Genomic DNA, 114,657 nt, shown 5'->3' on the forward strand with positions numbered 1-114,657 from the left:
CGGTCTGAAGACCACCGTCAAGGCGAGCGTGGACGGCTACTACCGCTGGAGCTTCGTCGGCACCACGTCCGCCCCGGCGGTCAAGGCCGCGGGCGACTTCATCGACGTCAAGTAGTTCGTCGTACGTCGAGCGACAAGTAGGACGCTGTAGCGGAGAACGGCCGGTTCCGGAATTCCGGGGCCGGCCGTTCGGCGCTCTGTCGCAGCTCTTACCTTCCGCCGCACAACTGGTTCCGTCCGTCATGGATCTCACCCGATGAGTCAACAGGCTCCGAGATCTCTCTCCCATCTGGGGAACGCAATGCGCATACGCGCCCTCGTGGTCGCCTCCTCCGGCGCCCTCGCCCTGTCCGCCCTCGCCGTCCCGGCCGCCCAGGCCGCCCCGACGGCGGCGCCGAACGTCACCTTCTCCAACATGAAGGTCAACGCGGGCAAGGCCGTCGTGGTCGGCCCCTCGGCCAAGGTCACCGTCACCGCCACGTACACCGTGACGAAGCCCGCGAGCCTCAGCGCGAGCTCCTTCGACAACGGCCCGATGCTCTACCGGGGCACCACGCTCAACGAGAACGCCCAGATCATCGCCGGTGACGAGCCGGGCACCTGCAAGGCCGTCTCCACGACGGTCCTCAGCTGCACCGCCAAGATCCAGTTCCGTCCCACCGTCTCCAGCGCGTACGACGACCTGGCCAACAGCCAGGCCGGCACCTGGAAGGTCGGCGCTCTCGCCGTCCCGCACGACGCCACCGGCGAAGCCGACCTCAAGTGGCAGAGCAACCTGGGCGCCGTCAACGTGCAGCGCCAGGCCCAGCTGACGGCCGACGCGACTCCGGAGCCGGTGAAGAAGGGCAAGACCCTCACCGTCACGGGCAAGCTGACCCGCGCCAACTGGGACAACAACAAGCTCGGCGGCTACGCGGCCCAGCCGGTGAAGCTCCAGTTCAAGAAGAAGGGCAGCACCACCTACACCACGGTCAAGACCGTGAAGACCAGCTCGACCGGCGCCCTGAAGACCACGGTCAAGGCCGCCGCCGACGGCTACTACCGCTACAGCTTCGCCGGCACCACGACGACCCCGGCGGTCAGCGCGGCGGGCGACTTCGTCGACGTCAAGTAAGCCCTCACGCAGCCACCTAGGCCGGGAAACGGCGGTCGACCCACTTCCAGGAGAACTCCAGGGCGACCGCCGCCACCGCCGCGACCCCCACCGCGATCCACGGCATGGTCATCCCGATCAGCTTCAGCGCGAAGAAGTCCTGAAGCCACGGGACCACCAGCACCAGCACGAACGCCGCGCCCATCGAGGCCACCAGCAGCACCCGCCACCAGGTGTAGGGCCGGGCGATGATCGCCAGCACCCACATCGAGATCAGGAACAGCGTGAGGGTCGCGGCGCTGGTCTCGGCCTCCAACGAGCCCGCGCCGGTGTAGTGGTGACGGGCGATCAGATAGGTGACGAAGGTCGCGACCCCGGCCACCACCCCGCCCGGGATCGAGTACCGCATCACCCGTCGTACGAAGTGCGGCCGGGCCCGCTCCGTGTTGGGGGCGAGGGCGAGGAAGAAGGCCGGGATGCCGATGGTGAGGGTGGACAGCAGCGTCAGGTGCCGGGGCAGGAAGGGGTATTCGACCTGCCAGCAGACCACCAGCAGGGCCAGCAGGACCGAGTAGACCGTCTTCACCAGGAACAGGGTCGCCACGCGGGTGATGTTGCCGATGACCCGCCGGCCCTCCGCCACCACCGACGGCAGGGTCGCGAAGCTGTTGTTCAGCAGCACGATCTGCGCGACCGCCCGGGTGGCCTCGGATCCCGAGCCCATCGCGACGCCGATGTCGGCGTCCTTCAGCGCGAGGACGTCGTTGACGCCGTCCCCGGTCATCGCGACCGTGTGCCCGCGCGACTGGAGCGCGCCGACCATGTCCCGCTTCTGCTGCGGGGTGACCCGGCCGAACACCGTGCCCTCGTCCAGCGCCCGGCCCATGCCCTCCTGCTCGGCGGGCAGCCGGCGCGCGTCGACCGTACGGCCGTCCAGCCCGAGCTTCGCGGCCACCGCCCCCACCGACACCGCGTTGTCACCGGAGATGACCTTGGCGCGGACGTCCTGCTCGGCGAAGTAGCGCAGAGTGTCGGCGGCGTCCGGCCGCAGCCGCTGTTCGAGTACGACGAGTGCGGCGGGCCTGGCGCCGCGTGCGGGTTCGGGGTCGTCGAGGTCGCGGGCGGCGCGGGCCAGCAGCAGCACCCGCAGGCCCTGCTCGTTGAGCCGCTCGGTCTCGGCGAGGGCGGGATCGTCGTCGGCCAGCAGCACGTCCGGCGCCCCCAGCAGCCAGGTGCCGTTCTCCCCGTTGCCCTCGCTGAGACTGGCGCCGCTGTACTTGCGGGCGGAGGAGAAGGGCAGGGACTCGGTGCAGCGCCAGTCCTCGGCGTCCGGGTAGGCGTCGATGATCGCCTGCAGGGAGGCGTTGGGCCTCGGGTCGGACTCGCCGAGGGCCCCGAGCACCCGGCGGACGTACGACTCGTCGTAGCCGTCGAGCATGCTGAGCCCGGTGACATCCATGCCGCCCTCGGTGAGCGTGCCGGTCTTGTCCAGGCAGACGGTGTCGACGCGGGCGAGACCCTCGATGGCCGGCAGCTCCTGCACCAGGCACTGTTTTCGGCCGAGTCGGATGACACCGATCGCGAAGGCGACCGAGGTGAGCAGGACGAGCCCCTCGGGGACCATCGGGACGATGCCTCCGACGGTGCGGGCGATGGACTCCTTGAGGTCGTTGTTCTTGACGAAGAGCTGCGTGACGACCAGGCCGATCGCGGCCGGGACCATCATCCAGGTCACGTACTTGAGGATCGTGGAGATGCCGGAGCGCAGCTCGGAGTGGACGAGCGTGAAGCGGGAGGCCTCCTCGGCGAGCTGGGCGGCGTAGGCCTCCCGGCCGACCTTCGTGGCCTGGAAGGCGCCGCCGCCGGCCACCACGAAGCTGCCCGACATGACCTGGTCGCCCGGCCGCTTGACGACGGGGTCGGCCTCGCCGGTGAGCAGTGACTCGTCGATCTCCAGCCCGTCCGCCTCGACGCACACCCCGTCCACGGCGACCTTGTCCCCGGGGCCGATCTCGATGAGGTCGTCCAGGACGAGTCCGGAGGTGGCGACCTCGACGGCCGTGCCGTCGCGGCGGACGGTGGGCCGGGCCTCGCCGACGACCGCGAGGGAGTCCAGGGTCTGCTTCGCCCGCCACTCCTGGATGATGCCGATGCCGGTGTTGGCGAGGATCACGAAGCCGAACAGGCCGTCCTGGATGGGGGCGACGAACAGCATGACCACCCAGAGGACGCCGATGATCGCGTTGAACCGGGTGAAGACGTTCGCCCGGACGATCTCGCCGACGGAGCGGCTGCTGCGGACGGGTACGTCGTTCACCTGACCGCGCGCGACGCGCTCCGCGACCTCGGCGGCGGTGAGGCCGGTCGCCGTGGGCACGGAGGCGGGGGCGTCGGTGTGGGCCATGGGATCGACGGTACGTGCGGATCTGGGGGTTCACCCCCTGAGGACGCCGAAGATCCGACTTCGGGAGGACGGGCGCGGTGGCGTCCAGTACCTCGGTAGTAGCGCCCCGGGACCGGCCTGGGGGACAGCCCCTAGTCGGTGACCGGGCTCGCGGGCCCGGCCGGCCCGCTCGCCGCGTCCCGCTTGATCGCCGCGTCCCGTTTGCGGACGTACCAGATGCCGATGAGGCCGAGTCCGGCGCCCGCGAGGCACGTCCAGATCCACCACAGGTGGCCGTGGTCGTCGTACCAGCCGTAGAAGGGGAGCTGGACGAGGAAGAGGACGAACCAGAGGATCGTGCCGCCGGTGACGGTGGCGACCACGGGGCCCTCCAGGGGCTCCGGCGCCTCGTGTTCAGGGATCCACTTCTTCATGGTGCTCAGCTTACGAGGCGGTCGGGTCTACGCGCGGAGATGGCCGATCCGAACGTTATATGTTCATACTGAAACGGTTTGGTACTGACCACTTCTCTTCGTAGGAAACGCCAAAAGATGCCCACGTCGGCCCCCGCCAAGGTCCCCGCCCCTGAACAGCCGGGAGCCACGCCTCTCTTCGGCGCCCTCGACCGTTACTTCAGGATCACCGAACGGGGCAGCACCCTGCCCCGTGAGATCCGGGGTGGTTTCGCCACCTTCTTCGCGATGGCGTACATCATCGTGCTCAACCCGATCATCCTCGGCAGCGCGAAGGACATGTACGGGCACCAGCTCGACAACGGTCAGCTCGTCACCGCCACCTGTGTCACGGCCGCCTTCACCACGCTCCTCATGGGCGTCATCGGCAACGTGCCCATCGCCCTGGCCGCCGGCCTCGGCGTGAACTCCGTGGTCGCCCTCCAGCTCGCCCCCCGGATGTCCTGGGCGGACGCGATGGGCATGGTCGTGCTCGCGGGCTTCGTGGTCATGCTCCTGGTCGCCACCGGTCTGCGTGAGCGCGTCATGAACGCGGTGCCCTTCGGCCTGCGCAAGGCGATCAGCATCGGTATCGGCCTGTTCATCATGCTGATCGGGCTCGTCGACTCCGGCTTCGTCAGCCGCATCCCGGACGCCGCCCACACCACCGTCCCGCTCCAGCTCGGCGCCGACGGTCACCTGAACGGCTGGCCGGTCCTCGTCTTCATCCTGGGCGCCCTGCTCACGCTGGCCCTGATCACCCGCAAGGTGCCCGGCGCGATCCTCATCTCGATCGTCGCGATGACCGTCCTCGCGCTGATCATCAACGCGGTCGCGACGATCCCGTCCTGGGGTCTCACCACCCCCGAGTGGCCCGGCAACCCCGTCGCCACCCCCGACTTCGGGCTCATCGGCGAGTTCAGCCTGTTCGGCGGCTTCGGCAAGGTCGGTGTCCTGACCGGCATCCTCTTCGTCTTCACGGTCCTGCTGTCGTGCTTCTTCGACGCGATGGGCACGATCATGGGCGTCAGCGACGAGGCCAAGCTGACCAACGCCAAGGGCGAGATGCCCGGCATCAACAAGGTTCTCTTCGTCGACGGCCTGGCGGTCGCCGCGGGCGGCGCCAGCTCCTCCTCCGCCACCACCGCCTTCGTGGAGTCCACGGCCGGCGTCGGCGAGGGCGCCCGCACCGGCCTCGCGAACATCGTCACCGGCGGCCTCTTCACCGTCGCGCTGTTCCTCACGCCGGTCGCCACGATGGTCCCGTCCCAGGCCGCCACCCCGGCGCTGCTCGCGGTGGGCTTCCTGATCCTGGCCGGTTCGGTCAAGGAGATCGACTGGGCCGACCTCACCATCGCCATCCCGGCCTTCATCACCATGGTGATGATGCCGTTCACCTACTCGATCACCAACGGCATCGGCATGGGCTTCATCACCTTCGTGCTGCTGCGCCTGGCGGCCGGGCGTGGCCGGGAGGTCCCGGTGCCGATGTACGTGGTCTCCGCCGTCTTCGCCTTCTACTACCTGATGCCGGCCCTCGGCCTCACCTGATGCCGGCCCTCGGGCTCACCTGATGCCGGCCCTCGGGCTCACCTGATCCCCGCCCGCGGCGGTGGCTCAGGTGAGCCCGTAGAACTTCTCCGTCTCCTCGACGGCGGTCTGGAACCGCTCGTCGAAGTCATCGCGAATGAGCGTCTGGACGACATAGTCCTGGACGCTCATTCCCCTTTTCGCGGCATGCTGCCGGAGCCGTTCGAGCAGCTCCTCGTCTATCCGCAGGCTGAGCACACTGGTCCCCATGAGACGAGGGTCGCGGGCACGTACCGCAGTCCGGTCTCTTTCCGCTGCGTACTCACTCGTTCGAGTGATGGCGAGGTTTCCGTGGCCGGGGTCACGGGAATCCCGGTACCCCCCAGCTTGTTTAGCCAGAGTAATGAGTTACCCTAAAGAGATGCCTGACCTCACCCATGGCGACAACGCTGCCGCCGTGAACTCCCTGCGTTCAGCCGTGATGCGGCTGTCCCGTCGGCTCAAGCACCAGCGGGTCGACGAGTCGCTGAGCCCCACCGAGATGTCGGTGCTCGGCACCCTCTCCCTCTGCGGCAGTGCCACCCCGGGCGAGCTCGCCCGCAAGGAGCATGTGCAGCCGCCCTCGATGACCCGCATCGTGGCGCTGTTGGAGGCCAAGGGTCTGGTCCGGCTGGAGCCGCACCCCGAGGACCGGCGCCAGAAGGTCGTCACCAAGACCGAGCAGGCCGAGGCCATGCTCGCGGAGAGCCGCGCCAAGCGGAACGCCTTCCTGGCCACCCTGGTCGACGGCCTCGACGAGGACGAGTGGGCGAAACTGCGCGCCGCCGCCCCCGTGCTGGAGAAACTCGCACACCTGTAGACAGCCGTCAGACCATGAGGAGGCGACCCTTTTGAGTTCGGGATCCGGAGCAGACTCCGCCCCCGCACCGACCACCCACGAGACCCTTGCCGAGCATCCCGCCACGGGCGCCCGCAAGTCATCGATGTTCAGCTCTTTGAAGGTCAGGAACTACCGCCTGTTCTTCATGGGCCAGGTCGTGTCCAACATCGGCACCTGGATGCAGCGCATCGCCCAGGACTGGCTGGTCCTCAGCCTCACCGGCTCCGCGACCGCCGTCGGCGTCACGACGGCCCTCCAGTTCCTGCCCATGCTGCTCTTCGGCCTCTACGGCGGCGTGCTCGTCGACCGGCTGCCCAAGCGTCGGACGCTGCTGTTCACCCAGTCCGCGATGGCCCTCACCGGCATCGCGCTCGCCGTCCTCACGCTCTCCGGCCACGTCCAGGTCTGGCACGTCTACGTCGCCGCCTTCGCCGTGGGCCTCGCGACGGTCCTGGACAACCCCGCCCGCCAGACCTTCGTCTCCGAGATGGTCGGCCCCGACCAGCTCCAGAACGCGGTCAGTCTCAACTCCGCGAACTTCCAGTCCGCGCGGCTGGTCGGCCCCGCCGTGGCAGGCGTGATGATCACCGGCGTCGGGACCGGCTGGGCGTTCCTCTTCAACGGACTGTCCTTCGTCGCCCCCCTCGCCGGCCTGCTGCTGATGCGCTCGCGCGACCTGCACGCCGTCTCGCGTGCCCCGCGCGGCAAGGGCCAGCTGCGCGAGGGGCTCCACTACGTCGCCGGGCGCCCCGACCTGATCTGGACGATCGTCCTCGTCGGGTTCGTCAGCACCTTCGGCTTCAACTTCCCCGTCTACCTGTCGGCCTTCGCCGACGACGTCTTCCACGCGGGCGCGGGCTCCTACAGCCTCTTCAACACGCTGATGGCGGTGGGCTCCCTGGCGGGCGCCCTGCTCGCGGCCCGGCGCGGCACCGCCCGGATGCGGGTGCTGGTCGCCGGGGCGGTGGCCTTCGGCGCGATGGAGATCGTGGCCTCCCTGGCCCCCTCCCTGTGGCTGTTCGCCCTGCTCATGGCCCCGATCGGCATGTTCGGCATGACGGTCAACGTCACCGCCAACAGCAGCGTCCAGATGAGCACCGACCCGGCCATGCGCGGCCGGGTGATGGCCCTCTACATGATGGTGTTCATGGGCGGCGCCCCGATCGGCGCGCCGATCGCCGGCTGGATCACCGACGCGTACGGCGTCCGGGCGGGCCTGGCGGCGGGCGGCGCCGTCTCGGCCGCCGCGGCCGTCACCATCGGCCTGGTCCTGGCCCGGATGGGCAACCTGCGCCTGGCGGTGGGCTGGCACCACGGCCACCCGAGCGTGCGGTTCGTGCCCCGGGAGACCCGGGAACTCGCCGCCGTGGCCTGACGTCGTACGACGTCACCCGGAGGATGCGGCGGGGGGCCGCACCCTCCGGGCCAGCACCTGGCCCGGCCACGCGTGTTCGCCGACGGTGTAGGCCTCGGTCGAGGTGAAGCCGTTGGCCTCGTAGTACGCGACGAGCTTGCGGTCGTCGCCCGCGTAACAGTCCACCCGCAGCAGGCCGACACCCGCCCGCCGGGTCTCCTCGGCGGCGTGCGCGAGCAGGGCGCTGCCCACCCCGTGGCCCTTGAAGCGGCGGTCGGAGGCGAGCCAGTGGATGTACCGCTCGGGCTCCCCGGGCGGCGGGAGATGGGCCAGATACGCGCCGGGCGAGTCGGTGAGGGTGAGGGTGGCGGCCGGTACGCCGTCCGCCTCGGCGATGAACGCCCAGCCCTCGTCGATGTAGCGGGCGACCGACTCCACCGTCTTCGGGCTCCGGGACAGGGGATTCGTCCCCCACTGGCCGGGGCGCCCCTGCGCGACCAGCCACTCCACGCTGCTGTCGAGCATGCCGAGCATCACGGGGACGTCGTCGGGTCCGCCTTCTCTGATGGTGATCCGCATGACGCCCATCATGCCGGGCGGACGGCCCCGCCGACCGGGAAAATCGAGGGCATGAGACTCTTCGCCGCCGTGCTGCCCCCGGACGACATCGCCGACGAACTCGCCGCCGAGGCAGCCCGGTTGCGCACACTGCCCGGTGCGGACGGGCTGCGCTGGACGGGCCGCCCCGGCTGGCACTTCACCCTCGCCTTCTACGGCGAGGTCGACGACGGCCTCGTACCGGAGCTGTCGGCACGGCTGGGGCGGGCCGCGCACCGCGGCACGCCCTTCGCGCTGGCCGTGCGGGGCGGGGGACAGTTCGGACACGGGCGGGCGCTGTGGGCCGGGGCCGCCGGGGACGTACCGGCGCTGCGCCTGCTGGCCGACCGGGCGGAGGCGGCGGCCCGCAAGGCGGGCGTGGAGATGGGGGAGCACCGCCGCTACAAGGCGCACCTCACGCTGGCCCGCAGCCGCGAGGCGGTGGACGTGCAGGCGTACGTCGAGGCGCTGGACGCCTTCGAGGGCCGCACCTGGACGGTGCAGGAGCTGGTGCTGGTCCGCAGCAGCCTGCCGAGGTCCGGTGTTCCCGGGGAGCAGCCCCGTTACGAGCCGGTCGGGCGCTGGGCGCTCGGCGGGGCCGGTTAGGCTCCACCCGTGGACCCGAAGACCCGGAACCGGATCATGGCCGGTGCGCTCGTGTTGTTGTTCGTCGTGGTGGCCCTGGCGGCCGCGCTCGGTAGATAGGCCGAGCGGGGCCGCCGAGGCGCACCCCGTCACCAGGCGAAGGCCTCCGGGGAAGGCCCCGGCCCGGGGAAGACCTCGTCCAGGCCGGACAGCAGCTCCTCGCTCAGCTCCAGCTCGACCGCGCGCAGGGCGGAGTCGAGCTGCTCGGCGGTGCGCGGACCGACGATCGGGCCGGTCACGCCGGGCCGGGTGAGCAGCCAGGCCAGGCCGGCCTCCCCGGGCTCCACGCCGTGCTTGTCCAGCAGGTCCTCGTAGGCCTGGATCTGCGCGCGGGCGGTGGGGTCGGCGAGGGTGTCGGCGGCCCGTCCGGAGGCGCGGCGCCCGCCCTCCGCCTGCTTCTTGATGACCCCGCCGAGCAGACCGCCGTGCAGCGGCGACCAGGGGATGACCCCGAGGCCGTACTCCTGCGCGGCCGGGATGACCTCCATCTCGGCGCGCCGCTCGGCCAGGTTGTACAGGCACTGCTCGCTGACGAGCCCGATGGTGCCGCCGCGCCGGGCGGCGATCTCGTTGGCCTGGGCGATCTTGTAGCCGGGGAAGTTGGACGACCCCGCGTAGAGGATCTTGCCCTGCTGCACCAGTACGTCGATGGCCTGCCAGATCTCCTCGAAGGGAGTGCTGCGGTCGACGTGGTGGAACTGGTAGAGGTCGATGTGGTCGGTGCCGAGCCGCTTCAGGCTGGCGTCGACGGCCCGCCGGATGTTCAGCGCGGACAGCTTGTCGTGGTTGGGCCAGGCGTCGCCGTCGGCGGCCATGTTGCCGTACACCTTGGTGGCGAGGACGACCTGGTCACGGCGCCCGCCGCCCTTGGCGAACCAGCTGCCGATGATCTCCTCGGTACGGCCCTTGTTCTCACCCCAGCCGTACACGTTCGCCGTGTCGAAGAAGTTGATGCCCGCACTGAGCGCCGCGTCCATGATCGCGTGGCTGTCGGTCTCGTCGGTCTGCGGGCCGAAGTTCATGGTGCCGAGGACGAGGCGGCTGACCTTGAGTCCGGTACGTCCGAGCTGCGTGTACTTCATGGGACTCAAGCCAACGACTTGGAGTGCGCTCCATGCAAGGGGGGGGGCCGGCCGGGGAACGGGTCAGTCGCGGGGGAACTCGTCGGTCTTGAGGGTGAGGCCGAGGGGGGTGGTGGTCAGGTCGACGTCGGTCCCGTAGTCGACGCGCAGCTCACACCGGTAGTCGCCGTCCTTGGGCTCGGTGAAGACGGTGCACCTGCCCTTGTAGGGGTCGGCAATGAGGTAGACGGGGACCTCGGCGACCGCGTAGGCAGTCTTCTTGGGGCCGTAGTCGTTGGGAGCCGTCCCCCTTGAGATGACCTCTCCGATGAACTCGATGTCGTCGTATTGCCAGCGGCCTTCTTCGTTCTTTGTCGCGCCGTCGCGGAACTTGGCCACATCGGGGCAGAAGCCGTTCTGATGACCGGGGAAGTCGACCCGGACATCGGAGAAGACCCGCGCGTGCCGCCGCCCGAAGCGGTCCTCAAGAGCCCAGAGCAGTTCGCGAATGGTTTCCCAGTGGATGTCCCGCTGCGGAGTCATGTGGACGTTGCCCCCGACGATCTCGACCTTGTATCCCTCGGGGACGGGCAGTCGCTCAAGTGCCTCGAACCATCCGTCCAGGCGCTCGGTGTTCTCGTCGGCCATGTCGATCTGCCCCCATGCGTGAGTGCCGCCGCGCAGTACAACGATACGCATGGTGACGAGGTCACGGCGCGGAGCGCATATGCCAGAACCGGGTGGGGCGCGGGTCTCAGCCCGCGTACTCCCCGCCCAGTCCCCACCCCTGGTGCATCGCCTCCGCGAAGGCCGACGCCAGCCGGTGTTCGCCGTTCGCGTTCGGGTGGGTGCCGTCGTAGGTGTCGGTGCCTATGTCCCAGGTCCGCGGGACCGAGGCCAGCAGGATGGGGGAGCCCGGCTCGTCCAGGTCGGCGGCCGTCTTCGCCAGGAGCTCGTTGAAGCGGGCGACCTGGGCGGCGAAGGGCGCGTCGTCCGCGGCGCGGACGTTGGGGATGACCGGCAGCCACACCATGGCGATCCGCGGGTTCGCCGCGCGGGCCTCGGCGGCGAAGGCGCACGCGTTCTGCGCGGTCTGCTCGGCGTTCGTGTAGAAGCCCAGGTCGATCAGGCCGAGCGAGACCAGCAGGATGTCCGCCCGCGACTCCCGAACCGCCTCGCCGATCAGCGGGGCCATGTGCAGCCAGCCCTCGCCCCAGCCGGCCAGGTGACCGCGCGGGAAGTCGGGGTCGGCGTAGGCGTACGAGGCGGCGGAGTCCGTCGCCTTGTCGTAGAGCGTCTCGCGGGGGCCGGTCAGGGTGAACGGGCCGCCGTACGTGGCGCACAGGTGCCGCCACATGCGGTAACGCCAGGTGTGCTCGCCCGAGCTGCCGATCGTCATCGAGTCGCCTACGGGCATGAACCTGAGCATCCGCTCATGATGAGGGATCGGCAAAGGATCACCGCCTCCGGGGGCGTGTGAGACGGGCCACGAATCCGTGAACGGGTGGGCGGGATGGCAGGCTTGTGGGCATGCGCCGATCTTTCGCCGTCCGAGCCGGAGCCCTTCTCGCCGGAGTCCTCCTCTCGGGCGCCTTCACCGTGCTCGCCGCGTCCACCGCGCCCGCCGCGTACGCGGCCGACGGCGACAAGGGATTCACCATCGAGGATCCGCGCATCACCGAGTCCAGCGGTCTCGCGGCCTCCCGCCGGCACCCGGGCGTCTACTGGACGCACAACGACAGCGACGACGGCCCCTACCTCTACGCCGTCGACAGCGCGACCGGGAAGACCGTCGCCCGGCTCACCCTGACCGGCGTCGGCACGCCCCGTGACGTCGAGGCGATCTCCATCGGGCCGGGCAACGAGATCTGGGTCGGCGACATCGGCGACAACCTCGGCGGCACCTGGCAGTACGTGTGGATCTACCGGCTGCCCGAGCCGAAGAAGCTCGTCGACCAGACCGTCAAGGCCACGCAGTACGTCGTGAAGTACTCCGACGGCGCCCGGGACGCCGAGTCGCTCCTCGTGCACCCCAAGACCGGACGCGTCTACATCATCGACAAGAAGGAGGACGGCGGGCACCTCTACGAGGGGCCGGCGAACCTCTCCGCCTCCGGGGCGAACATCTTCAAGCCCGTCGCCGCCGTCGACCTGTGGGCCACCGACGCCGCCTTCTCCCCGGACGGTACCCAGCTCGCCGTCCGCGGCTACTTCGGTGGCATCTCCTACGCCTGGAACGGCGGGAAGATCAAGCGCGAGGGGCGGCTCGACGTGCCGCTCCAGCGTCAGGGAGAGTCCGTCAGTTACTCCGCCGACGGCACCGAGCTCATGTACGGGAGCGAGGGTTCCGGGAGCTCCGTGGTGGCGGAGGAGGCGCCCGAGGGCGCCGCTTCCGGTGCCAAGTCGCCCTCCGGAAGCGGAAGTTCGAGTGCCTCGGGGGAAGGTGACGGCTCCTCGGCCACCGGCAGCGTGAAGTTCGGCGCCCTGGCGGTCGCCGTGGTCTGTGTCGCCTTCTTCGGTCTCCGCCGGCTGCTGCGCCGCAACTGAGCGCTTTCCGCGCCGTCGCGGCCACCGCGGTCGACGCCACCCTTGCCGCGCTTCTTGACGTGGTCATGGTGTGTCAGTTTCCTGGGTGGTGCGCGGTGTATGGGAGCGCTCCCATGTGTTTCGGGCCCGCGCCTCCCGAGAGGAAGCAGCGAATTGTTCCGCAGCTTGCGAAGAGTGCTGTGCGGCCTGGCCGCCGCGCTTCTGATACCGCTGGGAGCCGGAGCGCGGCCGGCCCACGCGGCGGACACCGCCGCGTCGGACGCCACCGTCGCGGCCGAGGCCGGAGCCGGCTACTGGCACACCAGCGGCCGGCAGATCCTGGACGCCGCCGGACAGCCGGTCCGGGTCGCCGGGATCAACTGGTTCGGCTTCGAGACCGGCAACTACGTCGTCCACGGACTCTGGTCCCGCGACTACAAGAGCATGATCGACCAGATGAGGACGCTGGGCTACAACACGATCCGCATCCCCTACAGCGACGACATCTTCAAGAGCACGACCGTCCCCAACAGCATCGACTTCAGCAGCGGCAAGAACGCCGACCTCCAGGGCCTGAACTCGCTCCAGATCCTGGACAGGATCGTCTCGTACGCCGGTCAGGACGGTCTGAAGGTCATCCTCGACCGCCACCGGCCGGACGGGGGCGGGCAGTCGGCGCTCTGGTACACGGCCGCGGTCCCCGAATCGACGTGGATCGCCAACCTCAAGGCCCTCGCGGCCCGCTACCAGGGCCAGGACACGGTCGTCGGCATCGACCTGCACAACGAACCCCACGATCCCGCCTGCTGGGGCTGCGGGGACACCGCGACCGACTGGCGGCTGGCCGCGCAACGGGCCGGCAACGCCGTCCTGTCCGTCAACCCCAACCTGCTGATCTTCGTCGAGGGCGTGCAGACCTTCAACGGTGTCTCCGGTTGGTGGGGCGGCAACCTGATGGGCGTCGGCCAGTACCCGGTACAGCTCGACGTGGCGAACCGGGTCGTGTACTCGGCCCACGACTACGCGACGAGCGTCGCCCAGCAGAGCTGGTTCAGCGACCCGACGTTCCCCGCGAACATGCCGGGGATCTGGGACAAGTACTGGGGCTACATCTTCAAGCAGAACATCGCGCCCGTGTGGGTGGGCGAGTTCGGCACCACCCTCCAGTCGACGGTGGACCAGAAGTGGCTGGCGGCCCTGGTGAGTTACCTCCGGCCGACGTCGACGTACGGCGCCGACTCCTTCCACTGGACCTTCTGGTCCTGGAACCCCAACTCCGGTGACACGGGCGGCATCCTCAAGGACGACTGGCAGAGCGTCGACACCGTGAAGGACGGATACCTGGCGAGCGTCAAGGCGCCCGGCTTCCCGGGGACCGGTGGCGGCGGCGGAGGGGGCGGCGGTGGCGGTACGGCCTCCTGCGCCGCCGCCTACACCGTCAGCAGCGACTGGGGCGGCGGCTTCAACGCCGAGGTGAAGGTCACCAACACCGGGACCACGGCGATCGGTTCCTGGAAGGTGACCTGGACCTGGAGCGGCGCGCAGCAGATCACCAGCATGTGGAACGCCTCGTACACCCAGAGCGGGGCCGGCGTCACCGCGGTGAACGCCTCGCACAACGGGGCGGTCCCGGCGGGCGGTTCGGCGAGCTTCGGCTTCGGTGGTACGCCCGGGGGCGGGGGTGTGCCGAGCGTGAGCTGCACGGCGGCGTGAGCCGCGCGGCGGCGTGAGCTGCCCGGCGGTGTGAGACGCGACGAAGGGCGCCCGGTGTGCACCGGGCGCCCTTCGTCCTCATACCTGAGGGGTACTTCATGCGGTACCGAAGCGGTCAGAGCTTCTCGATCACGTAGTCGATGCTCTTCGTGAGCGCCTCGACGTCGGCCGGGTCGACCGCCGGGAACATCGCGACCCGCAGCTGGTTGCGGCCGAGCTTGCGGTAGGGCTCGGTGTCGACGATGCCGTTGGCGCGCAGCACCTTGGCGACGGCGGCCGCGTCCACGTCGTCGGAGAAGTCGATCGTGCCGATGACCTGGGAGCGCTTGGCCGGGTCGGTGACGAACGGGTTGGCGTACTTCACGTCCTCGGCCCAGCCGTACAGCGTGCGCGCGGAGGTGGCGGTGCGGCGCACCGACCAGTCCAGGCCGCCCTGGCCGTTGATCCACTCCAGCTGCTGGTTCAGCAGGAAGAGGGTGGAGAGGGCCGGGGTGTTGTACGTCTGGTTCTTGCGGGAGTTGTCGATCGCCGTCGGCAGGCTGAAGAACTCGGGGATGTGCCGGCCGGACGCGTGGATCCGCTCGGCGCGCTCGATCGCGGCCGGGGAGAACACGCCGATCCACAGGCCGCCTTCGGAGGCGAAGGACTTCTGCGGGGCGAAGTAGTAGACGTCCGTCTCGGCGATGTCGACCGGGAGGCCGCCGGCGCCGGACGTGGCGTCCACCAGGACGAGGGAGCCCTCGTCGGCGCCCGCTACGCGCTTGATCGGGGCGGCGACACCGGTGGAGGTCTCGTTGTGGGTGAAGGCGTAGACGTCGACACCCGCCTCGGCCGCGGGCTCGGGGTGCGTGCCCGGGTCGGCGGAGACGACGGTCGGCTCGGCCAGCCACGGGGCCAGCTTGGCGGCCTTCGCGAACTTGGACGAGAACTCGCCGAACGTGAGGTGCTGCGACTTGTTCCCGATCAGGCCGTGGGTCGCGATGTCCCAGAACGCGGTGGAGCCGCCGTTGCCGAGGACGACCTCGTAGCCCTCGGGCAGGGAGAACAGCGCGGAGATGCCCTCGCGTACCTGGCCGACCAGGTTCTTGACCGGGGCCTGGCGGTGGGAGGTGCCGAGGAGGGACGTGCCGGTGGCGGCCAGGGCGTCCAGCGCCTCCACCCGCACCTTGGAGGGGCCCGCGCCGAATCGACCGTCGGCGGGCTTGATGTCAGCAGGAATCTGGATCTCAGCCACGGAAGCGAGGTTAGCCGGTGGGGGAAACCTGGGTGAAACCTGGTCCGTCGGGTGAGACGGGTGCGTGTCGCGGTGCGGGTCGTGGTTGCGGGTCGCCGGGCCGGGGGCCGTGCTCCCGGGCTCCCTCGGCCCGGACGGCCTCGTCCTCGATCGCCGGACGGGCTCCGGGGGCGGACGCGTGCTGGTTTGCTGAAGTCATGACGGATCTTGAGGCAGAACTGCGCAAGGCCGTCCGGGGTGACGTCGGCTTCGATGTCACCTCCCGGGCGCTCGTGACCATGGACGCGTCGAACTACCGCCGCGTTCCCCTGGGCGTCGTCGCGCCCCGGGACGCCGACGACGTGGCGGCCGTACTGGAGGTGTGCCGGGCGGCCGGGGTGCCGGTCGTCGCGCGCGGTGGAGGTACGTCCATCGCGGGGCAGGCCACCGGCACCGGCGTGGTGCTGGACTTCACGCGCCACATGAACCGGTTGGTCGCCCTGGACCCGGGGGCGCGGACGGCCGTCGTGCAGCCGGGGCTGGTTCTCGACCGGCTCCAGGAGGCCGCCGCCCCGCACGGGCTGCGCTTCGGTCCCGACCCCTCCACCCACAGCCGCTGCACGCTCGGCGGGATGATCGGCAACAACTCGTGCGGCTCCCACTCGGTGGCGTGGGGGACGACGGCCGACGGTGTGCGCGAGCTGGAGGTCGTCACCGCGCGCGGGGGGCGGCTGCGGCTCGGGCAGGGGTGGGCGGGGGCGCCGGACGGCCTGCGCGCACTGGTGGACGGGGAACTCGCCCGGCTGCGGACCGGCTTTCCCGAGCTGCCCCGCCGTATCTCGGGGTACGCGCTGGACGCGCTGCTGCCGGAGAACGGCGCCGACGTCGCCCGTTCCTTCTGCGGCAGCGAAGGCACCCTGGGCGTGCTCACGGAGGCCGTCGTACGGCTCGTCGAGGCTCCACGCGCGCGCGTGCTCGCGGTGCTCGGGTACGCCGACGAGGGCGCCGCAGCCGAGGCCGCCGCCGGGCTGCTGCCGTTCGGGCCGCTGACGGTGGAGGGGATGGCGGCCGACCTGGTGCCCCCGGACGCGGCGGCCGGGCTGCCGCGGGGCGGGGCCTGGCTGTTCGTGGAGACGGGCGGCGAGTCGGAGGGCGAGGCACGCGCGCGTGCGGAGGCCGTCGTCCGCGCGGCGGACGTCCTGGACGCGCGGATCGTGCGGGACCCCGCCGGGCAGCGGGCGCTGTGGCGGATCCGCGAGGACGCGAGCGGGACGGCGACCCGCATGCCGGACGGCACGGAGGCCTGGCCCGGCTGGGAGGACTGCGCGGTGCCGCCGGCCCGGCTCGGCGCGTACCTGAGGGACTTCCGGGTGCTGCTCACCGACCACGGCCTGCGCGGCACGCCGTACGGGCACTTCGGGGACGGCTGCATCCACGTCCGCATCGACTTCGACCTGCTGACGGCGGCGGGGATCGCCCGCTTCCGCCGGTTCTCCGAGGAACTGGCCGAACTGGTCGTCTCCCACGGCGGCTCCCTCTCCGGCGAACACGGTGACGGACAGGCCCGGGCCGAGCTGCTGCCGAAGATGTACGGGCAGGACATGGTCGCCCTGTTCGAGCGGGCCAAGGCGGTCTGGGACCCGGACGACCTCCTCAACCCGGGGATGCTGGTGCGCCCCGCGCCCCTCGACGGCAACCTGCGCTTCGCCGTGCTCCCGCGCGAGCCGGTCGACGTGGCCTTCGGCTACCCGTCCGACGGCGGTGACTTCTCGGCGGCGGTGCGCCGGTGCGTCGGGGTCGCGAAGTGCCGTACGACCGCCGCGCCCGGGGCGGGAGCGGGGTCGGGGGTGATGTGCCCGTCGTTCCGGGCCACGGGCCGGGAGGAGCACTCCACGCGCGGGCGTGCCCGGCTGCTGCACGAGATGCTGGCCGGTGAGCTGGTGACCGACGGCTGGCGCTCCACGGAGGTCCGCGACGCGCTCGACCTGTGCCTGTCCTGCAAGGGCTGCCGCTCCGACTGCCCCGTCGAGGTCGACATGGCCACCTACAAGGCGGAGTTCCTGCATCACCACTACGAGGGTCGCCGGCGTCCGGCCGCCCACTACAGCATGGGGCGGCTGCCCGTGTGGCTGCGGTGGGCGAGCCGGCTGCGGGCGGCCGCCCCGCTCAACGCGCTCGCCTCGGCCGGCCCGCTGGCGGGCGTCGCCAAGCGGCTGGGCGGGATCGCGGCCGAGCGGGACATCCCGCGGCTGGCACGGGAGACGTTCAGCGGGTGGTGGCGGCGCAGGGAGCCCGTCCCGGCGGAGGGGCAGGGCGGTGACCTGGTCGTCCTGTGGCCCGACACCTTCACCGAGCACCTCTCGCCGTCCGTGGGCCGGGCCGCCGTACGGGTCCTGGAGGCGGCGGGGCTGCGGGTGGCGCTGCCGCCGACCCTGCGGATGCGGGGCCGGCCGGTGGGCGACGGCCGGTCGAGGAGCGCGGCCGCGCTGCTGACCGCCCGCCGGGGCCGGGTCTGCTGCGGGCTGACGTACGTCTCCACCGGCCAGCTCGACCACGCGCGCGTGGTGCTGCGCCGCACGCTCGACCTGATGGAGCCGGTGCTGGAGACGGCCGCGCCGGTCGTCGTCCTGGAGCCGAGCTGCGCGGCCGCCCTGCGCACCGACCTGCCCGAGCTGCTGCACGACGACCCGCGCGCGGCCCGCCTCGCCGCCCGCGTCCTCACCTTCGCGGAGGCCCTGGAGCGGCACGCGCCCGACTGGACCCCGCCCCGCCTGGACCGTCCGGCGGTCGGCCAGACCCACTGCCACCAGCACGCGGTCCTGGGCGACGCGGCCGAGCGGCGGCTGCGCGAGGCCGCGGGTCTCACCGGCGACCTGAGCGGCGGGTGCTGCGGCCTCGCCGGCAACTTCGGCTTCGAGAAGGGCCACTTCGAGGTGTCGGCGGCCTGCGCGCAGGAGCAGCTGCTGCCGGCCGTACGGGACGCCCCCGAGGGAGCGGTGGTCCTGGCGGACGGCTTCTCCTGCCGCACCCAGCTGGAGCAGCTGGCGGGGACCCGGGGGAGGCACCTCGCGGAGGTACTGGCAGAGCACCTGGAGGACGACGGACGGGCGCACTGAGGGGAGCGCCGAGGGGCCCCTGAGGGGGCGCTGAGGGGCCCTGAGGGAACGCGGCGGCAGTCCTGCGGGGAGGTGGCCCGCGCGGGCGGTGGCGGGCGTGGCTGAGCCGGGGATGGGCGGGGCCGACTCCTACGCTGACGGGACGGTCGTCCGGCGATGCGAACGGGCGATGCGAACGGTCCTTCGAAGGAGCCCCGCGTATGAGCCTGCGCGTCCAGTCCATCACCCGTGACGAGCACCTGGCGTTCGTCGCGGCCCGCCCCTCCGCCAGCCATATGCAGATCCCTTCGTGGGGTGACGTGAAGCCGGACTGGCGGGCGGAGAGTCTGGGCTGGACCGACGGGACGGGTGCGCTCGTGGGGGTGGGGCTGGTGCTGTTCCGGCCACTGCCGAGGCTGCGGAAGTACCTGGCGTATCTGCCCGAGGGGCCGCTCGTCGACTGGCACGCGCCGGATCTGGCCGAGCGCTGGCTGGCGCCGATGCTCGCGTGGCTGAAGGCGCGGGGGGCGTTCTCGGTGAAGATGGGCCCGCCCGTCGTCGTACGGCGCTGGAGCGCCGACGCGGTCAAGGCGGCCATCGCCGACCCGGGCGCCCACCGGCTGCGGGACGCCGAGGCGAGCTCGTACGAGCCGCGCGCCTCCGAGGTCGCCGACCGGCTGCGCCGCGCCGGCTGGCAGCAGACCGAGCCGGGCGGCGAGGACGGCTTCGCGGCCGGTCAGCCCCGCTACGTCTTCCAGGTCCCGTTCGCCGGACGCACGCTGGAGGACGTCCACAGCGGCCTCAACCAGCAGTGGCGGCGCAACATCAAGAAGGCCGAGAAGGCGGGCGTGAAGGTCGTCCGGGGCGGGGCGGAGGACCTGCCGGCGTTCTACGGGCTGTACACCGAGACCGCCGAACGCGACCGCTTCATCCCGCGCCCCCTGTCCTACTTCCGGCGTATGTGGAGCGCGCTGAACGCCGAACATCCCGACCGTATGCGGCTCTACCTCGCCCACCACGACGGGGAGGTTCTCGCCGCCGCGACCATGCTGACCGTCGGTGAGCACGTCTGGTACTCCTACGGCGCCTCCACCGGCCGCAGGCGCGAGGTCCAGCCGAACAACGCCATGCAGTGGCGCATGATGGCCGACGCCCATGAACTGGGCGCCGCCGTCTACGACCTGAGGGGCATCACCGACACCCTGGAGGAGTCCAACCACCTGCTCGGCCTGCTCCGCTTCAAGGTGGGCACGGGCGGACAGGCCGTGGAGTACCTGGGCGAGTGGGACTTCCCCCTCAACAAACTGCTGCACCGGGCGCTGGGCCTCTACATGGCGCGCAGATAGCCGCCGGCCGCCTGCTCCGCGTCGAGGGCGGCGACGTCTCACAGCCCGAGACAGTGGCATGGCGGGTTCACACGCCTGACCGAGTCCATTACCCTGGACTTGACAGTGCAGCGTGATGTACGCACCTCGAGCCGAGCCCCAGGACCGCCCGTGACTGCCCCCGACACCGCCGCCACACCCCAGCTCGCCCCCACCGCCACAGCGACCGGCGCCCCCGGGACCCCGGGCGGGCGGCTGGGCGCTCTCGGCCCGGTCGGCCTCGTGCTGGCCGGAGGCATCTCGGTGCAGTTCGGCGGCGCGCTGGCGGTGACGCTGATGCCGAGGGCGGGCGCCCTGGGCGTGGTCGCGCTGCGGCTGCTGGTGGCGGCGGTGGTCCTGCTGGTGATCTGCCGGCCCCGGCTGCGCGGCCACTCCCGCACCGACTGGGGCACGGTCGTCGTCTTCGGCGTCACGATGGCCGCGATGAACGGCCTCTTCTACCAGGCGGTGGACCGCATCCCGCTGGGCGCGGCGGTCACGCTGGAGGTCCTCGGCCCCCTCGCGCTGTCGGTCGTGGTCTCGCGCCGCGCGCTGAACCTCGTCTGGGCCGGCCTGGCCCTCGCGGGCGTCTTCCTGCTCAGCGGGGGCGGCGGCCACGGCGGGGACGGTGGCGGGCTGGGCGGCGGCCTCGACCTGGTGGGTGTCGCCTTCGCGCTGGGGGCGGGGGCGATGTGGGCGGCGTACATCGTCTTCAGCGCCCGCACCGGCCGCCGTTTCCCGCAGGCGGACGGCCTGGCGCTGGCGATGGCGGTGGGCGCCCTGCTCTTCCTCCCCCTGGGCCTCGCCGAGTCGGGCAGCAAACTGGCCGACCCGGTGACGCTGGGCCTGGGGGCGGCGGTGGCCCTGCTCTCCTCGGTCCTGCCCTACACCCTCGAACTCCTCGCCCTGCGCCGCATGCCCGCGTCCACCTTCGCGATCCTGATGAGTCTGGAACCGGCCGTCGCCGCCACCGCGGGCTTCCTCATCCTCGACCAGGCCCTGACCACGATCCAGGCGGCCGCGATCGCCCTGGTCGTCGCGGCGAGCATGGGCGCGGTCCGCACGCAGGTGGGGCGGCCGAAGTCGGCGGTCCCGGAGGCCTGACGGGCACCGTCCGGAAGCACCTGCCCGGCCGCCGCCCGGGCGTGCGGCCGACGTTTCGTGTCTCGGCGAAACGGTGAACAGGGGTCGCCGGGTGCTCCGAAACTTCGACGCATGCGCAGCTACCGCTTCTTGTTCCGGACGCCGCAGTTCACTCCGTTCCTGCTCTCCTTCGCCGCTTTCGCCGCGGCTCAGACGGTCGGCGGCCTGGCTCTCGGCACGCTCGTCTTCCGGGCCACCGGCTCCCCGTTCCTGTCGGCGGTGAGCATGTTCGGCCCGCAGCTCGCGCAGTTGCTGGGGGGCGCGTTCCTGCTCTCGGGCGCCGACCGCCTGCCCCCGCGCGCGGTCCTGTCCGGCCTCGCCCTCGCCTTCGCGGCCGGCACGGCGGTGCTGGCGCTGCCGGGCCTGCCGGTGTGGGCGCTCTTCGCCGTCGTCCTCCTGCAGGGGCTGGTCGCGTCGCTGGGCGGAGGAGTGCGCGGGGGACTGCTCAACGAGATCCTGTCCAAGGACGGCTATCTCCTGGGCCGTTCGGTGTTCAACATGCTCTGGGGCCTGGTGCAGATGGCCGGGTTCGCGACGGGCGGCCTACTGCTGACGCTCCTGTCCCCACGGACCTGCCTGCTCCTCGCGGCGGCGCTGTACGTGATGTCGGCCCTCGTCACCCGCCTGGGTCTCACGGCCCGCCCGCCGCGCTCTTCGGGCCGCCCGTCCGTCCCGGCGACCTGGCGCACCAACGCCCTGCTGTGGTCCTCACGCCCCCGCCGCCTGACGTACCTGGGCCTGTGGGTCCCCAACGGCCTGATCGTCGGGAGCGATTCGCTCTACGTCCCCTACGCCCCCCAGGCCGCCGGCATGCTGTACGCGTTCGGGGCGCTGGGCATGTTCGTGGGCGACCTGGCGGTGGGCCGCCTGGTGCCGCCTACCGCGCGCCCCCGTCTCGCGACCCCGCTGCGCGTGCTGCTGGCGGTTCCGTACCTGTTCTTCGTCCTGCGGCCCGGAGTGGCGCTGTCGGCCGTGGCCGTCACCGTCGCCTCCGTCGGCTTCGCCGCGAGCCTGGTCCTCCAGGAACGCCTGATGTCCCTCACGCCCGACGACCTCGCGGGCCAGGCTCTCGGCCTGCACGTCACCGGCATGGCCGCTCTCCAGGGCATCGGCGCCGTCCTCGCGGGCACGCTGGCCCAGCTGACCTCCCCGGCCGCCGCGATGACACTGCTGGCGGCCGGATCGGTCACCGTGACCCTGACCCTCGCGGCGCTCGGCAGGCGCGAGGAAGGACGGCGGCCGGCCGATTCCGGTACGCGTCCGGGCGCCCTGCCGAAACCCGCGGCCACCGACTGACCGGGGTCCGTGGGCGACCCCCACAGGGGCCCCGGAAGACGACCCGCACACGCCCCCCGGGGGGACTCAAAGGCCTCGGGAAAATTCATGCAAGCATGCTTGATTGTTTCTTGGCCCGCTGCCATGCTCCACCCCATGGCCGACCCGACGCCCGTGCTCGACGACCTCCGTGCCGAAAGCGACGAACTCGACCGGCTGGTAGCCGAGTTGAGTCCCGAGCGGTGGACGCTCCCGACCCCTGCCCCCGGCTGGACCGTCGCCCACCAGATCGCGCACCTCGCCTGGACCGACCACTCCTCCGCGCTGGCCGTGACCGACCAGGACGCGTTCGCCCGCGAGGTCGAGAAGGCGCTCGCCGCGCCCGGCGACTTCGTCGACAACGGCGCGCGGGAGGGGGCCGCGAAGCCGCCCGAGCGGTTGCTCGCGGACTGGCGGGCCGGGCGCGAGGCCCTGGCGGACGCCCTGCGGGCGGCCCCCCAAGGAGCGCGTTTCCCCTGGTACGGCCCGCCCATGTCGGCCGCCTCCATGGCCACCGCGCGGCTCATGGAGACCTGGGCCCACGGCCGGGACGTGGCGGACGCGCTGGGCGAGACGCCCGCACCCACCGACCGGCTCCGGCACATCGTCCGCCTCGGCGTCCGCACCCGGGACTTCGCCTTCGGCGTGCACGGACTGCCCACGCCGTTCGAGGAGTTCCGCGTCGAACTCCGTGGCCCGTCCGGCGGGATGTGGACGTACGGCCCCGAGGACGCCACGGACCGCGTGACCGGCTCCGCCCTCGACTTCTGCCTCCTGGTCACCCAGCGCGCCCACCGCGCCGACCTCGCCCTGCGCGCCGAGGGCCCCGACGCCGACCGCTGGCTGGACATCGCCCAGGCCTTCGCGGGTCCGCCCGGCAGCGGCCGTACGCCGAAGGGAGCCGTCCGGTGACGGCCCTGCGGATAGGCAACGCCTCCGGCTTCTACGGCGACCGCTTCGACGCCCTGCGCGACATGCTCACCGGCGGCGAACTCGACGTCGTCACCGGCGACTACCTCGCCGAGCTGACCATGCTGATCCTCGGCCGCGACCGGCTGAAGAACCCCGCCGGCGGGTACGCCCGCACCTTCCTGCGGCAACTGGAGGAGTCCCTCGGCCTCGCCCACGACCGCGGCGTACGTGTCGTCACCAACGCCGGAGGCCTCAACCCGGCCGGACTCGCCGACGCGGTCCGGCAGTTGGCCGACCGGCTCGGTATCCCGGTACGCGTCGCGCACGTCGAGGGCGACGACCTCGGCGCCCGGTATCCCGGCAGCCTCACCGCCCATGCCTATCTCGGCGGCTCCGGCATCGCCGCGTGTCTGCGCGAGGGCGCGGAGGTCGTCGTCACCGGGCGGGTCACCGACGCGGCCCTCGTCACCGGCCCCGCCGCCGCCCACTTCGGCTGGGGGCCCGAGGAGTACGACCGGCTCGCGGGCGCCGTCGTCGCCGGACATGTCCTGGAGTGCGGGACACAGGCCACCGGCGGCAACTACGCCTTCTTCGCCGAGGGCGGCCGTGACCTGCGGCGGCCCGGCTTCCCGCTCGCCGAGATCCACGAGGACGGCAGCTGCGTCATCACCAAGCACCCCGGCACCGGCGGCTTCGTCGACGTCGGCACGGTGACCGCGCAGCTGCTGTACGAGACGACGGGCGCCCGGTACGCCGGCCCCGACGTCACCGCCCGGCTGGACACCGTACGGCTCACCCAGGACGGCCCGGACCGGGTACGGATCCACGGCGTACGCGGGGAAGCCCCGCCCCCGACCCTCAAGGTCGGCCGCACCCGCCTCGGCGGCTTCCGCAACGAGGTCGTCTTCGTGCTCACCGGCCTGGACATCGAGGCCAAGGCCGCTCTCGTACGGGAACAGATGGCACAGGTCTTTCTCAAGTCACGCCCCGCCGAGGTGCGTTGGGAGCTGGTCCGGACCGACCGGGCCGACGCCGACACCGAGGAGACCGCGAGCGCACTGCTGCGGCTCGTCGTGCGCGACCCCGAACCGGATGCCGTGGGAAGGGCGTTGAGCGGGGCGGCCGTGGAGCTGGCGCTGGCCAGCTATCCCGGCTTCCATGTGCTCGCGCCGCCCGGGAAGGGCTCCCCCTACGGCGTGTTCGAGGCCGCCTACGTGCCGCAGGAGGACGTCGAGCATCTCGCCGTCCTCCACGACGGCCGCCGCCTGCCCGTCGCCGCACCCACGGCCGCCGGCACCCTCGTCCTCGAGGAGGTGCCGGAACCGGACCTGCCGGATCCGCCGCCCCCCGGCCCCGTACGGCGCGCGCCCCTCGGGCTCGTGGCCGGCGCCCGCAGCGGCGACAAGGGCGGCAACGCCAACGTGGGGGTGTGGGCCCGGACGGACGAGGCCTGGCGCTGGCTCGCCCACGAACTGACGGCCGACAGGTTCCGGCAGCTCGTCCCCGAGAGCCGCGAGCTGACCGTCACCCGCCACCCGCTGCCCCGGCTGCGCGCCCTGAACTTCGTCGTGGAGGGCGTCCTCGGCGCCGGGGTCGCCGCCCAGCACCGCTTCGACCCGCAGGCCAAGGCACTCGGCGAATGGCTGCGCTCCCGACACCTGGACATCCCGGAGGCCCTCCTGTGACGGCTCTCACGTCCGCCCTGGACACCCAGGGTCCCGACTACCGCGCGCACCGCGAGGCCATGCTCGCCAAGCTCGCCGACCTCGACACCGAGCACGCGAAGGCGCTGGCGGGGGGAGGGGAGAAGTACGTCGCCCGGCACCGCGCGCGTGGCAAGCTCCTCGCCCGTGAGCGCATCGAGCTGCTCCTCGACCCCGACACGCCGTTCCTGGAGCTGTCGCCGCTGGCCGCCTGGGGCAGCGCCTCCCCCGAGTACACCGTGGGCGCCTCCCTCGTCACCGGCATCGGGGTCGTCGAGGGCGTGGAGTGCATGATCACCGCCAACGACCCGACCGTGCGCGGGGGCGCCAGCAACCCCTGGTCCCTGAAGAAGGCCCTGCGCGCCAACGACATCGCCCTCGCCAACCGGCTGCCCTGCATCAGCCTGGTGGAGTCGGGCGGGGCCGACCTGCCGTCGCAGAAGGAGATCTTCATCCCGGGCGGGGCGGTCTTCCGCGACCTGACCCGGCTGTCCGCCGCCGGGATCCCGACCGTCGCCGTCGTCTTCGGGAACTCGACCGCGGGCGGCGCGTACATCCCCGGCATGAGCGACCACGCGATCATGGTCAAGGACCGCGCGAAGGTGTTCCTCGGCGGGCCGCCCCTGGTGAAGATGGCGACCGGCGAGGAGAGCGACGACGAGTCGCTGGGCGGCGCGGAGATGCACGCGCGCGTGTCCGGCCTCGCCGACCACTTCGCCGTCGACGAGCGGGACGCGCTGCGGCAGGCACGCCGCGTGGTGGCCCGCCTCAACCACCGCAAGGCGTACCGGGATCCGGGGCCCGGTGTCCCTCCCCGGTACGACGAGGAGGAACTCCTGGGCATCGTCCCCGGGGATCTGCGCACCCCCTTCGACCCGCGCGAGGTGATCGCCCGGATCGTCGACGCCTCCGACTTCGACGAGTTCAAGCCCCTCTACGGGACGAGCCTCGTCACCGGCTGGGCGACCCTGCACGGCTACCCGGTCGGGATCCTGGCCAACGCCCAGGGCGTGCTCTTCAGCGCGGAGTCCCAGAAGGCCGCCCAGTTCATCCAGCTCGCCAACCAGCGCGACATCCCGCTCCTCTTCCTGCACAACACCACCGGCTACATGGTCGGCAGGGAGTACGAGCAGGGCGGCATCATCAAGCACGGCGCGATGATGATCAACGCGGTCGCCAACTCGAAGGTCCCGCACCTGTCCGTCCTCATGGGCGCCTCGTACGGGGCCGGCCACTACGGCATGTGCGGGCGCGCCTACGACCCCCGGTTCCTCTTCGCCTGGCCGAGCGCCAAGTCGGCGGTGATGGGCCCGCAGCAGCTCGCCGGGGTCCTGTCCATCGTCGCCCGGCAGTCGTCGGCCGCGAAGGGCCTGCCCTACGACGACGACGCGGACGCCGCCCTGCGCGCCATGGTGGAGCAGCAGATCGAGTCCGAGTCGCTGCCGATGTTCCTGTCCGGGCGGCTGTACGACGACGGTGTCATCGACCCGCGCGACACCCGCACCGTCCTCGGCCTGTGCCTGTCGGCCGTCCACACCGCGCCCTTCGAGGGTGCGCGGGGTGGCTTCGGCGTCTTCCGGATGTGAGGCTCATGATTACTTCCGTTCTGGTGGCCAACCGCGGCGAGATCGCCTGCCGCGTCTTCCGGACCTGCCGCGAGGCGGGCATCCGCACCGTCGCCGTGCACTCGGACGCCGACGCGGGCGCCCTCCACGCGCGCGTGGCGGACTCGGCCGTACGGCTGCCGGGCAGCGCGCCCGCGGAGACCTACCTGCGCGCCGACCTCGTGGTGAAGGCCGCCGTCAGCGCGGGCGCGGACGCCGTGCACCCCGGCTACGGCTTCCTCTCCGAGAACGCCGACTTCGCGCGCGCCGTCCTGGACGCGGGCCTCGTCTGGATCGGGCCACCGCCCGAGGCGATCGAGGCGATGGCGTCCAAGACCCGCGCCAAACAGCTCATGGGGCTCGCCCCGCTCGCCTCGGACGAGGTGACGGAGGCCGACCTGCCGGTGCTGGTGAAGGCCGCCGCGGGCGGTGGCGGGCGCGGTATGCGCATCGTGCGCCGGCTGGCGGAACTGGGCGCCGCGCTGGAGGGCGCCCGCGCCGAGGCCGCGAGCGCGTTCGGCGACGGCGAGGTGTTCGTCGAGCCGTACGTCGAGAACGGCCGCCATGTCGAGGTGCAGATCCTCGCCGACACGCACGGCACGGTGTGGGCGCTCGGCACCCGCGACTGCTCCCTGCAGCGGCGCCACCAGAAGGTGATCGAGGAGGCGCCGGCGCCGGCCCTGTCCGAGCGGACGGCGCAGGAGCTGCGCGCGCTGGCCGTGCGGGCCGCGCGGGCCGTCTCGTACGTCGGCGCCGGTACCGTCGAGTTCCTCGTCGCCGACGGCCGTGCGCACTTCCTGGAGATGAACACCCGCCTCCAGGTCGAACATCCCGTCACGGAGGCCGTCTTCGGCCTCGACCTGGTGGCCGAGCAGATCCGGGTCGCGGAGGGCGCCGCCCTGGCTCCCGAGCCCCCACGCGCGCGTGGCCACGCCGTCGAGGCGCGGCTCTACGCCGAGGACCCGGCGAACAACTGGACGCCGCAGACCGGCACCCTGCACCGTCTGGCCGTCCCCGAGGGCGTCCGGCTGGACACCGGCTTCGGTGACGGCGACGACATCGGCGTCCACTACGACCCCATGCTCGCCAAGGTCGTCGCCCACGCCCCCACGCGCGCGGAGGCGATCCGCAGGCTCGCGGGCGCCCTGGAACGCACGGTCCTGCACGGCCCCGTCACCAACCGCGACCTGCTGGTCCGCTCTCTGCGCCACGTGGAGTTCACCTCCGCCCGCATGGACACCGGCTTCTACGACCGGCATCTCGGCGACCTCACCGTCGCGGAGCCCGACCCGTACGCCCCGCTGGCCGCCGCCCTCGCGGACGCGCGCACCCGTTCGCCGCTGGGCGGCTGGCGCAACCTGCCGTCCCAGCCGCAGACGAAGCGGTACGCGGCGGCGGGCGAGGAGACGGAGGTCCGCTACCGCCACACCCGGACCGGCCTCACGGCCGAGGGGGTGCAGGTGGTGCACGCCGACCCCGGCCTGGTCGTCCTGGAGATCGACGGCGTACGGCGCCGCTTCGAGGTCGCCCGCTATGGCGACCGCGTCCACGTCAACGACGCCGCCCTCACCGCGCTGCCCCGCTTCCCCGACCCGGAGGCCCAGCACGCCCCCGGCTCCCTGCTCGCGCCGATGCCCGGCACGGTCGTCAAGCTCGCGGACGGTCTCATCACCGGATCGAGTGTCCGGGCCGGTGAACCGCTGCTGTGGCTCGAAGCGATGAAGATGCAGCACGTCATTTCGGCCCCGGTGGAGGGGACGGTGACGGCCTTGCCGGTGACGACGGGACAGCAGGTGGAGCTCGGCACCCTCTTGGCCGTCGTCGAGGGAATCGCGCCCTGAGGGGCGCGGGGCGCCACATCATGCGGCTCCGCCGTGTGGGGCGCGACCGGCCATGACGAACCCGCAGACGAAGGAGCCACATTGAGCACGCTGATCGAATCCGACGAGCACAAGGCACTCCGCAAGGCGGTCTCGTCCTTCGCCAGGAGCCGCGCCCACGAATCCGCTTCCGGCTCGGCTTCCGGCTCCGCCTCCGACGCCGCCTCCGACTCGGAGAGGCGCGGCCTCTGGCAGGAAGCCGCCAAGCTCGGCTACATCGGCGTCAACCTGCCGGAGGAGTACGGCGGCGGAGGCGGCGGCATCGCCGAGCTCTCCCTGATCCTCGAAGAGCTCGGGGCGGCCGGAGCCCCGCTGCTGATGATGATCGTCTCCCCGGCGATCTGCGGCACGGTCATCGCCCGCTTCGGCACCGAGGCCCAGAAGCGGGAGTGGCTGCCCGCCCTGGCCGACGGCAGCCGCCTCATGGCCTTCGGCATCACCGAACCCGACGCCGGCTCCAACAGCCACCGCATCACCACCACCGCCCGCCGCGACACCGCGAGCGGCGACTGGCTGCTGACCGGCCGCAAGGTCTTCGTCTCCGGCGTCGACATCGCCGACGCCACCCTGATCGTCGGCCGCACGGAGGACGCCCGCACCGGCAGCCTCAAGCCCTGCCTGTTCATCGTCCCGCGCGACGCCGAAGGCTTCTCCCGCCGCCGCATCGACATGGAACTCGACAGCGTGGAGAAGCAGTTCGAGCTCGTCCTGGACGAGGTGCGGCTCCCGGCGGAGGCGCTCGTCGGCGACGAGGACGCGGGCCTGCTCCAACTCTTCGCCGGACTCAACCCCGAGCGCATCATGACGGCCGCCTTCGCGATCGGCATGGGCCGCCACGCGCTCTCCAAAGCGATCGAGTACGCGCGCGACCGCACCGTCTGGAAGAGCCCGATCGGCGCCCACCAGGCCATCGCACACCCCCTCGCGCAGGCCCACATCGACCTCGAACTGGCCCGCCTGATGATGCAGAAGGCCGCCCAGCTGTACGACGCGGGGGACGACGTCGGCGCGGGCGAGGCCGCCAACATGGCCAAGTACGCGGCCGGGGAGGCCTGTGTGAAGGCGGTCGACCAGTCCGTGCACACCCTCGGCGGCAACGGCCTCACGCGCGAGTTCGGCCTCGCCAGGCTGATAACCGCCTCCCGCGTGGCTCGTATCGCCCCGGTGAGCCGGGAGATGATTCTCAACTACGTCTCCCACCAGACCCTGGGCCTGCCCAAGTCGTACTGACCGCAGCCGGCAACCGTCGTGTCCGGCGCGCGAGGAGGAACCATGTTCCGCAGCGAGTTCGCAGACGTCCCGCCCGTAGAACTCCCCATCCACGACGCCGTGCTGAGCCGTGCCGCCGAGTTCGGTGAACTGCCGGCGCTCGTCGACGGCACGGACGGCACCACCCTCACGTACGACCAGGTGGACCGGTTCCACCGGCGGGTCGCCGCCGCGCTCGCCGAGGCCGGGGTCCGCAAGGGCGACGTACTGGCCCTGCACAGCCCCAACACCGTCGCCTTCCCGCTCGCCTTCTACGGGGCCACGCGCGCGGGCGCCACGGTCACCACCGTGCACCCGCTCGCCACCGCCGAGGAGTTCGCCAAGCAGCTCGACGACTCCGCCGCCCGCTGGATCGTCACCGTCTCCCCGCTGCTCCAGACGGCCCGACGGGCGGCCGAACTCGCGGGCGGCGTCGAGGAGATCTTCGTCTGCGACACCGCCGCCGGGCACCGCTCGCTCGTCGACATGCTCGCCTCGGCGGCCCCGGAACCGCAGGTGGACATCGACCCGGTGGAAGACGTGGCGGCACTGCCGTACTCCTCCGGCACCACCGGCGTCCCCAAGGGCGTGATGCTCACCCACCGGCAGATCGCCACCAACCTCGCCCAGTTGCGGCCGGCGATGTCCGTGGGCCCGGGCGACCGCATCCTCGCCGTGCTGCCGTTCTTCCACATCTACGGCCTGACCGCCCTGATGAACGCGCCCCTGCGCGAGGGCGCCACCGTCGTCGTCCTGCCCCGCTTCGACCTGGAGACGTTCCTCGCGGCCATCCAGAACCACCGCATCACCGGCCTGTACGTGGCCCCGCCGATCGTCCTCGCCCTCGCCAAGCACCCGGCGGTCACCCGGTACGACCTGTCGTCCCTGCGGTACGTCGTCAGCGCGGCCGCGCCCCTGGACGCCGCCCTCGCCGCCGCCTGCGCCGAGCGCCTGGACCTGCCGCCGGTCGGCCAGGCCTACGGCATGACGGAACTGTCCCCGGGCACCCACGTCGTCCCGCTCGACGCCATGCGGGACGCCCCCGCCGGCACCGTCGGCAAGCTCATCGCCGGCACCGAGATGCGGATCGTCTCCCTCGACGACCCCGACAAGGACCTCGACATCGGCGAGGCCGGCGAGATCCTCATCAGGGGGCCGCAGATCATGAAGGGCTACCTGGGCCGCCCCGACGCCACCGCCGACATGATCGACGGCGACGGCTGGCTGCACACCGGCGACGTCGGGCGGGTCGACGCGGACGGCTGGCTGTTCGTCGTCGACCGGGTCAAGGAACTGATCAAGTACAAGGGCTTCCAGGTGGCCCCCGCCGAACTCGAGGCCCTCCTGCTCACCCACCCCGGCATAGCGGACGCGGCCGTCATCGGCGTCTACAACGACGACGGCAACGAGGTCCCGCACGCGTACGTGGTCCGGCAGCCCACGTCACCCGAGCTCGCCGAAGGAGAGATCGCGATGTACGTCGCCGAGCGGGTCGCCCCCTACAAGCGCGTCCGCGGGGTCACCTTCATCGACGCCGTGCCGCGCGCCGCCTCCGGCAAGATCCTGCGCCGTCAACTGAGGGAGCGTGCATGACGACCGCCCTGGTCGGACGGACCCGCGTCCGAGGAGTCGAGACCCTCAGCCTCGACTCGCCCACCACCCGCAACGCCCTCTCGCGCGCCCTCGTGAGCGAGCTGACGGACGCGCTCGGGAGCTGCGACAAGGACGACGACGTACGCGCCGTCGTCCTCACCCACACCGGCAACACCTTCTGCGCGGGCGCCGACCTGAAAGACCCCCCGCCGCCCGACGCGGTGCCCGCGCTGCTCCGGCGGATCCTCGAACTGCGCAAGCCCGTGGTGGCCCGGGTCGCCGGACATGTGCGGGCGGGCGGGCTGGGTGTGCTCGGCGCCTGCGACATCGCGCTCGCCTCCGGCACGGCGACGTTCGCGTTCACGGAGGTGCGCATCGGGGTCGCGCCCGCCGTCATCTCGCTGCCGCTGCTGCCCCGCGTCGACCCGCGCGCCCTCGCCCGCTACTGCCTCACCGGCGAGACCTTCGGCGCGGCCGAGGCGGCCCGGATCGGCCTCGTCACCCTCTCGGCCGGCGACGGCGACCTGGACGAGGCCCTGGCACCCGTGCTCGACGGGCTGCGCCGGGCCGCGCCCACGGCCCTGGCCAGGACGAAGGAGCTGCTCACGGCTAAGGTGCTGGAGGCCCTCGTCGAGGACGCGGGTGAGATGACCAGGCTCTCGGCCTCGTTGTTCGCCGGCCCCGACGCCCGCGAGGGAATGACGGCCTTCCTCGAACGACGGGATCCTCCATGGGTGTTGTGACCCCGGACGACCGTGCTCCGGGCGACCGTGCTCCGGGCGACCGTGCTCCGGGCGATCGCGGGCCGGGTGACCGGGTGCCCAAGCAGGACCGCAGCCGGGCCACGCGGCAGCGGCTCCTGGCGGCCGCCGTGGCCTGCCTCGCCGAACGCGGCTGGGCGGGCTCCACGGTCTCCGTCGTCGCCGAACGCGCGGGCGTCTCCCGGGGCGCGGCCCAGCACCACTTCCCCACCCGCGAGGACCTCTTCACCGCGGCCGTCGAGTACGTCGCCGAGGAACGCTCGGACGCGTTGCGCGCGCTGTTCCCGCAGGGCGCGACGGGCGACCGGCGCGCGGTCGTCACCGCCCTCGTGGCCCTCTACACCGGCCCGCTCTTCCGGGCCGCGCTGCACCTGTGGGTGGCCGCCTCCAACGAGGAGCAGCTGCGCTCGCGCGTGACCGAGCTGGAGGCCCGCGTGGGCCGCGAGAGCCACCGCATAGCCGTCGAGCTCCTGGGCGCCGACGAGTCCGCGCCCGGCGTCCGCGAGACCGTCCAGGGCCTGCTGGACATGGCCCGCGGCCTCGGCCTCGCCAACCTCCTCACCGACGACGCGGGGCGCCGCGAGCGCGTGGTGGCGCAGTGGGCGGGACTGCTGGACGACGCCCTCGGCTGACCCCACCGTCGACACCCCGCCCTCCCGAGGTGACGGTCCCGTCAGGGGCTGAGCCGCTCCACCCGCCAGCTCCCGTCCGCCTCCGCCACGTACCGCAGCCGGTCGTGCAGCCGGTTCAGGCGGCCCTGCCAGAACTCCACCGACTGGGGAGCCACCCGGAAACCGCCCCAGTGCGGCGGCACCGGCACCTGCTCGCCCTCCGGGTAGCGGGCCGCCAGCTCGGCGTAGGAGGCGTCGAGATCGGAGCGGCCGGCGATCACCGAGGACTGCGCGCTGGCCCAGGCCCCCAGCTGGGAGCCGTGCGGCCGGGTCCGGAAGTACGCGGCGGTCTCGTCGCGCCCGGTGCGCCGTGCCACGCCCCGCACGACGACCTGCCGGGCCATCGGATGCCAGGGGAAGAGCAGCGAGACGTACGGGTTCTCGGCGAGGTCGCGGGCCTTGCGGGAGTCGTAGTTGGTGTAGAAGACGAAGCCCTGCTCGTCGAAGTGCTTCAGCAGCACCGTGCGGGAGCCGGGCCGGCCCTCGGCGTCCGCGGTGGACACGACCATGGCGTTCGGCTCGAAGAGATGGGCCTCGACGGCCGCGTCCTTGAACCAGCGGGCGAACTGCTCCACGGGCGTGGCGGCCAGCTCGGCCTCGGAGAGCCCCTCGGCCCGGTACTGCTTGCGCATGGCGGCGGGATCGGGGACGGGGCCGGGGGAGACGGCGTCTGCGTCGGTCACGTGGTCATCTTGCCGTATGGCCCACCGCCGCAGACCGACCCACCAAAGGTGGCACTGAGTGCCGCGACCACTCCCCAAGGGTGGCACTCGGGGATATGGTGCAGAGGCACTCGTCGCCGTGTCCCGCCCCGGTCGGGTGCCGGTCGGGTGACCGACGGCCGCACGGGGCATCAGTGGAGTACCGCCCAGGACCGCGAGTCTTCGCACCCGAGGTGCACAGGACCGCGGAACCGCCGGCGCCGCCCGTCGCACACATCACGAGGAGCCGCCCGATGTCCGACTTCGTACCCGGACTCGAAGGAGTCGTCGCGTTCGAGACGGAGATCGCCGAACCCGACAAGGAGGGCGGCGCCCTGCGGTACCGGGGCGTCGACATCGAGGACCTGGTCGGTCACGTCTCTTTCGGCAACGTCTGGGGCCTGCTCGTCGACGGCGCCTTCAACCCCGGCCTGCCGCCCGCCGAGCCGTTCCCGATCCCCGTCCACTCCGGTGACATCCGCGTCGACGTGCAGTCCGCGCTCGCCATGCTCGCGCCCGTCTGGGGCCTGAGGCCCCTCCTCGACATCGACGCCGAGCAGGCCCGCGCGGACCTCGCCCGCGCCGCCGTCATGGCCCTCTCCTACGTCGCCCAGTCCGCGCGCGGCCAGGGCCGGCCGATGGTCCCGCAGCGGGAGATCGACAAGGCGCAGTCCGTCGTCGAGCGGTTCATGATCCGCTGGCGCGGCGAGCCGGACCCCAAGCACGTGGCCGCGGTCGACGCCTACTGGACGTCGGCCGCCGAACACGGCATGAACGCGTCCACGTTCACGGCCCGCGTGATCGCCTCCACGGGCGCCGACGTCGCCGCCGCACTGTCCGGCGCCGTGGGAGCCATGTCGGGCCCGCTGCACGGCGGCGCCCCCTCCCGCGTCCTCGGCATGATCGAGGAGATCGAGCGGACCGGGGACGCGGAGGCGTACGTCAAGCAGGCCCTCGACAAGGGCGAGCGGCTCATGGGCTTCGGCCACCGCGTGTACCGCGCCGAGGACCCACGCGCGCGCGTGCTGCGCCGTACGGCCCGCGCGCTGGGCGCGCCCCGCTTCGAGATCGCCGAAGCCCTGGAGAAGGCGGCCCTCGCGGAACTCCACGCCCGCCGCCCCGACCGGGTCCTGGCGACGAACGTCGAGTTCTGGGCGGCCATCATCCTGGACTTCGCCGAGGTCCCGGCGCACATGTTCACGTCGATGTTCACCTGCGCCCGCACGGCGGGCTGGTCGGCGCACATCCTGGAGCAGAAGCGCACCGGCCGCCTGGTCCGCCCGTCGGCCCGCTACATCGGCCCGGGCTCCCGCAACCCTCGGGAGATCGAGGGCTACGGGGACATCAGCGGCTAGGCCGGACGGGCCCGGCCGACGGGACACGGCGTCACGCGGGGCTGAGCAGCTCCGCGTGGTGCCGTTCGGCGACCAGCGGGTGGGCCCGCAGCTTGCCCTTCAGCTCGTTGAAGCCGTACTCGGCGAAGAGCGGGTTGGCCGGGTCGTCGGTCACGCCGGGCGCGGCGGAGGCGTGCGGGAAGGGCAGCGGTTCGACGCGGGCGTCCAGACGGGGGTTGTAGAAGAAGGGCACGGAGAACCGCTCGACGGCGCTCGGCGGCGACACGACCCGGTGGTTGGTGGCCACGAGATATCCGTTGGTCGCGACCTCCAGCAGCTCACCCAGGTTGACCACGAAGGCGCCCGGCAGCGGCGGTACGTCATGGAACAGCCCGTCCGCGCGCTGTACCTGGAGCCCGCCGACCCGGTCCTGGAGCAGCAGCGTCAGAAACCCGTAGTCCTTGTGCGCCCCGACGCCTTGCCCCGCACCGTCGCCCGCGCTTCCCGGATACCGCACGAGCTTCAGATGCGGATGCGCCCGCTCACCGAACGCCTGGTCGTAGAAGTCGACGGGCGCCCCGATCGAGGCGAGCAGCTCGTGCAGCAGCTTCTCGGCGACGGCGCTCAGCCGCGCGATCCACGCGAGTGCGGCGGTCCGCAGCGCGGGCAGCCCGGCGGGCCACTGGTTGGGTCCCTCCAGCCACCAGTAGGCGGGCTCGTCGGCACCGGGTGTCCGGGCGGGCCGCTCGGCCCCTATGTCGAGCTGGTCCCGCCAGTCCTGCCGCCCGCCGGTCCGCTCGTCGCCGGTCCGCGTGTAGCCGCGGAAGTGCGGCGAGTTCACGTTGTCGATGGCGAGCCGCTCGGCCTCGGGCAGCGCGAAGAAGGCCCGCATGGCGGACAGCAGCTCGCCGGTCTCCCGCTCACCGACCCCGTGCCCGACCAGCTGGAAGAACCCCACGTCGTGCGCGGCACTGTGCAGCTGCGCGTGCAGCAGCGCCCGGGCCTGGGGGCCGCGGTCGGCGGCGGAGAGATCGATGATCGGCAGTTGCTGGTACGACGGGTTCGTCATGGTACGTCCGCAGGTGTACGGGGCCCGGCCGCCGCCGTGGGTGGGGCGGCGCACGGGTGCCAAGTGGGCAAGAGGGAGGGGGAACGCAGGCGGAGGTGAACCGCGGAAGGGGCTGGAAGCTCAGAGGGAGCGTCGACAGCCCATGCTCGTGACGCGGACGTAGTCCACGTGGCGGCGTCGAACGAGCGAAAGCATGCGCCCAGGGTACTGCCTGACGAAAGATCCGTACGTGGCGCGGATCACGCCCCGCAAACCCTGCGGACGAGAGCCCGCCGAAGAGCGGAGGGACCCGAGAGCGGAGGGACCCAAGGACGGAGGGCCCCAAGGACGGAGGGCCCCAGGGGCGGAGGGCCGGAAATGCAGGCGACCCGCGAGTCTGGTCCTCGCTCAGGAGGGCCGGCCGGACGTACCGGCGACTCGCGGGTCGGGTGACTGCGTTGAACTGGCCGGTTGCGTGCAACTCACACACGCCGGTCCGGCACCGCACTCAGTGGGCGACGGGCCACTAGCCCGCAGCCACCTCCGACGTCCGGTGTGCATACATGCTTCGGACCACCTCCTTTCCTTCGGTACGGCCCACACTAGGAACCCATCTCCGGTCGCTCAAGTGTTTTTCTGGGATGTTGACTCGGCGGGCCGGGAAGCGATTCCCTGCTCGCGTGACCGATCTTCGTCTGCGCACCGAGGTCGTGGCCGGTGAGGCCGCGCTCGAACAGTGGCGGCACGTCCACAACACGATCGTGCCGCCCGCCGCGATGTCCCTCGAGGAGGTGCGCGAGCGCGCGGGCCGCTACCGGCTGGAGAACGCCTACGTCGGTGACGTCCTCGTCGGCTGCTCGACCGTGCGGCCGCCCGAAGGTGAGCAGGCGGCGGCGACCGTCATCGCGCGCGTGCTGCCCGCCTACCGGGGGCGCGGCCACGGCGCCGCCCTGTACGACCACGCTCTCGCCCACGCGCGCGTGCTCGGCGCCCGGGTGGTCGAGACGTGCGTGCTGGCCGTCAACGAGGACGGCCTGCGGTTCGCGCGGGCGCGCGGTTTCGTCGAGGTCGAGCGGTACGTGCTCGACGGCGGGACGGCGGAATGGGTCGACCTGCGGCTCCTGCCCCGCGATGACTAGGGCGCGGTACAACGATTCCTCTGCAATCTTGCGGGAACCATATGTGGGCTGCGTCACGTTCGAGTTGAATGAGGGCAAGTGAGCGAACCTGCAGGGGGTCCAGGTGAGTGCTTCCCGACGTAGTGGGACCACCGACGAGCTGGGGCCGGACGAGCCCGAGCGGTCGGGCGGCGACGGCCCCACGCCCCCGGAAGGCGCGGAGACCGCGGTCGGCCCGGTCGGCCCGGACGGCACCGACCTGCTCGCCGCGCTGCTCGACGGTATGGACGCGGCGCTCTGCGCGTTCGACGGCGACGGCATCGTCACCCACTGGAACCGCGAGGCCGAGCGCATCCTCGGCTGGACCGCCGCCGAGGCGGTCGGCCGGCACGGCTTCGCGGGATGGGCCGTGCGCGAGGCCGACGCCGAGGACATCGAGGGGCGGCTGATGTCCGCCATGCACGCGTCGGGCCGCCAGGTCCACGAGTTCGCGCTGCTGACCAAGGACGGCGGCCGCGTCCTCGTGCGCAGCCAGTCCGCCGCCGTGCGCGGGCCCGACGGCAAGCCCGCGGGGCTGTACTTCGCGTTCAGCGAGGTGCACGCCCAGATCGACCTGGAGCGCTCCATCGCGCTCAGCGAGGCCCTCTTCGACGACGCCTCCTGGGGGGTCGTCCTGGTCGACGCCGACCTGCGCCCCGCCGTCGTCAACGCGCACGCCGCCCGCGCGCTCGGCACGGGCCGTACGGCCGCACTGGGCCGCCCCCTGGGCGATCTGCTCACCCGGGGCGTCGAGGAGCTGGAGAACGCGCTGACGCACGTCCTCGCCGAGGGTGCTCCGCCGGTCCCCGCCGAGCTGTGGGTCGGCGTGCGCACCCCGGAGGGGGAGAAGCGGCGCTGCTGGCGCAGCGGCTTCCTGCGGCTCGCCTCGCCGCTCGCCGAGGAGCCGGTGCCTCTCGGGGTCGGCTGGCTCTTCCAGGACGTCACGGAGGCCAAGCAGGGCGAGCAGGAGGCCTCGCTGCTGCGCTTCCGCGCCAACCAGCTGCACCGGGCCGCCCGCGCGGCCGCCGAGTGCGAGGATCCCGCCGAGGCGGCCACCGTGCACCTCGACTTCGCGCTCGCCGGATTCGCCGACCACGCCCTGGTCGACCGGGTGATGGGCGGCGCCCCGGCCGACGTGGAGGGGGCCGGTCCGCAGCGGCTGATGCGGGTCGCGGCCACCCCGTCGGGCGGGCCGGGTCCCAGCGCGCTCACCGGACACACGGGCCTGCCGGTCCGCTACGGCGAGGCGCACCCGGCGCTTCAGTGCGTGGCGCGGGCCGGTTCGGTGCGGGCCGGGGTGGGCTCCGCGCCGGCCGACGAGGCACGGGAGTGGGCCCGGGCGCGCCTGTGGCCCGACGACACGGTGCACGCCTTGTGCGCGGTGCTGCGCAGCAGGGGCCGCACCCTGGGCGTCGTGACGTTCCTGCGTGGCGGCGGCCGTACGGCCTTCGAGCGTTCCGACGCGAACTACGCCGAGGATGTCGCCGTCCGGATAGCCGCGGCGCTGGACCTCGCCGATCTGACCGGGGCGGCCGACGCGGCGGGCCGGGGCGAAGGCGCCTGACTCGCCCGGTCGAGCCGTCGGTCCGCCGGTCGGTCCGCCGGTCGCGCCGCCGGGTGGCGGTGGCGCCCGTTCAGCGGCGGTAGAAGATCCGGTCCCGGTACTCCTCCATGATCCGCCCGTTCCAGTCGTGGCCGCCGTCGACGTTGCCGGAGCGCAGCAGCGGGGGCTCGATGCCGCGCTCGGCGAGGACGCCGGCCGCGGTGGCCATCACGGCCTGCAGGAGCGCCGAGGTGACGACCGTGGAGGCGGGGGCGAAGGGCGCGGGGACGGTGTCGAGGGTGAGCTCGGCGTCGCCGACCGCGATCTTCGAGTCGAGGACGACGTCGCAGTGGTCCTTCAGGAAGGTTCCGGAGGCATGCCGGGACGTCGTCTCCGAGGCGTAGGCCACCGACGTCAGGCCGATCACCCGGACGCCCAGGGCGCGGGCCTTCTGGGCCATCTCCACGGGCAGGGCGTTGCGGCCGGACAGCGAGACGATGACGAGGGCGTCTCCCGCGCGCAGGGGCGAGGTTTCCAGGACGGCGCTCGCGAGGCCGTCGACGCGCTCCAGGGCGGAGCCGAGGGTGGCGGGGGAGACGTCGACGCCGACGACGCCCGGGACCGCGAGCAGGTTCATCAGGGCGAGGCCGCCCGCGCGGTAGACGACGTCCTGGGCGGCGAGGGAGGAGTGACCGGCGCCGAAGGCGAAGAGGCGGCCGCCCGCGGCCACGGTGTCGGCGAGGAGCGTGCCGGCGGCCTCGACGGTGTCGGCCTCCTCGTCGCGGGCCCGCTGGAGCAGGGCGATCGCGGCGTCGAAGAACTGGGCGGCGAGCTTGCGGTCGCTCATCCGAAGGGCCCCTTTGCCGTAGCGGGTGTCCGTGTCGCGGATCACCGTGCGGTCTGGACCAGTGCGCTGTCAATACGCCCGGTGACGGTGGGGTGGCCGGGGTGCCGGCCTGCCTCAGGGCGGGGATCCGCGCCCCGATGTAACCGCCTCGTTTCAACGGCGCGGCACGCTTGTCAGTGGTATCCGGCAGAATTGAGTCCAGGGCCAGCGCACGCGCCGGAGAGCCGTTCAGCCTTCGGCAGAGCCAGCAGAGCTAATCGAGGGGCACACATGTCCGGACTGATCGACACCACGGAGATGTATCTCCGCACCATCCTCGAGCTGGAAGAGGAAGGCGTGGTGCCCATGCGTGCCCGGATCGCCGAACGCCTCGACCAGAGCGGGCCGACGGTCAGCCAGACGGTGGCGCGCATGGAGCGCGACGGTCTGGTCTCCGTGGCCAGCGACCGACACCTGGAGCTCACCGACGAGGGCCGCCGGCTCGCCACGCGCGTGATGCGCAAGCACCGCCTCGCCGAGTGTCTCCTCGTCGACGTGATCGGCCTGGAGTGGGAGCAGGTGCACGCCGAGGCCTGTCGCTGGGAGCACGTGATGAGCGAGGCCGTCGAGCGTCGCGTGCTGGAGCTGCTGCGGCACCCGACCGAGTCGCCGTACGGCAACCCGATCCCGGGCCTGGAGGAGCTGGGCGAGAAGGACGGCGCCGACCCGTTCCTGGACGAGGGCATGGTCTCGCTGGCCGACCTCGACCCGGGCCTGGAGGGCAAGACGGTCGTCGTACGCCGGATCGGCGAGCCGATCCAGACGGACGCGCAGCTGATGTACACGCTGCGCCGCGCGGGCGTGCAGCCCGGCTCGGTGGTGAGCGTGACGGAGTCGGCGGGCGGTGTCCTGGTGGGCAGCGGCGGCGAGGCCGCCGAGCTGGAGTCGGACGTCGCGTCCCACGTGTTCGTCGCGAAGCGCTGAGCTCCGGCCGGGCGGGCGCGGGACGTCGGCGGGGCGACCGCCGGTCGTCGCCGAAACGCTGAGCATTGTTCAACTCCTGGGGAGCGTGGGGAAGTTGGGGTGTTCCGTCGATCTCGTCGAATCCCAGATTCCCTGTGTCGAATCGCAGCGCTCCGGCGCTTCACGTGCCAGGCTGTCGCGTGGGGCATATGACCTGAGGGGGGCCGGATGCCGTGCCGCGGAGCAGTGGAGAGCCCCGGTGCCGTACGGCACCGGGGCCTGTCCTCCCCTGTACTGACCCGGAGCCCCGAGCTCCCAGGGTCATTCCCCTCGGACCGATTTCCCCGAGCGGTCCGCCTCCCGCTGAAGGTCTCCCCTCGGCAGCGGCGATCATTCCTTGAGAGTGGTCACTCGAACGAGGGGTGTTGTGCGCGGAGAGTGCATTTCTCGAAAGGCCATTCGATAGCCTGCGGGTGATTGAAGGCAGTACGAAGGCATCGGAAGCGCAGCGGTATGACGGCTAGGGGGTGCCAGGACCTATGGCGCGACGCATCGACGTGACCGGGGCGGGCGGCGTGCGCCTGGCGGCCTGGGAGTTCGGTGACCCGCCCAAGGGTGACCCGGCGAAAGCGGTGACGGAGCCCGTGATTCCGTCCCAGTCCGTGCGGAAGCGGGAGGGGGGCCGGCCCGCTCCGCCCCACGAGAACGGCGCCGGAAGCAGGCCGGGCGTCCTGTTACTGCACGGTCTGATGGGCCGGGCCTCGCACTGGTCGTCCACCGCCCGCTGGCTCTCCGAGCGGCACCGCGCGGTCGCCCTCGACCAGCGCGGCCACGGCCAGAGCGCGAAGCTGCCCGAGGCCGCCTTCACCCGCGAGGCCTATGTCGAGGACGCGGAGGCCGCCCTGGAGCAGCTCGGCCTCGCCCCCGCCGTCCTCATCGGGCACGCCATGGGCGCGCTCACCGCGTGGCAGCTCGCCGCCAAGCGCCCCGACCTGGTGCAGGGTCTGATCGTCTGCGACATGCGGGCCTCCGCGCTGGGCGCGGCCTCGCAGCGCGAGTGGGGCGACTGGTTCAAGTCCTGGCCGGCCCCCTTCGCCACGCTCGCCGACGTCCGCAAGTGGTTCGGCGAGGACGACCCCTGGGTGGAACGCCCGAACCCGTCCCGGGGTGAGTTCTACGCCGAGGTGATGCACGAGTCGCCGGACGGCTGGCGTCCCGTCTTCGAGCCCGAGCAGATGCTCAAGACCCGCGAGACCTGGGTCTACGACGCGCACTGGGAGGAGCTCACCCAGGTCCAGTGCCCGGCGCTGGTGGTGCGCGGCCTGGACGGCGAGCTCGGCCGCGCCGAGGCCCAGGAGATGGTGCGGGTCCTGCCACGCGGCGCGTACGCGGAGGTCGCCGACGCCGGGCACCTCGTGCACTACGACCAGCCGGAGGGATGGCGCACGGCGATCGAACCGTTCCTCGACGCCGTACTCGCCCCCGAAGCCCCCTGAGCACCGGGTGCCCTCTGAGTCCGGTGCCCCTGAGCACCGGTGCCCTCTGAGGCCCCTGGTTCCCTGAGGGCCCCCGGTCTTCCGCGGGCCCCCGGCCCCCCTCGGGGCCTCTGAGGTCCCTGAGGGCTCTGGCGATCTCCCTGGGCGTCTGCGGCCCGCCGGAGGCTCCCTGAGGCCCGCCGAAGGCCTCCCGAGGCCGCGGGTCCGGGCTCCCGCGGCGGTCAGGTGGTCAGGTGGTCAGGCGGTCGCGGGGCCGCTCGCCCTCGGCGGCTGCGGGGACAGGCCGTCGCGCGGTCGGCCGGTCAGCCCTTGCTCACCGCCGTCAGGATCTCCGGGAGGCGTGCCGCCGTCCGGGGAGCGGCCAGACGCAGTCCCAGCAGCGTGATCGCCGCGCCGTACACCGCGCCCCCCGGCAGCAGCAGCCAGGTCCAGGAGTCCCCGCCCTCGGTGACGTGCAGCCAGATCGTCACCGCGATGACGGGCGCGCACAGCAGGGCGGCCGCGACCATCCCGCCGAAGATCGCGATCCAGGCGAGACCGGCCTGGCCGGGGGCGACGTTCTTGTAGCCCTCCTGCGGAATCGAGTAGGGGAAGCGGGCCGAGGTCCAGGCACCCGTCGCCAGCATCGCGCCGAGCAGCGCGAGGGACAGCCCCAGCGCCTCGGGCAGCTTCGACCAGTCGCCGAGCATCGCCGTCGTCAGCACGGTCACCAGCGTCGCGTACGGCAGGGTGATCAGCAGCAGGGCCAGCGCCCGCGCGCGCAGCTCGACGTACGCGTCCCGGCGCGAGGAGATCGTCATCGCGACCATCCAGAACGCGGACGTGTCCTGCCCGAACTGGTTGTACATCTGGATGCCGAGCATCCCGGCGGCGAAGCAGGCGAAGTAGATCGAGCCGGTGCCCTGCAGGGCGTTGAAGACCGGCACGATCAGCCCGATGGCCAGCGACGTCACCCAGGCCGCCTTCGTCTTCGGGTCGCGCCAGATGTAGCGAAGACCGCGCTCCATCACGGTGCCGGTGCGCCCGCCCGGCAGCAGTCGCCCGAGCCCCGCCGAGCCCCGCCGTTCCCGCGCGGCCGGCTCGGCCGCCTGAAGGGTGGAACCGTCGGGCGAGATCATCAGCCGGGTCAGGCTCCGCGTCCACACCCGCACCAGCAGCACCAGAGCGCCCGCGCTGACGGCGATCTGCGCGGCGGCCGTCCCGTACGCGCCCTCGCTCACCGAGTCCACCGCGCCGATCGCCGAGCCGGGCGGCAGCCAGCGCAGCACGTCCGCCGCCGGATCGAGCTGCCCGAGACCGGACGTCCCGAGCCGCTGCGCCCCGAAGTTGACGACCTGCGCCCCGATCGCGATGACCAGCCCGCTCAGCACCGCGAGATCGCGTCCCTTACGGCTGGTCAGCAGCCGGATGTTGGCGGCGGCCACGGCCCGGGCGAGCGCCACGCAGACCAGCAGCCCGAGGGCGACGGCGAGCACACCCACCGTCCACGCGGCGGCCCCGTGCGCCACGGACACCACCGACCCCACCAGCATCAGCAGCGTGAACAGCGGCCCGATGCCCACCAGGGAGGCCGCCAGCAGCGCCCGCACCAGCGGCCGGGGCCGCAGCGGCAGCATCACCAGCCGGGTCGGGTCCAGGGTCTCGTCACCGCTGGGGAAGAACAGCGGCATCACCGCCCAGCCCATCCCCAGCACCGCCGCGAGCAGCACCACCAGCGACACCGCGTGGTCGTGTCCGCGCAACGCGATCAGTCCGAGCAGCTGAAGCGCGGCGAACAGCAGAGTGACGACGGCGGAGGCGACGTACGCGGCCCGCCGGCCGCCCGACTGCCGCAGCCCGTTGCGCAGCAGTGACAGCTTCAGCCGTACGACGGTGGGGACGAGGCCCGGCGGGGAGGTCGGCTCGCTCACCGGGTCGCCCCGCCGCCCAGCCAGTCAAGGTCGGAACCGGTGTCCCGCCCCTGTGCCCCGACGAGTTCGAGGAACGCCTGCTGCAAGGAGGGAGCCGAACCCCGCACCTCCTCCAGCGTCCCGTGCGCCCGGATCCGCCCCGCCGCCAGCACCGCCACCCAGTCGCACAGCGACTCCACGAGCTCCATGACATGGGAGGAGAAGACGACCGTCGCCCCGGACGCGGTGTACCGCTCCAGCACTCCCCGGATGATCTGCGCGGACACCGGGTCGACGCCCTCGAACGGCTCGTCGAGGAAGAGCACTTCGGGGTTGTGCAGCAGCGCGGCCGCGAGCCCGATCTTCTTCCGCATGCCGGTCGAGTAGTCGACGACGAGCTTGTGCTGGGCCCCGGCCAGATCGAGGACGTCGAGCAGCTGCGTGACCCGCTTGTCGACCTCGGGGCCCGGCAGCCCCCGCAACCGCCCGCTGTAGCCGAGAAGTTCACGCCCCGAGAGCCGCTCGAACAGCCGTAGCCCCTCCGGCAGCACGCCGATCCGCGCCTTCACCTCGACGGGATCGCGCCACACGTCGTGCCCGACCACCTCGACGGACCCCTGATCGGGCCGCAACAGCCCGGTCACCATCGACAGGGTCGTGGTCTTCCCGGCGCCGTTCGGCCCGACGAGCCCGATGAACTTCCCGGACGGCAGATCGAGATCGATCCCGGCGACGGCGACCTGCTGCCCGAACCGCTTCCAGAGGTTACGCACGCGTACGGACGTCATGGATGAACCCTACGGCGGAGAAAGCGCCCCAGGGGGTCAGCGATCGCGCCCGCAGGCGTAGGCGAGCGGCGAGATCAACTCCTCCGCGTCCGGCAGCCAGCGGTTCGCGGCGGTGGGCCGGCACGCCCACTGCACGGCACCCCGCGACCCGAACCGCGTGGGCGGCGCGGCGACCCACATGCCCTCGCCGAGCGTCAGGAGATCGAGCGCGCCCAGTGACCAGCCCAGCTTGCGTACCAGGTCCGGCACCTTCGCCGACGCGCCCGGCAACACGAAGAACTGCATCCGCCGGTCCGGCGTCAACGTGACGGGACCGAGCGTCAACTCCATCCGCTCCATCCGGGCCAGCGCGAGGAACCCGGCCGTCTCCGGAACGGAGATCGCGTCGAACGTACGCCCGGTCGGCAGCAGGATCGAGGCGGTCGGCTGCTTCTGCCACATCCGGCGCGCGACCGTCGCGCTGCCGGTGGCCTGGGTCGCCCAGTCGGGGCGTGCGGGGTGCGCGCCCGGCGCCGCACACGCGCCGTCGCCGCAGGAGCAGCGCTGCAGTCCGTCGACGGGTTCCAGCCAGGTGCCGGGGAACACGTCCCAATGACGTTCCTCGGCGTATCGAACGGCGGTCTCGAGCAGCGATTCCCCGCGCTGCTTCGGGATTTGAGTGGCTTCGGTGCCCGCGATGGTCTCTTCCACGATGAACACAACTCTAGCCGTCACCAGGGGTTACGCCCGCCACATTGCGCGGGGGAGGAGCATCGATTCCGCGTCCGGGGCGCATGGGTGCACGGGCGGGGGCGCGCGGGAGGAACGGGCGCGGGAGCGGGTAACCAGGTAGAGGGGGGCGGGCGTCCGCCGGTAACCCGGCAATTCTCTGTATTCCTCGGCAAGTCTTGGCAATCCTCACATGCCTCGCATTTTCGCTGTGGCTGTGGGGCATTGATCTTCTCGGCCGGAACTTTTCGGTGGAAGACACGTCAACTCGGTGTGTGGGCGGGCACCCGCCGTCCCGGTCACCGCAGCCACAGGGGGTAGTGCCCATGGCCGCAAGGCCGCTAGTCGCGAGGCAGCCGAACGAACGGTTGCAGGCGCTCATCCAGGAGGCGGGGTGCTCGAACGCCGGGCTCGCCCGCCGCGTCAACATGTGCGGCGCCGAGCACGGACTCGACCTGCGCTACGACAAGACGTCCGTGGCCCGTTGGCTGCGCGGACAGCAGCCGCGGGGCCGCGCCCCGGCGATCATCGCGGAGGCGCTGGGCCGCAAGCTCGGCCGTACGGTCACGATCGACGAGATCGGCATGGCCAACGGCAAGAACCTCGCCTCGGGCGTGGGTCTCCAGTTCTCGCCGACGGTACTGGGGGCCATCGAGCAGGTCTGCGAACTGTGGCGCAGTGACGTGGGCCGACGCGACTTCCTCTCCGGTTCGTCCGTGGCCGCCTCCGCGTTGGTCGAGCCGAGCCGCGACTGGCTGATCTCCTCCCCCGACGCGCAGGTGGCGCGGGCTGCCGGGCCCCGGGTGGGCCTCTCCGACGTCGCGGCCGTCAAGGCGATGACCCAGGCGCTGGTCGACCTGGACCACCAGTACGGCAGCGGGCATGTGCGCCCGGTCGTCGTGCACTACCTCAACAGCGTCGTCTCGGGCCTGCTGGCCGGCTCCTACCGGGAGGCGGTGGGCCGGGAACTCTTCGCGGCCGTGGCCCGGTTGACGGAACTCGCCGGCTACATGGCCGTCGACACCGGCCAACCCGGTCTCGCCCAGCGCTACTACATCCAGGCGCTGCGGCTCGCCCAGGCGGCGGGCGACAGGGGGTACGGCGGGTACGTCCTCGCCGCGTCCATGAGCCACCTCGCCGCGCAGCTCGGAAACCCGCGGGAGATCGCGCAGTTGGCGCGCGCCGCGCAGGAAGGAGCGCGGGGGCGGGTGACGCCGCGCGCGGAGGCGATGTTCCTCGCGGCGGAGGCACGCGGCCACGCGCTGCTGGGGGACGCGCGCGGGGCGCAGGCGGCGTCCGGGCGGGCGATCTCGGCGCTGGAGGCGGCCGAGCCGTCCGCCGGGGACGACCCCGCGTGGATCGCGCACTTCGACGAGGCCTATCTGGCCGACGAGTTGGCGCACTGCCACCGCGACCTGGGCCAGGCCGAGGCGGCGGCGCGCTGTGCCGAACAGTCCCTGGCCGGGCATCCGGAGAGCCGTGCGCGCCGGCGCGCCATCGGCTACGTCCTGCTGGCCACCGCGCAGGTGCAGCAGCGCGAGATCGAACAGGCCTGCCACACGGGCCTCAAGGCGGTCGAGCTCCTCGAGACGCTCCGCTCCAACCGGGGCGCGGAGTATCTGGAGGACCTCCAGCAGCGACTGGAACCGTTCCGGGACGAGTCGGTGGTGAGGGAGTTCGGGGCGCGGCTGGAGCTGCAGACCGCGGCGTGAACGGACGGGGCGCCGCCGCGTGAACACGCGGGAAACGGCGCGGTCGCGCGGAAGGAGGGGCGGATACAGCGCACGGCGCTCCGGATCTGTCACCGAAGTCACTGTCCGACCCGGTGGGAGGGAGATCACGTTCTGAGCTGCGTGGCACGGGGTTCCGGGGACCCGGTAGCGTGAGCCGACGATTCCGAAGGTCCCCCATTCGTAGGAGTCCCGGTGACGCAGAGTGGACAGGGCGAGGAGCCCTCGGCGCAACCCGCGCGCGAAGGCATCGTGCTGCCCTCCGACGGTGGGGAACCCCTGCTGCCGGGAATGACGACGAATCCGCCGCGGCCGGTACCCCGCCAGGGACCGCCGTCGGGGCCGCCGTCGGGGCCGCCGTCGGGCCACCAGTCCGGCCAGTACGGCGCTCAGCAGTACGGGCAGCAGCAGTACGGACAGGACGAGTACAGGCAGGACGAGTACAGGCAGGACGAGTACGGGCAGCAGCAGTACGGGCAACCGGACTACGGGCAGCACGGGCAGCACGCGCCCCAGGGGCAGCCCGAGTACGGGCAGCAGGCGCCGGCCGGCGGACAGACCTGGGGGGACCCCTGGGGTCCCGGCCGGCAGACGCCCGCCCCGCAGCAGCCCGCGCCGCAGCAGTCCGCCCAGGGCTGGCCGCTCCCGGCGGACCAGACGGACGGGCCGGGCCGAACGGACCAGGGGCACCAGCAGCAGCACCAGCCTCAGTACCCGCAGCAGCCGCAGCAGCCGCAGTCCCAGTGGGACAGCGGGCAGGCGGCCCCGTGGAACGGCGGCACCCCGGCGGGCGCGGGCCCGCTCCCGCCGGAGAGCGCACCGGCGCAGGGCGCACCCCTGCCGCCCGCCGCCGCGCCGATCGACGAGGGCGCGACGCAGTACATACCGCCGGTCCCGGCCGGCCCGGCTGCCGACGGCCGGGGCCCGTACCCGCCGCAGTTCGCCGGACCCGGTGCCGCCGACGAGGGCGCCACCCAGTTCCTGCCGCCCGTCCCCGCCGCCCCCGTCGACGAGGGTGCGACGCAGTACATACCGCCGGTCGCCCCCGGCGCTCTGCCGCCCGAGGTGCCGGCCGAGTCGACCCAGTACCTGGGCCGTACCCCGCACAACGCCCCGGGCCCGATGCCGGCCCCCGGAACGCAGCCCGGCGCGTACTCCGACTCCGAGCCCACGCAGTACATCCCGCCCGTCGCCGCGCAGGCCGACGGCGACCGGCAGCCGCCCGCCGAGTTCGAGAACCTCTTCCGCAGCGGGCCGGCCACCGACAGCCCGGCAGGATCCACGCAGCAGCTCCCGCGCTTCTCCGAGCCGGACACCCCCGGACGCGGCCACGGCGGCCCGGGCGGCCACGGTGGCGCGCCGGGCTACGGCGCCGGGCCCGCCGCCCGTTCCCCGCAGCCCGCCTACACCCCGCCCGGTGACCCGGCGGCGGGTGGGCGGCGCGGGGCACGCGACGACGGCGGCGGCCGGGGAGGCCGTACCGGCTCGCGGCTGCCGTTGTTCGCGGCGGTCGGCGTGGCGCTCGCGGTCGTCGGCGTCGGCGCGGGCGCGATGCTCGCGGGCGGGGGCGGTGGCCAGGGCGACGACAACCAGACCGTCGCCGCGTCGGCCCCCGCGACCGAGGGGTCCGCGTCGGCGTCCACCGGCGCGGCCGAGCAGCAGGCCGTCGAACTTGACAAGCTGCTCGCGGACAGCGGCAACAGCCGGGCCAGCGTGATCAGCGCGGTGGCCGACGTGAAGGCGTGCGGCAATCTCGCCCAGGCCGCCACGGACCTGCGGGACGCGGCGAAGCAGCGCTCCGAACTGGTCACCAGACTGTCCGCGCTCAAGGTCGACCAGTTGCCGGACCACACCGCGCTGACCACGGCCCTCACCAAGGCGTGGCAGGCGTCCGCGTCCGCCGACAACCACTACGCGACCTGGGCCGACCAGGTCGCCGGCAGCAAGAACAAGAGCTGCAAGAAGGGCTCGGCCCGCACCACCTCCGAGACCCAGGCCGGCAACCGCGCGAGCGGCACCGCCAGCACCCAGAAGACGCAGGCCGCGAAGTTGTGGAACAAGATCGCGCGGACCTACGGCCTGACGGAGCGCCAGCCCACCCAGCTGTAGACGCGGACCGGCCGGCGCCGTCCCAGGGGCGGGCCGGCCGGATCAGCCGCGTCGGGCGGGTGTCCGGTTCGGGCGGGTGTCCGGGTGGGGCGGGTCAGTCGACGTCGGCCTTCTCCAGGGTCTTCGTCACGTCCACGAAGCCCTTCTTGGCGGACACCAGGCGGCCCTTCTGCACGGCCTGGAGGGTGACGTCGGCGTTGACCAGGCGGGGGAAGCCGATCGAGGCGAGCTGGTCGGTGAACTCCCAGCGGAGCGTCGGCGTGAGTCCGCCCGTGGTGACCTTCAGCCCGTTGTCCAGGGCGCCCCGTACGGAGTCGGCGGTCACCTCGCCGCTGTCCAGCGACTCCACGGCCTGCCGGAACACGGTGTAGGCGATCCAGGTGGTCTGCACGCCGGTGTCGGTGGGGTCGATCCGGGTGTCGGAGAACGCCTCCTCGCTGATCACCTTCTTCATCGGCGCCCAGGCGGGGTCGCTCGTCACCGGGTACCAGCCGGTGACGTAAGCCCCCTCGAAGGGTCCGGAGGCGGCACCGGCGGCGTTGATCACCGTCTGGTCGACGCTGCCGAGGACGGTGCCGGTGCGGACGTCGGGGTAGTCCGTGCGGGTGCGCCGGAACGAGTCCATGAAGGTGGCGGTGCGGTCCCCGAGCGCGGTCACCACACACCCCTTCCCGTCCCCGGCCGAGTCGCCGGTCGCGTTCTTCATGGCGGCCTCGGCCTGCGTCGCGTACTCGGTGGCGTCCTCCGGAGCCCGCTGGTCCTCGGCCTTGTCGTGCCCGCCCGCGGTCAGTCCGGCGTTGAGCATCGGCGGCAGCGCGTCGCCGGCGATGGTGTCGGGGCGGACGAGCGAGACGGGACCGCAGGTCGCGCCGAGCTCCTTGCCGAGGCCGGCCAGCAGCGAGGGCTGGCCGCCGTTGACGGGGTAGGACAGCGGGCTGGTGAACTCGGCGTTCGTGACGCCGTAGCCGCCTATGTAGGGGATGCCGGCGCCTTCCAGGTGCGGGAAGAAGGCGTCGGAGTGCTGGCTGTAGGAGCCGACCACGGCGACCGCGTGCTCCTTGACCGCGCGCCGGGCGCACGACGCCGCGGACACGGTGTCGTTGTGGTCGTTGCAGGTCAGGACCTTGAGCTTGCGGCCGTTGAGTCCGCCGTTCGCGTTGACCCAGCGGGCGTAGGCGAGGGCGAAGGCGGGCATGCCCGGCTTGTTGGTGGCGGACGTCTCCTCGGGCGCCCAGGTCATGACGACGATCGGGCCGTCCCCGGAGCCCCCCGAGACACCGGGGACGACCCCGCAGCCGACGGCGAGTGACGCGCAGGCGGCCAGGGCACCCGCCGAGAGGGCGGTCGCTCTGACGGACCTGGTGAAGCGGAAGGACCTGGGGAGGAAGGTGCTTCGCGTTGCTGTGCGTCGCTTGCCGGTCATGGACACGCACGATTCCGTCACATCGCTAACCTGGGAGTGACCCACGGTCAACGCGTGGTGACGGCAAGGTGAATTACCGGGGCACCTGCGGTACGTGGGACGGGGAAACGTACGATCTATGACCGTGCAAGGTTCGGAGAACTCTTCCCGTCGCGGCCGTCGCTCCCCCACCATGGGCGGCATGCCACTCAACGACATGCCGTGGTGGCGCTGGCGCAGCAATGTGCGCTCCGCGCTGCACATGCTCTCCGACCCGGTGTTCCAGCAGAACGTCTGGCTGGCCGGCGTCGAGGGGTACGGGGACGTCACCGACGCCGTGTACCGCCTCGTCGAGGACACCTGGCTCGACAACTGGTCCGCCGAGAAGTACGTCGGCACGATCTTCCGCGACTCGCAGGAGGCGGCCCTCGTGGACACCGCCGTGCTGCGGGTGCTGCGGATCATGCACCAGGTCGGGCCGGACGCCCCGGTCTCCGCGTACGTCGACCACGAGGCGTGGCCGGAGGCGGTACGGGCGGCGCGGGACGCGCACGTGCGGATGGCGGCCAGCGACGGCGACGACGCCGACGCGCCGCCGCGCACCCTCGAGGTGCTGCGCATCATGACGCGCGCCGCGTAAGCCGCGGGCGGGGCCGGGGGAGCGGGGCGGACGACGTGTTCCGTCCTGCGGGACGATTGCCCACGGCACTGGCCGGTGTGCGACCCTGTCGGGCATGAACGCGCAGCCCACCCGAGCCGCAGCAGCCGCCGCCGACCAGTACGTCCTCACCCTTTCCTGCCCCGACAAGCAGGGCATCGTGCACGCCGTGTCGAGCTACCTCTTCATGACCGGCTGCAACATCGAGGACAGTCAGCAGTTCGGTGACCACGACACGGGTCTGTTCTTCCTGCGCGTCCACTTCTCGGCCGAGCCGCCGGTGACCGTGGACAAGCTCCGGGCGAGCTTCGCGGCGATCGGCGACTCCTTCCACATGGACTGGCAGATCAACCGGGCCGACGAGAAGATGCGCGTCGTCCTCATGGTCAGCAAGTTCGGACACTGCCTGAACGACCTGCTGTTCCGCGCCAGCATCGGCGCGCTGCCGGTGGAGATCGCGGCTGTGGTGTCCAACCACACCGACTTCGCCGAGCTGGTGGGCTCGTACAACATCCCCTTCCGCCACATCCCGGTGACGAGGGAGAACAAGGCGGAGGCCGAGGCGCAGCTGCTCGAGCTGGTGCGGGAGCAGGACGTCGAGCTGGTCGTCCTCGCCCGCTACATGCAGGTCCTCTCCGACGACCTGTGCAAGCAGCTCAGCGGCCGGATCATCAACATCCACCACTCCTTCCTGCCGAGCTTCAAGGGCGCCAAGCCGTACCACCAGGCGCACGCGCGGGGCGTGAAGTTGATCGGGGCGACGGCGCACTATGTGACGGCCGACCTCGACGAGGGGCCGATCATCGAGCAGGAGGTCGAGCGCGTGGGGCACGGCGTCACGCCGGACCAGCTCGTCGCCGTCGGGCGGGACGTGGAGTGCCAGGCACTGGCGCGGGCCGTGAAGTGGCACGCGGAGCGGCGGATCCTGCTCAACGGGCGGCGCACGGTCGTCTTCGCGTAGCCGTCGCAAGCCGCTTCAAGGCAGCAAGCCGCTTCAAGGCGCCGCAGGTCGTCGCCGGCGTCGGCGGGCGCTCCCGCCGACGCTCCGGACCGGCGCCGGTCCGCCCCGGCCATGGCCGGCCGCATCGGGATGCGTCCGGCTACGGCCGGCTACATCCGGCTCAGTGACGCCGCCGCGAACAGTACGTCCCTGATCGCCTCGCGGTCGCCCAGCTGGCCCGCCGCCGCCTCCTCCGGGGAGACGTGGCCGGCGGCCAGGCGGCAGAACTCCACGTCGTCCAGGGCGACGTGGGCCACCTCGTGGTCGGCGGAGCCCACCGCGCCCGGCGAGTCCAGCGGGATCAGCCACTCGCCGCCGCCCGAGCCCTCGATCTCCAGGCGCAGGCTGCGGCCGGGGCGGCCCGCGGTCACCAGGTGGCGGGTGCGCGAGGGCGTGGCGAGACCCGCGCGGCGGCGGGCCGCGAGGGTCTCGGGCAGCATCCGCGCGGCGAGGTCGATCATGCCGTGCAGGTGGCGTGGGGCGGGCGGCGCGTAGGGGTAGTCGACCGCTTCCGCGATGTCCTCGGCGTGCACCCAGCACTCGAAGGCCCGGTCCAGCATCGCGTCGCGCAGGGGCAGTTCGAAGCCGCCGTACGACACCGGCATGGTGCCGGGGCCTCCTCCGGTGAAGGACACCGTCCGCACCAGGGCGTGGGTCTGTTCGCGCCAGGGGCCGCGCACGGAACGGGTGGGCGGAAAGTGCGATCCCGCCCAGAACGACTCCGTGCGCCGGGCCGGGGTGTCCACCGTCCCGCCCGACCCGGTCGCCCCGTCCCGCCCGTGGATCTTGTGCGTCTTGTCTGCGTCGTTCGTCTCGTCCGTCTCGTCCGTCTCGTTCGTCTCGTCGGTCCCGCCCGGCCTGACGCCGGTGGTGAACGGGGCCAGCGGGTCGTCGAGCCCGAGGGCGAGTGCCACCAGCCCGTCCACGGCGAGCAGGTGGGCGATGACTCCGGCGACGGTGGTCCGGCGGCTCGTGGCCCCCTCGCCGCGGAACCAGCGCAGCCGCACCGGCGCGTGCCACTCGGCGTCCCCGAAGTCCTGGAGCAGGGCGTCGAGCCGCGCGGTCTCGGCGTCGTACGACGCCGCCCAGACGGGCACCGGGATGTGGGGCGGACGACGCTTCAGGCAGCCGTCGAGGACGCGGGTGCGCAGGCCCGGGTCGAGGTCGAGGCTCTCCGGGCGCTGGAGCAGGCCGACCGCCTCACGCAGCCGCCGTGCCTCGTCCGCGCAGGCTCCGCAGTCGCCGAGGTGCTCCTCGACGGCCGCCGTCTCCTCGGCCGAGCAGGCCGCCAGGGCCCAGGCACCCAGCAGGGACTTGAGCACCGGGTGTTCGAGCGTGAGCGGTCCCGGGCCGGCCGGCTCCGCGGGCGGCAGCGGCAGCCCGCTGTCCTCCACGGAGGCGCGGGGGAGCGGGATGCGCGGCGGGCGCCCGGGTTCGCGCGCCGGAGGCGTGCCGCCGGGGCCGCTCGGTGCGTTGCCGTCGTCGCTGGACGCCGTTGCCCTGCCCTCCTCCGGAGGCCTCTCCTGGCGCCTCTCCTCGTCCCTCTTCATGTCCTCTTCGTCTCCGCCGTCCTCGGGCGGCGGGAACACGTTCTCGCCACTCACGCCGCACCCCCGTATTCGGGCGGTGCCCCGGGGGCCGCCGAGTCGTGGGCGGTGGACAGGAGTTGCAGGCCGAGGCGGAGCCGGCGGCGGGCCTCGTCCTCGGTGACGCCGAGGTCGGCCGCGGTCTGGCGGTAGTCGCGCCGCTGGAAGTAGGCCAGTTCCAGGGCGGCGCGCAGCGGGGCGGGCATGGCCTGGACGACGTAGTCGGCGCGGGCGGCGACGGAGGCGTGCCGCACCCTGCGTTCCAGCTCCTCGGTCGCCTCGGCGGAGCCGGGACCGGCCTCGGTCAGCGCGGCGGTCTCGGTGGCGCGCAGGCGCTGCACGGCGAGGCGGTGGGTCAACGAGGCGACCCAGGTGCGCAGCGGGCCCTGCTTCGGGTCGTAGGCGTCGGGGTGTTCCCAGACATGCGCGAAGACCTCGCGGGTGATGTTGTCGGCCGCCCGTTCGTCTCCGAGCACGCGGTGGGCGAGACCGTGCACGAGCGAAGCGAATCGGTCATAGAGCTCGCCGAGGGCGGCGGCCTCACCGCGCGCGAGTCGTTGCTGCATCTTGCGGTCCCAGCGGGGCGGTGCGTCCTTCTTCGCCATGCGGCCCCTTCACCCGTGCGCGTGCCTCTGCCTGTGCGTGTGTCCAGCGTGCGTCCACCGTCACCTCGAATGTAGTCGGCACGTCCGACAACGCACGCCCCTTTGTTTCAATGTGCGCCCCCTGTCCGCGAGAGGGTGGTATGGGCGGCGCCTACCCGACCGAGAAGGATCGAACCGGACGGGATGCGACTGGAACAAGCCTCTTTCTATCCGTTTCTGTTTTTCCCTCGGTGTTTCGGGGCACGGCCGCTGGGCAGCCGCGCTGCAAGGAAGCGAAGGGACAGCTTCCGTTTTCCGCGAGCTACAGCGAGCGAAGGGCGTGGTGGTGGCCTTCAAAGTGACCGGCTGGGAGCAGGGCGGATGGGCCGTGCTCCAGGTGTCGGGCGAGCTGGACCTGGTGACGTCGCCGGTACTGCGCCAGAAGGTGCACGACGAGGTGGCCGAGGGGCGCCACAGTCTCGTCCTGGACCTCTCCGAGGTGTACTTCTGCGACTCCAGCGGCGTCGGCGTCCTCATCGCCTCGCGCCGCCTCATCCGCTCCTGCCGGGGACGGCTGCGCCTCATACTTCCCGCGCGGGGCGCGGCGGAGGACTCCCACGTCAACCGGGTGCTGGGCGCGCTGGGCGTCCGCCGCCTCTTCGACGTCTACGGGGACCTCGCGGCCGCCGTGGACGACGGGACGGAACCGCTCTCGGCGTAGGCCCGCGCGGGCCCGGACGGGGCTGACTCCGCTACACCCTCGTCCCAGAATTTCCCCGGTCTTGGCACAGGCGTCGCTTTCCCGCTGCCCGGGAGTCGTCGGCGTCGTACGCTCCCTGCCGGAACCACTCCCAGCAGAATCTCCACGCGATGACGTAAGGCGGCCCGAGAACACATGGTCAGCAGTGAGTACGAACGCAGGATCGCCGCCCGGTTCGCCACCTTCGACCAGGACGGCAACGGCTACATCGACCGGGCGGACTTCGGCTCGGCGGCCAAGGCGCTGCTCGCCGAGTTCGGCACCGCGGCCCGGTCCGACAAGGGGCAGGCGCTGTACGCGGGCGCCGAGGCGTTCTGGCAGGGCATGGCAGGCATCGCCGACCGGGACGGCGACCAGCGCATCAGCCGGGACGAGTTCGTGAACGGCGCGGTCAAGCGCCTGCGTGACAACCCGGAGCGGTTCGCCGAGATCGCCCGCCCCTTCCTGCACGCGGCCCTGGACATCGCCGACCCCGACGGCGACGGCCGGGCCACGGTCGCGGACACGGTACGGGTGCTCAGGGCGCTCGGAGCGCCCGAGGAGGTCGCCCGCGGGGCCGCGGACGTCCTCGACGCCGACGAGGACGGCAAGGTCGGAGAGGCGGAGATCGTCCCCGCCTTCGCCCGCTACTTCACGGTCGCCGAGTAGCCCCCACCCGACCGGCCCCACCCGACCGGCCCCAGCCGACCGGCAGTCACCCGGGCGGGCAGTGACCCGAGCGGTACGCGGCCGACGGCAGGCACCCGGGCAGGCAGTCGCCCGAGACGTACGCACCCGAGCCGTACGCACTCGCGAGCCGCACTCAGCGGGAGAAGCGCTCGCGCAGCTTGTATTTCAGGACCTTGCGCAGGGTCTCGTTGCGCGGCAGGGCGTCCACCACCTCCAGCCGCTCCGGCAGCTTGTGGACCGACAGGCCGCCCGCGCGCAGATACGAGGTCATCGTCGCGAGCGTCAACGGCTCCCCGGCTCCCGGCGCCCGTTCCACCACCGCGCACACCAGCTCCCCGCGCTCCGCGTCGGGCAGGCCGATCACCGCCACGTCGCCGACGGCCGGGTGAGCGGCGAGCAGGTCCTCGATCTCCTTGGCCGACACGTTCTCCCCCTTGCGGATGATGACGTCCTTCAGCCGCCCGGTGAGGACCAGATGCCCACTGCCGGTCACCTGCCCCAGGTCGCCGGTGCGCAGGAACCCCTCCGCGTCGAACGCCTCGGCCGTCTGGGCGGGATCCAGATACCCCTGGCACACGGCCTCACCGCGCAGCCGCACCTCGCCGTCCACCACGCGTATCCGCATGCCCTCCGGCGGCCGGCCCTCCGTCGTCGCGAGGTTCTCCGCGGTGTCGTCCGGCGCCCCCATGGTGATCATCGGCACCTCGGTCATCCCGTACCCGTGCGTCAGCTGCACCCCCATCTCGCGCACGACGGCGTGGTACACCTCGGGCGGCTTGGGCGCTCCGCCGCCCGCGAGCAGCCGCAGCGAGGGGATGAGCGGCGTGTCAGGCCGCTTGCGCTGCTCGGCGAGGAACATCGAGTAGAACGCCGTCGAACCGCCCGCGACCGTCACCCCGTGCCGCCGGTACCCGTCCAGTGCGTCCGGCAGCGCGAAGTGCTCGAACATCACCGCGGGGAAGCCGTAGAGCAGCAGCATGACGGTGTAGTCGGGGCCGGCGATGTGGGCGTACGGGAACGCCATCGAGCCGACGTCGTCCGCGGTGAGGCGCAGCGCGTGGGCGAGGCAGGAGCCGCCGGCGATCAGTGAACGGTCGGTGTGCAGCACGCCCTTGGGGTCGGAGGTGGTGCCCGAGGTCCAGTAGATCCAGCGCACCGAGGTGCCCTCGGCGGGCGGCGGCGGAAGCACGGCCGGGTCCCCGTCGGGCAGCTCGTCGTACGCCTCGAAGACGCCCTTCGCGCCCAGCCGCCGTGCCATCTCGGCATGGTCGAAGCCCCGCCAGACGCCCGGCACCGCGAAGAACTCCGCCTTCGACTCGCGCAGCGCGAAGCCGACCTCGCGGTCGCGGTAGAAGGGGATGACGGGCGACTGCACGGCCCCCAGGCGGGCCAGCGCGAAGGACAGGACGGCCGTCTCCAGGCGCGTGGGCAGCTGCCAGGCGACGACCGTCCCCGGGCGCACGCCCATGTCGTGCAGCCCGGCCGCGACCCGCTCGGCGCTCTCGCGCAGCTCGCCGAAGGTCAGGGCCCGGTCGTCCTGGAGGAGGACCCGGCGGCCGGGGGTCAGGTCGGCGCGGTGGGCGAGCAGGTCCCAGAGGGTGCGGGACGCGCTCAGCTCGTGGGCGGTGGCGGTGTCGTTCACGTCGGCCCCCTGGCGTAACTGACGGGCTGTCAGATTTTGGCAGAGCGTAGGGCCGGTCGCCTTGTCGGTCCAGGGGGCGGGGGCTAGCCTGCTGGGGAGAAGCGATCTGACGGGTCATCAGATAGCTTCGGACAGCTCGGACAGCCGGAACACGTCCATCGGACAACTGGCGTTCCGCCAGGCGGAGGGGAAGCCATGAGCACCGAACTGCCGCGCATCGTCAGCGTCGACGACCATGTGATCGAGCCCGCGCACCTCTTCGCGACCTGGCTGCCGCAGAAGTACCGGGACCGGGGGCCGCAGCCCCTCACCGCGGGGATCGGCGAGCTCGCCTACGTCGCCGGGAAGTACCAGATCACGATGGACCCGGACGGCCAGCCCACCGACTGGTGGATCTACGAGGACCTGAAGTTCCCGTACAAGCGCAACATCGCCGCCGTCGGCTTCGACCGGGACGAGATGACGCTGGAGGGCATCACCCGGGAGGAGATGCGGCGCGGCTGCTGGGACCCGAAGGCCCGGCTGGCGGACATGGACCTCAACCACGTCGAGGCCTCCCTCTGCTTCCCCTCCTTCCCCCGCTTCTGCGGACAGACCTTCGCCGAGGCGCACGACAAGGAGGTCGCGCTGGCCTGTGTGCGCGCCTACAACGACTGGATGGTCGAGGAGTGGTGCGGGGACAGCGGCGGACGGCTGATCCCGCTCTGCCTGATCCCCCTGTGGGACATCGACCTGGCGGTCGCCGAGATCCGGCGCAACGCGGCCCGCGGGGTGCGCGCGGTGACCTTCTCCGAGATCCCCAGCCACCTCGGGCTGCCGTCGATCCACTCGGGCTACTGGGACCCGTTCTTCGCGGTGTGCGAGGAGACCGGCACGGTCGTCAACATGCACATCGGTTCCTCCTCGCAGATGCCGGCCGCCTCGCCGGACGCACCGCCGGCCGTCCAGGCGTCCCTTTCGTTCAACAATGCGATGGCCTCGATGATGGACTACCTCTTCAGCGGGGTGCTGGTGAAGTTCCCGCGCCTCAAACTCGCCTACTCCGAGGGCCAGATGGGCTGGATCCCGTACGCCCTGGAGCGTGCCGACGACGTCTGGGAGGAGCACCGCGCGTGGGGCGGGGTCAGGGACATCGTCCCCGAGCCGCCGTCCACGTACTACTACCGGCAGATGTTCTGCTGCTTCTTCCGCGACAAGCACGGGGTCGCGTCCCTGGACGTGGTGGGGCGCGACAACGCGACCTTCGAGACCGACTACCCGCACGTCGACTCGACCTTCCCGCACACCAAGGAGGTCGCCCTCGACCACGTCAAGGGTCTCGACGACGAGACGGTCTACAAGCTCATGCGGGGTAACGCGATCCGCATGCTGGACCTGGACCTCGACAAGTAGCCGGGGCCGGGAACAGGGCAGGGGGATCAGGACCATGGACCTCGCGGACAGCCCCGAGGACGCGGAGTTCCGGGCCCGGCTGCGCGAGTGGCTCGGCAAGGTGCTGCCCACGCTCCCGCCGAAGCCCTCCCCGGACGACTGGCCGGGCCGCCGCGCCTACGACCTCGGCTGGCAGCGGACGCTGTACGAGGCCGGGTACGCCGATGTGCACTGGCAGGCCTCGCCCGGCGTCCGCCTGATCTTCCTGGAGGAGACGGAGAAGGCGGGCGCGCCCTACGTGGGAGCCGGCTTCGTCGGACTGCTGCACGCCGGGCCGACCATCGCCGCCGAGGGAACGGCCGAACAGCGGGGTCGCTGGCTGCCGCCCATCCTGCGCGGCGAGGAGGTGTGGTGCCAGGGCTTCAGCGAGCCCGACGCCGGGTCGGACCTCGCGGCGCTGCGCACGCGCGCGTGGCGCGACGGCGACGACTACGTGGTGAGCGGGTCCAAGATCTGGACCTCGCACGCGGAGATCGCCGACTGGTGCGAACTGCTGGTCCGCACGGATCCCGCGGCGCCCAAGCATCAGGGCATCACCTGGCTGGCCATGCCCATGGACGCCCCCGGCATCACCGTACGGCCGCTGCGCACCCTCGCCGGATCCGCGGAGTTCGCCGAGGTGTTCCTCGACGAGGTGCGGGTGCCGGTCACCCATCGGGTGGGGGAGGAGAACGACGGCTGGCGGGTGACGATGGTGACGCTGTCGTTCGAGCGAGGCACCGCCTTCGTGGGCGAGGTCGTCGCCTGTCGGCGCGTGCTGGGCGAACTCGCCGTGGAGGCGCGGAGGAACGGACGCTGGGACGATCCCGTCCTGCGGCGGCGGCTGGGCGCCCTCAACGCCGAGTTCCGGGCGCTCTGGCGGCTGACGCAGTGGAACGTGAGCGAGGCGCAGGCCGAAGGCGGCCTGCCGGGCGTCGGGGGTTCGGTTTTCAAACTGAGGTACTCGCAGGCCCGCCAGGAGCTGTACGACACGGCCGCCGACGTCCTGGGCGAGGAGTCCCTCGACACCGACCGCCCCTGGGTCCACGAGCGGCTCTCCTCCCTCTCGTACACCATCGCGGCCGGGACCTCGCAGATCCAGCGGAACATCGTGGCCGAACGGATCCTGGGCCTGCCGAAGGGGCGGTGACTCTCCGACATGCGTTTTCGACTGACGGAGGACCAACGGGCGCTGCGGGACGGTGTACGGGGGCTGGTGGCGCGCCGCTTCGACCGGGCGGCGCTGCGGGCCGCCGTGGACCGGCCGGGGCGGCTGGACCGGGCGCTGTGGCGTGAGCTGGGGGCGGCCGGGTTCTTCGCGCTGCGGCTGCCCGAGGCGGACGGCGGGGTCGGACTCGGGCTGCCCGAAACCGTGTTGGCGTTCGAGGAGGCCGGCCGGGCCCTGCTGCCGGGGCCGCTCGTGGCCACCCACCTCGCGGCGGGCCGCGTGCCCGGCGCGGCCGACGGGGAGACGGTCGTGGCGACCGTGGACGGCAGCGGGCTGGTGGAGTGGCTGACGGAGGCGGACGTCGTGTGCGGGGAGACCGGCGGGGCCGTGCCGCTGCGGTCGGTGGATCCGCTGACGCCGCTGCACCGCGTTCCGGGCGTCTCGGCGGCCGTGGATCCCGTCGCCGTTCTCCTCACCGCGGCCGAGCAGCTCGGCACGGCCACGCGCGCGTGCGAGCTCGCCGTGCAACACGCCCGGGCGCGCGAGCAGTTCGGGCAGCCGATCGGCGCCTTCCAGGCGGTCAAGCATCTGTGCGCGGAACTGCTGGTGCGGGTCGAGGTGGCCCGCGCGGCGGTCTACGCGGCCGCCGTCACCGCCGACCCGGCCGACATCGCGGCCGCCCGGCTGCTCGCCGACGAGGCCGCCGTACGCGGCGCGCGCGACTGCCTCCAGGTGCACGGCGGCATGGGCTTCACCTGGGAGGCGGACGTACATCTGCTGCTCAAGCGGGCCTGGCTGCGCACCCGGCGTGCCGGCGGCGGTACGGAGAGTGAGGAACTGCTCGCGGCCGACCTGCTGTCCGGAGGGGGCCGTTAGGGGCGCCTGCCTGCGGTGACGGCGGGGGTGACGAGCGGACGGCCGCAGGGGTGTCGCGGATTGTGGCATACCGGAATCACGGAGCGTTGATACCGGGTTGTGTCCGATGCGTGACCCGTCACGGCCCGGAGTCGGCGGGCTCCTCCGGTACCTTCTGTGGGATGCGAGTGGTTCCGAGCATGAGCCATGCCGGCGGTGCCCCTGGGGCGGTGCCGGATCCGGCGGCGCGCGCCGCCGCTCGCAGGGCGGACGGGCTTCTGGGGCCCGCCTGTTCGACTCCCCGCAACGAGCGTCGCACAGTATGCCGCACGGGTACTCCTTCGCGCTGGAATATGCCCGAAGCGCTTGTTGAGGTGACTGTATGTCAACCAAGCTGTCTCGTAAGGGATTCACGTTCCGTCACCCTGCCTCTGGCTGTTGTTCTGGCCATGCAGAAAATGGCTACGATCGTGGCCCCCGTCGTCATGGTGCACACGCGGCTCGCGTGGCTTGCGTGGCGCACGGCCATGTGTCCGCCGGTTCGGATGGTGTGAGCGGTGCAGGTGCTTCAAGTGCAGCTGGAGATCCGGCCCGACCCCGCTGAGGTGGGGCGCGCCCGCAGGTGGGCCCGTTCGCGCCTCGCCGGGTCCGGGATAGGGGACGAGGAGCCGCTCGCCGAGACGCTGATCCTGCTCGTCTCCGAACTGGTCACCAACGCCGTGGTGCACACCGGCTGTCCGGCCGTGCTGCGGCTCTCCCTGCCGGGCGGGACGGCCGAGCCGTCCACCGTCCGACTGGAGGTGGCCGACACCAGCGACCGGGCCCCCGTGCCCCGCTGTGCCGGTGACGAGGCGACCGGCGGCCGTGGTCTGGCCCTGGTCGACGGTCTCGCGGACCGCTGGGGCTGGAGCGTCGAGGGTGCGGGCAAGCGCATCTGGTGCGAACTGGACCGCTGTGCGGCGCCGGGTGAGGCCGAGGCGGACGACGGGGGCGCGGAGGAGCGCCGAAGCGTGGAGGAGTGCCGAAGCGTGGAGGAGTGCCGGGGCGCGGCCCCGGCGGAGCCCGAGCCGGCTTACGGAGGGCTCGCGTACGAGGTCGTCTGAGCGGCGATCGGGCGGCGATCGGGCGGCTGTCGCGCGGCGCGCGACCGGTGGCGGGAGACCGGCGGTGCGACCGGCACATGACCGGCGGCGAACGCCGTCGGTGCGGGCGGCGGTGAGGGCGCACGGGTGCGGAGCGCCCCGCGGCTCGCGGTGCACGGGCGCAGAAAGCGCTGTCGCGAATCGTCCGGTTCGGCATCGGTGCGCCCGGCTGTGCTTCCGTGCGCGCCCACCACAAAGGGGACTTAAGTAATAAATCGCCGTTCAGGTGTTGACGCGACGTGTCCGTTTGATCACGCTTGTGGTCAGCGATTCGCCGTGAGGGGACGACGAGGGCTTCGGTGACGGAGGCTCTCGCCGAGTGTGGGTCGCGATTCGGCGCCGACTCCCTCAGGGCCGAGGGGAGTCGGTGGGGGTCCCTCCCGCTCGGGCGAAGCCGGGAGTGGGGGAGGGCGCGCCGGAGTCGGATGGCGGTGCGCGGTGCCGTGCTCGGGGCGGGCAGCCGCGCGCCGCCAGCCGACGTGGGGGGAACGCCTGTTCGCGTACCGGCGTCTACAGCACTGCCACCGGGGCCACCGGCGTCCCCGTGCCGCCGACGAACGGCTCGGGCATCGCCGACAGCAGGAACGCGTAGCGGCCAGTTTGTCCACAGGCTGTGGACAACTCTTCGAGATTCCAGTTCTGGCCCTGGAGCATCCCCATCTCCACCAGGTCGAGCGCGTGCACCGGCAGCCACAGGTCGTCGATCTCGGGCGGGAAGATCTCGAACGTGAGGGTGTCGTTGGCGACCGCCGCCACATCGCGCGCGTGGAACCACTCCGGCGTACGGACCGAGAGGCCCGGTGACGGATAGCCGTACCCCTGCTTGTCACCGGCCAGGTAGAGCTGCACCTGCCCGGTCCGTACGAGCACGATGTCGCCGGCCCGCACGCGCGTACCGGCCAGCTCCTCGGCCGCCGCCAGGTCCTCCGGGGTGACCGCGTGCCCGCCGTCCAGCCGGTCGACGCCACGCGCGCGTGCCACGTCCAGGAGCACCCCGCGCGAGACGACGTGCCGCGCCTTGTCGATGCCGCTGAACTCGGCGCCGCCGTGCGCGGTGACGGTGCCGGCCGGCCGGCCGTTGTAGAGCTTCCCCGAGTGCGAGACATGGGTCAGCGCGTCCCAGTGGGTGCCCGCCTGGAGGCCCATGGTCACGGCGTCGTCGCTGCACGCCACCGTGCCCGGACCGAAGATCTCCTGGTTGATCTGCACCATGGCGTGCAGGGGGTTGACCCGCCCCGGGATCAGCCCGGTCTGCACGCCGTCCTCCCGCAGGGGCAGCGCGAGCGGGACGCGGCGGCCGGTGCGGACCTCGGCGACGGCCGCGCGGACGACGTCGTCGGTGATGAGGTTCAGGGTGCCGATCTCGTCGTCGGCCCCCCAGCGCCCCCAGTTGTTGACGCGCTTCGCGATCTCGTGGAACTCGACCGGCAGTGTCATTCCGTGCCTCCCCGGGGCTTGTCCCCGACCGACGGACGGGTCAGTCTGGACCTCGCATCCAAATCTAACGGTCCGTCAGAAACTGCGGGAGGGGGCCGGACGTGGGGAACTTCCTGACCGGCAAGGTCGTCGCCGTCACCGGGGCGGGGCGAGGCATCGGGCGGGCGGTGGCGCTCGCCGCGGCGGCCGAGGGCGCGCGGGTCGTCGTCAACGACTACGGCGTCTCGGTGGACGGCGCCTCACCCACCAGCGAGGTCGCCCGGTCCGTCGTCAAGGAGATCGAGGCGGCGGGCGGAGAGGCGGTCGCCGTCGCCGACGACGTCTCGACGATGGCCGGTGGGCAGCGGGTCGTCGACACTGCGCTGGCGTCGTACGGGCGGCTCGACGGAGTCGTGTGCGTGGCCGGGATCCTGCGGGAGCGGATGCTGTTCAACATGTCCGAGGAGGAGTGGGACCCGGTCGTCGCCACCCATCTCAAGGGCACGTTCACCGTGTTCCGGGCCGCGTCGGCGGTGATGCGCGGGCAGCGCTCCGGCACGCTGATCGGCTTCACCAGCGGCAACCACCAGGGCTCGGTCTCGCAGGCCAACTACAGCGCCGCCAAGGGCGGGATCATCTCGCTCGTGCGGAGTGCGGCGCTGGGTCTGCACAAGTACGGGGTGACCGCCAACGCGGTGGCCCCCGTGGCCCGTACCCGGATGTCCGCGGGCGTGCCCATGGAGTTGGCGGAGATCGGCGAACCCGAGGACGTGGCCGCGTTCGTGGTGTACCTGCTGTCGGACCGTGCGCGGGAGGCAGGGGTCACCGGGCAGGTGTACACCGTCGCGGGGCCGAAGATCGCGGTGTGGGCGCAGCCACGTGAACTGCGTTCGGCTTATGCCTCCGGCGGTTGGACGCCGGAGACGATCGCGGAGTTTCTGCCAGGGGCGGTGGGGGTGGATCCGATGCCGATGCTCGCTCGGTTGGAGGAAATGGAGCGGGCCGCGCGGGAGGGGGATCGGCCCAACGCCCAGTAGCCCGGGGGTGTGCGTGGTTCGGCGGCTGCGGGTGCGTCGTGGTTGTTCGCGCCCACGCGGCGGAGCCGCATATTGATGCAGCCCCCGCGCCCCTGAGGCGGCGGCGGTCGCCCTTCTCCAGGAGGTCAGCGTGGATTTCGGTTTTGCGTCGGCGGACGACTCGTTCCGTGCGGAAGTGCGGGGCTGGCTCGATGCGCATGTCCCGCATGCCTCTGATCGGCGTTCCTGGGAGCGCACCCTCGGCTCGGCCGGGTGGATCGGCCTCGGGTGGTCGGAGGGCGGGTTCGGGAACCGGACCGGCACCCTCACCCAGCAGGTCGCCTGGGCCGAGGAGTATGCGCGGTCGGGGGCCCCGGCCCGGTCCGGGCACATCGGGGAGAACCTGCTCGCGCCGACCCTCCTCGCGCACGGCACGGCGGAGCAGAAGGCGCGCTTCCTGCCGCCGATCGCCGCCGGTGCCGAGCTCTGGTGCCAGGGGTACAGCGAGCCGGGCGCCGGGTCCGACCTGGCCGGGGTCCGTACGAGGGCCGAACTCGCCCCCGACGGACGGTCGTACCGCGTCACCGGGCAGAAGATCTGGACCTCGCTCGCCCATGAGGCCGACTGGTGCTTCGTGCTCGCCCGCACCGATCCGGGGTCCCGGCGGCACCACGGACTGACCTTTCTCCTCGTCCCCATGGACCAGCCCGGACGGATCGAGGTACGGCCCATCCGGCAGCTGACCGGCACCAGCGACTTCAACGAGGTCTTCTTCGACGGGGCGCACGCGCGCGTGGAGCACGTCGTCGGCGCGGCGGGCGACGGCTGGCGGGTGGCGATGGGCCTCCTCGGCTTCGAACGCGGGGTGTCGACCCTCGCCCAGCAGATCGGCTTCGCCCAGGAACTGGACCGCGTCGTGCGCACGGCGGTGCGGACGGGGGCGGCCGACGACCCCGTCGTACGCGAGCGGCTGGTGCGGCTGTGGGCCGAGCTGCGGACCATGCGGTGGAACGCCCTGCGGACGCTGGGGGGCTCCGGCGGGCCGGGCGCGCCCAGCGTGGCGAAGCTGCTGTGGGCTGGCTGGCATCAGCGGCTGGGGGAGGCGGCGGTGCAGGTGCGGGGGGCGGCGGCGAGCGTCGGCCCCGCGGACTGGTCGCCGTCCTCGCCGTACGAACTCGACGACGCGCAGCACCTGTTCCTGTTCTCCCGGGCCGACACCGTCTACGGCGGCTCGGACCAGATCCAGCGCACGATCATCGCCGAGCGGGTGCTCGGCCTGCCCAGGCAACCCAAGGGATAGCGACGGCAAACGGACAAGGCGGTGGGGACGCGATGCGAGGCGTGGTGTTCGACGGGAAGCGGGCCGAGGTCGTCGACGATCTGGCCGTCCGCGATCCGGGGCCGGGTGAGGTGCTCGTCGCGATCTCGGCGGCCGGGCTGTGCCACAGCGACCTCTCGGTCGTCGACGGGACGATTCCCTTCCCGGCGCCCGTCGTCCTCGGCCATGAGGGCGCGGGGATCGTCGAGGCGGTCGGCGCGGGGGTCGGTCATGTCGGGCCGGGGGACCATGTCGCGCTGTCCACGCTCGCCAACTGCGGCACCTGCGCGCAGTGCGACCGCGGCCGGCCGACCATGTGCCGGCAGGCCATCGGGCGCCCGCGGAAGCCGTTCACGCGCGCGGGGAGCGCGGTGTACCAGTTCGCGTCCAACTCCGCCTTCGCCGAGCGCACGGTGGTGAAGGCCGTACAGGCGGTCCGCATCCCCAAGGACATCCCGCTGACGTCCGCCGCGCTGATCGGGTGCGGGGTGCTGACCGGTGTCGGGGCCGTGCTCAACCGCGCGCGGGTCGGGTACGGGGAGAGCGTCGTCGTCATCGGGACGGGCGGGATCGGGCTGAACGTGGTGCAGGGAGCGCGGATCGCGGGCGCCTCGCGGATCGTCGCGGTGGACGCGAACCCGGCGAAGGAGGCGGTGGCCCGGCGGTTCGGCGCGACCGACTTCCTGACCTCGACGGACGCGGTGCGGGACGTGCTGCCCACGGGCGCGGACCACGTCTTCGAGTGCGTCGGCCGGGTCGAGCTGATCCGGCAGGCGATCGACCTGCTGGACCGGCACGGGCAGGCGGTGCTCCTCGGGGTGCCGCCGGCCACCGCCGAGGCGTCCTTCCTGGTCTCGTCGATGTACCTGGACAAGTCGATCCTGGGCTGCCGGTACGGCTCGTCGCGCCCGCAGCGGGACATCGCGCTGTACGCCGAGCTGTACCGGACCGGCCGGCTGCTCCTCGACGAACTGGTGACGGACACCTACCCGGTGGAGGACTTCGCGAAGGCGGCCGCGGACGCGGAGGCGGGGAGGGTGGCGCGGGCGGTGCTCACGTTCTGACTGACCCTGCTCCTCACGGCGGTCGGCCGGTGGGGCGAGCTGCGCACCGCGGGAAGGTCACCGCAGGGCGGCGTCGACGACGCCGTGACCACCGCTCTCGCCACTCGAGCCGCTCCCGGCGCGGAAGGTACGGAAGGTGCGGCGATACGCGGTCGGCGTGACCCCGAGGGCCGCCTGTAGGTGCTGCCGCATCGACTGGGCGGTGCCGAAACCGGCGTCCCGGGCGATCCGGTCGACGGAGCGGTCGCTGGACTCCAGCAGGTGCCGGGCCCGTTCGACCCGTTGCTGGGTGAGCCACTGGCCGGGGCTGATGCCGACCTCCTCGCGGAAGCGGCGCGTGAACGTCCGTACCGACATGGCCTCCTGCTCGGCCATGTCGCGCAGCTGGATCGGCTCGTGGAGGCGGCCGAGCGCCCAGGCGCGGGCCGCGGTCGTGGTCGCCTGTTGCGGGTCGGGCACGGGGCGCTCGATGTACTGCGCCTGGCCGCCGTCGCGGTGCGGCGGTACGACCGTACGGCGGGCCACCTCGTTGGCGACCGCGGCGCCGTGGTCGCGGCGCAGGAGGTGGAGGCAGAGGTCGATCCCGGCGGCCACTCCGGCGGAGGTGAGGACGTCGCCGTCGTCGATGAACAGCACGTCCGCGTCGACCCGGATCTTCGGGAAGAGCTGCTGGAAGTGCTCGGCGTGCATCCAGTGCGTGGTGGCCGGGCGGCCGTCCAGGTAGCCCGCGGCGGCGAGGACGTATCCGCCGGTGCAGATCGACACGAGGCGGGTGCCGGGGCGCAGGCGGGCGAGGGCGGCGGCCAGTTCGGGGGTGAGCACGCCCTCCTCGTAGACGGGGCCCAGCTCGTAGGAGGTGGGAACGACGACGGTGTCGGCGGTGGCCAGTGCCTCGGGACCGTTGCCGACCAGGACGGCGTAGTCGGCGTCCGTCTCGACGGGGCCCGGCGGCCGGACGGAGCAGGTGACGACGTCGTACAGGTGGCGGCCCGCCGCGTCGCGCGCCTTGCCGAAGATGCGCTGCGGAATGCCCAGCTCGAAGGGCATCAGCCCGTCGAGGGCGAGGACGACGACGCGATGGCGGGAGAATGCGTACGGTTCGGCCATGGCCCGATCCTAGCGAATGCTGTCCCTCGGGCCACTCGCCCGTCGGATCCCGGTATCGGAAGCTCTGTGACGTGACCCAGACAACCGAAACTCCGGCATCCGCCGAGGAGCAGAAGCCCGCCTCCGACCGCGTCCCCGGCCGCCGCCGTATCCATCGCGCCTGGTTCGTCGCCGCCGTCACCTTCGTCACGATCATCGGCGCGGCCGCCTTCCGTTCGCTCCCCGGTCTGCTCATCGACCCGCTGCACCAGGAGTTCGGCTGGTCGCGCGGCACGATCGGCGCGGCGGTCTCGGTCAACCTGGCGCTGTACGGCCTCACCGCCCCGTTCGCGGCGGCGCTGATGGACCGCTTCGGCATCCGCCGGGTGGTCGCGGTGGCGCTGACGGTGATCTCGGTCGGTTCGCTCCTGACGGTCTGGATGACGGCGGCCTGGCAACTGCTGCTGTACTGGGGCCTGCTGGTGGGCCTCGGCTCGGGCTCGATGGCGCTCGCCTTCGCCGCCACGGTCACCAACCGCTGGTTCACCGAGCGCCGGGGTCTGGTCAGCGGCATCCTCACCGCGGCCTCCGCCTCCGGCCAGCTGATCTTCCTGCCGCTGCTGTCCTGGTTGGTCACGCGGTACGACTGGCGTCCGGCGGCCGTGACGGTCGCGCTGGCCGCGCTGGCCGTCGTCCCCTTCGTCTGGCTGCTGCTGCGGGACCATCCGGCGGACGTGGGCCAGAAGCCGTACGGCGCGACGGAGTTCGTCCCGAAGCCGCCCCCGGTGCAGGGCGCCGCCCGCCGCACCCTGCGGGTCCTCTTCTCGGCGGTCCGCACGGGCCCGTTCTGGCTGCTGGCCGGCACCTTCGCGATCTGTGGCGCCTCCACGAACGGCCTGATCCAGACGCACTTCGTGCCCGCCGCCCACGACCACGGCATGCCGATCACGGCGGCGGCCTCGCTGCTCGCGGTCATCGGCGTCTTCGACGTGGTCGGCACGATCGCCTCCGGCTGGTTCACCGACCGCTTCGAGCCGCGTCGGCTGCTGGCGGTGTACTACGCGCTGAGGGGCATCTCGCTGCTGTTCCTGCCGATGCTGCTGGCCCCTTCCGTGCACCCTCCGATGATCTTCTTCATCGTCTTCTACGGCCTCGACTGGGTCGCCACGGTCCCGCCCACCCTGGCCCTGTGCCGCGAGCAGTACGGCGACGACAGCGCCATCGTCTTCGGCTGGGTGCTGGCCTCCCACCAGGTCGGCGCGGCGCTGGTGGCCTTCCTGGGCGGCATGGCACGGGACACGTTCGGCTCGTACGACATGGTCTGGTACGCGTCGGGAGCGCTGTGTGCCGCGGCGGCGCTGATGGCGCTGGTGATCCGGCGGCGGCCGGCGGTCCCCGGACCGGCTGTCCCCGCACCGGCGACCGCCTGAGCCGACGACCGCCTGAGCCGGTGCCTGTCCGAGTCGGTGCCTGTCCGAGTCGGTGACTGTCCGGGCCGGTGAGGCGGAGGTGGTTTCGGGGCTCCTTTACGTACCATATGGGCACATTCCGACACGGATGGCTGCGTTGTGCGGCCTCCGTGTCGTTGCTCTGCCGGTGCACCGCCGTGCACTGCCGTCCGCTGCTCTCTGCTGCTGTTTCTGCCCCTGGAGGCGATACGTGACTTCTCTGGCTCGTCGTGGCGTGCTGAAGTGCCTGCCGGTCGCCGCCGGGGCGGTCCTGACCGGTGGGGCGGCGAGTCCGCGAGCGGCGGCGCGACAGGAGGCCGGTGCCTCCTTCCCGCAGCCGGAGACCCGCAGGACGCCGCCGCACACGGAGCGGCTGGAGACCCGTCTGACCGTAGCCTTCACCGAGCAGGCGCTCCCCGGGATCGGCACGGTGACCACACGCACCTACGAAGGGACGATCCCCGGGCCGACGTTGCGGGTGCGTCCGGGGGACTCGCTGGAGATCACACACGTCAACGCGCTGCCGCCGAACGACGAGGCGGCGCAGCACGACATGAACATCCCGCACCACTTCAACACGTTCAACCTGCACACCCACGGCATGCACGTGGACCCCACGGGCGAGGCGGACAACATCTACCGCACGTTCGAGCCCTCGGAGACGCCGGGGGGCACCACCACCTACCGCAGTGTCGTCGACGTCCCGGCGGATCATCCGGCCGGCACGTTCTGGTACCACCCGCACCATCACGGCTCCACGGCGACCCAGCTGCTGAGCGGCATGGGGGGCCTGCTCGTCGTCGAGGGGGACATCGACGAGGTGCCCGAGATCGCCGCCGCCAAGGACGTCGTCGTCTGCATCAACGAGCTCAAGCTGTCCGGCGGGCGGGTGCCGGACCTGACCTCGCACGGCGCCTACGAGGGCATCACCTCGACCTTCCTGGTCAACGGCGCCAAGAACCCCGTGCTGACCATCGCCCCGGGGGAGGTCCAGCGCTGGCGGATCGTCAACGCCGGAGCGATCACCGCTCACTTCCTGAGCCTGCGCGGCCACGAGCTGCACCAGATCGCCTGCGACGGCATCACGCTCATGGAACCCGTCACCACCACCGGACTGACGCTGCCGATGGGCGGGCGCGTCGACCTGCTGATCCGCGGGGGCGAGCCCGGTACGTACAAGTTCTCCGGCGGGGGCCCCTCGCAGAGCCTGCTGACGCTCGTCGTCACCGGCGAACCCCGCCCGATGGCGCTGCCGACCGCCCTGCCCGGCAGGCCCACCAGCCTGCCCGAGCCCACCCGCACCCGGACGCTGACCTTCCGCAGTTACGAGAACGTCTTCTCAGGCGCCTTCCCGAACGCCTACCGCATCCTGGGTGACGGCGAGACCCCGCCCGCCGACCCGCTGGCCGGCCGCCGCGATCTCGCCTGGGGCCGTCTGGCGGCCGACTTCGTCAACCAGCGCATCCGGCTGGGCGAGGTCGAGGAGTGGACGGTCGTCAACGACTCCCACGCCCACAGCCATCACCCCTTCCACCTGCACACCAACCACTTCCTGGTCACCGCCGTCGACAACCGCCGCCTGGCCACGCCGGTCTGGCACGACACGCTGAGCATCCCGCCGAACGGCTCGATCACCTTCCGGCTGCGCGCCGAGGACTTCGCCGGCCGCTCCATGCTGCACTGCCACCAGCTCCAGCACGGCGACGAAGGCATGATGCAGGTCGTCGACTACGTGCGCTAGGCCGTCGGCCACGTGCGCCAGGTCGTCGGTCACGTGCGCCGGGCGGGGTGTGCCGGCCGACGCTCAGAGGAAGCGGCCCCGGTGGAACAGCAGGGGCGGTTCCTCCGCGCCCTCGCCCGCCCCCAGGGCGTTCACCCGGCCCACGACGACGAGATGGTCGCCGCCCGTGTGGACGGCATGCACCGCGCAGTCGATCCAGGCGAGGGTGCCGGCGAGGCGGGGCGCCCCCGACACCGGGGCCGCGTCATGGGCCACTCCGGCGAACTTGTCGGTGCCGCTCGCCGCGAAGGCACGGCACAGGCCGGCCTGGCCGGCGCTCAGCACGTTGACGCAGAAGACGCCGGCGCGGGCGATGCGCGGCCAGGTCGTGGAGGTGCGGCCGACCATGAAGGCGACCAGGGGCGGATCGAGGGAGAGGGAGGAGAAGGACTGGCAGGCGAAGCCGGCGGGGCCCGCGCCGCCGTCCTCGCCCTCGACGGCCGGTGCCGTCACGACCGTCACGCCCGACGCGAAGCTTCCCAGCACCCGCCGGAACTCGCCCTGGTCCACCGGTGCGCGTTCGTCCTCGCGGACACAGCGCAGCTCCGGGCGTGGCAGCGCCTCGACCGTGTGGTCCGCCCTGAGGTAACGGACGGCCGCGGCCGCCATTCCCGCATGTCCCATCATGTGTTCCATTGAAACTGACGGCATGTCAGATAGGAAGGGTCAAGACCGCCGGGACCGCGTCACCGGCCCCGGAACCTCGGCTCCCGCCGCTCCACGAAGCTCGTCACGCCCTCCTGTGCGTCCGCCGTCGTCATGTTGATCTCCTGCGCGGCGGCCTCGGCGGCGAAGGCGGTGGCCCGGTCGCCGTCCAGGGAGGTGTTGACCAGTTGCTTGGTGAGCGACAGGGCGCGGGTGGGGCCGGCGGCCAGGCGTGCCGCCCACTCGCGGGCCGTCTTGTCCAGCTCGCCGTCCGGGACCACCCGGTTGACCAGGCCGAGGCGTTCGGCGTCCGGCGCGGTGAGCGCGTCGCCGAAGAACATCAGCTCCTTGGCCCGTCGGGGCCCGATCAGGCGGGGGAGGAGATAGGCGCCGCCGCCGTCCGGGACCAGGCCCCGGCGGACGAACACCTCGATGAACCTCGCCGACTCCGCGGCCAGCACCAGGTCGCAGGCGAACGCGAGGTGTGCGCCGAGGCCGGCCGCGGTGCCGTTCACCGCGGCGATCACCGGCTTCTCGCAGTCGAGCACGGCACCGACCAGGCGCTGGGCGCCGAGTCGCAGGGTCCGGCTCACATCGCCGGCCACCCGCTCACCGCCCGTGGAGCCACCCCGCAGGTCCGCTCCCGCGCAGAAGCCGCGGCCGGTGCCGGTGAGGACCACCGCCCGGACGTCCGGGTCGGCCGAGGCCTGCGCGAGGAGGGCGATCAGGTGGTCCCGCATCCCGGGGGTGAGGGCGTTCAGGGTCTCGGGGCGATCGAGGGCGATGTGGGTGACCTGGCGGTCGGTCCGGTGGCGTATCCACGGCTCGGGCACGGTCACGCTCCGCTCTCGGCTCTCGTCCATGAGGTGGTCCTCACCGGCACACCGCCAGCGCGTCCAGCGCCACCGCGCCCTGCCCCCAGGGCAGGACCACCAGGGGGTTGATGTCGAGCTCGGCGAGATCGTCGCCCAGCTCCAGGGCCATCCGCTGCACGCGCAGGATCACCTCGACGAGCGCGTCCAGATCGGCCGGCGGGCGGCCCCGCACGCCGTCCAGCAGCGCTCTGCCGCGCAGTTCGGCCAGCATGTCGCGGGCCTGGTCCTCGCCGAACGGCGGCACGCGCACGGCGGCGTCGTGCAGGACCTCCACCAGGACCCCGCCGAGGCCCACCGTCACCGTCGGGCCGAACAGGTCGTCGTGGGTCACGCCGACCACCATCTCCACACCCCGCTCGACCATCTGGCACACCAGGACGCCGTCCAGCGAGACCCCCTCGTAGCGCGCGATGTCGGTCAGCTCGCGGTAGGCGTCCCGGACCTGGCTGGCCGAGGTCAGGCCGACCTTCACCAGGCCCAGCTCGGTCTTGTGGGCGATCTGCGCGCCGGACGCCTTCATCACCACCGGGTAGCCGACCAGTCCGGCCGCCCGCACCGAAGCCGCGGCGCTGGTCACCAGCTGCTCGCGCGGGACCCGGATGCCGTACGCCCGCAGCAGCTGCTTCGCCGCGTGCTCGCTCAGCTGCTGTCCCGGCCGCATCAGCAGCTGTGCCTTGCGGAAGGACGGGGACTGGGCGCGCGGGGCCTCGTCGAAGGGGGAGTGGTAGCCGCTCACGAAACGGTGGTGCCGTAGGTGGGCGCGGACGGCCGAGATGCAGTTGGCGAGGGTGCGGAAGGTCGCCACCCGGGAGGAGCCCAGCAGGACTTCGCGGTAGGCCGGTTCGGTGCCCACCGGCGAGCCCCAGACCACGCACACCAGCTTGTCCGTCCGTTCCGCCGCGTCCACCAGGTCCTGGACCAGGCGGTCGCTCAACGGGGGGAACGGGCCCGTGATCGGGCAGATCAGGACGCCGACTGCCGGGTCGTCGAGGATCGCGTCGATGATCTTCCGGCCGCGCTCGTCGCCCACCGGGTGGCCGCCGTTGTCGACCGGGTTGGCCACGTTCAGATACGCGGGGATCCACTGGTGCAGCTCGGCCTGTCTGTCCGCCGACAGGGTCGGCAGGGTGAGGCCCGCCGCCGTCGCCAGGTCGGCCGCGTGGGCGCCGGTGCCGCCCGAGATCGAGTAGACGACGACCCCGTCGGCCTGCGGCGGCCGCGCGCGGGCCAACAGGGTGGCGGTGTCCTGGAGTTCGTCGAGACCGTCCACCCGGATCACGCCGTACTGGCGCATCGCCGCGTCGACGACCTCGTCCGCGCCGGTCAGCTTGCCGGTGTGGGAGGCGGCGGTGCGGGCGCCGGCCTCGGTGCGGCCGACCTTGACCGCGACGACCGGTACCCCGCGCCGGGCGGCCCGGTCGGCGGCGAGGAGGAAGGACCTGCCGTCCTTCAGTCCCTCCACGTAACAGGCGATCGCGCCGACCTCGGGGCGTTCGGCGAAGTAGGAGAGGAAGTCGGCGGTCTCCAGGTCGGCCTCGTTGCCGGTCGGCGCCCAGTGGGAGAGGCGGATGCCGAGTTCCTGGAGGGCGAAGACCGGGCGGCCCTGATGGCCGGACTGGGTGATCAGCGCGATCGACGGGCCGCCGAGATCGTCGCGGAACCGCTCGAAGGCGTTGAGGTTGGTGTTGGGGCCGAGCAGGCGGATGCCCGAGCGGGCCACCGCGGCCGCGAGGCGGGCCTGCGCGGCCGCGCCCTCCTCGCCCGTCTCCGCGAACCCGGAGGCGAAGACGACGGCGAACTTCACCTTGGTCTCGGCCAGTTGCTCGATGACGGGCAGCGGGTCGGCGACCAGCAGGACGGCCAGGTCGACCTGTTCGGGCAGGTCGGCCACGGACGGCGAGCAGGGCAGGCCGAAGACGCTCCCGCGGGTGGGGTGCACGGGATGCAGCCGCGCCCCCACCCGCTCGGCCCAGCCCACCAGTTGCCGGGTGACACCGGTGTTCGGGCGTCCTTCGGCGTCCGAGGCGCCGATGACCGCGACCGACTCCGGCCGGAAGAACCGGTCCAGGTCGGGGACGGCCCGATACAGCGGACGGCCGCTGACGTCCAGGTCGTCCGCCGCGGGGGGCCGGCCGTGGACGGCGGGCCCGGGGTGCTCGCCGCACGCGATGACCCGGGCCCGGCGGGAGTCGGTGGTGAGGGTGCCGTGGGTTGATCCAAGCATCGGTCCGCCCGCTCCTGTGTGACTGCCATGAGTGACCGTCAAGTAACTGACGCTCTGTCAGGTTACATACCTGACGGAGTGTCAGGAATGGTCGTGCACACAGAAAGGAGCGGGCGGGCGGTGGACGCGGAGGGCGACTACAGCGCCGCCAGCACCTCCTTCGCCACCCGCTCGCCCGACCGTACGGCTCCGTCCATGAAGCCCATCCAGTGGACGGAGGTCTCCGTTCCGGCCCAGTGGATCCCGCCGACCGGCTCGCGCAGGGCCGGGCCGTACTGCGTCAGGACACCCGGTGCGGCGATCGAGACGGGGCCGCCGCGGGTGTAGGCCTCGTTGTTCCAGCGTTGCAGGACGAAGGAGGAAGGGGAGGCGGCTTTCACGCCGAAGTACGTCACGTAGTCCTTCAGCACGGCCGCCCTGACCTCCGCCTCGCTCGCCGCGTCCAGCTTGCGGGCCTCGTCGGCCTCGATGAAGCCCATCAGGGCGCCGTACGAGGCGTCGGGCGGGGAGTTGTCGAAGGTGGAGCTGATCACTCCGGTGTCGCTGACGACCTGGCCGTTGAGACCGTCGGCCCGCCAGAAGGGGGTGTCGTAGATCGCGATCGCCTTGCCGACCGAGGCCATCGGCAGGCGCTGGGTGAGCTGGTCGCGGGCGGCGGGCAGCAGCGGGTCGTACCGGATGCGGGCGGCGAGCGGCGGGGGCACGGCGACGACGACCCGCCGGGCGGTGACGGTGATGCCGTCGGCGGTGACGACGTACTTGCCGCCGGACCGGGTGATCGTGCGCACCGGGGCGTTCGGCACCACCCGGTCGCCGAGGGTGGCGGCGAGTCTGATCGGCACCAGCTGGGAGCCGCCGACGAAGCGCAGTTCCTGGGCGCCGTTCGCGGTCTCGGTGAGGCGTTCCAGGGTGCCGGGGGTCGACTCGTTGCCGGCGGCCGCGATGTAGAAGAGGACGAAGAGGAGCGAGAGTTCGCGCGGCTCGGCCGAGAAGATCGAGGTGCAGGCCACGTCGAGGAGGAACTTCGCCGACGGGACCACCGCGTTGGCGTTCAGCCAGCTCTCGAAGGTCTGCTTGTCCCACTCGGCGGCCTTGGCGGCGGTCCAGGGCGCGTCGACCGGCACCTGCTTGGCCATGTCGTCCAGCGAGGCCTGCACGATCGCGGCGTTGGCGAGGCCGGCGACATCGACGGGCGGGACCGAGCCGAGGAGGCCGTCGGTGGCGTACGGGGTCTTCTTGCCGTCCTTGTAGAGGAGGTTCTTGCCGGTGTTGTAGGTGGCGAAGGTGGCCACGCCCAGGGAGTCGGCGAGCGCCTTGATGCGGTCCTGGGTGGGGCCGATGAACTCGCCGCCGCCCTCGGTGACTCCCCCGTTGGCCAGGGGCAGGTTGACGACCCGGCCGCCCACGCGGTCGCGGGCCTCCAGGACGGCGACCGTCCGGCCGGCGGCCACGAGGTCGCGGGCCGCGGTGAGGCCGGCGAGTCCGCCGCCGACGATCGCGACGTCCACGTCCCGGGTGGCGGCCGCGGCGGCCGTACCGGCGGCGGCCGCGGTCACGGCGGTGGCGCCGGCGGCCACGGCGGCGGTGCGGCCGAGCAGGGAACGGCGGGACATGCCTGCGGAATGCTGTCTTTCACTTGCCACGTGCGTCCTCCGTCGAGCTTCGAGAGCGAGCGGGGGTGGAACCAGAAAGATGAACAGTGCTCACATTCTGGCTCCGTGGGAGGGCGCGGGACAACGCTCTCGTCACATCTGACACAGGTGTAACGGGCAGCGAGATGCGGGGAGTTGACCCCGGAATCCGGCGGCCGCGGCCGGTGCCTGCCGGGGCGGCCTGCCGGAGGTGGCGGGGCGGCCTGCCGGAAGTTGCGGGCCGGATTACCGGAGGTGGCGGGGCGGGCTACCGGAGGTGGCGGCGCACGGCCTTCGCGATCTTCTCCGCGTCGATCGCCAGCTCGCGAAGCGTGCCGCTGATGGGGGTGGTGAAGCCGGTGAAGTACAGGCCGGGGGTGTCCTTGGGGGCGCGGGCGCCGTGGCCGACGGGTCTGCCGCGGTCGTCGAGCACGTCGAGGTGGCCGACCAGACCCTCCAGGGCGCGGACGTACCCGGTGGCGGCGACCACGGCGTCCGGGGTGATCCGGGTGCCGTCGGCGAGGACGATCTCGCCGCCCTCCTCGAAGCCGGCCACGGCGGCCACGATCTCCACCCTGCCTTTGCGCACGGCGTCGATCAGGCCGACGTCCTGCACCGGGATGGCGCCCTCCTTGACGCGGGAGTACAGGCCGCTGTCGGGGCGGGGCAGACCGTGCGCCGACAGGTCGGGCACGCTGAGCCTCGCCATCGGCCGCGCGAGCCGGTCGACGAGGCGGACCGGCAGCCGCCGTACGAGCACGGCCGTGTACTGCGCGGCCCAGCCGGCCGTCGAGCGGCGCACGATGTGCGGGGCGGTGCGCACGGACAGCCGCACCCGGGCCGCGCCGCTCTCCACCAGGTCGACGGCGATCTCGGCGCCGGTGTTGCCGACGCCGACGACGAGGACGTCCCGGTCGGCGTACTCCTTGCCGCTGCGGTAGGCGGCGGCGTGCGCCAGCTCGCCCGTGAACTCCTCGCGGCCGGGCCAGTCCGGCAGGTGTGGGGTGTGGTTGTAGCCGGTGGCGACGACCACCGCCGAGCCGACGAGCTCGCGCCCGCCGGTGGCGTGCAGCAGCCAGCCGGTGCCGTCCGGGGTCCGCTCGACGCGGGAGACCTCGACGCCGGTGACGATCTCCAGCTCGTGGACCTCGGCGTACTTCTCCAGGTAGCGCACCATGTCGTCGCGCGCCACCCACCGCCCGAACCGGCGCGGCATCGTGAGCCCGGGCAGGGCCGACAGGCGCCGGGTGGTGTGCAGATGCAGCCGGTCGTAATGGCGCCGCCAGGACGCGCCGACCCCGTCGGCCTTCTCCACGACGACGGCCCGTATGCCCTGGGCACGCAGCGCGTACGCGGTGGCGAGCCCGCCGGGACCGCCGCCGATGACGTAGACGGGGCGGTCGGCCGGGTTCGCGGTGGTGATCGCCCGAGGGGTCGGGGGCGGTGCGGAGTCTTCCATGAGCGCGAGCGTAATCACGCGGGAGATTGATGGGTCTCGGTCAAGACCGGAATTGGTTGCGGATCGATCACGTGTGGGGGAAGTGGGGGTAGGGCCGGTGACGTAGGCCACTCGGTTGTGCGCGACCGGGCGCACCGGTGGGGAAATCGGTGGGGAAGCGGTGGGAAGCGGTGGGAAGGCGGCGGGGAAAAGGGCGACGCCTGGCCCAGGTGCGCTCGGGCCAGGCGTCGCGTGCGGACGGCGTCGGTGACTATGACGGGAAACTGACGCCGCCGCGTCCAGGATGCCTCCCGGGGGGACAGGGAGGCATGCGGAACTACTACTTCTTGACCTTGCCGCCGGCCTTGGCCTTGTGGCCCGTCACCTTGGCGATCCACGCGATGAAGTCGCCCGGGTCGGTGTTGGCGCCGTGGCCCTGGTCCCAGTAGTAGAGGTGGTCGACGTCGTCGCCGAGGCCGTTCGCGGCGGCGGCGATGTTGGCGGAGACCGTCAGCGAGGTGTCGGAGTCCTTGGTGCCCAGACGGATCCACCAGTGCTTGCTGCGGCCCGCGTTGGGCTTGTCGGCCAGGAAGTACATCGGGTTCATCAGCCGCAGCATCTCGGGGATGTCGCTGTCGAGGCGCTTGGCGGTGAGCCCGGTGGTGTCGTTCTTCAGGCTGTAGGCCGTGAAGTGACGGGAGATGACCGTGCCCTTGCCGAACTCGTTGTTCTCGCCCGCCGACAGGTCGAAGGCGTCGAAGGCCGGGGTGTTCTTCTTGCGGGCGCCGACGTGGGTGAGGAAGTCCGCCCAGGAGAAGCCGGCCCTGCCGTTCTTCCAGGTGATGAAGGTGTTGGCGGCGAGGTACGTCTCGCGGGCGGTGTCGGACAGGGCCGCGAGGTAGCTGGTGGCCGACGGCTCCAGGTACTGCTTGATCAGGTACTCGTCGTAGTTGCGGGCGTTCAGCGTGCCGAAGCCGTTCAGGCCCTTGAGCTTCAGTCCGGCCTGGTACTCGGCGAACTGCGACTGGAGCGCCTTCGACACCGTCTGGTCGACCTGCTTGCCGGTGCCGAGGGCGTTGCCGCCCCAGTTCCACTCGTAGGAGCCGTCGGCGTGCTCCAGGTCGGTGATCGGGCACCAGGCGCCGGTCGCGAAGATCGCGTCGGAGGCGTCGGCCGCGCCGAGCTCCTCGAGGTACTCGGCGTAGAGCGGGCTGTCGCCGGACGCGCCGAGCAGCGAGGAGAGCGCGCCGCCCGCGCTGGTGCCGGCGGACACGATCCGGTCGGTGTCGCCGGGGATGACGCCCTTGTTGGCCCGCACGTACCGCACGGCGGCCTTGAGGTCGACGATCGCGGCGGGAGCCACGCCGTAGTACTCGCCGGCGGAGTTCTTGAGCGTACGGCCGCGGGCGCCGGGCTCGACGACGACGTAGCCGGCGGCCAGGGCCAGCAACTGGTTGGAGGACAGGGCCCCGCCGGTGGCGTTGGTGTTGCCGTTGGCACCGGGGGCGGAGGCGGAGGCCGAGGCGGAGGCGGAGGCCGAGGCCGAGGGTGCTCCGCTGGGTGCGCCGCCGCCCATCCCGCCGCCCATGCCGCCGGCGCCGATCCCGGTGGCGTCCGCCACGGAGGACGGCATGTAGCCGCCGACGGAGTTCGCGAACAGGATCGGCGCGTTGCTCGCGTCGACCGCCGTGCCGTCGATCTCGACCGGCACGCTCACGTTCAGCGACTGGTAGGCGGCGTCCACCGGCTTGGCGACGTAGGTGATCGCCTTCCAGAAGTGGTACGTCACCGCGTGCTCGGCGCCCGCGGTGTCCGTGACGGTCGTCGTGAGCTCGGTGTAGGCGTCCGGGTCGAAGGCCAGGGAACCGGCGTCCGAGGACGAGGACGTCGACGTGCCGCCGGACGCCTGCGCGCTCAGGGCGATGCCGCCCACTGCCGCGACACCCGCGGTGGCGCCGAGCCCCAAGACGACCGACCTGCGCTTGACTGCCCTGTGCTTCACGATGCTGCCTCTCGATGAACCGGGTGGTGACTGCGTGCTCTCCGGGCTTGCGTCGGTGAACGTAATTCGGAGCCAACAAAATCGTCAACAATCTGCGGGACATTCACGGGCGACGCACAGTTTCATGGCGGACGCACAGGGATCTCTCATGGAAAATGCGTGGTCTTCCCGGATCCCGTGGTCTGACGTACCGTCAGATCCATGGAGATGGGCAACCGTTTCGACGTCCCCGAGGCCGACGCCTTCACCCGCGCGTACTGGGACGCGGCCGCCGAGGGCAGGCTGCTGATCCGGCGCTGCGGGGCCTGCGCGCGGGCCCACCACTACCCGCGGGAGTTCTGCCCGTACTGCTGGAGCGAGGACGTGAGCTGGCAGGACGCGAGCGGCCGGGCCACCCTCTACACCTGGTCCGTCGTCCACCGCAACGACCTGCCGCCCTTCGGGGGGCGCACGCCGTACGTCGCGGCGGTGGTCGACCTGGCGGAGGGGCCGCGGATGTCCACAGAGATCGTGGGGGAGGCGGCCGGGGAGGCGTCGGCGGGGCTGCGGGCCGGGCTGGAACTGGCGGTCGCGTTCCGGGACGGGGTGCCGGTGTTCCGGCCCGCGCCGTGAAAGACCGGCGGTGTTCAATGGCCGGATGACCGACATACGCGAGCCGTACCCGGCCCCCCTCGCCCCCGGTCTCCACGGCCACGGTCTGACCCTGCGGTCCTGGGACCCGGAGTCCGCCACCGACGTGGACGCCTGGCTGCGCGGGCACGTCGACCCGGAGTTCGTGCGCTGGAACACCCCGCTGCGGACGATCACCGACGCCGCCGGCGCCCGGGCGTCCCTGGAGCGCAGGAGCGCGGACGCGGCCGCCGGACGTGCCATGGCGTTCTGTGTCACGGACGCGGCCGACGGCACGGTCCTCGGGCAGGTCGGAGTCAACGTGATCGACCACGTGCTGAGCTTCGCCAGGGTCGGCTACTGGATCCTGCCGGAGGCGCGGGGCCGGCACGTCGCCACCCGTTCCCTGCTGCTCGCGGCCCGGTGGGCGTTCACCGAGATCGGTCTGCACCGGCTGGAGCTGGGCCACGCGCTCGGTCACGACGCCTCCTGCCGGATCGCCGAACGCTGCGGCTTCCGCTGCGAGGGGACCCTGCGGGGCGCGATGTGGGAGTCGGGCCGCCGAGACGCCTTCCGGGACGTCCACCTGCACGGCCGCCTGGCGACGGACCCGGAGCCTGAGTGGGCATGAGACAGGACCACTGACGGGCGTGGGCGAGGCGCGCCACCTCCCCTTTCGGGTGAGTGAGGGGGCGGGGCGTGGCGGAGGACAGGGCACCCTCGCGCCACGGACCCCGTCCGAGGGGTGTCCTCAGGGCCACAACTGCTCCCTGGACCAGGACTCTCCCGACCGGCGGTAGCGCAGCCGGGCGTGACGGCGGGTGCTGTCCCCCTGGAAGAACTCGACCTCGTCCGGGCGCAGTCGGTACAGGGTCCAGGTCAAGGACTTGGCCGTCGGGTTCGCGCGGGCGTGTTCCCAGGCCGCCTCCGACGCGCTCGTCAGCTCCTCCGTCGAGGCCAGGACCTCGCTCTGCCGTCCGGTCAGGGCGGCCGCCAGGGCGCCTGTCGAGCGGGCGTGCAGGTCGGCCTGGGCCTCCTCGGAGGGGGCGGAGGCGACCGGGCCGCGCACCCTGACCTGGCGGCCCAGCACCGGCCAGTAGAAGGTGAGGGCCGCGTACGGGCGCGCGGCGAGCTGACGGCCCTTCCGGCTGGTGGCGTGGGTCGCGAAGGCCCAGCCGTCCGCGTCGGCGTCGTGCAGCATCACGATGCGGGCGTCCGGAAGGCCGTCCTCGCCGACGGTGGCGAGGGTCGTCGTGTGCGGCTCCCGCTCGCCCGCCGCCACCGCCTCGGCGAACCAGTCCGTGAAGAGGGACAGCGGCTCGGCTGGGGCCTCCTCCGGGGCGAACGGCGGCAGCGCGGTCACCTCCGGGTCCCACACCCGCAGCGACCTCAGCAGCTCATGAAGATCCTTGGCCATACCGCGAGGGTAAGCGGTCAGTGCCGGGCGAACTGGACCCGCGTCGACTGCACCACGTCCGCCCGGACGGCGATCCCCTCGACCGTCAGTTGCTCCCCGTAGATGTCGGTGAGCCGGAGCGCGCCGCCGCAGCCGGTGCCCTGCTCGGAGAGGAAGTAGTTGTAGTCGGTGCGCGCCAGACGGGTCCAGCCGGCGCTCGTGCGGACCTCCAGCCGGGCCAGCGGATTGCGGTGGCCGATCGCCTGGATGCCGCACCAGTACTGGGTGGAACCGGTCTTGTAGCGGATCGAGACGGTGTCCGACGTGGCGGGGCTCAGCAGGCTCCAGGTGACCGGGATCCGGCCCGCCGAGAGCGGGGCCAGCTTGGCGAAGGCCTGTCGGCTCAGGTCGAGTTGGCCGACCTCGCAGGGCGCCGGGCACTCGTTGGTGATGCGGACCGTGATCGACGCTCCGCTCCCGGCCCGGACGAGGACGTACGCGCCGCACGCCTTGGACGTCTCGTAGTCGGCGGTGTTCATCGCCGCGGTCATGACGTCGGAGGTCGGGCCGTAGGAGCAGGCGCCGTTGCCGTCTCCTGCGTCGTACGAGGTGGCGACGCCCCGGTAGGAGGTCCCGGGCGCGATCCGCCCCGCCGACGGTGCCGCGCCGGACGCGGTCCGCGCGGCGGGCGCGGCCGAGCGCCCGCTAGACGAGCCGGACTTGCCGGCCGGGGTGGCGGCGGGCGTGGACGCCCGCCCGGCCGTCGCGCTCGGGGACGCGGTGGACGGCTTCGGCTTCGGCGACGGTGACCCGGTGGCCCCGGTCGCCGTCGGCGAACCGCTCACCCCGGACCCGGCGGCGGGCTCGACCGTGCGGGCCCCGCCGTCGGCCCCGGTCTCGGACCCGCCGTCGGGACGGAAGGCCACGACCAGGGACACGACGAGCGCGACGGCCGCCACGGCGACCACCGTGACGACGGGGACGCGGCGCGTGCGCCTCTCGGGGCGGGGCCGGCGGTGTGAGGAGGATGCCACGGATGAATCCTTACGCGGTTCGGCGAAGCACGTCCTGGAAAGCTTTCGACCCGTCAGTCGCCGCCGGTCCCGGAAAGGTTGCCGTCCCCGGCGGAAAGCCCGGCCGACCGACGGCGTGGGCGAGCTGACGAAGGGCACGACGGACCGCCGTCGCGCGCTGCTGCGGCGCTTCGAGTCCGCGGTGGACCGGCGGCCGGACATGCCGTTCGCCCCCCGGCCGGACGGCCGCGAACACGGCGGCGCCTCGTTCACCACCGTCGGCGCGGACTTCCGCGGCCTGCGCCGACGCCATCGGATCGTCGCGGCCGATGTGCGGGGCGTGACCTGCCGGGAGGGGAAGGGGAGGGGAGGGGAGGCGCGGCGCGGCGGCCTCAGTCCCGTCCCAGGACCACCGTCCCCGACGAGCAGAACCACCCGCCGGTCCCGGAAGCGACCCCCAGCCGGGGCAAGCACCCGTCCGTCGCCCTCACCTGGCGGTCCCCGCCCTCGCCCCGCAGCTGCCGTACCGCCTCCACCAGCAGGAACAGCCCCCGCATACCCGGATGCTGAGCCGAGAGCCCGCCCCCGTCCGTGTTCACCGGCAGGGCGCCGGACAGGGTCAGCCGCCCCTTCTCCACGAACGCGCCGCCCTCGCCCTTCGCGCAGAAGCCCAGGTCCTCGAGGGTCACCAGCGTCATGTAGGTGAACGCGTCGTAGATCTCGGCGAAGTCCATCTCCTGCGGACCCAGCCCCGCCCGCTCGAAGGCCAGCCGGCCGCTCACCGCCGCAGGGGAGACCGTGAAGTCGTCCCACTCGGACATCGAGGCGTGCGAGACGTGCTCCCCCGTACCCAGGATCCACACCGGGGCCGTGCGGCAGTCGCGTACGTACTCCTCGGCCGCGAGGAGGACCGCCGCGCCGCCGTCGGAGCGCAGACAGCAGTGCAGTTTCGTGAAGGGGTCGGCGATCATCGGGCCGGACAGGACGTCGTCCACCGTCACCGGGTCGCGGAACATCGCGTCGGGGTTCAGCGCCGCGTTCGCCCGTGCCTGGACCGCCACCTCCGCCAACTGCTCGATCGTCGTGCCGTACTGGAGCATGTGGCGGCGGGCGGCCATCGCGTACTTGGCGATCAGGGTGTGGCCGTAGGGGACCTCGAACTGGAGCGGGCCACGGCCGCCGAAGGCGAAGGTGCCGGTGCGGCGGCCGGCCTTCACGTCCGCGCGGGCCGTCGAGCCGTACGCCAGCAGGACCGCGTTCGCGTGACCGGCGGCGATCGCGTCGGCCGCGTGCGCCGCCATGACCTCCCAGGTCGAACCGCCGACGGAGGTGGAGTCGACCCAGCTGGGCCGCAGGCCCAGGTAGTCCGCCACCTCGACGGGGGCCAGCGTGCCGAGCCCGGCGGACGCGAAGCCGTCCACCCGTGACCGGTCGAGCCCCGCGTCGGCCAGCGCCCGCCGGGCCGCCTGGGCGTGCAGGGCGTAGGGGGTGGCGTCGTCCACTCGGCCGCAGTCGGAGAGGGCGACGCCGACCACGGCCACTTTCCGGGTACCGGATGCGGATGCCATGAATCTGACGGTACATCAGATAACCGCTGCCCCGACAGGTGCCGCCTCTCTGGGCATTCCCGTTCCCCCGCCCTAATATGACGCACCGTCAGATCCGGATGAGAGGGGTGGCCATGGACCCCGGCTTCACCGCCGAACAGGACGGGATCCGCCGCACGTTGCGCGAACTGCTGCACAAACGCTGCGGCCCCGAAGAACTGCGCGCCGCCCTGGACACACCCCTCGGTCACGATCCCGCCCTCTGGGCCGCCCTGGCCGAGCAGCTCGGGCTGCCCGGCCTCGCGCTGCCCGAGGCGTACGGCGGTGTCGGCTGCCCGGTCACCGACCTCGCTCTCGCCGCCGAGGAGACCGGCCGGGCGCTCGCACCGTCCCCGCTCCTCGCGACCTCCGTCCTCGCCGCGCCGCTGATCCTCGGCCTCGGCACCGACGCCCAGCGCGCCGACCTGCTGCCCCGGATCTCCGACGGCACCCTGACCGCCGCCCTCGCCGTGCCCGCGCCCGCCCTGGCCACCGCCCTCGCCCTGACCGGTCCCCAGGACGGCGACTGGGCCGGCGGCGGGCGCGCGGGCGGGATCCAGGCCCGGCGGGTCCAGGGCGTCTGGCGGCTGTACGGGGAGGCCGCGCAGGTGCTCGACGGGCACGGTGCGGGGGCCCTGGTGGTCGCCGCGCACACCGGCGGGTTCGTACGGTCGCGCATCCTGCTGTTCGTCGTGCCGGGGGACGCCGTCGGGCTCGTCCGCACCCGGCAGACGGCCCTGGACGCCACCCGCCCGCAGGCCCGCGTTCAACTTCGCGATGTGCGGGCCGAGTTGCTCGGGAGCGAGGAGGAGGCGCCGGGCGTACCGGAGGCCCTCTCCCGCGCCGGTGACTTCGCGGCCGCCTTCCTGGCCTGCGAGGCCGTCGGCGCCGCCGACCGCGCGCTGGAGCGGACCGTCGAGTACCTCGGCCGACGGGAGCAGTTCGGGCGGGTGATCGGCTCCTTCCAGGCGGTCCAGCACCGGCTGGCCGACGTGTATGTGCAGATCCAGGCGGCCCGGTCCGCCGCGTACTACGCCGCTTGGGCGGCGGGCGGTCCCGGTGGCCCGGACGGTCTCGCCGGCCCGGACGGTCTCGCCGGTCCGGACGGCCCGGTCGGCGGGCTGGCTCTTGCCCAGGCGCTGGAGGCGTTGCGCCGGGCCGCCGCCGAGGGCATTCAGCTGCACGGCGGCATCGGCTTCACCTGGGAGCACGAGGCGCACCTGTTCTTCAAGCGGGCCGCCGGCGACGAGCTGCTGTTCGGGCCCGTGCACCGGCTGCGGGCGCACGCGGCCGAGGGGGCCCGGCTCTTCGAGCGGACGGAGGTGCCGGTGTGATCGGCGTCCGGGTGGTGCAGAAGGTCTCCTCGACGAGGGCCTTCGCCAAGGTGGCGCCCCATGTCATTCCCGCCCTCGACCGGGCCGTCCATCGCCTCACGCGGGGAAAGGTGCTGCTCAGCGCCCAGATGCTGCCCGGGGTGATCCTGACGTCCACCGGGGTGAGGAGCGGGCTGCCGCGTCGTGCGCCGCTGGCCTGCATGCCCGAGGAGGGCGGCGGGAGCTGGATCCTGGTCGGCTCCAACTTCGGCCGCACCGGCCACCCCGCCTGGACCGGCAACCTCCTGGCCCACCCCGACGCCGAGATCAGCTGGAAGGGCAGGGACATCCCGGTGACGGCCGTGCCGCTGACGGGAGAGGAGCGGGCGGCCGTCTGGAAGACCCTGCTGGCCTTCTGGCCGCCGTACGCGACGTATCAGGCCCGGGTGGAGCGCGAGATCCGCCTGTTCCGGCTCACCCCGAGGGCGTAGAGGGGCTAGGCGGCCCGGGGGTCCGGGGGTCCGAGGGTCCGGGGGTCCGAGGGCCCGGGGGCGGGCCTGGAGGCCTGAGGGTCAGGAGGGCTCGGAGGGCGAGGAGCGCCCGGGGCCAGGGGCCCGGAGGGTCGACAAGGCCCGGGGCTCGGGGGCCGAGGAGTGCTCGGGGGCCAGGGGCCCGGAGGGTCTGCAAGGCCCGGGGCTCGGGGGCCGAGGAGTGCTCGGGGGCCAGGGGCCCGGAAGGGTCTACAAGGCGTGCTGGAGCAGCAGAAACGTGCCGATGCCCAGCATTGCCGCGCCGGAGGTGCGGGTCACCGCTCGTGCCGCCGCCGGGCGGGCGCCCAGCAGCCCGCGGGCCAGGACGCCCACCGTCAGATAGACGGCGGCGCAGCACGCCATGTGCAGCAGGCCGAGGGCGGTCGTCTGGGCGGCCACCGGCAGGTGCCCCTCGCCCGTGGTGAGGAACTGCGGCAGGACCGAGAGGTAGAGCAGCAGGCCCTTGGGGTTCAGACCGCTGATCGTGGCCCCGCGCAGGAACACCCGGGCGCCGCCCGCCGTGATCTCCTCGCCCGCGCCCGGTGTCCCCGGCCGCCGCAGCACGGCCCACCCCAGCCACACCAGGTACGCGGCGCCCGCCACCGTCAGCCCGGTGAGCAGCGTCGGTGACCCCGCGACCAGTACCGCGAGGCCCGCCGCGGCGAGCGCCGTGTGCAGGGCGTACCCGCTCACCAGGCCGCCGACCGCCGCGCCCACCGAACGGCCGCGCAGCCCGGCGGAGATCACGTACGCCCAGTCGGCGCCCGGCACACACACCAGCAGCAGGTCGACGGCGAGGAAAGAAATCAGCGTTCCCGAGTCCATACCGGGGACATTAGGCGCGATGCGGCCGAAAGTGTTCCCGAAGTTTTCGCAGATCACGGCGATCTGGGGGAAGATCTGCCCCATGGATGACGTGGACCGGAAGATTCTTGCCGAGCTTCAGCAGGACGGGCGGCTGACCGTGACCGAGCTGGCCGCGCGGGTGCGGCTGAGCGTCTCGCCCTGTCACCGGCGGCTGCGGGAGCTGGAGCGGTCCGGGGCGATCAGCGGTTACCGGGCGGTGGTGGAGCCGGCCGCCGTCGGGCTGACCTTCGAGGCGCTGGTCTTCGTCTCGATGCGGCAGGAGGACCGGGACACCGTCGCCGAGTTCGAGCGGGCGGTGGGCGAGGTGGAACACGTCCTGGAGGCGCAGCGGCTGTTCGGGGAGCCCGACTACCTGCTGCGGGTGGCCACCGCCGACCTCGCGGCCTTCCAGCGGCTGTACGACGAGCGCCTCGCCACCTTGCCGGGGGTGCAGCGGCTGACGTCGACGCTGGTGATGAAGCACGTGGTGAGGGACCGGGCGCTGCCCGCCTGAGGCCGACAGCGCGGCAGGCGGCAGCTCACCCGGGTGAGCTGCCGCCTGGCAGACAGGACTTGAACCGAAAAACGAGTGGGGCCGGGCTACTTCGTCGGCTTCTTGCCGGTGATGCCCAGGTGTACCAACAGGGCCAGGTTCGGCTTGAGTTCAGCCTGCTTGACGCCCCACGTCTGGAAGCCCTTCTGGTGCGAGGCGACCGCCGCGAGCATCGCGACGAGGGCGCCGGCGACCGCGGCCGGGTTCACGTCCTTGTCGACCTTGCCCTTGGACTGCAACTCGGCGACCGCGTCCGAAAGGGAGTTGTTCACCGAGTTGAGGATCTTCATGCGGAGTTTGTAGAAGCGCTTGTCCCCCTCCGCCGCGCCGAGGTCGACGACCCGGAGGATCGCGTCGTTCTTCCGCCAGAACTCCAGGAAGCCGTCGACGAGTTCCTGCGCCGCCTGCCAGCCCGCCTTGCCGACCCATGACCGCCCCTCGACGAGGCCGGTCAACTCGGCTCCCTCGGCTGCCATTTGCTCGGCGATCTCCAGTACGGCGCCCTCGACGTCCGGGAAGTACTGGTAGAAGGTCGCGGGTGAAGTGCCCGCCTTCCGGGCGACGTCGATGACCTTGACGTCGCGGTACGGAGAGGAGCTGAGCATCTCGCTGAGGCAGTCGAGCAGCTTCTGCCGCGTCGCCTGCCCGCGCCGACCGGCCACGCGGCCGTCGACGGTACGCACTTGTCCTGTCATGCCGTCAGCTTACCGAGGGGTGATCGGAGCGCTATTCGGCCGACTGCAAATGGGGTGCGAGGGGGTGCGGAGGCGGGTGTGCCTGGTCTGCGGCTTGCGTGCGGCGCCGTTAGTTTGGCTGTATGGCCGAAAATAGGGCATCGGTGTACGCAGAGGGCGTCCCCTGCTGGGTGGACGCGCAGCTCCCCGACGTGGACGCGGGCAAGCGGTTCTACGGTGAGCTCTTCGGGTGGGATTTCGAGGAGGCGTACGGCTCCTCCGTGTGGGCCCGGCTGGAGGGCGAGCCGGTGGCCGCGCTCGCCCACAAGACGGACGGCCGGATGCCCACCGTCTGGACGGTGTACTTCGCGACCCCGGACGCGCAGAAGACCGCCCGCCGTATCCAGCACGCCGGGGGGCAGGTCATCATGGCGCCGCTGCCGGTCGGCGGGGCGGGCACCACCGTGCTCGCCGCCGACCCCGAGGGCGCGGTCTTCGGCCTGTGGCAGCCGGCCGGCCACCCCGGCTTCGGCGTACGGCACCGGCCCGGCGCCTTCGCCTGGGCGCAGCTCTACGCCCGGGACACCGAGGCCGCCAACACCTTCTACGGTCATCTCTTCCACGAGGCCCTGTTCGGGCCGGGCGCCGAGCCCGACTTCGGGCGGGCGCCGGTCGGCGATGTCTTCCCGGAGGTCATGCCGCCGCATTTCCTCGTCCACTTCGGCGTGGAGGACTGCGAGGCGGCTCTCGGCGCGGTGAGCCGGCTCGGCGGGCGGGTTCAGGCGGGCCCGTTCACTGCTTCGTACGGAATCGTGGCGGTCGTCACGGACAATCAAGGGGCATCGTTCGCGCTGCTCCAGCGCTGACAGGTGCCGTATGCGTGCTGTATGCGCGTATATGACATGAGACACCCCGATTGCCCCCGGGTTCGCAACCGGCCGTCCGGCCAGGAAGAATCAGGGTGCGTGCCGCCATGGCGGTGCGGTGGTGAGACGCTGCACGGGGCCGTGTACACAAGTGGGTGACGCGGTTCGTACGGGGAGGTGGCAGGCAAGTGGTGGATCAGCTGACGCAGCACGATCCGCGGCGGATCGGGCCGTTCGAGGTGCTGGGACGGCTGGGTGCCGGCGGCATGGGGCTGGTCTATCTGGCCCGTTCGGCCTCGGGCCGGCGCGTGGCGATCAAGACGGTCCGGACCGAGCTCGCCGAGGACCAGCTCTTCCGGGTGCGTTTCACGCGCGAGGTGGAGGCGGCCCGGGCGGTCTCCGGCTTCTACACGGCCGCCGTCGTCGACGCCGATCCCCGCGCCGCCGTGCCCTGGCTGGCCACCGCGTACGTGCCCGCGCCCTCCCTCGAGGAAATAGTGAACGACTGCGGGCCGATGCCGGCCCAGGCGGTGCGCTGGCTGGCGGCGGGCGTCGCCGAGGCGCTGCAGTCGATCCATGGCGCGGGGCTGGTCCACCGTGACCTGAAGCCGTCCAACGTGCTCGTCGTCGAGGACGGGCCCCGGGTGATCGACTTCGGCATCGCGTCCGGCGTCTCGAACACGCGTTTGACGATGACGAACGTGGCGGTCGGCACCCCCGCCTACATGTCCCCCGAGCAGGCGAAGGACTCGCGCAGCGTGACCGGCGCGAGCGATGTCTTCTCGCTCGGCTCGATGCTGGTCTTCGCCGCCACCGGACACCCGCCCTTCCACGGCGCCAACCCGGTCGAGACGGTCTTCATGCTGCTGCGCGAGGGACCGGACCTGGAGGGCCTGCCGGACGAGCTGCGTCCGCTCATCGAGTCCTGTATGCAGATGGAGGCCACGGCCCGGCCCAACCCGGCCGATCTCCAGGCCCAGCTCGCCCCCCACCTCTTCGGCTCCGGCTCCGACGACAGCGGTACGGCGTCGGCGTGGCTGCCCGAGAAGGCGGTCACCCTCATCGAGACGCGCCGTGGCGGCCGTCAGGCGAAACCGGCGCCCCCGAGCCCCCGCAGCGGCGGCGGAGGCGGCGTGGGCATGGCCCGGCCCGCCGCGCCGGCGGTACCGCCCCCGCCGTCCCACGCCCCCGTGGTCCTCTCCCGCCCGGCACCCGCGCCCGTGGCCGTCGGTGCCCCCGACATCGGTCCCGTCCGGCTGGCGGGCGGCGCCGTGCCGATCGGGCCGGGGCCGCGCGTCGCCGACGTCCGTGCCACGGCCGCCGTGAAGGCGCCGGTGGCCGAGCCCGGCCTGGTCGCCAACTGGTCCCGCCCGCGCCCCGGCGTCAACGGCGCCGACACGACCGTACCGGCCCCGCAGAGCGCCCCCTCGGAGACTCCGGCGGGCTGGCGGCCCTGGCGTTTTCGCATGTCGAACGACGTGTGGGGCACGCCGTCCGTCGCGGGGGACCTCGTCTACGTGACCTCCTTCGAGGTGCACGCCCTGGATGTGGCCACCGGCCGCCGCCGCTTCAAGACGCGGGACGTGGCCTGGTCGATGGCGGTCGCGGACGGCAGGGTGCACGCCTCCGACGGACCCACCCTGTTCGCCCTGGACGCCCGCGAGGGCGGCGACCTGTGGCGACTGTCGACGGACGCCTGGGTGTACTCGCTCAAGGCAGACCGGGGCACGGTCGTCACCGGCACGCGCGGCGGCGGCGTCCAGGCCTGGGAGGCCTCGGCCGGCCAGAAGCTCTGGGAGATCACCGGCTGCCAGACCGACTTCGAGTCCCCGGAGGCCGGGCCGGTCCTGCACGAGGGCACGGTCTATGTCTGGCAGGACGCCCGGCTCAGGGCCCTGGACGCCCGCACGGGCGAGGAACGCTGGTCGTACCCCATCGGCGACACGGCCTCGTGCGGCGGTGTCCCGGTCCGGGTCACCCCCGCCCCCGACGGCTATGTCTACGTCTCCGCGGGCACCCGCGTCCTCGCCGTCGACGTCGCGAGCGGCATGGTGCGCTGGCACTTCGAGGCCCCGGCGGTGTTCCTGTCCCCGCCGACCTTCGTGCCCGGCCCGGCGGTGACCGGCGGAGGCGTCTACCTCGCCGACTACCTCGGCACCGTGTACGCCATCGACGCCACCGACGGGCGCGACCGCTGGCGCATCGCCACCGAGGCCCGGGCGTCCGTCGACCCGGTGCTGGTGGCGGCCGGCCATGTGCACGTCGGCAGCGGCAAGGGGCTCTACACCCTGGACGCGGTCACCGGCACGCCCAAGTGGCGCTTCCAGGCGGGCGGCGACATCGTGGGCGCCCCGGCGGTCGCGGAGGGCCGTATCCACTTCGGCTCCACGGACCACCTGCTGTACACCCTGAAGGCCGACGACGGCCGACTGCGCTGGAAGCTGGCGACCGGCGGCGAGATCACCGGCTCCCCGGTGGTCCGCGACGGCGTCGTGTACGCCTCCAGCAAGGACCGCTGCGTGTACGCCCTGGACGCGGAGAAGGGCACGGGCACGGCGCGGACGGCCTGAGCCGACCGCTCACCGGCGCGAGGACGGCCGTCGCACCGGGACGGCCGTCGTGCCGGGTGCACGGAAGGGACCTGGACGGCGGCCGCCACCGCAGACGCTACGCCGGGGACCGGCCGGTCGCCACGCGGTGACATGACCGTGACAGCCGGTGCCTACGCTGCCGGTATGGATCGACGGGGGCAGAAACTCAAGTTCGCAGCGGTGGCCGTGTTCGTCGTACTGGCGCTGACCGGTTTCTCGACGGGCCGGGGGCACGGTCACGGCAGCAGCCACGGCGGCGGGGGCGGCGGGTGCAGCAGCTCCGGCCAGAACCACGACAGCTCGTCGTCGACGTCGGGTTCGACGTCCGGCGGCTCGTCCGGCAGCACCTATCACGACTACGACGACGATGACGACTACGCGGACGACACCTACGGCGACGGCGGCTCCTCGAGCACGTCCACGGCGCTGAGCGACGCCACGGTGGAGCTGATCGACTGCGCGACGCCGAGCGAGGCGTACGCGACGGTCGAGGTCACCAACCCGAACGCGACCGGCGGCTACTTCACCGTCACGGTCGATTTCCTCGACGCGGGTTCCGGCCGGCTGGAGGAGCAGAGCGAGGAAGCGTACGTCTCGGCGAACGGCACGGCGACGGTGCAGGTCGAACTGTCCGCCCCGGCCGTCGCCGCGAAGGTCGACCACTGCGACCCGGAGCCGTACGCATCGGCGAGCTGACCGGACGTCTCCCGACAACGCCGGACGGCGAGCCGCGGGGCGAGCCGCGCACCTCGCGGGGAAGTGACGCGTCGGCCAACGCCGGAGCGCCACTGGTCCACCAGGTCGAGCCGGTGCGGAAGGGGCAGCCTTCGGTGCCGTTCATCGCGGTGGCGGAGGCGCACGTCCTGCGTTCTCTGCGTTCCCTGGGGCTCCGCATGAGCGAGATCAGGGAGGCGGCCGCCGCCGTCCGGGATGCCTTCGACACCCCCTACGGCCTCGTGTCCCAGCGGATCGCCACAGATGGCGTGGACATCTTCATCGAGCACGGTCGGGGGGATCTCCGCAGAGCCCGCGACGGTCAGGTCCCCATCCAGGACGCGGTTTCCGACTACCTCCGCTACCTCACCTGGGAGCCGGGCGACGACTTCCCCTCCAGCCTGCGGCTCAGGCAGTACCCGGACTCCGTCCCCGTCGTGATCGATCCCAGGTTCGGCCACGGTCTCCCCGTGGTCGCCGCCAACCGCGTCACGGTGCGGGCCATCACCGACCTGTGGGAAGCCGGGGAAGCCGTCGAGGACATCGCGTACGACTACGACATGACGCCTGAGCAGGTGGACGCGCTGTGCCGGGCCGTGGTGCACCTTGCCGCCTGAGTTCTTCCTCGACCGCAATCCCGGGCGTCGGGTCGCGGAAGGACTGAGAGCCTGCGGCTGGACCGTTCACCGCATCGGGGAGGTCTTCCCCGACGACGGACAGGACGTGGCCGACGAGGAGTGGATCGCGCACGGGCTCGACCGGTCCTGGGTTCCGTTGTCCAGGGACGGCCGGATCAAGACGCGGGACCTGGAGATCCGGCCTGTCCTGGAGCGCGAGGTGGTGCTGTTCTACCTCCGCAGCCGGTCGGGCGCCGGGCTCGGGTGAACCGGCGGGGGTTCGAGCACTGGAGTCGGGATCATCCGCACCTGCCGGGCTCAGCGGACCCGGGGTTCGGCTGCCGAGCGGCCGGCGAACAGCTCCGCCTGGCGCTCGGTGGGCAGGTTCCCCAGCGAGATGAGATGCGGCGCCTGCGCGAACCCCATCGCGCGGGCCGCCTCCTTCGCCGACCACAGCGCCCGCACGGTGCCCTGGACCCCGGCGGGGGGATACCCGGCGACGACGGCGGCGCAGGCGACGGCGGCGGCCGACGCCCCACCGGCGTCGGTGAGTTCGGACACCAGCCCGATGTCGAAGGCGCGCCGGGCGGAGATCCGTTCCGCCGTCCCCATGAGCATCATCCGCGCGACCTCCCCGTACGGCATCCGCTGCGCCAGGAGCACCGACTCGTACGCGCTGACCATCCCGTACGTGGTGTGCGGGTCGAAGAAGGCGGCGTCGGCGCCCGCGACGACGAACTCGCACTCGCCGAGCAGGTAGAAGGCGCCCCCGCAGGCCATCCCCTCCACGGCGGCGACGACCGGCTTCCACAGGTCGTTCGCCTTCGGGCCGACGGTGAGCAGCGGATCGTCCTGCATGTACGGGGAGCCGGGCTGCGGCACGACGGCGTCCCGGTCGAGGCCGGTGCAGAACGCCCGCTGTCCGGCCCCGGTGAGGACGACGGCCCGTACCGAGTCGTCGAACCGCAACTCCCGCCAGATGTGCTGCAGTTCGCGGACGGTGTCGAGGTCGAGGGCGTTCAGCCGGGCCGGCCGGTCGAGGGTGACGACGGCGACCCCGGTGTCCTTGTCGATGTCCAGTCGCACGCTCACGGCCGCTCCAGAACCCACTGCGGAAGCCCGCCGCCGTCGAAGACGACCTGTACGCGGGCGCCGATGCGGATGCGGTCGGGGGAGAAGGAGTCGATCGCCGCCCCCGGTCCGCTCACCAGGTTCCCCACCAGCCGGATGCGGGGCGCCTCGGCCAGCTCGACGAGGATCACGTTGTAGGGGGCGTGGGCGGCGTAGTCGGGCAGCAGGGGTGGGTGCGGGACGACGTAGGACCAGATCCGGCCGCGTCCCGACGTCCGCCGCCACTCGCTCGCGAAGGACTGGCAGTGCGGGCAGCAGGGGCGGGGCGGGAAGCGGGGTTCGCCGCAGTCGGCGCAGGCCTGGACGCGGAGTTCGCCCTGGGCGGCGTACCGCCAGAAGGGGGCGCCGTCGGCGTCGGTGACGGGGGTGAGCATCGCGGGATCAACTCCTCGGTGGGTTCTCCTCGGTGCCGTCAGTTCCTGAGCAGCAGGGCGGAGGTCGGGACGCCCTCGCCGGCGGTGACGAGGCAGGTCGCGGCGCCGGGCACCTGGGCGGTGCTGGTCCCGCGCAGCTGCTTGACGCCCTCGTTGATGAGGTTGAAGCCGTGCACGTAGGCCTCGCTGAGTCCGCCCCCGCCGGTGTTGAGGGGCAGCCGTCCGCCGGTCTCCAGGGCCCCTCCCTCGGTGAACGCGCCCCCCTCTCCCCGGCCGCAGAACCCGTACCCCTCCAGGGAGAGCGGGACGAGGGGCGTGAAGGCGTCGTAGATCTGCGCGACGTCGACGTCGGACGGGGTGAAGTCGGCGTGTTTCCACAGGTGCCGGGCGGCCGCCCAGGCGGGGCCGGTGAGGGGATCGTCGTTCCAGTAGTTGACCATGCCGTGGTGCTGGGCTGGCAGGCCCTGGGCGGCGGAGTGGACGTACACGGGTCTCCGGCGGCAGTCCCGGGCCCGCTCGCCGCTCACGATGACGCACGCCAACGCCCCGTCCGTCTCGAGGCAGTTGTCGTACAGGCACAGGGGCTCGCTGATCCACCGGGACGACATGTACATCTCGCGGGTGAGCGGCCGTTCGTACATCACGGCGGCCGGGTTCTGGTTGGCGCGGTTGCGGCAGGCGAGGGCGACGTTGAAGAGATGGTCGCGGGTGGCGCCGTACTCGTGCAGATAGCGGCGGGCGAGCATGGCTATCTCGTCGGCGGGCCGCAGCAGCCCGAAGGGCCGGGTCCACTGGGCGGGGGTGGGGAGCTGGACGGCGGTGTTGGTCCACGGACGCGGCCCGGAGCCCCGTTTCCGCGACCGCCAGGCGACCCCCACCGTGGCCTGTCCGGCGGCGATGGCCGCGGCGAGGTGGGCGACGGTGGCGCAGGAACCGCCGCCGCCGAACCCGATCTTGCTGAAGAAGGACAGGTCCCCGAACCCGACGGCCTTGGCGAGCTCGACCTCGTCCGTCTCCTCCATGGTGTAGGAGGCGAGGGCGTCGACCTCGCCGGGGGCGATCCCGGCGTCGTCGAGGGCGGCGAGGACGGCCCGGCAGGCGAGCGTCCGTTCGTCCTCGGGGAGGTGCTTGGCGAAGGACGTCTGCCCGATGCCGACGATGGCCGTGGCGTCCTTGATTCCGGTCACTGCGGGCATGCCGCACCCACCTCCACACGGCGACAGTGCTGCTGACAGCCCGTCAGGTTACCGCTAATCTGACGGTCAGTCAGCTAGTGGTTTCGGTGGGGAGGCCGGTCATGCGTGGTGACATGGAGTGGGGGACGATCCCCGGCCTGGTCCGCTGGTCCGCCGAGCGGTACGCGACGACCGAGGCGGTGGTGGAGGGCCGTACCCGGATCTCGTACGCCGAGCTCGGCGCCCGCGTCGAACGCGCGGCGGCGGCCTGTCTGGCGAACGGGGTGCGGGCGGGCGACCGCGTGGCCGTCTGGGCCCCGAACTCGCTGGACTGGATGGTGGCGGCGCTCGGCGCGGTGGGCGCGGGGGCGGTGCTGGTGCCCCTGAACACCCGCTTCAAGGGCACGGAGGCGGCGGACGTACTGCGCCGCAGCGGAACGCGTCTGCTGTTCGTGACGGGCACCTTCCTCGGGACGTCGTACGTGGCGTCGCTGCGGCGGGCGGCGGCGGAGGGCCCCGGCGGCGGCCCGCTGCCGGGGCTTCCCGCGCTGGAGCAGGTGGTGGTCCTCTCGGACGACGCCCCGGCGGACTTCCGGACCTGGAAGGACTTCCTGGCCAGCGGGGAGGGCATCGGGACGGCGGAGGTCCGGGCGCGAGCGGACCGGGTGGCGGGCGAGTGGCCCTCGGACATCGTCTTCACCTCGGGCACGACGGGCCGCCCCAAGGGCGCGGTGATCACCCACGCGCAGACCCTGCGGGCGTACGAGATCTGGACCGACCTGGCGGGGCTGCGGCAGGGCGACCGCTATCTGATCGTGAACCCCTTCTTCCACACCTTCGGCTACAAGGCGGGCGTGATCGCCTGTCTGATGCGGGGCGCGACGATGATCCCGCAGCCGGTGTTCAACGTGGACACGGTCCTCGCGAACGTGGCGTCGGAACGGGTCTCGGTCCTCCCGGGCCCGCCGACCCTGCACCAGTCGCTCCTGGACCACGCGTCCCGGGACAAGCACGACCTGTCGGCACTGCGGCTGGTCGTCACGGGCGCGGCGGTGGTGCCGCTGCGGCTCGTCGAACGCCTGCGGGGCGAACTGGGCGTGGAGACCGTCCTGACGGCGTACGGCCTCTCGGAGGCGAGCGGTGTCGTCACTATGTGCCGTCGCGGGGACGACCCCACGGTCATCGCCTCGACGTCGGGCCGCGCGATCCCCGGCACCGAGGTGCGGGTGGACGCGGCGCCGGGCGAACCCGGGGAGGTCCTGGTCCGGGGCTTCAACGTGATGCGCGGCTACTACGAGGACGAGACGGCGACTGCGGAGGCCCTGACGGAGGACGGCTGGCTGCGCACCGGTGACGTGGGCGTCCTGGACGCCTCCGGCAACCTCCGGATCACCGACCGCCTGAAGGACATGTTCATCGTCGGCGGCTTCAACGCCTACCCGGCGGAGATAGAGCAGCGCCTCGGTCTGCACCCGGACGTGGCCGACGTGGCCGTGATCGGCGTCCCCGATCCCCGCCTGGGCGAGGTGGGCAAGGCGTACGTGGTGCGGCGGCCGGGCGCGGTCTCCACGGCCGAGGACCTGATCGCCTGGGCCCGGCGGGAGATGGCCAACTACAAGGTGCCGAGGGCGGTGGAGTTCGTGACCGCCCTGCCCCGCAACGCGAGCGGCAAGGTGGTCAAGGGCGAGCTGCGCGCACGGTGACCGGGCGGCCCCCGGACACACGTCGGCCGCGGCGGCTCCCCTCCGCGCCGCCGCGGCCGACCCCCGTCGCCGTGGTGACGGGTGGTGCCTACTTGCCGTCCAGGTCCAGGGCGGGCGGCACGGGCGCGTGGTTCTCGAGCGTGACGATCTTCTCCTCGGCCGCCGGCGCGGCCGCCCCGGCCTCCGGCGTCGCCGGCTTGGACAGGGCCGGCAGGATCGGAGCGTGGTTCTCCAGCGTGGTGATGTCCGCGGTGGCTTCCGTCGTCTGCTTCTCGGTGTTGCTCATGTTCGGCTCCCCCTGGGAGTGTTCAAGTGAGTGAGGCGCCTCTGTCCGGCGATTCCCCCGAGTATCGCCGGACAGAGACATGTGCCGGAGCCCACCCCCCAGCGGGCTCGTCCGGTCCGTCTGCCCCCCGAGGCGACGGACCGTTGAGTAGACCCTGCCAGGCGGTCATAAACGTTCGATGAACGCCGCCGACGGCAGGTTACGACGCGTCCAGGGGCGCCAGCAGACGGCGTACCTCGGCCGCCTCGGGCGCTCCCGACCGCTCCAGGTGGGACAGGGCCTCGTGCCAGCAGGCTCGTGCCCGGTCCGACTGGCCGAGCGCGTGCAGGCTCCGGCCCAGCGCGGTCAGCACACTGCCCCGGATGAGGTCCCCGCCGATGAACCCGATCGCCAGTGCCTGCTCGGCGTGCTGCGCGGCCTGGGCCGGACGCCGGTCGGCCAGGTGCAGCTGGGCGATGCGGAAGTGCGTCGTGCCCTCCCACAGGCGCTGCCGGTTGCTGCCGAACATCTCCAGCGCGTCCGACAACTGCACCAGGCCGTCGGAGAGCCTGCCGGCGCTGATCAGTGCGACGCCGAGGGCGTAACGGCCGTTCGCGAGGCGCAGGGTGAGTCCGAGTTGCTGGTAGATGTCGACGCCCTGCCGGGCCAGGGTGACGGCGTCGCTCGGGCGGTTCATCCGCTCGTAGAGCCGTGAGAGGTTGCACAGCGCGTTGGCCTCTCCCGGCCGGTTCCCGTCCGCCCGGTAGCCGTCCCTGGCGGTGGTGAGGAACTTCTCGGCCTCTTCGTAGCGGCCCTGGCCGAGGGCGATGATCCCCCGGTCCGTCGCCGCCCAGCTCACCGGCGTCGCGTCGTGCGCCGCCGTGGCGAGTTCGATCGCGCGCCGGGCCTCCTCGTCCGCCTCGGAGTAACGTCCGGCGGCCAGATGGACGTTGGACAGCGCCGTCCGCGCACGGCTCTCCGCGCGGACGTCGGCGGCGCCCTGCGCGGCGTCCCGCAGGGCCGTGGCCGCCCATTCGTACTGCTTCGCGTTCGCGCCCGACTCCGCCAGGTCCTTGGCGGCCCAGAGCAGATCGACGGCACGGCGCAGCCCACTGCCCGACTGCTGTTGCCGTGCGCACGCCAGCAGGCACTGCGCCTCGGCGAAGAGCCAGTCGAGGGCCTGTGTCCGCTCGCCGAAGGACAGCCCCCGGTACGACGTGGGCTCCAGGTGGACGACCGTGCGGTCGCCGGGCCGCTCGATCGTGTAGACCCCCGCCGCCGTCGCCAGATAGAAGTCCAGCAGCCGCGACAACGCCGTGCCGCGCTCGCCGGGTGGCTCGTCGCGGTCGGCGCACGCACGCGCGTAGAGCCGTACCAGGTCGTGGAACCGGTAGCGGCCGGGGGCCGCCGATTCCAGCAGGGAGGTGTCCACCAGGGACTCCAGCAGGTCCTCGGTGTCCTCCACCGGCAGGTCCAGGACCGCCGCGGCCGCCGCCAGGGAGGTGTCCGGGCCGTCCGCCAGGCCGAGCAGCCGGAACGCGCGGGCCTGGGCGGGCTCCAGCGCGCCGTAGCCGAGTTCGAAGGTCGCCTTCACCGCCAGGTCGCCCGCCTGGAGCTCGTCCAGCCGGCGCCGTTCGTCCGCCAGCTTGGCGGCGAGGACGGACACCGTCCAGGTACGGCGGGCGGCCAGCCGGGAGGCCGCGATCCGGATCGCCAGCGGCAGGAAGCCGCACGCGGCCACCACGTCCAGCGCGGCCTTCCGCTCGGCCGCGACCCGCTCCTCGCCGACGATCCGGGTGAAGAGGGAGAGCGCCTCCTCGGGGGACATCACGTCCAGGTCGACGAGATGCGCTCCCGCCAGGTCCACCATCCGCACCCGTGAGGTGACCAGCGCCGCGCAGCCCTCCGTGCCCGGCAGCAGGGGGCGTATCTGGGCCGCGTCCTTCGCGTTGTCCAGCAGCACCAGCACCCGGCGGCCGTCCAGCACCGAGCGGTACAGCGCCGCCCGCTCCTCCAGGGAGTCGGGGATCGCCGAGTCCGCCGTGCCCAGGGCCCGCAGGAACGACCCGAGGACCGTCTCGGGCTCCGCCGACCGCGGTCCCGCGCCCTGGAGATCGACGTACAGCTGGCCGTCGGGGAAGGCAGGACGGGCCTGGTGGGCCACGTGCACGGCGAGGGTCGTCTTGCCCACGCCCCCGATGCCCGCGAGCGCGGACACCGCCATCACCCGGCCGCCCGCGCCCGTGCCGTCACCGGCTCCGGCCAGCACCTCGCTCAGTTCCCGTACGAAGGCGGAACGACCGGTGAAGTCGGGCACGGTGGCCGGGAGTTGCGCGGGCCGCACCCGCACCACCGCCGGTTCCGCGGCCGGCGCCGACGGCTCCGCCAGCTCCGGGTCGGCCTGCAGGATGCGGCGCTGCAGCTGCCGCAGTCCGGCCCGCGGATCCACCCCCAGCTCCTCGGCCAGCAGCCGCCGGGTGTCCGCGTACACCGCGAGCGCCTCCGCCTGCCGGCCGCTGCGGTACAGCGCCAGCATCAGCAGTTCGCGCAGCCGCTCGCGGAGCGGGTACGCCGCGGTGAGCGCGGTGAGTTCGGAGACGGCCTCCGCGTGGCAGCCCTGCTCCAGGTCCATGTCCAGCCGGGACTCCAGCAGTCCCAGCCGCCATTCCTCCAGCCGGACGCGCTGCGCCTCCGCGTACGGCCCGGGGACGCCGGCCAGGGCCTCCCCGTCCCACAGTCCCAGCGTCCGGTTCAGCACCTCGCGGGCGTGGGACAGGTCCCCGGCGTTCCGCGCCTTCTCCGCCTCCGCCGCCCACTCCTGCGCCACCGCCAGGTCGAACGAACCCTCGGCCAGGCCGCGTACCGCGTAGCCGCCCGACTCGCTCACCAGGACACCCGGGTCGAGCACCTTGCGCAGCCGGGAGGCGTAGGTCCGTACCGCCGCCAGCGCCTGCGACGGGGGCTCCTCGCCCCACAGCGCGTCGATCAGCTCGGCGGCCGTGGCCGTACGGCCCTCGCGCAGCAACAGGGCGGCCAGCAGGGCGCGTTGCTGCGGTGAACCGGTGGCCAGCCGCTCGTCGCCGCGCCGTGCGCGCACCGGGCCGAGCACGTCGAAGCGCAGCGTCGCCGGCTCCTCGGTGGAGCCGGGACGCCTCTGCTCCGGCACACGCGGGTCGCGGTGTCCTACCCGGTCGTCCATCAGGGCTCCCCTTAGGCATCCGAATCAAGGACCTGTCCAGCCGATCACGCCGCAGACGCGGGATCCGACACGCACATCTGCGGCGTTGTCGTCGGTTGCCGACGCTCCGCGTCGACGCCCTCCTCCGCCTTGCAGCCGCACGCGCCGGATCCCGCTCACCGGCGCCGCTTCGGTACCGGCACTCTCCTGCGACGTGATCGGCCGGAAAGGTCCAGGCCCCAGTTTGCCCTGTCCATGCCGGAAGCGTCAGCCTGCCCGGCAGGTGCACGGGAGTCCACACACCCCTCACATCCGGTGTGCACACATCCCCACAGAGTCGATCAACTCCGGCTCCCGCCCACTAGCTGACGATCCGTCAGATCAGCGCTACCGTGCCCCCATGGAGAACGCATTGGAGACCGCGAAGACCGGGAAGACCGCGAAGGCCACGGAGAACCTCCCGCTGATCATCTCCGTCGACGACCACACCGTGGAGCCGAGCACCGTCTGGCAGGACCGCCTCCCGAAGAAGTACCTCGACACCGGGCCCCGCGTCGTCCGGGCCCCGCTGAAGGAGATGACCTTCCTCGGCGGCCGCTTCAAGCCCGTCATGGGCGAGCCAGGCGACGACGGCCCGATCGGCGACTGGTGGATCTACGAGGACCTGCACCGCCCCCTCACCCGCCTGGACACCGCCGTCGGCTTCAGCAGGGACGAGATCAAGCTGGAGGTCATCACCTACGAGCAGATGCGCCCGGGGTCCTTCGACGTCCCGTCCCGGCTCGCCGACATGGACGTCAACCACGTCCAGTCCGCCGTCTGCTTCCCCACCTTCCCGCGCTTCTGCGGCCAGACCTTCACCGAGGCGGCCGACCACGAACTGGGCCTGCTGTGCGTGCGCGCCTACAACGACTGGATGGTGGAGGAGTGGTGCGGCCCGCAGGCGCGGGGCCGGCTGATCCCGCTCACCCTCATCCCGCTCTGGGACGCCGAACTGGCGGCGGCGGAGGTCCGGCGCAACGCCGCCCGCGGGGTTCGCGCGGTCGCCTTCTCCGAGATACCCCCGCACCTCGGCCTGCCCTCCGTCCACACCGACGACTGGGACCCCTTCCTCGCCGCCTGCGACGAGACCGGCACGGTCGTGGCCATGCACATCGGCTCGTCGAGCCGGATGCCGTCCACCTCCGCCGACGCCCCGCCCGCCGTCGGCTCCACCATCACCTTCGCCAACTGCTGCTTCTCGATGGTCGACTGGCTGATGAGCGGCAAGTTCGAGCGCTTCCCGAACCTGAGGGTGATGTACGCGGAGGGCCAGATCGGCTGGATCCCCTACATCCTGGAGCGCGCCGACGTGGTGTGGGAGGAGAACCGGGGCTGGGGCGGGGTCGCGGACAAGGTCCACCGTCCCCCGTCCGAGCTGTTCGCCGAGCATGTCTTCGGCTGCTTCTTCGACGACGCCTTCGGCCTCAGGAACCTCGACTCCATCGGCGTCGGGAACGTCCTCTACGAGACCGACTACCCGCACTCCGACTCCACCTGGCCGAAGTCGCGCGAGGTCGGCGAGGCACAGATGGGCCACCTGGCGCCGGACGTGGTGGAGCGGATCGTCCGGGGCAACGCGATCGAACTGCTGGGGCTGACCCCGGACGGCCTCTGGAGCCCGCGGTGAGTCTCGACTACGGCATCCAGCTCCCGGTCCAGTCCCAGTCCACGCTCTACGCCGAACCCTGGGAGGCGGACGCGGGCCCCGCCGACCTCGTCGAGATCGCCCGCGCCGCCGACCGCGCCGGCTTCGCCTACGTCGCCGCCTGCGACCACGTGGCGATCCCGCACCGGCTGGCCGAGGCCATGAGCACGGTCTGGTACGACCCCGTGGCCACCCTCGCCCACCTGGCCGCCGTGACCGACCGGGTCCGGCTGCTCGCGCACGTCGCCGTCGTCGGCCTGCGCCACCCGCTGCTCACCGCCAAGCAGTACGCGACCCTCGACCACCTCAGTGGCGGCCGGCTGATCCTCGGCGTCGGCGCCGGTCACGTACGGGAGGAGTTCGAGGCGCTGGGGGTGGACTTCGAGCGGCGGGGCGCCGTGCTCGACGAGACGATCGACGCGCTGCGCGCCGCGCTCGGGCCGGACGAGTTCCCCTCCCACCACGGCAAGTCGTACGACTTCGAGGGGCTCGGGCAGCGGCCCCGGCCGGCCCAGGCGCGGGTGCCGCTCTGGGTCGGCGGCTCCTCCCCGGCCGCCGTCCGCAGGGCCGCGCTCAAGGGGGACGGCTGGCTGCCCCAGGGCGACCCGAGGGACCGGCTGGCCGCGCAGATCGAGAGGCTGCGGCGGCTGCGCGGGGACGACGCGCCGCTCACCGTCGGCGCCATCACCGAGCCGCTGTACGTCGGCGCCCCCGGCTGGGAGGTGGGCCGCCGCACCCTCACCGGGCCGCCCGAGGTCCTCGCCGAGTCGCTGCGGGCCTACGGGGCGATGGGCGTCCATCAGATCCAGGTGCGCTTCCGCTGCCGGAGCCGCACCGAACTCACGGACCAGATCGGCCTGTTCGGAGCCGAGGTGGGACCCCTGCTCGACCAGGCTCCTTGAAGTTTGAACATGTCCACGCCGGGCCGCGTATGTACGGACGTACGGACGTGATGGTTCCGGCGGAAGGACCCCGTAAGTGCGATCCTCCCAGCGACTCCTTGTCGCTCTCGCCTGCGCCGAGGACGACTGGCCGCACGAGGGCTGGCCCGCCCCCGACGACCCGTACGTGGGCCGGGTGGTGCGGGTCGCCCCGCCCTACGACACCCTGCACGAGGGCGAGCCGGACGTCGTCGTGCTGCGCTGCGCGGAGCCGGCGACGTCCTTCCCGGGACTGCTGGGGGCGCTGGGCGGCCGCGGCGTCCCGGTGATCGTCGTCAGCCCGCGCACGGACACCGAGACGGTCGTCGGGGTCTTCCGGGGCGGCGCGGGCTATCTGGCCGAGGGCGACTACTGCACCCACATGCTGTCCTCCGCGGTGATGGCGGCCACCGTCGGCCACACCTACCTCTCCCCGTCCGCGTGCGCCGCCCTGCGGGAGGGGGCCCGCCGGATGCCGGCGGCCGGCGACGCGATCGAGCGGCTGCGCGCGCTGCTCTCGCCGCGTGAACGGCAGGTCATGGAGCTGCTGTCGACCGGCCTCGGCGCCCAGGAGATCGGGCTGCGATTACGGCTGAGCGAGAAGACCGTCCGCAACAACCTCAGCAACATCTACGCCAAGATCGACGCCCGGGGCAGCACGGACGCGGTCCTGCGATGGCTCGGCGCCACCCCGGCCGCACCCGTGCTTCGCACCTGAGAACCGTCAGGGCGCAGGGATCTCCGCGAGCGAGAGGTCCGCGAGCGGGATCTCCACGTCGGTGACGTTTCCGCCGGCCTCGCCGAATCCCGGTTCCTTCCGGATGCTGTTCTCCGAGTTCTGGATTCCATTGGCCTCGGGCGTCCCGCATTTCACGTTCCGCAGCCAGAGCCGGCCGTCCGGGGTGCCGTTCTTGAGGATCTGCGGATAGAAGACGTGGACGGTGCTCCCGCCCTCGCTCGGCGCGAAGAACACCTTCTGGCCGTCCTGGGCCTCCTTGTAGGTGGCCCGCAGGAATCCGCTCACGTCGGTGCGCTTGGCGGACCACATGAAGAAGCCGATGCTGTCCGGCTGGACGGTGTCGGAGCGGCTGAACGCCAGGCCGGTCGTCTTGTCGTCGCGGGTGATGTTGATTTCCGACGTGTTGAACTTCAGGCCGATCTCGAAGAAGGAGTTGCCGAGTTTCGTGCCGGCGTCGGCGGTGAACCCGTCCTCCAGCTGAATGGTCCTGGTGACGGACGTGCTCACGCTGAAGGTGTTCGTCGCGGCGGTCGTCGATCCGCAGTTCTGGGTCACGGGTGAGACGCGCTGATTGGGCCCGAGACTGTTGGCCTTGAACTGGACGTCGACGAACTCGCAGTTCTCCAGGGCGTTCGCGTCGGCCGCGCAGTCGGCGGTCACCTCGGAGGGGGTGGCGGCGCCTGCCGGGTTCATCAGCGGCACGGCCACGGCGAGAGCCGCGACGGGGGCCAGGGCGAGGGTGATGCGCTTCTTCTTGCTGCGGTGGCTTCTGGCCCGGGGGGTGCGGGTGGTCATGGGATTCTCCTGTGGGGGATACGGGTCGAGCTGCGGTCTCTGCTGCTTCTCGCAGGTCAGCAGTCCTCCAGGACCGCCTTGGAGGTGCCGTCCGCGACACCGGGCGCCCCTGCCGCGCCCGGCAGGATCACGGGCCCCTCGACGACGTCGGGCGCCACGAAGTTCTGCTCGGGGGAGGGGTTCACGGCGAAGCTTCCGGGGTCGGCGTCGAGCCGCACCCGCCACTCGCCGGTCATGCGCTGGAGCTTCGGCGTGAACTCCATGTGGAGCACCTTGCCGACCGGCACCTCCCGCTGTTCCGTGGCGCCTGCGGTGGCCGACTTCACGGTCATGTCCAGGGTGCCCTTGTGTTTCAGCCAGGAGCCGCTCAGGAATCCGAAGAGGCCGCCTCCGGCACCTTGTTGCGTGACCGAGTACTTTCCCTGGCCCTGGGCCGCGGCCGCCGACCAGGTGATCGAGACCTTCGCCGGCTCGGCGGCGTTCGGTTCGCAGTTCGGGAAATCGATGGAGGACTTCTCGGTGGGGCCGTCGAAGGTCTCGAACTTCGTCTCGACGAAATCGCAGTTGTCGGACTCGAAACCGTCGGCGAAGGCGCCTCCGAAGTCGCTCACGGACTGCTGTTTCCCGTTGAGTACGGCGGACCTCTGGCACATCCTCATGATCTGGTCCGGTGTCTTCTCGTCGGCCGCGTTCGCCGACGGGAGCAGGGTGACGATGGCTCCGCCGGTCGCGAGAGCCGCACCGATCGCCACGTACCGGACCTTCCTGTTCCTCAGTCTTCTTCTGGCCACCACGGACTCCATTCTTGGGTTCGGCTTTACCCGGCCGTGAAGGATTATTGGGGCCCCGGACAGGTGCCGGACAGAGTCAAATGTCCCTACCGGCAGGTCACTTGATGTGTGCTTGTGCAATGACCGCTTCTCCCGGCGCACTTCGCGTCCACGCACATCTGACGATTCGTCAGATGCGGCGATACGATGCTGAGCTCCACCGAGGCGAAGGGAGCCGGCATGGGCAAGCTCGACGGACGGGTGGTCCTCGTCACCGGATCGGCGCGCGGCCAGGGCGAGCAGGAGGCGCGGCTGTTCCGTGAGGAGGGCGCCGAGGTGATCGTCGCCGACGTGCTCGACGAGCAGGGGAAGGCGCTCGCCGAGGAGATCGGCGCGCTGTACGTCCACCTCGATGTGGGGGTGGAGGAGGAGTGGACCGCGGCGGTGCGGGAGGCCAAGCGGGCGTACGGCCATCTCGACGGGCTCGTCAACAACGCGGGCATCCTGCGGTTCAACGCCCTCGTCGACACCCCGCTCGACGAGTTCATGCAGGTCGTACGGGTCAACCAGGTCGGCTGCTTCCTGGGCATCCGGACCGCCGCGCCGGAGCTGTCCGACGGCGGCACCATCGTCAACACCGCCTCCTACACCGGGCTCACCGGCATGGCGGCCGTGGGCGCCTACGCGGCGACCAAGCACGCGGTGCTCGGCCTCACCCGGGTCGCCGCCCTGGAGCTGGCGCCCCGCCGCATCCGGGTCAACGCGGTCTGTCCCGGAGCCGTCGACACCGCGATGTCCAACCCGTCCCGGCTGGAGCCGGACTCCGACCCCGAGGAGACGACCCGCGCCCTCGACTCCCTGTACCGCAAGCTCGTACCCCTGGGCCGGATCGGCCGCGCGGACGAGGTGGCCCGCCTCGCCCTCTTCCTCACCTCGCAGGACTCGTCGTACATCACCGGGCAGCCGTTCGTGATCGACGGGGGATGGCTGGCGGGCGTTTCGGTCATCTGACCGTTCGTCAGCTATTGACCATCCAGGAGCCCGGTGCCACAGTCGGCGGCATCCGCTGAATCTGACGAACCGTCAGTTAATCGCGATCCAGGAACCGGGACGGTGAACCTCCGTGGAATTCGGGCTCTTTGTACAGGGATACGTGGGCAAGCGCGCCGAGACCGATCCGCTCGCCGAGCACAAGGCGCTGATGGAGGAGACCGAGTACGTCATCCAGGCGGACAAGTCCGGCTTCAAGTACGCCTGGGCGTCCGAGCACCACTTCCTGGAGGAGTACTCCCACCTCTCCGCCAACGACGTCTTCCTCGGCTACCTCGCCCACGCGACCGACCGCATCCACCTCGGCTCGGGCATCTTCAACCCGCTCGCCCAGGTCAACCACCCGGTGAAGGTCGCCGAGAAGGTCGCCATGCTCGACCATCTCACCGAGAACCGCTTCGAGTTCGGCAGCGGACGCGGCGCCGGCTCGCACGAGATCCTCGGCTTCCTCCCCGGCATCACCGACATGAACTACACGAAGGAGATCTGGGAGGAGACCATCGCCGAGTTCCCGAAGATGTGGCTCCAGGACGAGTACGTCGGCTTCCAGGGCAAGCACTGGCAGCTGCCGCCGCGCAAGATCCTGCCGAAGCCGCACGGGAAGTCGCACCCGGCCATGTGGTACGCGGCCGGGTCGCCGCCCTCGTACGCGATGGCCGCCCGCAAGGGCCTCGGGGTGCTCGGCTTCAGCATCCAGAAGGTGTCCGACATGGAGTGGGTGCTGGAGCAGTACAAGACGGCGGTGGTGAACGCCGAACCGATCGGCGACTTCGTCAACGACAACGTGATGGTGACGACGACGGCGATCTGCGCGCCCACGCACGACGAGGCGATCCGGATCGCCGTCGAGGGCGGGCTGCACTATCTGCCCTCGCTGGTGTTCCGCTACCACGACACCTTCCCCCGGCCCGAGGGCTTCCCGGTCTGGCCGGAGACGCTGCCCGAGTACAACGCCGAGTTCGTCGAACTCCTCGTCGAGGAGGAGCTGTTGATCTGCGGCGACCCGGACGAGGTGCTGCGGCAGTGCAAGCGGTGGGAGCAGGCGGGCGCCGATCAGCTGTCCTTCGGGCTGCCGGTGGGGGTGCCGAAGGAGGAGACGCTCCAGACGATCCGGCTGATCGGGGAGCAGGTCATTCCGAAGATCGACACGGATCCCGTCCATCGGACGACGCGGTTCCGGCAAGGAGCGTAGTCGCTGTCGCGGACCTGCGGGTGCGTGGTCGCCGTCGTGTGCGGGCTCTCCTGCGGCCGCGGGTCCGTCGTGGCTGGTCGCGCCCACGCGGCGGAGCCGCACAGCGATACAGCCCCGCGCCCCTTTCGGGCGCCCATCGCATCGGAGTGGAGAAGGAGCCCTCATGCTCGATCACGTCATCAAAGGGGCGACCGTCGTCGATGGGACGGGCGCGCCCGCCTTCACCGCCGACGTCGGGATCCGGGACGGGCGGATCGCCGTGGTCGGGACCGTCACCGAGGAGGCGCGGTCGACCGAGGACGCGCGCGGGCTCGTCCTGGCTCCCGGGTTCGTGGATCCGCACACGCACTACGACGCCCAGTTGTTCTGGGATCCGTACGCCACCCCGTCCCTGAACCACGGGGTGACCACGGTCGCGGCCGGGAACTGCGGGTTCACGCTCGCGCCGCTGAACCCGGACCGTCCCGAGGACGCCGACTACACGCGTCGGATGATGTCCAAGGTGGAGGGCATGTCCCTGGTCGCGCTGGAGGAGGGGGCGCCCTGGAGCTGGCACGGCTTCGGGGAGTACCTGGACGCGCTGGAGGGGCGGATCGCCGTCAACGCCGGGTTCATGGTGGGCCACTGCGCGCTGCGCCGGTACGTGATGGGCCCGGACGCGGTGGGCGGGCAGCCGAGCGAGGAGCAGCTGGCCGACATCGTCCGGCTGCTGCACGAAGCCATGGACGCGGGCGCGTGGGGCTTCTCCACCACACAGTCCTCGACCCACTCCGACGGGGACGGACAGCCGGTCGCCTCCCGGCACGCCCGGCCGCAGGAGCTGCTCGCGCTGTCCCGGGCCGTCGGCGAGCACGAGGGCACCCAGATCGAGGCGATCGTGGCGGGCTGTCTGGACCAGTTCAGCGACGCCGAGATCGATCTGTTCGTGGAGATGAGCGCGGCCGCCGGACGACCCCTGAACTGGAACGTCCTCACCGTCGACGCGGCCGTTCCGGAGCGCGTGCCCCGGCAGCTGATGGCGAGCGAACGGGCACGGAAGGCCGGCGGCCGGGTCGTCGCGCTGACCATGCCGATCCTCACGCCGATGAACATGTCCCTGGGCACGTTCTGCGCGCTGAACCTGATCCCGGGGTGGGGGCCGGTCCTCGGCCTGCCCGTCCCGGAGCGGATCGAGCGGCTGCGGGACCCGGAGGTGCGGGCGGAGCTGCTGAGGCGGGCGAACTCCAAGGAGGCGGGCGTCTTCCGGCGGCTGACCAACTTCGGCCGGTACGTCATCGGCGACACCTACGGCGCGGCGAACGAGGGCCTCACCGGGCGGGTCGTACGCGACATCGCCGCCGAACGCGGCCTGGACCCCTTCGCCTGTCTGGTCGAGATCTGCGCCGCCGACGACCTGCGTACGGTCCTGTGGCCCATGCCGACGGACAACGACCCGGACTCCTGGGCGCTGCGGGCGGACACCTGGAGCCACGAGGACGTGCTGCTCGGCGGTTCCGACGCGGGCGCGCACCTGGACCGGATGTGCGGGGCGCCGTACACCACACGCTTCCTCGGCGACTGTCTGCGCGGCCGGAAACTGGCGGGCCTGGAGCAGGCGGTGAAGATGCTGACGGACGACCCGGCGCGGCTGTTCGGCCTCCGGGAGAGGGGCCGGATCCGGGAGGGCTGGCATGCGGACCTCGTCCTGTTCGACCCGGAGCGGATCGATGCCGGCAAGGCCACCCTGGTGCACGACCTGCCGGGCGACAGCCCGCGGCTGGACTCGAAGGCGCTCGGCGTGCGGGCGGTCTGGGTCAACGGCGTGGCGGCCATCCGGGACGACGTGGTCACGGGCGCCGTCCCGGGCCGGGTGCTGCGCTCGGGGCGGGACACCAGGACGGTGAGCACCAGGTGACCGACGGGAGCGGCACGACCGACGGGTCCGGCGGGTCCGGCGGGTCCCACGGCTCCGGCGGATCTCATGGGGCCGACGGGCAGCGGCTGTTCGTCGGCGGTGCCTGGGTGGAGCCCGACGGCGGGCACTACGAGGTCGTCGACCCGGCGACCGAGGGGACCGTCGGTCTGGCTCCGGAGGCTTCCCGGGAGCAGGTGCGCGCTGCCTGCGCGGCGGCCCGGGAGGCCTTCGGGCCCTGGTCGCGCACCCCGCCCGAGCAACGGGCGGCGATCCTCGCCCGGGCGGCCGACATCATGCGCGCCCGGCTGCTGCCGTACGCCGAACTGGCCCAGGCGGAGACCGGCGCCACGACCGGCACCGCGCGCGGGATGCAGGTCGGGGTGGGGGTGGCCCGCTTCCGGCGCTACGCGCGCGTGGAGCCCGCCGAGTGGCCGATCGCACCCCAGGTCAACGAGGCCGGACCGATGGGGAAGGCAGGCGTGATGGGCGCGGTCGCCGTACGGCAGCCGGTCGGCGTCGTCACGTGCGTCACCTCCTACAACAACCCGTGGGCGAACCCGGCCGGAAAGGTCGCCCCCGCACTCGCCATGGGCAACACGGTGGTCGTCAAACCGGCCCCGCAGGACCCCCTGTCCGTCTACCGGATGGCGGAGGCGCTGGAGGCGGCGGGCGTGCCGCGCGGGGTGGTGAACGTCGTCTCCGGGCGGGCCGTCGAGATCGGTGAGACGGCGGTGTCGTCGCCGGACGTCGACATGGTGAGCTTCACCGGCTCGACGGCGGTCGGGCAGCGGATCGCCGAGGTGTGCGGCCGGGACATGCGGCGCCAGCTGATGGAGCTGGGCGGGAAGGGCGCGGCGGTCGTCCTCGACGACGCGGACCTCGCCTCGGCGGTGGCCGGCATCGGCACCACCTTCTCCTTCTACAGCGGCCAGATCTGCACCGCCCCGACGCGGGTGCTGGCACAGCGTCGGGTGTACGACCGGCTGGTGGAGCAACTCGCGGCGTACGCGGGCCGGTTGGCGGTGGGCGATCCCCGGGCGCCGGGCACGGTGGTCGGCCCGGTGATCTCGGCCGCCCACCGGGACCGGGTGGAGTCGTACGTCGAACTCGGCCGCAAGGAAGGGGCGGTGGTCGTCGCAGGTGGCGAACGCCCGTCGCTGGACCGGGGTTTCTACGTCGCCCCCACCCTCCTCGCCGACTGCACGAACGACATGCGGGTGGCGCGGGAGGAGATCTTCGGCCCGGTGGTCACGGTCATCCCCTTCGACGAGGAGGAGGAGGGCATCGCCCTGGCCAACGACAGCGACTACGGCCTGATCGACTACGTCTGGTCGGCGGACGTGGCCCGGGCCTTCCGGGTCGCCCGCGGGCTCCGGGCCGGCGGCGTCGGCATCAACACCGTGGGCCGCAACATGGAGGCCCCGTTCGGGGGGTTCAAGCGGAGCGGCGTCGGGCGGGACGTCGGCTCGTACGCGCTGCACGCGTACAGCGAGGTGCAGTCGATCGTGTGGCCGGGGTGAGAACGCCCGCGGGGGTGTGCCCACTTGCCCTTTGAGCCCGGGGGAGTGTCCTCGGCGTGCAGACAGCGTGGTGCCGGAGAGCCGAGTTCCTCCGACGGGCCCCGGAATCGGCGGCGGGCCCGTAGCGTCCCCGCGCAAGGGCACGGACGGCGTCAGGGACGCGGACCGCGTCAGGAACACGACGGTGCCGGGAACACGACGGCGCCGCAACGCGGTCGGCGTCGACTCCCTGCCCCGTGCACATGTTCGGAAAACGTTCTGGAGAACACCCGATGAAGCTCGCCAAGCGACTCGTCCTGGCCACCACCGCCCTCGCCGCCGCCACCGCCGGCACCCTCCTCGGCACGACCGCCGGTCACGCCGCGCCCGCCCAGTCCGCCCCCGCCGCGGTCCACGCTCCCGCGGCGCTCAAGGTTCCCGACGGCAACCGGCTGACCGGCGTCTTCGCCGCCCGGGGCGTCCAGACCTACGCCTGCACCGACGGCGTCTGGAAGCTCCTGGAGCCCGCCGCCACCCTGTCGGACAGGAGAGACCGGGCCCACCGCCCCCTCGCCCTGCACTCCCGCGGCCCCGTCTGGGTGTCCACGGTGGACGGCAGCGCGGTCAACGCCGCCGCCGCCGTCAGCTCGCCCAGGACCGGCACCATCCCCGAGCTCCTCCTGAAGACCACCGCCACCCGCGGCGCCGGCGTCTTCGCCGACGTCACCTACATCCAGCGCCTCGACACGACCGGCGGCGTCGCCCCCACCACGGCCTGCGCCGGCACCGACCAGGTCAGCGTCCCCTACACCGCGACGTACGCCTTCTACAAGCCCGCCAAGTGACCCCGGCCGAGCGGTAGTCGGCACGGCGGCGGCCTCCGGACGACCCCGGGCGGCCGCCGCCGTGTCCGGCCGCTGCCGCCGTGTCCGGCGACTGCCGTGCCGCGCGGCCCGTCTCGTCCGCCTGTCTTCTCTGCCTGTCTGCCTGTCTGCCTGTCTGCCTGCCTGCCTCGTCTCGCCTCGCCGAGGGCCCGCGCGTCCGTCAGTCGGCCAGGTCCACCCGGATGGTGAGCAGACCCGTCCCCAGGGCCCGGACGGCCGTGCTGTTGCCCCGGGGCAGGGTGCGCAGCCGGGCCACCGGGTCGTCGTCGGGGAGCAGCCGGGCCGTGCCCGAGTGCCACCGTCCCCCCAGCCGCACCCGCACCCGCGGATCGGCCTTGATGTTGCGGACGTACTGCGACCGTTCGCCGAACTCCGAGACCAGCCAGAAGACGTCACCGACCCGGCGGCCGCCCAGCGGGGTGCGCCGGGGCAGACCGGAGACACGGCCCGTGGTCTCCAGGAGTGTGTGGAACGGCAGGCGGCGCATGAGGGGGTTGGCGACGTACCGCTGGAGGGCGGTGGTCGCGCGGAAACGGAGGTCGCTGGAACGGGTCATGATCCGTGGGACTCCTTCACGCACAGGTTTGTTGCTTCAATGGTCCCCGACGCCGTCGGCGCGACGAGAGCGGGTGGCTGCACATGCGCGTGGTGACCTGGAACCTGTGGTGGCGGTTCGGCCCCTGGCGGGAACGCCAGAAGGCCATCCTGGCCGTCCTGCGCGAGCTGGACCCCGACGTGGTCGGCCTCCAGGAGGTGTGGGCGGCCGGCGCCGAGAACCTCGCCGAGTGGCTGGCCGACGAACTCGGTCTGCACTGCACCTGGGCCCCGTCACCGGCCCCCGAACGCTGGCGCAAGCGGATCACGGACCCCGACGCCGGTTCGGTCGACATAGGCAACGCGGTGCTGAGCCGCTGGCCGGTGGTGGAACGGGAGACGCTGGTCCTGCCCGCGCCCCCCGACCTCGCCGACGGCCGCGCGGCCCTCTACGCGCGCGTGGCCGCCCCCTCCTTCGACATCCCCTTCTTCACCACCCACCTCACCTCGGCCGGCCACGCCTCGGCGGTGCGCCGCGCCCAGGTCACCGCCCTCGCGGAACTCGTCGCCCGGCACCGCGGCGGCACACCCTTCCCGCCCGTCGTCACCGGTGACTTCAACGCCTGGCCGGACTCCGACGAGGTGCGCCTCTTCGGCGGCACGAGGACCGCGTCGGCCGTCCCCGGACAGGTCCTCCACGACGCCTGGGACTACGCCGACCCGACCGCCCCCGCCGCCACCTGGTCCCCCGAGAACCCCTACGCGGCCCGCGTGCTGGAACCCGCCGTCCGCATCGACTACATCCACGTGGGCCCGCCCGGCCCGGTCGGCGAGGGCCACGTCCGGCACATCCGCCGCGCGGGCCACGGCCCCGTGGACGGAGTCTGGCCCTCGGACCACGCGGCCGTCGTCGCGGACCTGGCGGAGGAGGAGACGGCGATCATCTAGGCCTTCTGACCCTCCTCACCCGTCCCTTCCGTACCGAAGGCGCGGGCGACGGCGAGGCTGTCCTCGTACACGTGGTGCCGGGTGACCAGGCCGCCCTCGATCGTGAGGTGCAGCGCGAACCGGGCGCGATAGGCCCGCCCGGTGGAGCGGGCGGTCTGGCGGATCTCGCCGAGCACGACCGCGTCGTCACCGTCGACGAGGACGCGTTCGAGCACGGTGGCCGCCTGCCCGGGCACGTGGTGCTCGACGAGCTCGCGGTAGTGGGCGGCGGCGTCGGCACGGGTGGCCCGGTGGCGGATCCACGGGGTGGCGCTCCGCGCACGGCCGTGCTCGTCCTGCGGCCAGTCCAGCTTCCAGTCGCTCTGCTCGGCGTACAGCTCCGCGATGCGCTCGGGGTCCCCTTCGCCGATCCGGCGCAGCAGTTCCCGCACCACGGCGCGGGAAGTCGTGGGCGTGGCTGAGGACACGGTGGATCCTTCCGATGCGGAAGCCGCGTCCCACTGACGCGACGAGGCCGCCATCATCACCGGCGGGGACGGCTCGGAGCGATTACCTCCGACGTAACCGACGTGCTCACAAAGGGAGTTGTGCATACCATCGAGCGGCCGACCGGGTGCGGGTACGGCAACGAAAGCCGCCAAGGAATGCCCGCATCCGGCAATGACATCGATGGCGCGGAGCGGCGAGGATCTTCCTACCGACCGCCAGACCACGGAGGCACCCACCATGAGGCCCATGAGATCGCTGAGAAGGCGCCGCGCCGCC

Annotated in this window: 101 protein-coding genes (2 of these 101 cut by a window edge); 61 read left to right on the forward strand and 40 right to left on the reverse strand. The window is 72.4% G+C overall.

Annotated elements, in window-relative coordinates; genetic code table 11:
• Positions 1-115, forward strand: partial view of a hypothetical protein gene (locus OG933_RS24410; RefSeq protein WP_362522814.1) — the 3' end only. 815 nt of this gene lie to the left of the window's left edge; the window shows 115 of its 930 coding nt (coding positions 816-930); the start codon falls outside the window, past its left edge; it ends in the stop codon at positions 113-115.
• 186 nt (positions 116-301) lie between these two features.
• On the forward strand, positions 302-1,114 hold the full coding sequence (locus tag OG933_RS24415) for a hypothetical protein (RefSeq protein ID WP_362522813.1): 813 nt from the start codon (positions 302-304) through the stop codon (positions 1,112-1,114).
• A gap of 16 nt (positions 1,115-1,130) precedes the next feature.
• Here the strand turns inward: OG933_RS24415 and OG933_RS24420 are convergent, their stop codons facing one another.
• Both OG933_RS24420 and OG933_RS24425 read right to left on the reverse strand, forming a co-directional pair.
• A complete protein-coding gene (locus OG933_RS24420) occupies positions 1,131-3,497 on the reverse strand; it encodes an HAD-IC family P-type ATPase (protein WP_362522812.1) in 2,367 nt (788 codons plus the stop codon).
• A 131-nt stretch (positions 3,498-3,628) separates the two neighbouring features.
• Complete coding sequence (locus OG933_RS24425; RefSeq protein WP_020130249.1) at positions 3,629-3,910, reverse strand: DUF2530 domain-containing protein; 282 nt, start codon at positions 3,908-3,910, stop codon at positions 3,629-3,631.
• 117 nt (positions 3,911-4,027) lie between these two features.
• On the opposite strand from OG933_RS24425, the gene OG933_RS24430 reads away from it, so the two are divergent.
• Positions 4,028-5,479: an NCS2 family permease gene (locus tag OG933_RS24430; protein WP_362522811.1), complete on the forward strand. Its 1,452-nt coding sequence runs from the start codon at positions 4,028-4,030 to the stop codon at positions 5,477-5,479.
• 66 nt (positions 5,480-5,545) lie between these two features.
• Here OG933_RS24430 and OG933_RS24435 read toward each other — a convergent pair whose 3' ends face one another.
• The gene (locus tag OG933_RS24435) at positions 5,546-5,728 is read right to left on the reverse strand and encodes a CopG family antitoxin (protein ID WP_020130247.1); all 183 of its coding nucleotides are present in this window, start codon (positions 5,726-5,728) and stop codon (positions 5,546-5,548) included.
• Between the two features lie 151 nt (positions 5,729-5,879).
• On the opposite strand from OG933_RS24435, the gene OG933_RS24440 reads away from it, so the two are divergent.
• Together OG933_RS24440 and OG933_RS24445 are read left to right on the forward strand one after the other, a co-directional pair.
• Positions 5,880-6,317 (forward strand): MarR family winged helix-turn-helix transcriptional regulator, encoded by a 438-nt coding sequence (locus tag OG933_RS24440; RefSeq protein ID WP_020130246.1) that lies wholly within the window; start codon positions 5,880-5,882, stop codon positions 6,315-6,317.
• A gap of 31 nt (positions 6,318-6,348) precedes the next feature.
• Positions 6,349-7,713 carry an MFS transporter gene (locus OG933_RS24445; protein ID WP_362522810.1) on the forward strand — a complete coding sequence of 455 codons (1,365 nt, stop codon included), beginning with the start codon at positions 6,349-6,351 and terminating at the stop codon, positions 7,711-7,713.
• A 12-nt stretch (positions 7,714-7,725) separates the two neighbouring features.
• Here OG933_RS24445 and OG933_RS24450 read toward each other — a convergent pair whose 3' ends face one another.
• Positions 7,726-8,271 carry a GNAT family N-acetyltransferase gene (locus OG933_RS24450; protein WP_362265798.1) on the reverse strand — a complete coding sequence of 182 codons (546 nt, stop codon included), beginning with the start codon at positions 8,269-8,271 and terminating at the stop codon, positions 7,726-7,728.
• A 51-nt stretch (positions 8,272-8,322) separates the two neighbouring features.
• Here OG933_RS24450 and thpR point away from each other — a divergent pair, with 51 nt between their 5' ends.
• Positions 8,323-8,895 (forward strand): RNA 2',3'-cyclic phosphodiesterase, encoded by a 573-nt coding sequence (gene thpR / locus OG933_RS24455; RefSeq protein ID WP_362522809.1) that lies wholly within the window; start codon positions 8,323-8,325, stop codon positions 8,893-8,895.
• Positions 8,896-9,023: 128 nt separating this feature from the next.
• Here thpR and OG933_RS24460 read toward each other — a convergent pair whose 3' ends face one another.
• The 3 genes from OG933_RS24460 to OG933_RS24470 form a co-directional block, all read right to left on the reverse strand.
• A complete protein-coding gene (locus OG933_RS24460; RefSeq protein WP_405628905.1) occupies positions 9,024-10,016 on the reverse strand; it encodes an aldo/keto reductase in 993 nt (330 codons plus the stop codon).
• A gap of 63 nt (positions 10,017-10,079) precedes the next feature.
• Positions 10,080-10,694, reverse strand: a complete 615-nt coding sequence (locus tag OG933_RS24465; protein WP_405628906.1) for a Uma2 family endonuclease — start codon at positions 10,692-10,694, stop codon at positions 10,080-10,082.
• Between the two features lie 55 nt (positions 10,695-10,749).
• Positions 10,750-11,424 carry a GDSL-type esterase/lipase family protein gene (locus OG933_RS24470; RefSeq protein WP_405628908.1) on the reverse strand — a complete coding sequence of 225 codons (675 nt, stop codon included), beginning with the start codon at positions 11,422-11,424 and terminating at the stop codon, positions 10,750-10,752.
• 101 nt (positions 11,425-11,525) lie between these two features.
• Here OG933_RS24470 and OG933_RS24475 point away from each other — a divergent pair, with 101 nt between their 5' ends.
• The gene (locus tag OG933_RS24475) at positions 11,526-12,542 is read left to right on the forward strand and encodes a WD40 repeat domain-containing protein (protein WP_405628910.1); all 1,017 of its coding nucleotides are present in this window, start codon (positions 11,526-11,528) and stop codon (positions 12,540-12,542) included.
• A 153-nt stretch (positions 12,543-12,695) separates the two neighbouring features.
• Positions 12,696-14,234: a cellulase family glycosylhydrolase gene (locus OG933_RS24480; protein WP_405628912.1), complete on the forward strand. Its 1,539-nt coding sequence runs from the start codon at positions 12,696-12,698 to the stop codon at positions 14,232-14,234.
• A gap of 115 nt (positions 14,235-14,349) precedes the next feature.
• Here the strand turns inward: OG933_RS24480 and serC are convergent, their stop codons facing one another.
• The gene (serC, locus tag OG933_RS24485; RefSeq protein WP_405628914.1) at positions 14,350-15,468 is read right to left on the reverse strand and encodes a phosphoserine transaminase; all 1,119 of its coding nucleotides are present in this window, start codon (positions 15,466-15,468) and stop codon (positions 14,350-14,352) included.
• A gap of 197 nt (positions 15,469-15,665) precedes the next feature.
• Between serC and OG933_RS24490 the strand changes: the two genes are divergently transcribed.
• The 12 genes from OG933_RS24490 to OG933_RS24545 all read left to right on the forward strand — a co-directional run bounded on the left by OG933_RS24490 (position 15,666) and on the right by OG933_RS24545 (position 32,696).
• Positions 15,666-18,563 (forward strand): FAD-binding and (Fe-S)-binding domain-containing protein, encoded by a 2,898-nt coding sequence (locus OG933_RS24490; protein WP_405628915.1) that lies wholly within the window; start codon positions 15,666-15,668, stop codon positions 18,561-18,563.
• Between the two features lie 200 nt (positions 18,564-18,763).
• The gene (locus tag OG933_RS24495) at positions 18,764-19,888 is read left to right on the forward strand and encodes a lipid II:glycine glycyltransferase FemX (protein ID WP_405628916.1); all 1,125 of its coding nucleotides are present in this window, start codon (positions 18,764-18,766) and stop codon (positions 19,886-19,888) included.
• Between the two features lie 150 nt (positions 19,889-20,038).
• Positions 20,039-21,010 (forward strand): EamA family transporter, encoded by a 972-nt coding sequence (locus tag OG933_RS24500; RefSeq protein ID WP_405628918.1) that lies wholly within the window; start codon positions 20,039-20,041, stop codon positions 21,008-21,010.
• Positions 21,011-21,121: 111 nt separating this feature from the next.
• The gene (locus OG933_RS24505; RefSeq protein ID WP_405628919.1) at positions 21,122-22,345 is read left to right on the forward strand and encodes an MFS transporter; all 1,224 of its coding nucleotides are present in this window, start codon (positions 21,122-21,124) and stop codon (positions 22,343-22,345) included.
• Positions 22,346-22,480: 135 nt separating this feature from the next.
• Positions 22,481-23,275, forward strand: coding sequence for a TIGR03084 family metal-binding protein (locus OG933_RS24510; protein ID WP_362522798.1), 795 nt, complete (start codon positions 22,481-22,483; stop codon positions 23,273-23,275).
• Entirely contained in the window at positions 23,272-24,960 is a 1,689-nt protein-coding gene (locus tag OG933_RS24515) for an acyclic terpene utilization AtuA family protein (protein ID WP_362522797.1), read from the forward strand. Before OG933_RS24510 ends, OG933_RS24515 begins: the two co-directional genes overlap by 4 nt.
• The gene (locus OG933_RS24520) at positions 24,957-26,564 is read left to right on the forward strand and encodes an acyl-CoA carboxylase subunit beta (protein WP_405628921.1); all 1,608 of its coding nucleotides are present in this window, start codon (positions 24,957-24,959) and stop codon (positions 26,562-26,564) included. The genes OG933_RS24515 and OG933_RS24520 overlap by 4 nt, the downstream gene beginning before the upstream one ends.
• Before the next feature lie 5 nt (positions 26,565-26,569).
• Positions 26,570-28,423, forward strand: coding sequence for an acetyl/propionyl/methylcrotonyl-CoA carboxylase subunit alpha (locus OG933_RS24525; protein WP_405628923.1), 1,854 nt, complete (start codon positions 26,570-26,572; stop codon positions 28,421-28,423).
• Between the two features lie 81 nt (positions 28,424-28,504).
• Positions 28,505-29,692 (forward strand): acyl-CoA dehydrogenase, encoded by a 1,188-nt coding sequence (locus OG933_RS24530; RefSeq protein WP_362522794.1) that lies wholly within the window; start codon positions 28,505-28,507, stop codon positions 29,690-29,692.
• 42 nt (positions 29,693-29,734) lie between these two features.
• Positions 29,735-31,303, forward strand: coding sequence for a 4-coumarate--CoA ligase family protein (locus OG933_RS24535; protein ID WP_405628925.1), 1,569 nt, complete (start codon positions 29,735-29,737; stop codon positions 31,301-31,303).
• A complete protein-coding gene (locus OG933_RS24540; protein WP_405628926.1) occupies positions 31,300-32,046 on the forward strand; it encodes an enoyl-CoA hydratase family protein in 747 nt (248 codons plus the stop codon). Before OG933_RS24535 ends, OG933_RS24540 begins: the two co-directional genes overlap by 4 nt.
• Positions 32,034-32,696 carry a TetR/AcrR family transcriptional regulator gene (locus OG933_RS24545; RefSeq protein ID WP_405628928.1) on the forward strand — a complete coding sequence of 221 codons (663 nt, stop codon included), beginning with the start codon at positions 32,034-32,036 and terminating at the stop codon, positions 32,694-32,696. Before OG933_RS24540 ends, OG933_RS24545 begins: the two co-directional genes overlap by 13 nt.
• Before the next feature lie 41 nt (positions 32,697-32,737).
• On the opposite strand, the gene pdxH is transcribed toward OG933_RS24545, so the two are convergent.
• Positions 32,738-33,418 (reverse strand): pyridoxamine 5'-phosphate oxidase, encoded by a 681-nt coding sequence (gene pdxH, locus OG933_RS24550; RefSeq protein WP_362522791.1) that lies wholly within the window; start codon positions 33,416-33,418, stop codon positions 32,738-32,740.
• Positions 33,419-33,690: 272 nt separating this feature from the next.
• Between pdxH and OG933_RS24555 the strand changes: the two genes are divergently transcribed.
• Positions 33,691-34,791 (forward strand): citrate synthase 2, encoded by a 1,101-nt coding sequence (locus OG933_RS24555; RefSeq protein ID WP_405628930.1) that lies wholly within the window; start codon positions 33,691-33,693, stop codon positions 34,789-34,791.
• Between the two features lie 31 nt (positions 34,792-34,822).
• On the opposite strand, the gene OG933_RS24560 is transcribed toward OG933_RS24555, so the two are convergent.
• Complete coding sequence (locus tag OG933_RS24560) at positions 34,823-35,839, reverse strand: 2-oxoglutarate and iron-dependent oxygenase domain-containing protein (protein WP_327183680.1); 1,017 nt, start codon at positions 35,837-35,839, stop codon at positions 34,823-34,825.
• Between the two features lie 659 nt (positions 35,840-36,498).
• Here OG933_RS24560 and OG933_RS24565 point away from each other — a divergent pair.
• On the forward strand, positions 36,499-36,957 hold the full coding sequence (locus OG933_RS24565; protein WP_362522789.1) for a GNAT family N-acetyltransferase: 459 nt from the start codon (positions 36,499-36,501) through the stop codon (positions 36,955-36,957).
• A 103-nt stretch (positions 36,958-37,060) separates the two neighbouring features.
• Positions 37,061-38,539 carry a PAS domain-containing protein gene (locus tag OG933_RS24570; RefSeq protein ID WP_362522788.1) on the forward strand — a complete coding sequence of 493 codons (1,479 nt, stop codon included), beginning with the start codon at positions 37,061-37,063 and terminating at the stop codon, positions 38,537-38,539.
• Between the two features lie 70 nt (positions 38,540-38,609).
• Here the strand turns inward: OG933_RS24570 and OG933_RS24575 are convergent, their stop codons facing one another.
• Positions 38,610-39,365, reverse strand: coding sequence for an SIS domain-containing protein (locus OG933_RS24575; RefSeq protein WP_230195404.1), 756 nt, complete (start codon positions 39,363-39,365; stop codon positions 38,610-38,612).
• A gap of 270 nt (positions 39,366-39,635) precedes the next feature.
• On the opposite strand from OG933_RS24575, the gene OG933_RS24580 reads away from it, so the two are divergent.
• Both OG933_RS24580 and OG933_RS24585 read left to right on the forward strand, forming a co-directional pair.
• On the forward strand, positions 39,636-40,328 hold the full coding sequence (locus tag OG933_RS24580) for a metal-dependent transcriptional regulator (protein WP_020130217.1): 693 nt from the start codon (positions 39,636-39,638) through the stop codon (positions 40,326-40,328).
• A 518-nt stretch (positions 40,329-40,846) separates the two neighbouring features.
• Entirely contained in the window at positions 40,847-41,803 is a 957-nt protein-coding gene (locus OG933_RS24585) for an alpha/beta fold hydrolase (protein WP_405628932.1), read from the forward strand.
• Positions 41,804-42,105: 302 nt separating this feature from the next.
• On the opposite strand, the gene OG933_RS24590 is transcribed toward OG933_RS24585, so the two are convergent.
• Genes OG933_RS24590 through OG933_RS24600 form a run of 3 tightly spaced genes read right to left on the reverse strand, consistent with a single transcriptional unit; the run spans position 42,106 to position 45,179 of the window.
• Positions 42,106-43,713 (reverse strand): transporter, encoded by a 1,608-nt coding sequence (locus OG933_RS24590; protein WP_362522786.1) that lies wholly within the window; start codon positions 43,711-43,713, stop codon positions 42,106-42,108.
• Complete coding sequence (locus OG933_RS24595) at positions 43,710-44,480, reverse strand: ABC transporter ATP-binding protein (protein ID WP_362522785.1); 771 nt, start codon at positions 44,478-44,480, stop codon at positions 43,710-43,712. The genes OG933_RS24590 and OG933_RS24595 overlap by 4 nt, the downstream gene beginning before the upstream one ends.
• A 36-nt stretch (positions 44,481-44,516) precedes the next feature.
• Positions 44,517-45,179: a bifunctional DNA primase/polymerase gene (locus OG933_RS24600; protein ID WP_362522784.1), complete on the reverse strand. Its 663-nt coding sequence runs from the start codon at positions 45,177-45,179 to the stop codon at positions 44,517-44,519.
• A gap of 335 nt (positions 45,180-45,514) precedes the next feature.
• Between OG933_RS24600 and OG933_RS24605 the strand changes: the two genes are divergently transcribed.
• Both OG933_RS24605 and OG933_RS24610 read left to right on the forward strand, forming a co-directional pair.
• The gene (locus tag OG933_RS24605; RefSeq protein ID WP_267022540.1) at positions 45,515-46,900 is read left to right on the forward strand and encodes a transcriptional regulator; all 1,386 of its coding nucleotides are present in this window, start codon (positions 45,515-45,517) and stop codon (positions 46,898-46,900) included.
• A gap of 213 nt (positions 46,901-47,113) precedes the next feature.
• Positions 47,114-49,027, forward strand: coding sequence for a hypothetical protein (locus OG933_RS24610; RefSeq protein WP_405628934.1), 1,914 nt, complete (start codon positions 47,114-47,116; stop codon positions 49,025-49,027).
• A gap of 94 nt (positions 49,028-49,121) precedes the next feature.
• Here the strand turns inward: OG933_RS24610 and OG933_RS24615 are convergent, their stop codons facing one another.
• Positions 49,122-50,450: an ABC transporter substrate-binding protein gene (locus OG933_RS24615; protein ID WP_362522781.1), complete on the reverse strand. Its 1,329-nt coding sequence runs from the start codon at positions 50,448-50,450 to the stop codon at positions 49,122-49,124.
• A gap of 118 nt (positions 50,451-50,568) precedes the next feature.
• Here OG933_RS24615 and OG933_RS24620 point away from each other — a divergent pair, with 118 nt between their 5' ends.
• Together OG933_RS24620 and purU are read left to right on the forward strand one after the other, a co-directional pair.
• Positions 50,569-51,069, forward strand: a complete 501-nt coding sequence (locus tag OG933_RS24620) for an SCO4402 family protein (RefSeq protein WP_078615735.1) — start codon at positions 50,569-50,571, stop codon at positions 51,067-51,069.
• Between the two features lie 94 nt (positions 51,070-51,163).
• Entirely contained in the window at positions 51,164-52,048 is an 885-nt protein-coding gene (gene purU / locus OG933_RS24625; RefSeq protein WP_405628936.1) for a formyltetrahydrofolate deformylase, read from the forward strand.
• Between the two features lie 149 nt (positions 52,049-52,197).
• On the opposite strand, the gene OG933_RS24630 is transcribed toward purU, so the two are convergent.
• Both OG933_RS24630 and OG933_RS24635 read right to left on the reverse strand, forming a co-directional pair.
• Positions 52,198-53,637 carry an anti-sigma factor family protein gene (locus OG933_RS24630; RefSeq protein WP_405633491.1) on the reverse strand — a complete coding sequence of 480 codons (1,440 nt, stop codon included), beginning with the start codon at positions 53,635-53,637 and terminating at the stop codon, positions 52,198-52,200.
• Positions 53,638-53,687: 50 nt separating this feature from the next.
• Positions 53,688-54,278, reverse strand: a complete 591-nt coding sequence (locus OG933_RS24635) for an RNA polymerase sigma factor (RefSeq protein ID WP_405628938.1) — start codon at positions 54,276-54,278, stop codon at positions 53,688-53,690.
• Between the two features lie 319 nt (positions 54,279-54,597).
• Between OG933_RS24635 and OG933_RS24640 the strand changes: the two genes are divergently transcribed.
• Together OG933_RS24640 and OG933_RS24645 are read left to right on the forward strand one after the other, a co-directional pair.
• Entirely contained in the window at positions 54,598-54,978 is a 381-nt protein-coding gene (locus OG933_RS24640; protein ID WP_020130204.1) for an STAS domain-containing protein, read from the forward strand.
• Between the two features lie 174 nt (positions 54,979-55,152).
• On the forward strand, positions 55,153-55,665 hold the full coding sequence (locus tag OG933_RS24645) for an EF-hand domain-containing protein (protein ID WP_362522778.1): 513 nt from the start codon (positions 55,153-55,155) through the stop codon (positions 55,663-55,665).
• 154 nt (positions 55,666-55,819) lie between these two features.
• On the opposite strand, the gene OG933_RS24650 is transcribed toward OG933_RS24645, so the two are convergent.
• The gene (locus OG933_RS24650) at positions 55,820-57,328 is read right to left on the reverse strand and encodes an AMP-binding protein (protein ID WP_362522777.1); all 1,509 of its coding nucleotides are present in this window, start codon (positions 57,326-57,328) and stop codon (positions 55,820-55,822) included.
• Between the two features lie 195 nt (positions 57,329-57,523).
• On the opposite strand from OG933_RS24650, the gene OG933_RS24655 reads away from it, so the two are divergent.
• The 4 genes from OG933_RS24655 (at position 57,524) to OG933_RS24670 (ending at position 61,864) form a co-directional block, all read left to right on the forward strand.
• Positions 57,524-58,720, forward strand: a complete 1,197-nt coding sequence (locus tag OG933_RS24655) for an amidohydrolase family protein (RefSeq protein WP_020133100.1) — start codon at positions 57,524-57,526, stop codon at positions 58,718-58,720.
• Between the two features lie 34 nt (positions 58,721-58,754).
• Entirely contained in the window at positions 58,755-59,888 is a 1,134-nt protein-coding gene (locus tag OG933_RS24660; RefSeq protein ID WP_405628940.1) for an acyl-CoA dehydrogenase family protein, read from the forward strand.
• Positions 59,889-59,897: 9 nt separating this feature from the next.
• A complete protein-coding gene (locus OG933_RS24665) occupies positions 59,898-60,782 on the forward strand; it encodes an acyl-CoA dehydrogenase family protein (protein WP_405628941.1) in 885 nt (294 codons plus the stop codon).
• A 536-nt stretch (positions 60,783-61,318) separates the two neighbouring features.
• Positions 61,319-61,864 (forward strand): ATP-binding protein, encoded by a 546-nt coding sequence (locus OG933_RS24670; protein WP_405628943.1) that lies wholly within the window; start codon positions 61,319-61,321, stop codon positions 61,862-61,864.
• 549 nt (positions 61,865-62,413) lie between these two features.
• Here the strand turns inward: OG933_RS24670 and OG933_RS24675 are convergent.
• Positions 62,414-63,340: a cyclase family protein gene (locus OG933_RS24675; RefSeq protein ID WP_362522774.1), complete on the reverse strand. Its 927-nt coding sequence runs from the start codon at positions 63,338-63,340 to the stop codon at positions 62,414-62,416.
• 101 nt (positions 63,341-63,441) lie between these two features.
• Here OG933_RS24675 and OG933_RS24680 point away from each other — a divergent pair, with 101 nt between their 5' ends.
• The 3 genes from OG933_RS24680 to OG933_RS24690 all read left to right on the forward strand — a co-directional run bounded on the left by OG933_RS24680 (position 63,442) and on the right by OG933_RS24690 (position 66,717).
• The gene (locus tag OG933_RS24680) at positions 63,442-64,356 is read left to right on the forward strand and encodes an SDR family oxidoreductase (RefSeq protein WP_405628944.1); all 915 of its coding nucleotides are present in this window, start codon (positions 63,442-63,444) and stop codon (positions 64,354-64,356) included.
• Positions 64,357-64,486: 130 nt separating this feature from the next.
• Positions 64,487-65,635, forward strand: a complete 1,149-nt coding sequence (locus OG933_RS24685) for an acyl-CoA dehydrogenase family protein (RefSeq protein ID WP_362522772.1) — start codon at positions 64,487-64,489, stop codon at positions 65,633-65,635.
• A 32-nt stretch (positions 65,636-65,667) separates the two neighbouring features.
• On the forward strand, positions 65,668-66,717 hold the full coding sequence (locus OG933_RS24690; protein ID WP_362522771.1) for a Zn-dependent alcohol dehydrogenase: 1,050 nt from the start codon (positions 65,668-65,670) through the stop codon (positions 66,715-66,717).
• 57 nt (positions 66,718-66,774) lie between these two features.
• On the opposite strand, the gene OG933_RS24695 is transcribed toward OG933_RS24690, so the two are convergent.
• Positions 66,775-67,824: a GlxA family transcriptional regulator gene (locus OG933_RS24695; protein ID WP_405628946.1), complete on the reverse strand. Its 1,050-nt coding sequence runs from the start codon at positions 67,822-67,824 to the stop codon at positions 66,775-66,777.
• A 71-nt stretch (positions 67,825-67,895) separates the two neighbouring features.
• On the opposite strand from OG933_RS24695, the gene OG933_RS24700 reads away from it, so the two are divergent.
• Both OG933_RS24700 and OG933_RS24705 read left to right on the forward strand, forming a co-directional pair.
• The gene (locus tag OG933_RS24700) at positions 67,896-69,233 is read left to right on the forward strand and encodes an MFS transporter (RefSeq protein WP_405628947.1); all 1,338 of its coding nucleotides are present in this window, start codon (positions 67,896-67,898) and stop codon (positions 69,231-69,233) included.
• 229 nt (positions 69,234-69,462) lie between these two features.
• Entirely contained in the window at positions 69,463-70,992 is a 1,530-nt protein-coding gene (locus OG933_RS24705) for a multicopper oxidase family protein (RefSeq protein WP_405628949.1), read from the forward strand.
• A 63-nt stretch (positions 70,993-71,055) separates the two neighbouring features.
• On the opposite strand, the gene OG933_RS24710 is transcribed toward OG933_RS24705, so the two are convergent.
• The 6 genes from OG933_RS24710 to OG933_RS24735 all read right to left on the reverse strand — a co-directional run bounded on the left by OG933_RS24710 (position 71,056) and on the right by OG933_RS24735 (position 79,846).
• The gene (locus OG933_RS24710) at positions 71,056-71,658 is read right to left on the reverse strand and encodes a flavin reductase family protein (RefSeq protein WP_405628951.1); all 603 of its coding nucleotides are present in this window, start codon (positions 71,656-71,658) and stop codon (positions 71,056-71,058) included.
• 59 nt (positions 71,659-71,717) lie between these two features.
• Positions 71,718-72,539 carry an enoyl-CoA hydratase/isomerase family protein gene (locus tag OG933_RS24715; protein WP_405628953.1) on the reverse strand — a complete coding sequence of 274 codons (822 nt, stop codon included), beginning with the start codon at positions 72,537-72,539 and terminating at the stop codon, positions 71,718-71,720.
• A 10-nt stretch (positions 72,540-72,549) separates the two neighbouring features.
• A complete protein-coding gene (locus tag OG933_RS24720) occupies positions 72,550-74,775 on the reverse strand; it encodes an acetate--CoA ligase family protein (protein WP_362522766.1) in 2,226 nt (741 codons plus the stop codon).
• Between the two features lie 137 nt (positions 74,776-74,912).
• The gene (locus OG933_RS24725) at positions 74,913-76,388 is read right to left on the reverse strand and encodes an FAD-dependent oxidoreductase (RefSeq protein WP_362522765.1); all 1,476 of its coding nucleotides are present in this window, start codon (positions 76,386-76,388) and stop codon (positions 74,913-74,915) included.
• 286 nt (positions 76,389-76,674) lie between these two features.
• Positions 76,675-77,865 (reverse strand): flavin-containing monooxygenase, encoded by a 1,191-nt coding sequence (locus OG933_RS24730; protein WP_405628956.1) that lies wholly within the window; start codon positions 77,863-77,865, stop codon positions 76,675-76,677.
• A gap of 319 nt (positions 77,866-78,184) precedes the next feature.
• Positions 78,185-79,846 (reverse strand): subtype B tannase, encoded by a 1,662-nt coding sequence (locus OG933_RS24735; protein WP_405628958.1) that lies wholly within the window; start codon positions 79,844-79,846, stop codon positions 78,185-78,187.
• Positions 79,847-80,053: 207 nt separating this feature from the next.
• Here OG933_RS24735 and OG933_RS24740 point away from each other — a divergent pair, with 207 nt between their 5' ends.
• Complete coding sequence (locus tag OG933_RS24740; RefSeq protein ID WP_405633493.1) at positions 80,054-80,458, forward strand: Zn-ribbon domain-containing OB-fold protein; 405 nt, start codon at positions 80,054-80,056, stop codon at positions 80,456-80,458.
• Positions 80,459-80,483: 25 nt separating this feature from the next.
• Positions 80,484-81,086, forward strand: a complete 603-nt coding sequence (locus OG933_RS24745; protein WP_405628960.1) for a GNAT family N-acetyltransferase — start codon at positions 80,484-80,486, stop codon at positions 81,084-81,086.
• Between the two features lie 120 nt (positions 81,087-81,206).
• Here the strand turns inward: OG933_RS24745 and OG933_RS24750 are convergent, their stop codons facing one another.
• The 3 genes from OG933_RS24750 to OG933_RS24760 form a co-directional block, all read right to left on the reverse strand.
• Positions 81,207-81,872: a pyridoxal 5'-phosphate synthase gene (locus tag OG933_RS24750; RefSeq protein WP_405628961.1), complete on the reverse strand. Its 666-nt coding sequence runs from the start codon at positions 81,870-81,872 to the stop codon at positions 81,207-81,209.
• A 17-nt stretch (positions 81,873-81,889) separates the two neighbouring features.
• A complete protein-coding gene (locus tag OG933_RS24755) occupies positions 81,890-82,885 on the reverse strand; it encodes an expansin EXLX1 family cellulose-binding protein (protein WP_405628962.1) in 996 nt (331 codons plus the stop codon).
• 371 nt (positions 82,886-83,256) lie between these two features.
• A complete protein-coding gene (locus OG933_RS24760) occupies positions 83,257-84,432 on the reverse strand; it encodes a thiolase C-terminal domain-containing protein (protein ID WP_405628963.1) in 1,176 nt (391 codons plus the stop codon).
• Between the two features lie 113 nt (positions 84,433-84,545).
• Between OG933_RS24760 and OG933_RS24765 the strand changes: the two genes are divergently transcribed.
• Positions 84,546-85,784, forward strand: a complete 1,239-nt coding sequence (locus tag OG933_RS24765; protein WP_405628965.1) for an acyl-CoA dehydrogenase family protein — start codon at positions 84,546-84,548, stop codon at positions 85,782-85,784.
• Complete coding sequence (locus OG933_RS24770; RefSeq protein WP_362522756.1) at positions 85,781-86,254, forward strand: nitroreductase/quinone reductase family protein; 474 nt, start codon at positions 85,781-85,783, stop codon at positions 86,252-86,254. The genes OG933_RS24765 and OG933_RS24770 overlap by 4 nt, the downstream gene beginning before the upstream one ends.
• A 249-nt stretch (positions 86,255-86,503) precedes the next feature.
• Here the strand turns inward: OG933_RS24770 and OG933_RS24775 are convergent, their stop codons facing one another.
• Positions 86,504-87,118 (reverse strand): LysE family translocator, encoded by a 615-nt coding sequence (locus tag OG933_RS24775; protein WP_362522755.1) that lies wholly within the window; start codon positions 87,116-87,118, stop codon positions 86,504-86,506.
• Between the two features lie 82 nt (positions 87,119-87,200).
• On the opposite strand from OG933_RS24775, the gene OG933_RS24780 reads away from it, so the two are divergent.
• Positions 87,201-87,653, forward strand: coding sequence for an Lrp/AsnC family transcriptional regulator (locus tag OG933_RS24780; protein ID WP_028807204.1), 453 nt, complete (start codon positions 87,201-87,203; stop codon positions 87,651-87,653).
• A gap of 86 nt (positions 87,654-87,739) precedes the next feature.
• Here the strand turns inward: OG933_RS24780 and OG933_RS24785 are convergent, their stop codons facing one another.
• The gene (locus tag OG933_RS24785) at positions 87,740-88,375 is read right to left on the reverse strand and encodes a TetR family transcriptional regulator (RefSeq protein ID WP_405633494.1); all 636 of its coding nucleotides are present in this window, start codon (positions 88,373-88,375) and stop codon (positions 87,740-87,742) included.
• 134 nt (positions 88,376-88,509) lie between these two features.
• On the opposite strand from OG933_RS24785, the gene OG933_RS24790 reads away from it, so the two are divergent.
• From OG933_RS24790 to OG933_RS24810, 5 genes are all read left to right on the forward strand, one after another.
• Positions 88,510-89,232, forward strand: a complete 723-nt coding sequence (locus OG933_RS24790; RefSeq protein WP_362522754.1) for a VOC family protein — start codon at positions 88,510-88,512, stop codon at positions 89,230-89,232.
• A gap of 188 nt (positions 89,233-89,420) precedes the next feature.
• The gene (locus OG933_RS24795; protein WP_362522753.1) at positions 89,421-91,802 is read left to right on the forward strand and encodes a PQQ-binding-like beta-propeller repeat protein; all 2,382 of its coding nucleotides are present in this window, start codon (positions 89,421-89,423) and stop codon (positions 91,800-91,802) included.
• A 165-nt stretch (positions 91,803-91,967) separates the two neighbouring features.
• Positions 91,968-92,519, forward strand: coding sequence for a hypothetical protein (locus OG933_RS24800; protein ID WP_405628969.1), 552 nt, complete (start codon positions 91,968-91,970; stop codon positions 92,517-92,519).
• Entirely contained in the window at positions 92,516-93,154 is a 639-nt protein-coding gene (locus tag OG933_RS24805; protein WP_405633496.1) for a DUF433 domain-containing protein, read from the forward strand. The genes OG933_RS24800 and OG933_RS24805 overlap by 4 nt, the downstream gene beginning before the upstream one ends.
• Positions 93,144-93,422 carry a hypothetical protein gene (locus OG933_RS24810; RefSeq protein WP_405628971.1) on the forward strand — a complete coding sequence of 93 codons (279 nt, stop codon included), beginning with the start codon at positions 93,144-93,146 and terminating at the stop codon, positions 93,420-93,422. The genes OG933_RS24805 and OG933_RS24810 overlap by 11 nt, the downstream gene beginning before the upstream one ends.
• 50 nt (positions 93,423-93,472) lie before the next feature.
• On the opposite strand, the gene OG933_RS24815 is transcribed toward OG933_RS24810, so the two are convergent.
• From OG933_RS24815 to OG933_RS24825, 3 genes are read right to left on the reverse strand one after another with little or no spacing between them, the layout of a single operon-like run.
• Entirely contained in the window at positions 93,473-94,246 is a 774-nt protein-coding gene (locus OG933_RS24815) for an enoyl-CoA hydratase/isomerase family protein (protein ID WP_362522749.1), read from the reverse strand.
• Positions 94,243-94,659, reverse strand: coding sequence for a Zn-ribbon domain-containing OB-fold protein (locus tag OG933_RS24820; RefSeq protein ID WP_405628972.1), 417 nt, complete (start codon positions 94,657-94,659; stop codon positions 94,243-94,245). Before OG933_RS24820 ends, OG933_RS24815 begins: the two co-directional genes overlap by 4 nt.
• A gap of 38 nt (positions 94,660-94,697) precedes the next feature.
• Entirely contained in the window at positions 94,698-95,855 is a 1,158-nt protein-coding gene (locus OG933_RS24825; RefSeq protein WP_020131991.1) for a lipid-transfer protein, read from the reverse strand.
• Between the two features lie 101 nt (positions 95,856-95,956).
• On the opposite strand from OG933_RS24825, the gene OG933_RS24830 reads away from it, so the two are divergent.
• Complete coding sequence (locus OG933_RS24830) at positions 95,957-97,537, forward strand: FadD3 family acyl-CoA ligase (RefSeq protein WP_405628974.1); 1,581 nt, start codon at positions 95,957-95,959, stop codon at positions 97,535-97,537.
• An 88-nt stretch (positions 97,538-97,625) separates the two neighbouring features.
• Here the strand turns inward: OG933_RS24830 and OG933_RS24835 are convergent, their stop codons facing one another.
• Together OG933_RS24835 and OG933_RS24840 are read right to left on the reverse strand one after the other, a co-directional pair.
• Positions 97,626-97,823, reverse strand: a complete 198-nt coding sequence (locus OG933_RS24835) for a hypothetical protein (RefSeq protein ID WP_405628976.1) — start codon at positions 97,821-97,823, stop codon at positions 97,626-97,628.
• 199 nt (positions 97,824-98,022) lie between these two features.
• Positions 98,023-101,001 (reverse strand): BTAD domain-containing putative transcriptional regulator, encoded by a 2,979-nt coding sequence (locus OG933_RS24840; RefSeq protein ID WP_362522747.1) that lies wholly within the window; start codon positions 100,999-101,001, stop codon positions 98,023-98,025.
• Positions 101,002-101,380: 379 nt separating this feature from the next.
• Between OG933_RS24840 and OG933_RS24845 the strand changes: the two genes are divergently transcribed.
• The 3 genes from OG933_RS24845 (at position 101,381) to OG933_RS24855 (ending at position 104,305) form a co-directional block, all read left to right on the forward strand.
• Positions 101,381-102,649 carry an amidohydrolase family protein gene (locus OG933_RS24845; RefSeq protein WP_362522746.1) on the forward strand — a complete coding sequence of 423 codons (1,269 nt, stop codon included), beginning with the start codon at positions 101,381-101,383 and terminating at the stop codon, positions 102,647-102,649.
• Positions 102,646-103,569 (forward strand): LLM class F420-dependent oxidoreductase, encoded by a 924-nt coding sequence (locus tag OG933_RS24850; RefSeq protein WP_362522745.1) that lies wholly within the window; start codon positions 102,646-102,648, stop codon positions 103,567-103,569. The genes OG933_RS24845 and OG933_RS24850 overlap by 4 nt, the downstream gene beginning before the upstream one ends.
• A 76-nt stretch (positions 103,570-103,645) precedes the next feature.
• Positions 103,646-104,305, forward strand: coding sequence for a response regulator transcription factor (locus tag OG933_RS24855; RefSeq protein WP_362522744.1), 660 nt, complete (start codon positions 103,646-103,648; stop codon positions 104,303-104,305).
• Between the two features lie 6 nt (positions 104,306-104,311).
• On the opposite strand, the gene OG933_RS24860 is transcribed toward OG933_RS24855, so the two are convergent.
• Entirely contained in the window at positions 104,312-105,121 is an 810-nt protein-coding gene (locus OG933_RS24860; protein WP_405628979.1) for a hypothetical protein, read from the reverse strand.
• 56 nt (positions 105,122-105,177) lie between these two features.
• Positions 105,178-105,873 carry a hypothetical protein gene (locus OG933_RS24865; RefSeq protein ID WP_365117728.1) on the reverse strand — a complete coding sequence of 232 codons (696 nt, stop codon included), beginning with the start codon at positions 105,871-105,873 and terminating at the stop codon, positions 105,178-105,180.
• Between the two features lie 258 nt (positions 105,874-106,131).
• Between OG933_RS24865 and OG933_RS24870 the strand changes: the two genes are divergently transcribed.
• From OG933_RS24870 to OG933_RS24890, 5 genes are all read left to right on the forward strand, one after another.
• A complete protein-coding gene (locus tag OG933_RS24870) occupies positions 106,132-106,902 on the forward strand; it encodes an SDR family oxidoreductase (RefSeq protein WP_362522742.1) in 771 nt (256 codons plus the stop codon).
• Between the two features lie 112 nt (positions 106,903-107,014).
• Complete coding sequence (locus tag OG933_RS24875) at positions 107,015-108,133, forward strand: LLM class flavin-dependent oxidoreductase (protein WP_323179006.1); 1,119 nt, start codon at positions 107,015-107,017, stop codon at positions 108,131-108,133.
• 163 nt (positions 108,134-108,296) lie between these two features.
• Positions 108,297-110,027 (forward strand): D-aminoacylase, encoded by a 1,731-nt coding sequence (locus tag OG933_RS24880; RefSeq protein ID WP_362522741.1) that lies wholly within the window; start codon positions 108,297-108,299, stop codon positions 110,025-110,027.
• A gap of 86 nt (positions 110,028-110,113) precedes the next feature.
• Complete coding sequence (locus tag OG933_RS24885) at positions 110,114-111,547, forward strand: aldehyde dehydrogenase family protein (protein WP_405633498.1); 1,434 nt, start codon at positions 110,114-110,116, stop codon at positions 111,545-111,547.
• A 272-nt stretch (positions 111,548-111,819) separates the two neighbouring features.
• Positions 111,820-112,371 carry a DUF3455 domain-containing protein gene (locus OG933_RS24890; protein ID WP_405628982.1) on the forward strand — a complete coding sequence of 184 codons (552 nt, stop codon included), beginning with the start codon at positions 111,820-111,822 and terminating at the stop codon, positions 112,369-112,371.
• 199 nt (positions 112,372-112,570) lie between these two features.
• Here OG933_RS24890 and OG933_RS24895 read toward each other — a convergent pair whose 3' ends face one another.
• The gene (locus OG933_RS24895; protein WP_327183627.1) at positions 112,571-112,966 is read right to left on the reverse strand and encodes a nitroreductase/quinone reductase family protein; all 396 of its coding nucleotides are present in this window, start codon (positions 112,964-112,966) and stop codon (positions 112,571-112,573) included.
• A gap of 83 nt (positions 112,967-113,049) precedes the next feature.
• Here OG933_RS24895 and OG933_RS24900 point away from each other — a divergent pair, with 83 nt between their 5' ends.
• Complete coding sequence (locus OG933_RS24900; protein WP_405628984.1) at positions 113,050-113,892, forward strand: endonuclease/exonuclease/phosphatase family protein; 843 nt, start codon at positions 113,050-113,052, stop codon at positions 113,890-113,892.
• On the opposite strand, the gene OG933_RS24905 is transcribed toward OG933_RS24900, so the two are convergent.
• The gene (locus tag OG933_RS24905) at positions 113,889-114,359 is read right to left on the reverse strand and encodes a nuclear transport factor 2 family protein (RefSeq protein WP_362522737.1); all 471 of its coding nucleotides are present in this window, start codon (positions 114,357-114,359) and stop codon (positions 113,889-113,891) included. The two genes, OG933_RS24900 and OG933_RS24905, sit on opposite strands and share 4 nt — an antisense overlap.
• 277 nt (positions 114,360-114,636) lie before the next feature.
• On the opposite strand from OG933_RS24905, the gene OG933_RS24910 reads away from it, so the two are divergent.
• Positions 114,637-114,657 carry the 5' portion of an ALF repeat-containing protein gene (locus tag OG933_RS24910; RefSeq protein ID WP_405633499.1) on the forward strand. 585 nt of this gene lie beyond the right edge of the window, so only the first 21 of its 606 coding nucleotides appear in the window; its start codon is at positions 114,637-114,639; its stop codon lies beyond the right edge, outside the window.

The organism is Streptomyces sp. NBC_00016 (genome assembly GCF_045040885.1).
Taxonomy (GTDB): Bacteria; Actinomycetota; Actinomycetes; order Streptomycetales; family Streptomycetaceae; genus Streptomyces; species Streptomyces coriariae.

Bases quoted from the DNA above. Each gene is read 5' to 3' on its own strand.
- OG933_RS24695 (WP_405628946.1), bottom strand. From the start codon at position 67,824: ATGGCCGAACCGTACGCATTCTCCCGCCATCGCGTCGTCGTCCTCGCC.
- OG933_RS24745 (WP_405628960.1), top strand. From the start codon at position 80,484: ATGACCGACATACGCGAGCCGTACCCGGCCCCCCTCGCCCCCGGTCTC.
- OG933_RS24620 (WP_078615735.1), top strand. From the start codon at position 50,569: ATGACCGTGCAAGGTTCGGAGAACTCTTCCCGTCGCGGCCGTCGCTCC.
- OG933_RS24630 (WP_405633491.1), bottom strand. From the start codon at position 53,637: ATGAAGAGGGACGAGGAGAGGCGCCAGGAGAGGCCTCCGGAGGAGGGC.
- purU (WP_405628936.1), top strand. From the start codon at position 51,164: ATGAACGCGCAGCCCACCCGAGCCGCAGCAGCCGCCGCCGACCAGTAC.
- OG933_RS24535 (WP_405628925.1), top strand. From the start codon at position 29,735: ATGTTCCGCAGCGAGTTCGCAGACGTCCCGCCCGTAGAACTCCCCATC.
- OG933_RS24740 (WP_405633493.1), top strand. From the start codon at position 80,054: ATGGGCAACCGTTTCGACGTCCCCGAGGCCGACGCCTTCACCCGCGCG.
- OG933_RS24555 (WP_405628930.1), top strand. From the start codon at position 33,691: ATGTCCGACTTCGTACCCGGACTCGAAGGAGTCGTCGCGTTCGAGACG.
- OG933_RS24720 (WP_362522766.1), bottom strand. From the start codon at position 74,775: ATGCTTGGATCAACCCACGGCACCCTCACCACCGACTCCCGCCGGGCC.
- OG933_RS24675 (WP_362522774.1), bottom strand. From the start codon at position 63,340: ATGACACTGCCGGTCGAGTTCCACGAGATCGCGAAGCGCGTCAACAAC.
- OG933_RS24440 (WP_020130246.1), top strand. From the start codon at position 5,880: ATGCCTGACCTCACCCATGGCGACAACGCTGCCGCCGTGAACTCCCTG.
- OG933_RS24545 (WP_405628928.1), top strand. From the start codon at position 32,034: ATGGGTGTTGTGACCCCGGACGACCGTGCTCCGGGCGACCGTGCTCCG.
- OG933_RS24475 (WP_405628910.1), top strand. From the start codon at position 11,526: ATGCGCCGATCTTTCGCCGTCCGAGCCGGAGCCCTTCTCGCCGGAGTC.
- OG933_RS24725 (WP_362522765.1), bottom strand. From the start codon at position 76,388: ATGTCCCGCCGTTCCCTGCTCGGCCGCACCGCCGCCGTGGCCGCCGGC.
- OG933_RS24560 (WP_327183680.1), bottom strand. From the start codon at position 35,839: ATGACGAACCCGTCGTACCAGCAACTGCCGATCATCGATCTCTCCGCC.
- OG933_RS24895 (WP_327183627.1), bottom strand. From the start codon at position 112,966: ATGACCCGTTCCAGCGACCTCCGTTTCCGCGCGACCACCGCCCTCCAG.
- OG933_RS24820 (WP_405628972.1), bottom strand. From the start codon at position 94,659: ATGCTCACCCCCGTCACCGACGCCGACGGCGCCCCCTTCTGGCGGTAC.
- OG933_RS24585 (WP_405628932.1), top strand. From the start codon at position 40,847: ATGGCGCGACGCATCGACGTGACCGGGGCGGGCGGCGTGCGCCTGGCG.
- OG933_RS24525 (WP_405628923.1), top strand. From the start codon at position 26,570: ATGATTACTTCCGTTCTGGTGGCCAACCGCGGCGAGATCGCCTGCCGC.
- OG933_RS24765 (WP_405628965.1), top strand. From the start codon at position 84,546: ATGGACCCCGGCTTCACCGCCGAACAGGACGGGATCCGCCGCACGTTG.
- OG933_RS24655 (WP_020133100.1), top strand. From the start codon at position 57,524: ATGAGCACCGAACTGCCGCGCATCGTCAGCGTCGACGACCATGTGATC.
- OG933_RS24690 (WP_362522771.1), top strand. From the start codon at position 65,668: ATGCGAGGCGTGGTGTTCGACGGGAAGCGGGCCGAGGTCGTCGACGAT.
- OG933_RS24715 (WP_405628953.1), bottom strand. From the start codon at position 72,539: ATGGACGAGAGCCGAGAGCGGAGCGTGACCGTGCCCGAGCCGTGGATA.
- OG933_RS24420 (WP_362522812.1), bottom strand. From the start codon at position 3,497: ATGGCCCACACCGACGCCCCCGCCTCCGTGCCCACGGCGACCGGCCTC.
- thpR (WP_362522809.1), top strand. From the start codon at position 8,323: ATGAGACTCTTCGCCGCCGTGCTGCCCCCGGACGACATCGCCGACGAA.
- OG933_RS24415 (WP_362522813.1), top strand. From the start codon at position 302: ATGCGCATACGCGCCCTCGTGGTCGCCTCCTCCGGCGCCCTCGCCCTG.
- OG933_RS24490 (WP_405628915.1), top strand. From the start codon at position 15,666: ATGACGGATCTTGAGGCAGAACTGCGCAAGGCCGTCCGGGGTGACGTC.
- OG933_RS24595 (WP_362522785.1), bottom strand. From the start codon at position 44,480: ATGACGTCCGTACGCGTGCGTAACCTCTGGAAGCGGTTCGGGCAGCAG.
- OG933_RS24825 (WP_020131991.1), bottom strand. From the start codon at position 95,855: ATGCCCGCAGTGACCGGAATCAAGGACGCCACGGCCATCGTCGGCATC.
- OG933_RS24510 (WP_362522798.1), top strand. From the start codon at position 22,481: ATGGCCGACCCGACGCCCGTGCTCGACGACCTCCGTGCCGAAAGCGAC.
- OG933_RS24900 (WP_405628984.1), top strand. From the start codon at position 113,050: ATGCGCGTGGTGACCTGGAACCTGTGGTGGCGGTTCGGCCCCTGGCGG.
- OG933_RS24605 (WP_267022540.1), top strand. From the start codon at position 45,515: ATGGCCGCAAGGCCGCTAGTCGCGAGGCAGCCGAACGAACGGTTGCAG.
- OG933_RS24540 (WP_405628926.1), top strand. From the start codon at position 31,300: ATGACGACCGCCCTGGTCGGACGGACCCGCGTCCGAGGAGTCGAGACC.
- OG933_RS24790 (WP_362522754.1), top strand. From the start codon at position 88,510: ATGGCCGAAAATAGGGCATCGGTGTACGCAGAGGGCGTCCCCTGCTGG.
- OG933_RS24775 (WP_362522755.1), bottom strand. From the start codon at position 87,118: ATGGACTCGGGAACGCTGATTTCTTTCCTCGCCGTCGACCTGCTGCTG.
- OG933_RS24830 (WP_405628974.1), top strand. From the start codon at position 95,957: ATGCGTGGTGACATGGAGTGGGGGACGATCCCCGGCCTGGTCCGCTGG.
- OG933_RS24845 (WP_362522746.1), top strand. From the start codon at position 101,381: ATGGAGAACGCATTGGAGACCGCGAAGACCGGGAAGACCGCGAAGGCC.
- OG933_RS24435 (WP_020130247.1), bottom strand. From the start codon at position 5,728: ATGGGGACCAGTGTGCTCAGCCTGCGGATAGACGAGGAGCTGCTCGAA.
- OG933_RS24645 (WP_362522778.1), top strand. From the start codon at position 55,153: ATGGTCAGCAGTGAGTACGAACGCAGGATCGCCGCCCGGTTCGCCACC.
- OG933_RS24760 (WP_405628963.1), bottom strand. From the start codon at position 84,432: ATGGCATCCGCATCCGGTACCCGGAAAGTGGCCGTGGTCGGCGTCGCC.
- OG933_RS24780 (WP_028807204.1), top strand. From the start codon at position 87,201: ATGGATGACGTGGACCGGAAGATTCTTGCCGAGCTTCAGCAGGACGGG.
- OG933_RS24430 (WP_362522811.1), top strand. From the start codon at position 4,028: ATGCCCACGTCGGCCCCCGCCAAGGTCCCCGCCCCTGAACAGCCGGGA.
- OG933_RS24835 (WP_405628976.1), bottom strand. From the start codon at position 97,823: ATGAGCAACACCGAGAAGCAGACGACGGAAGCCACCGCGGACATCACC.
- OG933_RS24505 (WP_405628919.1), top strand. From the start codon at position 21,122: ATGCGCAGCTACCGCTTCTTGTTCCGGACGCCGCAGTTCACTCCGTTC.
- OG933_RS24495 (WP_405628916.1), top strand. From the start codon at position 18,764: ATGAGCCTGCGCGTCCAGTCCATCACCCGTGACGAGCACCTGGCGTTC.
- OG933_RS24665 (WP_405628941.1), top strand. From the start codon at position 59,898: ATGCGTTTTCGACTGACGGAGGACCAACGGGCGCTGCGGGACGGTGTA.
- OG933_RS24575 (WP_230195404.1), bottom strand. From the start codon at position 39,365: ATGAGCGACCGCAAGCTCGCCGCCCAGTTCTTCGACGCCGCGATCGCC.
- OG933_RS24710 (WP_405628951.1), bottom strand. From the start codon at position 71,658: ATGATGGGACATGCGGGAATGGCGGCCGCGGCCGTCCGTTACCTCAGG.
- OG933_RS24450 (WP_362265798.1), bottom strand. From the start codon at position 8,271: ATGCGGATCACCATCAGAGAAGGCGGACCCGACGACGTCCCCGTGATG.
- OG933_RS24730 (WP_405628956.1), bottom strand. From the start codon at position 77,865: ATGGAAGACTCCGCACCGCCCCCGACCCCTCGGGCGATCACCACCGCG.
- OG933_RS24470 (WP_405628908.1), bottom strand. From the start codon at position 11,424: ATGCTCAGGTTCATGCCCGTAGGCGACTCGATGACGATCGGCAGCTCG.
- OG933_RS24660 (WP_405628940.1), top strand. From the start codon at position 58,755: ATGGACCTCGCGGACAGCCCCGAGGACGCGGAGTTCCGGGCCCGGCTG.
- OG933_RS24880 (WP_362522741.1), top strand. From the start codon at position 108,297: ATGCTCGATCACGTCATCAAAGGGGCGACCGTCGTCGATGGGACGGGC.
- OG933_RS24465 (WP_405628906.1), bottom strand. From the start codon at position 10,694: ATGCGTATCGTTGTACTGCGCGGCGGCACTCACGCATGGGGGCAGATC.
- OG933_RS24890 (WP_405628982.1), top strand. From the start codon at position 111,820: ATGAAGCTCGCCAAGCGACTCGTCCTGGCCACCACCGCCCTCGCCGCC.
- OG933_RS24840 (WP_362522747.1), bottom strand. From the start codon at position 101,001: ATGGACGACCGGGTAGGACACCGCGACCCGCGTGTGCCGGAGCAGAGG.
- OG933_RS24635 (WP_405628938.1), bottom strand. From the start codon at position 54,278: ATGGCGAAGAAGGACGCACCGCCCCGCTGGGACCGCAAGATGCAGCAA.
- OG933_RS24460 (WP_405628905.1), bottom strand. From the start codon at position 10,016: ATGAAGTACACGCAGCTCGGACGTACCGGACTCAAGGTCAGCCGCCTC.
- OG933_RS24425 (WP_020130249.1), bottom strand. From the start codon at position 3,910: ATGAAGAAGTGGATCCCTGAACACGAGGCGCCGGAGCCCCTGGAGGGC.
- OG933_RS24800 (WP_405628969.1), top strand. From the start codon at position 91,968: ATGGATCGACGGGGGCAGAAACTCAAGTTCGCAGCGGTGGCCGTGTTC.
- OG933_RS24870 (WP_362522742.1), top strand. From the start codon at position 106,132: ATGGGCAAGCTCGACGGACGGGTGGTCCTCGTCACCGGATCGGCGCGC.
- OG933_RS24750 (WP_405628961.1), bottom strand. From the start codon at position 81,872: ATGGCCAAGGATCTTCATGAGCTGCTGAGGTCGCTGCGGGTGTGGGAC.
- OG933_RS24860 (WP_405628979.1), bottom strand. From the start codon at position 105,121: ATGACCACCCGCACCCCCCGGGCCAGAAGCCACCGCAGCAAGAAGAAG.
- OG933_RS24580 (WP_020130217.1), top strand. From the start codon at position 39,636: ATGTCCGGACTGATCGACACCACGGAGATGTATCTCCGCACCATCCTC.
- OG933_RS24615 (WP_362522781.1), bottom strand. From the start codon at position 50,450: ATGACCGGCAAGCGACGCACAGCAACGCGAAGCACCTTCCTCCCCAGG.